Source organism: Geodermatophilus sp. DSM 45219 (genome assembly GCF_900104025.1).
Taxonomy (GTDB): domain Bacteria; phylum Actinomycetota; class Actinomycetes; order Mycobacteriales; family Geodermatophilaceae; genus Geodermatophilus.
Genome location: NZ_FNIQ01000008.1, coordinates 113,544 through 225,023 on the forward strand (window position 1 = coordinate 113,544; position 111,480 = coordinate 225,023).

General features: G+C 75.2%; 114 protein-coding genes and 1 pseudogene (1 of these 115 cut by a window edge). 87 read left to right on the plus strand and 28 right to left on the minus strand.

What is annotated here, in order from left to right; all coding sequences use genetic code 11:
• Together BLR12_RS21980 and BLR12_RS21985 are read left to right on the plus strand one after the other, a co-directional pair.
• On the plus strand, positions 1-732 hold the end of the coding sequence (locus BLR12_RS21980) for a sodium:solute symporter family protein (protein ID WP_091382494.1). It extends 933 nt beyond the left edge of the window; only the last 732 of its 1,665 coding nucleotides appear in the window; the start codon falls outside the window, past its left edge; its stop codon occupies positions 730-732.
• A 26-nt stretch (positions 733-758) separates the two neighbouring features.
• Positions 759-1,067: a hypothetical protein gene (locus BLR12_RS21985; protein ID WP_091382496.1), complete on the plus strand. Its 309-nt coding sequence runs from the start codon at positions 759-761 to the stop codon at positions 1,065-1,067.
• Between the two features lie 183 nt (positions 1,068-1,250).
• Here the strand turns inward: BLR12_RS21985 and BLR12_RS21990 are convergent, their stop codons facing one another.
• The gene (locus tag BLR12_RS21990; RefSeq protein ID WP_091382498.1) at positions 1,251-2,357 is read right to left on the minus strand and encodes a sulfite oxidase; all 1,107 of its coding nucleotides are present in this window, start codon (positions 2,355-2,357) and stop codon (positions 1,251-1,253) included.
• 154 nt (positions 2,358-2,511) lie between these two features.
• Positions 2,512-3,213 carry an IclR family transcriptional regulator gene (locus BLR12_RS21995; RefSeq protein WP_091382499.1) on the minus strand — a complete coding sequence of 234 codons (702 nt, stop codon included), beginning with the start codon at positions 3,211-3,213 and terminating at the stop codon, positions 2,512-2,514.
• Between the two features lie 85 nt (positions 3,214-3,298).
• On the opposite strand from BLR12_RS21995, the gene leuC reads away from it, so the two are divergent.
• The 7 genes from leuC (at position 3,299) to BLR12_RS22030 (ending at position 10,988) form a co-directional block, all read left to right on the plus strand.
• Positions 3,299-4,720 carry a 3-isopropylmalate dehydratase large subunit gene (gene leuC / locus BLR12_RS22000; protein ID WP_091382501.1) on the plus strand — a complete coding sequence of 474 codons (1,422 nt, stop codon included), beginning with the start codon at positions 3,299-3,301 and terminating at the stop codon, positions 4,718-4,720.
• A 17-nt stretch (positions 4,721-4,737) separates the two neighbouring features.
• Positions 4,738-5,343: a 3-isopropylmalate dehydratase small subunit gene (leuD, locus tag BLR12_RS22005; protein WP_091382503.1), complete on the plus strand. Its 606-nt coding sequence runs from the start codon at positions 4,738-4,740 to the stop codon at positions 5,341-5,343.
• A 163-nt stretch (positions 5,344-5,506) separates the two neighbouring features.
• A complete protein-coding gene (tcuA, locus tag BLR12_RS22010; protein ID WP_091382505.1) occupies positions 5,507-6,985 on the plus strand; it encodes an FAD-dependent tricarballylate dehydrogenase TcuA in 1,479 nt (492 codons plus the stop codon).
• Positions 6,982-7,653 (plus strand): GntR family transcriptional regulator, encoded by a 672-nt coding sequence (locus tag BLR12_RS22015; RefSeq protein ID WP_091382511.1) that lies wholly within the window; start codon positions 6,982-6,984, stop codon positions 7,651-7,653. Before tcuA ends, BLR12_RS22015 begins: the two co-directional genes overlap by 4 nt.
• Positions 7,654-7,849: 196 nt before the next feature.
• Entirely contained in the window at positions 7,850-8,869 is a 1,020-nt protein-coding gene (locus BLR12_RS22020) for a Bug family tripartite tricarboxylate transporter substrate binding protein (protein ID WP_091382512.1), read from the plus strand.
• Positions 8,866-9,474, plus strand: a complete 609-nt coding sequence (locus tag BLR12_RS22025) for a tripartite tricarboxylate transporter TctB family protein (RefSeq protein ID WP_091382513.1) — start codon at positions 8,866-8,868, stop codon at positions 9,472-9,474. Before BLR12_RS22020 ends, BLR12_RS22025 begins: the two co-directional genes overlap by 4 nt.
• Positions 9,474-10,988, plus strand: a complete 1,515-nt coding sequence (locus tag BLR12_RS22030; protein ID WP_091382514.1) for a tripartite tricarboxylate transporter permease — start codon at positions 9,474-9,476, stop codon at positions 10,986-10,988. The genes BLR12_RS22025 and BLR12_RS22030 overlap by 1 nt, the downstream gene beginning before the upstream one ends.
• Before the next feature lie 49 nt (positions 10,989-11,037).
• Here BLR12_RS22030 and BLR12_RS22035 read toward each other — a convergent pair whose 3' ends face one another.
• The 3 genes from BLR12_RS22035 to cofC are packed head-to-tail and all read right to left on the minus strand — an operon-like array spanning position 11,038 to position 14,710.
• Entirely contained in the window at positions 11,038-11,982 is a 945-nt protein-coding gene (locus BLR12_RS22035; RefSeq protein WP_091382516.1) for an NUDIX hydrolase, read from the minus strand.
• The gene (locus tag BLR12_RS22040; protein ID WP_091382518.1) at positions 11,972-14,032 is read right to left on the minus strand and encodes an RNA degradosome polyphosphate kinase; all 2,061 of its coding nucleotides are present in this window, start codon (positions 14,030-14,032) and stop codon (positions 11,972-11,974) included. The genes BLR12_RS22035 and BLR12_RS22040 overlap by 11 nt, the downstream gene beginning before the upstream one ends.
• A gap of 48 nt (positions 14,033-14,080) precedes the next feature.
• Positions 14,081-14,710: a 2-phospho-L-lactate guanylyltransferase gene (cofC, locus tag BLR12_RS22045; RefSeq protein WP_255363701.1), complete on the minus strand. Its 630-nt coding sequence runs from the start codon at positions 14,708-14,710 to the stop codon at positions 14,081-14,083.
• A 137-nt stretch (positions 14,711-14,847) separates the two neighbouring features.
• Here cofC and BLR12_RS22050 point away from each other — a divergent pair, with 137 nt between their 5' ends.
• The 3 genes from BLR12_RS22050 to BLR12_RS22060 are packed head-to-tail and all read left to right on the plus strand — an operon-like array spanning position 14,848 to position 17,794.
• Entirely contained in the window at positions 14,848-15,663 is an 816-nt protein-coding gene (locus tag BLR12_RS22050; RefSeq protein WP_091382521.1) for a lysophospholipid acyltransferase family protein, read from the plus strand.
• Positions 15,660-16,664, plus strand: a complete 1,005-nt coding sequence (locus BLR12_RS22055; protein ID WP_176832638.1) for an NAD(P)H-dependent glycerol-3-phosphate dehydrogenase — start codon at positions 15,660-15,662, stop codon at positions 16,662-16,664. The genes BLR12_RS22050 and BLR12_RS22055 overlap by 4 nt, the downstream gene beginning before the upstream one ends.
• Positions 16,661-17,794, plus strand: coding sequence for a cystathionine gamma-lyase (locus tag BLR12_RS22060; protein WP_091382522.1), 1,134 nt, complete (start codon positions 16,661-16,663; stop codon positions 17,792-17,794). The genes BLR12_RS22055 and BLR12_RS22060 overlap by 4 nt, the downstream gene beginning before the upstream one ends.
• Positions 17,795-17,801: 7 nt before the next feature.
• Here BLR12_RS22060 and BLR12_RS22065 read toward each other — a convergent pair whose 3' ends face one another.
• Entirely contained in the window at positions 17,802-18,542 is a 741-nt protein-coding gene (locus BLR12_RS22065; protein ID WP_091382524.1) for a CDP-alcohol phosphatidyltransferase family protein, read from the minus strand.
• Positions 18,543-18,632: 90 nt separating this feature from the next.
• Between BLR12_RS22065 and BLR12_RS22070 the strand changes: the two genes are divergently transcribed.
• Complete coding sequence (locus BLR12_RS22070; RefSeq protein ID WP_091382525.1) at positions 18,633-19,748, plus strand: D-alanine--D-alanine ligase family protein; 1,116 nt, start codon at positions 18,633-18,635, stop codon at positions 19,746-19,748.
• Complete coding sequence (locus BLR12_RS22075; protein WP_091382526.1) at positions 19,745-20,386, plus strand: hypothetical protein; 642 nt, start codon at positions 19,745-19,747, stop codon at positions 20,384-20,386. The genes BLR12_RS22070 and BLR12_RS22075 overlap by 4 nt, the downstream gene beginning before the upstream one ends.
• Before the next feature lie 121 nt (positions 20,387-20,507).
• Here BLR12_RS22075 and BLR12_RS22080 read toward each other — a convergent pair whose 3' ends face one another.
• Both BLR12_RS22080 and BLR12_RS22085 read right to left on the minus strand, forming a co-directional pair.
• Positions 20,508-21,032: a DUF3515 domain-containing protein gene (locus BLR12_RS22080; RefSeq protein WP_091382527.1), complete on the minus strand. Its 525-nt coding sequence runs from the start codon at positions 21,030-21,032 to the stop codon at positions 20,508-20,510.
• An 80-nt stretch (positions 21,033-21,112) separates the two neighbouring features.
• Positions 21,113-21,346 (minus strand): Lrp/AsnC ligand binding domain-containing protein, encoded by a 234-nt coding sequence (locus BLR12_RS22085; protein ID WP_091382528.1) that lies wholly within the window; start codon positions 21,344-21,346, stop codon positions 21,113-21,115.
• 92 nt (positions 21,347-21,438) lie between these two features.
• On the opposite strand from BLR12_RS22085, the gene BLR12_RS22090 reads away from it, so the two are divergent.
• The 3 genes from BLR12_RS22090 to BLR12_RS22100 are packed head-to-tail and all read left to right on the plus strand — an operon-like array spanning position 21,439 to position 23,583.
• Complete coding sequence (locus BLR12_RS22090; RefSeq protein WP_255363702.1) at positions 21,439-22,473, plus strand: thiamine-phosphate kinase; 1,035 nt, start codon at positions 21,439-21,441, stop codon at positions 22,471-22,473.
• The gene (locus BLR12_RS22095; RefSeq protein ID WP_091382530.1) at positions 22,457-22,960 is read left to right on the plus strand and encodes a GNAT family N-acetyltransferase; all 504 of its coding nucleotides are present in this window, start codon (positions 22,457-22,459) and stop codon (positions 22,958-22,960) included. Before BLR12_RS22090 ends, BLR12_RS22095 begins: the two co-directional genes overlap by 17 nt.
• Positions 22,957-23,583, plus strand: a complete 627-nt coding sequence (locus BLR12_RS22100) for a cytidylate kinase-like family protein (RefSeq protein WP_091382531.1) — start codon at positions 22,957-22,959, stop codon at positions 23,581-23,583. Before BLR12_RS22095 ends, BLR12_RS22100 begins: the two co-directional genes overlap by 4 nt.
• An 83-nt stretch (positions 23,584-23,666) precedes the next feature.
• Here BLR12_RS22100 and rpmB read toward each other — a convergent pair whose 3' ends face one another.
• Positions 23,667-23,858 (minus strand): 50S ribosomal protein L28, encoded by a 192-nt coding sequence (gene rpmB / locus BLR12_RS22105; protein WP_012950027.1) that lies wholly within the window; start codon positions 23,856-23,858, stop codon positions 23,667-23,669.
• A gap of 163 nt (positions 23,859-24,021) precedes the next feature.
• Here rpmB and BLR12_RS25600 point away from each other — a divergent pair, with 163 nt between their 5' ends.
• From BLR12_RS25600 to smc, 12 genes are all read left to right on the plus strand, one after another.
• Positions 24,022-25,650, plus strand: a complete 1,629-nt coding sequence (locus BLR12_RS25600) for a DAK2 domain-containing protein (RefSeq protein WP_091382533.1) — start codon at positions 24,022-24,024, stop codon at positions 25,648-25,650.
• Positions 25,651-25,661: 11 nt separating this feature from the next.
• On the plus strand, positions 25,662-27,833 hold the full coding sequence (recG, locus tag BLR12_RS22115) for an ATP-dependent DNA helicase RecG (RefSeq protein WP_176832639.1): 2,172 nt from the start codon (positions 25,662-25,664) through the stop codon (positions 27,831-27,833).
• Positions 27,830-28,384 carry a 16S rRNA (guanine(966)-N(2))-methyltransferase RsmD gene (gene rsmD, locus BLR12_RS22120; RefSeq protein ID WP_091382535.1) on the plus strand — a complete coding sequence of 185 codons (555 nt, stop codon included), beginning with the start codon at positions 27,830-27,832 and terminating at the stop codon, positions 28,382-28,384. Before recG ends, rsmD begins: the two co-directional genes overlap by 4 nt.
• Entirely contained in the window at positions 28,381-28,863 is a 483-nt protein-coding gene (coaD, locus tag BLR12_RS22125) for a pantetheine-phosphate adenylyltransferase (RefSeq protein ID WP_091382536.1), read from the plus strand. Before rsmD ends, coaD begins: the two co-directional genes overlap by 4 nt.
• Entirely contained in the window at positions 28,860-29,549 is a 690-nt protein-coding gene (locus tag BLR12_RS22130; protein ID WP_091382538.1) for a hypothetical protein, read from the plus strand. The genes coaD and BLR12_RS22130 overlap by 4 nt, the downstream gene beginning before the upstream one ends.
• 195 nt (positions 29,550-29,744) lie before the next feature.
• Complete coding sequence (locus BLR12_RS22135) at positions 29,745-30,392, plus strand: YceD family protein (protein ID WP_176832640.1); 648 nt, start codon at positions 29,745-29,747, stop codon at positions 30,390-30,392.
• A gap of 1 nt (position 30,393) precedes the next feature.
• On the plus strand, positions 30,394-30,573 hold the full coding sequence (gene rpmF, locus BLR12_RS22140; protein ID WP_091382539.1) for a 50S ribosomal protein L32: 180 nt from the start codon (positions 30,394-30,396) through the stop codon (positions 30,571-30,573).
• Positions 30,574-30,590: 17 nt separating this feature from the next.
• Positions 30,591-31,406 carry a ribonuclease III gene (gene rnc / locus BLR12_RS22145; RefSeq protein WP_091382540.1) on the plus strand — a complete coding sequence of 272 codons (816 nt, stop codon included), beginning with the start codon at positions 30,591-30,593 and terminating at the stop codon, positions 31,404-31,406.
• Positions 31,407-31,412: 6 nt separating this feature from the next.
• Complete coding sequence (mutM, locus tag BLR12_RS22150; RefSeq protein WP_091382541.1) at positions 31,413-32,315, plus strand: bifunctional DNA-formamidopyrimidine glycosylase/DNA-(apurinic or apyrimidinic site) lyase; 903 nt, start codon at positions 31,413-31,415, stop codon at positions 32,313-32,315.
• The gene (locus tag BLR12_RS22155) at positions 32,312-32,578 is read left to right on the plus strand and encodes an acylphosphatase (RefSeq protein ID WP_091382684.1); all 267 of its coding nucleotides are present in this window, start codon (positions 32,312-32,314) and stop codon (positions 32,576-32,578) included. The genes mutM and BLR12_RS22155 overlap by 4 nt, the downstream gene beginning before the upstream one ends.
• A 149-nt stretch (positions 32,579-32,727) precedes the next feature.
• Entirely contained in the window at positions 32,728-32,919 is a 192-nt protein-coding gene (locus BLR12_RS22160; protein WP_091382542.1) for a hypothetical protein, read from the plus strand.
• A 91-nt stretch (positions 32,920-33,010) separates the two neighbouring features.
• Positions 33,011-36,577, plus strand: a complete 3,567-nt coding sequence (gene smc / locus BLR12_RS22165) for a chromosome segregation protein SMC (protein ID WP_091382543.1) — start codon at positions 33,011-33,013, stop codon at positions 36,575-36,577.
• Between the two features lie 560 nt (positions 36,578-37,137).
• On the opposite strand, the gene BLR12_RS22170 is transcribed toward smc, so the two are convergent.
• Entirely contained in the window at positions 37,138-38,328 is a 1,191-nt protein-coding gene (locus tag BLR12_RS22170) for an FAD-dependent oxidoreductase (protein WP_091382545.1), read from the minus strand.
• Positions 38,329-38,387: 59 nt separating this feature from the next.
• Here BLR12_RS22170 and BLR12_RS22175 point away from each other — a divergent pair, with 59 nt between their 5' ends.
• The gene (locus BLR12_RS22175; RefSeq protein WP_091382547.1) at positions 38,388-39,044 is read left to right on the plus strand and encodes a TetR/AcrR family transcriptional regulator; all 657 of its coding nucleotides are present in this window, start codon (positions 38,388-38,390) and stop codon (positions 39,042-39,044) included.
• A 104-nt stretch (positions 39,045-39,148) separates the two neighbouring features.
• Here BLR12_RS22175 and BLR12_RS22180 read toward each other — a convergent pair whose 3' ends face one another.
• Entirely contained in the window at positions 39,149-39,313 is a 165-nt protein-coding gene (locus BLR12_RS22180; protein ID WP_255363703.1) for a hypothetical protein, read from the minus strand.
• Between the two features lie 290 nt (positions 39,314-39,603).
• Positions 39,604-40,092, minus strand: coding sequence for a GNAT family N-acetyltransferase (locus BLR12_RS22185; RefSeq protein ID WP_091382549.1), 489 nt, complete (start codon positions 40,090-40,092; stop codon positions 39,604-39,606).
• A gap of 119 nt (positions 40,093-40,211) precedes the next feature.
• Here BLR12_RS22185 and BLR12_RS22190 point away from each other — a divergent pair, with 119 nt between their 5' ends.
• On the plus strand, positions 40,212-40,466 hold the full coding sequence (locus BLR12_RS22190; protein ID WP_255363704.1) for a recombinase family protein: 255 nt from the start codon (positions 40,212-40,214) through the stop codon (positions 40,464-40,466).
• A 302-nt stretch (positions 40,467-40,768) separates the two neighbouring features.
• Here the strand turns inward: BLR12_RS22190 and BLR12_RS22195 are convergent, their stop codons facing one another.
• Together BLR12_RS22195 and BLR12_RS22200 are read right to left on the minus strand one after the other, a co-directional pair.
• A complete protein-coding gene (locus BLR12_RS22195; protein WP_091382551.1) occupies positions 40,769-41,584 on the minus strand; it encodes an endonuclease/exonuclease/phosphatase family protein in 816 nt (271 codons plus the stop codon).
• A 4-nt stretch (positions 41,585-41,588) separates the two neighbouring features.
• Positions 41,589-43,280, minus strand: coding sequence for an alkaline phosphatase D family protein (locus tag BLR12_RS22200; protein ID WP_091382553.1), 1,692 nt, complete (start codon positions 43,278-43,280; stop codon positions 41,589-41,591).
• A gap of 70 nt (positions 43,281-43,350) precedes the next feature.
• On the opposite strand from BLR12_RS22200, the gene ftsY reads away from it, so the two are divergent.
• Positions 43,351-44,577 (plus strand): signal recognition particle-docking protein FtsY, encoded by a 1,227-nt coding sequence (gene ftsY, locus BLR12_RS22205; protein WP_091382555.1) that lies wholly within the window; start codon positions 43,351-43,353, stop codon positions 44,575-44,577.
• Here ftsY and BLR12_RS22210 read toward each other — a convergent pair.
• The 5 genes from BLR12_RS22210 to BLR12_RS24750 all read right to left on the minus strand — a co-directional run bounded on the left by BLR12_RS22210 (position 44,574) and on the right by BLR12_RS24750 (position 48,298).
• The gene (locus tag BLR12_RS22210) at positions 44,574-45,647 is read right to left on the minus strand and encodes a threonine aldolase family protein (protein WP_091382557.1); all 1,074 of its coding nucleotides are present in this window, start codon (positions 45,645-45,647) and stop codon (positions 44,574-44,576) included. The two genes, ftsY and BLR12_RS22210, sit on opposite strands and share 4 nt — an antisense overlap.
• 24 nt (positions 45,648-45,671) lie before the next feature.
• Complete coding sequence (locus BLR12_RS22215; RefSeq protein ID WP_091382558.1) at positions 45,672-46,421, minus strand: energy-coupling factor ABC transporter ATP-binding protein; 750 nt, start codon at positions 46,419-46,421, stop codon at positions 45,672-45,674.
• Positions 46,418-47,200, minus strand: coding sequence for a cobalt ECF transporter T component CbiQ (gene cbiQ / locus BLR12_RS22220; protein WP_091382560.1), 783 nt, complete (start codon positions 47,198-47,200; stop codon positions 46,418-46,420). Before cbiQ ends, BLR12_RS22215 begins: the two co-directional genes overlap by 4 nt.
• A gap of 1 nt (position 47,201) precedes the next feature.
• Complete coding sequence (locus tag BLR12_RS24745) at positions 47,202-47,528, minus strand: PDGLE domain-containing protein (RefSeq protein ID WP_176832641.1); 327 nt, start codon at positions 47,526-47,528, stop codon at positions 47,202-47,204.
• Between the two features lie 68 nt (positions 47,529-47,596).
• Entirely contained in the window at positions 47,597-48,298 is a 702-nt protein-coding gene (locus tag BLR12_RS24750; RefSeq protein WP_176832642.1) for an energy-coupling factor ABC transporter permease, read from the minus strand.
• A 349-nt stretch (positions 48,299-48,647) separates the two neighbouring features.
• Here BLR12_RS24750 and BLR12_RS22230 point away from each other — a divergent pair, with 349 nt between their 5' ends.
• From BLR12_RS22230 to BLR12_RS22265, 8 genes are all read left to right on the plus strand, one after another.
• Positions 48,648-50,012 (plus strand): ammonium transporter, encoded by a 1,365-nt coding sequence (locus tag BLR12_RS22230; protein ID WP_091382562.1) that lies wholly within the window; start codon positions 48,648-48,650, stop codon positions 50,010-50,012.
• Positions 50,009-50,347 (plus strand): P-II family nitrogen regulator, encoded by a 339-nt coding sequence (locus tag BLR12_RS22235; protein WP_091382564.1) that lies wholly within the window; start codon positions 50,009-50,011, stop codon positions 50,345-50,347. The genes BLR12_RS22230 and BLR12_RS22235 overlap by 4 nt, the downstream gene beginning before the upstream one ends.
• A 148-nt stretch (positions 50,348-50,495) precedes the next feature.
• Positions 50,496-52,859, plus strand: coding sequence for a [protein-PII] uridylyltransferase (locus BLR12_RS22240; protein WP_091382566.1), 2,364 nt, complete (start codon positions 50,496-50,498; stop codon positions 52,857-52,859).
• A gap of 86 nt (positions 52,860-52,945) precedes the next feature.
• Positions 52,946-53,164 (plus strand): hypothetical protein, encoded by a 219-nt coding sequence (locus BLR12_RS22245; protein WP_091382568.1) that lies wholly within the window; start codon positions 52,946-52,948, stop codon positions 53,162-53,164.
• Positions 53,165-53,395: 231 nt separating this feature from the next.
• Entirely contained in the window at positions 53,396-54,988 is a 1,593-nt protein-coding gene (gene ffh, locus BLR12_RS22250) for a signal recognition particle protein (protein WP_091382570.1), read from the plus strand.
• A complete protein-coding gene (locus BLR12_RS22255; RefSeq protein ID WP_218120786.1) occupies positions 54,985-56,067 on the plus strand; it encodes an amidohydrolase family protein in 1,083 nt (360 codons plus the stop codon). The genes ffh and BLR12_RS22255 overlap by 4 nt, the downstream gene beginning before the upstream one ends.
• A gap of 88 nt (positions 56,068-56,155) precedes the next feature.
• Complete coding sequence (locus BLR12_RS22260) at positions 56,156-56,713, plus strand: hypothetical protein (protein ID WP_091382572.1); 558 nt, start codon at positions 56,156-56,158, stop codon at positions 56,711-56,713.
• Between the two features lie 144 nt (positions 56,714-56,857).
• The gene (locus tag BLR12_RS22265) at positions 56,858-58,627 is read left to right on the plus strand and encodes a proline--tRNA ligase (RefSeq protein WP_091382575.1); all 1,770 of its coding nucleotides are present in this window, start codon (positions 56,858-56,860) and stop codon (positions 58,625-58,627) included.
• On the opposite strand, the gene BLR12_RS22270 is transcribed toward BLR12_RS22265, so the two are convergent.
• A complete protein-coding gene (locus tag BLR12_RS22270) occupies positions 58,600-59,541 on the minus strand; it encodes an AraC-like ligand-binding domain-containing protein (protein ID WP_091382577.1) in 942 nt (313 codons plus the stop codon). The genes BLR12_RS22265 and BLR12_RS22270 overlap by 28 nt on opposite strands.
• Positions 59,542-59,738: 197 nt before the next feature.
• Here BLR12_RS22270 and BLR12_RS22275 point away from each other — a divergent pair, with 197 nt between their 5' ends.
• From BLR12_RS22275 to whiG, 16 genes are all read left to right on the plus strand, one after another.
• Positions 59,739-61,865 (plus strand): molybdopterin-containing oxidoreductase family protein, encoded by a 2,127-nt coding sequence (locus BLR12_RS22275; protein ID WP_091382688.1) that lies wholly within the window; start codon positions 59,739-59,741, stop codon positions 61,863-61,865.
• A gap of 341 nt (positions 61,866-62,206) precedes the next feature.
• Positions 62,207-62,647 carry a 30S ribosomal protein S16 gene (gene rpsP, locus BLR12_RS22280; protein ID WP_091382578.1) on the plus strand — a complete coding sequence of 147 codons (441 nt, stop codon included), beginning with the start codon at positions 62,207-62,209 and terminating at the stop codon, positions 62,645-62,647.
• A gap of 3 nt (positions 62,648-62,650) precedes the next feature.
• Complete coding sequence (locus tag BLR12_RS22285; protein WP_012949998.1) at positions 62,651-62,887, plus strand: RNA-binding protein; 237 nt, start codon at positions 62,651-62,653, stop codon at positions 62,885-62,887.
• A gap of 25 nt (positions 62,888-62,912) precedes the next feature.
• Positions 62,913-63,446, plus strand: a complete 534-nt coding sequence (rimM, locus tag BLR12_RS22290; RefSeq protein ID WP_091382580.1) for a ribosome maturation factor RimM — start codon at positions 62,913-62,915, stop codon at positions 63,444-63,446.
• Complete coding sequence (gene trmD / locus BLR12_RS22295) at positions 63,443-64,186, plus strand: tRNA (guanosine(37)-N1)-methyltransferase TrmD (RefSeq protein WP_091382582.1); 744 nt, start codon at positions 63,443-63,445, stop codon at positions 64,184-64,186. Before rimM ends, trmD begins: the two co-directional genes overlap by 4 nt.
• A 25-nt stretch (positions 64,187-64,211) precedes the next feature.
• Positions 64,212-64,694, plus strand: coding sequence for an NUDIX hydrolase (locus tag BLR12_RS22300; protein WP_255363705.1), 483 nt, complete (start codon positions 64,212-64,214; stop codon positions 64,692-64,694).
• A 147-nt stretch (positions 64,695-64,841) separates the two neighbouring features.
• The gene (gene rplS, locus BLR12_RS22305) at positions 64,842-65,198 is read left to right on the plus strand and encodes a 50S ribosomal protein L19 (protein ID WP_091382587.1); all 357 of its coding nucleotides are present in this window, start codon (positions 64,842-64,844) and stop codon (positions 65,196-65,198) included.
• A gap of 64 nt (positions 65,199-65,262) precedes the next feature.
• Complete coding sequence (gene lepB, locus BLR12_RS22310; protein WP_091382589.1) at positions 65,263-66,210, plus strand: signal peptidase I; 948 nt, start codon at positions 65,263-65,265, stop codon at positions 66,208-66,210.
• Positions 66,211-66,467: 257 nt separating this feature from the next.
• Complete coding sequence (locus tag BLR12_RS22315) at positions 66,468-67,175, plus strand: response regulator transcription factor (protein ID WP_091382591.1); 708 nt, start codon at positions 66,468-66,470, stop codon at positions 67,173-67,175.
• A gap of 238 nt (positions 67,176-67,413) precedes the next feature.
• Positions 67,414-68,190 (plus strand): ribonuclease HII, encoded by a 777-nt coding sequence (locus BLR12_RS22320; RefSeq protein ID WP_091382593.1) that lies wholly within the window; start codon positions 67,414-67,416, stop codon positions 68,188-68,190.
• Positions 68,187-68,507, plus strand: coding sequence for a DUF2469 domain-containing protein (locus BLR12_RS22325; protein WP_089304133.1), 321 nt, complete (start codon positions 68,187-68,189; stop codon positions 68,505-68,507). The genes BLR12_RS22320 and BLR12_RS22325 overlap by 4 nt, the downstream gene beginning before the upstream one ends.
• Positions 68,508-68,638: 131 nt before the next feature.
• Positions 68,639-68,998: a YraN family protein gene (locus BLR12_RS22330; RefSeq protein WP_091382595.1), complete on the plus strand. Its 360-nt coding sequence runs from the start codon at positions 68,639-68,641 to the stop codon at positions 68,996-68,998.
• Positions 68,995-70,515, plus strand: a complete 1,521-nt coding sequence (locus BLR12_RS22335; protein ID WP_091382597.1) for a YifB family Mg chelatase-like AAA ATPase — start codon at positions 68,995-68,997, stop codon at positions 70,513-70,515. Before BLR12_RS22330 ends, BLR12_RS22335 begins: the two co-directional genes overlap by 4 nt.
• On the plus strand, positions 70,512-71,780 hold the full coding sequence (gene dprA / locus BLR12_RS22340; RefSeq protein ID WP_091382599.1) for a DNA-processing protein DprA: 1,269 nt from the start codon (positions 70,512-70,514) through the stop codon (positions 71,778-71,780). The genes BLR12_RS22335 and dprA overlap by 4 nt, the downstream gene beginning before the upstream one ends.
• Before the next feature lie 83 nt (positions 71,781-71,863).
• Positions 71,864-72,799 carry a tyrosine recombinase XerC gene (locus BLR12_RS22345; protein WP_091382600.1) on the plus strand — a complete coding sequence of 312 codons (936 nt, stop codon included), beginning with the start codon at positions 71,864-71,866 and terminating at the stop codon, positions 72,797-72,799.
• Positions 72,800-72,915: 116 nt separating this feature from the next.
• On the plus strand, positions 72,916-73,716 hold the full coding sequence (whiG, locus tag BLR12_RS22350; RefSeq protein ID WP_143018835.1) for an RNA polymerase sigma factor WhiG: 801 nt from the start codon (positions 72,916-72,918) through the stop codon (positions 73,714-73,716).
• A 100-nt stretch (positions 73,717-73,816) separates the two neighbouring features.
• Here whiG and BLR12_RS22355 read toward each other — a convergent pair whose 3' ends face one another.
• A complete protein-coding gene (locus BLR12_RS22355; RefSeq protein WP_091382603.1) occupies positions 73,817-74,326 on the minus strand; it encodes a murein hydrolase activator EnvC family protein in 510 nt (169 codons plus the stop codon).
• Positions 74,327-74,630: 304 nt separating this feature from the next.
• Here BLR12_RS22355 and rpsB point away from each other — a divergent pair, with 304 nt between their 5' ends.
• The 5 genes from rpsB (at position 74,631) to BLR12_RS22380 (ending at position 79,161) form a co-directional block, all read left to right on the plus strand.
• Positions 74,631-75,575 carry a 30S ribosomal protein S2 gene (gene rpsB / locus BLR12_RS22360; RefSeq protein ID WP_091382606.1) on the plus strand — a complete coding sequence of 315 codons (945 nt, stop codon included), beginning with the start codon at positions 74,631-74,633 and terminating at the stop codon, positions 75,573-75,575.
• A 98-nt stretch (positions 75,576-75,673) separates the two neighbouring features.
• Complete coding sequence (tsf, locus tag BLR12_RS22365; protein ID WP_091382608.1) at positions 75,674-76,489, plus strand: translation elongation factor Ts; 816 nt, start codon at positions 75,674-75,676, stop codon at positions 76,487-76,489.
• 192 nt (positions 76,490-76,681) lie between these two features.
• A complete protein-coding gene (gene pyrH, locus BLR12_RS22370) occupies positions 76,682-77,437 on the plus strand; it encodes a UMP kinase (protein WP_304440651.1) in 756 nt (251 codons plus the stop codon).
• 70 nt (positions 77,438-77,507) lie between these two features.
• Complete coding sequence (gene frr, locus BLR12_RS22375) at positions 77,508-78,065, plus strand: ribosome recycling factor (protein WP_091382610.1); 558 nt, start codon at positions 77,508-77,510, stop codon at positions 78,063-78,065.
• Between the two features lie 19 nt (positions 78,066-78,084).
• Positions 78,085-79,161 carry a phosphatidate cytidylyltransferase gene (locus tag BLR12_RS22380; protein WP_091382612.1) on the plus strand — a complete coding sequence of 359 codons (1,077 nt, stop codon included), beginning with the start codon at positions 78,085-78,087 and terminating at the stop codon, positions 79,159-79,161.
• Between the two features lie 60 nt (positions 79,162-79,221).
• Here the strand turns inward: BLR12_RS22380 and BLR12_RS22385 are convergent, their stop codons facing one another.
• The 3 genes from BLR12_RS22385 to BLR12_RS22395 form a co-directional block, all read right to left on the minus strand.
• Positions 79,222-80,328 carry a DUF952 domain-containing protein gene (locus BLR12_RS22385; RefSeq protein WP_091382614.1) on the minus strand — a complete coding sequence of 369 codons (1,107 nt, stop codon included), beginning with the start codon at positions 80,326-80,328 and terminating at the stop codon, positions 79,222-79,224.
• A complete protein-coding gene (locus BLR12_RS22390) occupies positions 80,325-81,101 on the minus strand; it encodes a polyphosphate kinase 2 family protein (protein ID WP_091382616.1) in 777 nt (258 codons plus the stop codon). Before BLR12_RS22390 ends, BLR12_RS22385 begins: the two co-directional genes overlap by 4 nt.
• A gap of 93 nt (positions 81,102-81,194) precedes the next feature.
• Positions 81,195-81,872 (minus strand): TrmH family RNA methyltransferase, encoded by a 678-nt coding sequence (locus BLR12_RS22395; RefSeq protein WP_091382693.1) that lies wholly within the window; start codon positions 81,870-81,872, stop codon positions 81,195-81,197.
• Positions 81,873-81,905: 33 nt separating this feature from the next.
• On the opposite strand from BLR12_RS22395, the gene rlmN reads away from it, so the two are divergent.
• A complete protein-coding gene (gene rlmN / locus BLR12_RS22400) occupies positions 81,906-83,081 on the plus strand; it encodes a dual-specificity RNA methyltransferase RlmN (protein ID WP_091382618.1) in 1,176 nt (391 codons plus the stop codon).
• Positions 83,078-83,794 (plus strand): VIT1/CCC1 transporter family protein, encoded by a 717-nt coding sequence (locus tag BLR12_RS22405; protein ID WP_091382619.1) that lies wholly within the window; start codon positions 83,078-83,080, stop codon positions 83,792-83,794. Before rlmN ends, BLR12_RS22405 begins: the two co-directional genes overlap by 4 nt.
• A 43-nt stretch (positions 83,795-83,837) precedes the next feature.
• Here the strand turns inward: BLR12_RS22405 and BLR12_RS22410 are convergent, their stop codons facing one another.
• The gene (locus BLR12_RS22410; protein WP_091382621.1) at positions 83,838-84,158 is read right to left on the minus strand and encodes a DUF2631 domain-containing protein; all 321 of its coding nucleotides are present in this window, start codon (positions 84,156-84,158) and stop codon (positions 83,838-83,840) included.
• Between the two features lie 73 nt (positions 84,159-84,231).
• On the opposite strand from BLR12_RS22410, the gene dxr reads away from it, so the two are divergent.
• The 5 genes from dxr to BLR12_RS22435 all read left to right on the plus strand — a co-directional run bounded on the left by dxr (position 84,232) and on the right by BLR12_RS22435 (position 90,910).
• Positions 84,232-85,476: a 1-deoxy-D-xylulose-5-phosphate reductoisomerase gene (gene dxr, locus BLR12_RS22415; protein ID WP_255363707.1), complete on the plus strand. Its 1,245-nt coding sequence runs from the start codon at positions 84,232-84,234 to the stop codon at positions 85,474-85,476.
• Positions 85,457-86,851 carry a M50 family metallopeptidase gene (locus BLR12_RS22420; RefSeq protein WP_255363708.1) on the plus strand — a complete coding sequence of 465 codons (1,395 nt, stop codon included), beginning with the start codon at positions 85,457-85,459 and terminating at the stop codon, positions 86,849-86,851. Before dxr ends, BLR12_RS22420 begins: the two co-directional genes overlap by 20 nt.
• Before the next feature lie 89 nt (positions 86,852-86,940).
• Positions 86,941-88,092, plus strand: a complete 1,152-nt coding sequence (gene ispG / locus BLR12_RS22425; protein ID WP_369803488.1) for a flavodoxin-dependent (E)-4-hydroxy-3-methylbut-2-enyl-diphosphate synthase — start codon at positions 86,941-86,943, stop codon at positions 88,090-88,092.
• Positions 88,093-88,100: 8 nt separating this feature from the next.
• The gene (locus BLR12_RS22430; protein ID WP_091382627.1) at positions 88,101-88,952 is read left to right on the plus strand and encodes a GNAT family N-acetyltransferase; all 852 of its coding nucleotides are present in this window, start codon (positions 88,101-88,103) and stop codon (positions 88,950-88,952) included.
• A 50-nt stretch (positions 88,953-89,002) separates the two neighbouring features.
• Positions 89,003-90,910 (plus strand): penicillin-binding transpeptidase domain-containing protein, encoded by a 1,908-nt coding sequence (locus BLR12_RS22435; protein WP_255363709.1) that lies wholly within the window; start codon positions 89,003-89,005, stop codon positions 90,908-90,910.
• A gap of 91 nt (positions 90,911-91,001) precedes the next feature.
• Here the strand turns inward: BLR12_RS22435 and BLR12_RS22440 are convergent, their stop codons facing one another.
• Complete coding sequence (locus tag BLR12_RS22440; protein ID WP_091382629.1) at positions 91,002-91,463, minus strand: ferritin-like domain-containing protein; 462 nt, start codon at positions 91,461-91,463, stop codon at positions 91,002-91,004.
• A gap of 15 nt (positions 91,464-91,478) precedes the next feature.
• Positions 91,479-91,961 (minus strand): hypothetical protein, encoded by a 483-nt coding sequence (locus BLR12_RS22445; RefSeq protein WP_091382631.1) that lies wholly within the window; start codon positions 91,959-91,961, stop codon positions 91,479-91,481.
• Between the two features lie 218 nt (positions 91,962-92,179).
• On the opposite strand from BLR12_RS22445, the gene rimP reads away from it, so the two are divergent.
• From rimP to truB, 11 genes and pseudogenes are all read left to right on the plus strand, one after another.
• Positions 92,180-92,755, plus strand: a complete 576-nt coding sequence (gene rimP / locus BLR12_RS22450) for a ribosome maturation factor RimP (protein ID WP_091382633.1) — start codon at positions 92,180-92,182, stop codon at positions 92,753-92,755.
• Positions 92,752-93,897 carry a transcription termination factor NusA gene (gene nusA / locus BLR12_RS22455; protein WP_255363710.1) on the plus strand — a complete coding sequence of 382 codons (1,146 nt, stop codon included), beginning with the start codon at positions 92,752-92,754 and terminating at the stop codon, positions 93,895-93,897. The genes rimP and nusA overlap by 4 nt, the downstream gene beginning before the upstream one ends.
• 41 nt (positions 93,898-93,938) lie before the next feature.
• Complete coding sequence (locus BLR12_RS22460; RefSeq protein WP_218120791.1) at positions 93,939-94,325, plus strand: YlxR family protein; 387 nt, start codon at positions 93,939-93,941, stop codon at positions 94,323-94,325.
• A gap of 69 nt (positions 94,326-94,394) precedes the next feature.
• Positions 94,395-94,538 (plus strand): annotated as a pseudogene (locus BLR12_RS25415) (translation initiation factor IF-2 N-terminal domain-containing protein); the annotation flags it as partial.
• Between the two features lie 1,026 nt (positions 94,539-95,564).
• Positions 95,565-97,400: a translation initiation factor IF-2 gene (infB, locus tag BLR12_RS25420; RefSeq protein ID WP_255363713.1), complete on the plus strand. Its 1,836-nt coding sequence runs from the start codon at positions 95,565-95,567 to the stop codon at positions 97,398-97,400.
• A gap of 91 nt (positions 97,401-97,491) precedes the next feature.
• Positions 97,492-97,785: a DUF503 domain-containing protein gene (locus BLR12_RS22470; RefSeq protein ID WP_091382638.1), complete on the plus strand. Its 294-nt coding sequence runs from the start codon at positions 97,492-97,494 to the stop codon at positions 97,783-97,785.
• Positions 97,786-97,908: 123 nt separating this feature from the next.
• On the plus strand, positions 97,909-98,430 hold the full coding sequence (rbfA, locus tag BLR12_RS22475; protein ID WP_091382639.1) for a 30S ribosome-binding factor RbfA: 522 nt from the start codon (positions 97,909-97,911) through the stop codon (positions 98,428-98,430).
• On the plus strand, positions 98,427-98,669 hold the full coding sequence (locus tag BLR12_RS22480; RefSeq protein ID WP_091382641.1) for a hypothetical protein: 243 nt from the start codon (positions 98,427-98,429) through the stop codon (positions 98,667-98,669). Before rbfA ends, BLR12_RS22480 begins: the two co-directional genes overlap by 4 nt.
• Complete coding sequence (locus BLR12_RS22485; RefSeq protein WP_255363711.1) at positions 98,666-99,670, plus strand: DHH family phosphoesterase; 1,005 nt, start codon at positions 98,666-98,668, stop codon at positions 99,668-99,670. The genes BLR12_RS22480 and BLR12_RS22485 overlap by 4 nt, the downstream gene beginning before the upstream one ends.
• Positions 99,671-99,714: 44 nt before the next feature.
• Positions 99,715-100,998: an MATE family efflux transporter gene (locus BLR12_RS22490; RefSeq protein ID WP_091382644.1), complete on the plus strand. Its 1,284-nt coding sequence runs from the start codon at positions 99,715-99,717 to the stop codon at positions 100,996-100,998.
• Entirely contained in the window at positions 100,995-101,909 is a 915-nt protein-coding gene (gene truB, locus BLR12_RS22495) for a tRNA pseudouridine(55) synthase TruB (protein ID WP_091382646.1), read from the plus strand. Before BLR12_RS22490 ends, truB begins: the two co-directional genes overlap by 4 nt.
• Before the next feature lie 121 nt (positions 101,910-102,030).
• Here truB and BLR12_RS22500 read toward each other — a convergent pair whose 3' ends face one another.
• Positions 102,031-102,720, minus strand: coding sequence for an HAD family hydrolase (locus tag BLR12_RS22500; RefSeq protein ID WP_091382649.1), 690 nt, complete (start codon positions 102,718-102,720; stop codon positions 102,031-102,033).
• Positions 102,721-102,798: 78 nt separating this feature from the next.
• Between BLR12_RS22500 and BLR12_RS22505 the strand changes: the two genes are divergently transcribed.
• From BLR12_RS22505 to dapB, 8 genes are all read left to right on the plus strand, one after another.
• Positions 102,799-103,122 carry an antibiotic biosynthesis monooxygenase family protein gene (locus tag BLR12_RS22505; RefSeq protein WP_091382650.1) on the plus strand — a complete coding sequence of 108 codons (324 nt, stop codon included), beginning with the start codon at positions 102,799-102,801 and terminating at the stop codon, positions 103,120-103,122.
• 110 nt (positions 103,123-103,232) lie between these two features.
• Positions 103,233-104,372 (plus strand): branched-chain amino acid aminotransferase, encoded by a 1,140-nt coding sequence (locus BLR12_RS22510; protein WP_176832644.1) that lies wholly within the window; start codon positions 103,233-103,235, stop codon positions 104,370-104,372.
• A gap of 19 nt (positions 104,373-104,391) precedes the next feature.
• Positions 104,392-105,372, plus strand: a complete 981-nt coding sequence (locus BLR12_RS22515) for a bifunctional riboflavin kinase/FAD synthetase (protein ID WP_091382652.1) — start codon at positions 104,392-104,394, stop codon at positions 105,370-105,372.
• A gap of 273 nt (positions 105,373-105,645) precedes the next feature.
• The gene (rpsO, locus tag BLR12_RS22520; RefSeq protein WP_091382653.1) at positions 105,646-105,915 is read left to right on the plus strand and encodes a 30S ribosomal protein S15; all 270 of its coding nucleotides are present in this window, start codon (positions 105,646-105,648) and stop codon (positions 105,913-105,915) included.
• 236 nt (positions 105,916-106,151) lie between these two features.
• Positions 106,152-108,434 carry a polyribonucleotide nucleotidyltransferase gene (locus tag BLR12_RS22525; protein WP_091382655.1) on the plus strand — a complete coding sequence of 761 codons (2,283 nt, stop codon included), beginning with the start codon at positions 106,152-106,154 and terminating at the stop codon, positions 108,432-108,434.
• Between the two features lie 97 nt (positions 108,435-108,531).
• A complete protein-coding gene (locus BLR12_RS22530; protein WP_091382656.1) occupies positions 108,532-109,911 on the plus strand; it encodes a M16 family metallopeptidase in 1,380 nt (459 codons plus the stop codon).
• The gene (locus tag BLR12_RS22535; RefSeq protein WP_176832645.1) at positions 109,911-110,276 is read left to right on the plus strand and encodes a VanZ family protein; all 366 of its coding nucleotides are present in this window, start codon (positions 109,911-109,913) and stop codon (positions 110,274-110,276) included. Before BLR12_RS22530 ends, BLR12_RS22535 begins: the two co-directional genes overlap by 1 nt.
• A gap of 48 nt (positions 110,277-110,324) precedes the next feature.
• Positions 110,325-111,131, plus strand: coding sequence for a 4-hydroxy-tetrahydrodipicolinate reductase (gene dapB, locus BLR12_RS22540; RefSeq protein WP_218120787.1), 807 nt, complete (start codon positions 110,325-110,327; stop codon positions 111,129-111,131).
• Positions 111,132-111,480: the final 349 nt, after the last annotated feature.

Genomic DNA, 111,480 nt, shown 5'->3' on the forward strand with positions numbered 1-111,480 from the left:
GTCCGCGCCCTCAAGGAGGGGGCGGAGAGCCCGATCACGTACAACGAGGCGCTGCTCGTCCTCATGCGCGACGTGCTGCCCAACGGGCTGCTGGGCGTGGCGATCGCCGGCCTGCTCGCCTCGTTCATGGCCGGCATGGCGGCCAACATCTCCGCCTTCAACACCGTCTTCAGCTACGACCTGTGGCAGACCTACGTGAAGAAGGACCGGCCCGACGACTACTACCTGCGCATCGGGCGGCTGGCCACGGTCGGCGCCACCGTCGTCGCCATCGGGACGGCGTTCATCGCGGCCGGCTACAGCAACCTGATGACCTACCTGCAGACGTTGTTCGGCTTCTTCAACGCCCCGCTGTTCGCCACGTTCATCCTGGGCATGTTCTGGAAGCGGATGACGCCGACCGCGGGCTGGGCGGGCCTGGTCTCGGGCACCGCCGCGGCGCTGGTCGTGTTCGTCATGAACGAGACCGGCGTGATCACGCTGCCGGGCCAGGGTGCGGCGTTCGTCGCGGCCGGTGCGGCGTTCGTCGTCGACATCGTGGTCAGCGTCGTGGTCAGCAGGGTGACCGCGCCCAAGCCGGTCGCCGAGCTGGCGGGGCTGGTCTACTCCGAGACGCCGAGGGAGCAGCGCACCGACCCCGACGCCTCGACCCTGCCGTGGTACCAGTCGCCCACCAAGCTGGCCGGCATCGCGCTGGTCATGGTCATCGCGCTCAACGTGGCGTTCGCGTGACCGCCGGGTCCGGAGAGGAGAGCCCCATGGGCAGCAGCGGAGCACAGCCGGACGGCACCGACGGCGGGACGAGGCACGCGGCCGGCGCCTACGACGTCCGCAACGTGATAGCCGGCCTGATCGGCTTCTACGGGATCGTGCTGGTCGTCGTGGGCATCGTCGGCGACGGCGAGGCCGAGGCGGCCAAGACCGGTGGCCTGGCGGCCAACCTGTGGGCCGGCGTCGCGATGCTGGTCTTCGCCGCGGGGTTCGCGCTGTGGTCGCGGCTGCGGCCGGTGGTCGTCGACCCGGGCGCCGACGTCGCCGGTGACGAGGACCGGCCGCCGGCGCACTGAGGAAGGACCACCCTTCTCCCCGTGAAGGACCCCCTCGCCCCCCACCGCTCGCAAGCTCGCGGCGGGCCCCTGCAAGGGGGCTGTCAGGGCTCGGCGCGGTTCCCTGAAGGGTGGCCGTTCCAGTACGTCACCAGCTCGGCGCGGGCCCCTGCAGGGGGCCACCCAGGACCGGGCCGCGGCCGGTCACCCGAGGACGGTCACCGGCACCCGCTGCACCAGGTTGTTGGCCATGCCCTGCCGGTTCCAGACCGGCTCGGTGGGCTGGGCGCCCTCGGCGTCGCTCGCGCGGGCCAGCAGCTCGTGGCTGCCGGGCTCCGCCGTCCACGGGAACTGCCAGGCCCGCCAGGTGAACGGGTGCGCCGGGTCGGCAGGGGCGAGCTCGGCGGCCGACCAGGTGGCCCCGCCGTCGGTGCTGACCTCGACCCCGGTGACCGGCGCCCGGCCCGACCAGGCCCGGCCGGTGAGCGTCACGGGGCCCGGCTGCAGGAAGCGCTCCCGGGTCATGAAGTCGGGCCAGCCGGGCGGCGCGAGCAGCGCCCGCGGCGCGATCCGGGTGACCGGCTCACCCGGATCGCCCGCGTCGACCTTGAGGCGGTAGGCGGTCGCGTTCTGGAAGCCGTCGAAGGGCCGGTCGAGCACCTCGATGCCGGTCAGCCACTTGACGTGCGCCATCCCGTACCAGCCCGGCACCAGCAGGCGCAGCGGAGCGCCGTGCTGGGGTGGCAGCGGCATGCCGTTCATGCCCCAGACCAGCAGCACCTCGGGGCGCATCGCCTCGGCCAGCGGCAGGCCGCGCGCGTAGTCCTGCTCGACGCCGCGCTCCACGCCGTGGTCGGCCCCGGTGAACGCGACGTCGACCGCGCCGTCGGCGATCCCGGCCTCGGCCAGCAGCGGGGCCAGCGGGGTACCGGTCCACTCGGCGCTGCCGACGGCCTCGAGCAGCCAGGGCTGGCTGACCGGGCGCGGCTCGTAGCGGGCGCGGCCGTTGCCGGCGCACTCGAGCAGCACCCGCGAGGTGACGGCGGGGCGGGCCTGCAGGTCCGCCAGGGTCAGCCGCAGCGGCGTGGTGACCGCGCCGCCGAACTCCAGCGCCCAGGTCGCCGGGTCGACGGCGGGGATGTCGTAGTGGGTGAGCACGTAGTGCAGTCCCGGCGGGGTGACCTCGTAGCGCAGCGCCTCCAGCGGCATCCCGTGGTTGCGGGTGGCCAGGGCCAGCTCGTCGAGGCCGATGCCCTCGCCGGGCTCGGCGATGCGGGCGCGGCCGCGGTGCGTGGACTCGGTGGCGGTCATGCGCCCAGTCTCGGCCGTGCGACGGCGGAGGGGAACTGCCCGCCCGGTCAGGGGCGACGTCGGCGTCCGCCCCCGCGCCCGGTGGTCACCGGCGTCCGGCTGCCCGACCCGCCGACGGGCACGGCCACCCGCCGATGGTCACGGCGGTCCTCGCTCAGCGGGCGGCGCGGGAGATGGCGCCGGCGGCCTCGAGCACCGCGCCGACCACCTCGGGTGCGGGACGGCGGCCCAGCCGCTCCACCGGACCCGAGATGGAGACCGCGCCCAGCACCACGCCCATCGCGTCGCGGACCGGCGCCGACAGCGACGCCACCCCGGGCTCCCGCTCGGCGACGCTGTGCGCCCAGCCCCGCCGGCGGACGTCGAGCAGCGTGCGCGCGGTGAAGCTGGCGCTGGGCAGCAGCGGGGTGACCTCGTCGGCGGGCGCGAAGGCGAGCAGCGCGTGGGCCGCCGAGCCCGCGGTCATCGGCAGCCGCGCGCCGACCGGCACGGTGTCGCGCAGCCCGTGCGCCCGCTCGGCCGCGGCCACGCACACCCGGCTGGCGCCGTCCCGCACGTAGAACTGTGCGCTCTCCCCGCTGGCGTCGCGCAGCGCCACCAGGTGCCGGCCGGCCAGGTCGGCCAGGTCGGCGACCCCCCGGCCGAGCTCGGCCAGTGCCGGGCCGGGCGCCCAGGCGCCGGCCGGGGTGCGGCGGAGGAGCCGGTGCCCCTCGAGGGCCACGGCGAGCCGGTGGGCGGTCGCCCGGGGCAGCCCGGTGCGATCGACGAGCTCGGCGAGGGTCGCGGGCTCGGCGGCGACGGCGCGGAGGATGGACACCGCTTTGTCCAACACGGCGACCGGGTTAGGCTGTCCCACACAGCAATACTTGCATCCCACAGCGTGAGATGGCCAGCGTGGTCGTCCGCACCGGGTGCGAGCCCCGACCCCGGAGGGACCAGCCGTGCCGAAGACCCTGGCGGAGAAGGTCTACGACGCCCACGTCGTGCGCAGCGCCGCGGGCGAGCCGGACCTGCTCTACATCGACCTGCACCTCGTGCACGAGGTGACCAGCCCGCAGGCCTTCGACGGCCTGCGCGCGGCCGGGCGCACGGTGCGCCACCCCGAGCTCACCATGGCGACCGAGGACCACAACGTCCCGACGCTGGAGATCCTCAAGCCCATCGCCGACCCGGTCAGCCGCGCGCAGGTCGAGGCGCTGCGCCGGAACGCCGCCGAGTTCGGCATCCGGCTGGCCCCGATGGGCGACCGCGACCAGGGCATCGTGCACGTCATCGGTCCGCAGCTGGGGCTCACCCAGCCGGGCACGACGATCGTCTGCGGCGACAGCCACACCTCGACCCACGGCGCGTTCGGCGCGCTGGCCTTCGGCATCGGCACCAGCGAGGTCGAGCACGTGCTGGCCACCCAGACCCTGCCGCAGTACCGGCCCAGGCAGATGGCCGTGACGGTGGACGGCGAGCTGCCGGAGGGCGTGTCCTCGAAGGACGTCATCCTGGCCGTCATCGCCCAGATCGGCACCAACGGCGCCGCGGGCCACGTCATCGAGTACCGCGGCAGCGCCATCGAGGCGCTGTCGATGGAGGCCCGGATGACGATCTGCAACATGTCGATCGAGGCCGGCGCACGCGCCGGGCTGATCGCACCCGACGAGACCACCTTCGAGTTCCTCAAGGGCCGCCCGCACGCCCCGCAGGGCGCCGACTGGGACGCCGCCGTCGAGTACTGGCGCACGCTGCGCACCGACGAGGACGCGGTCTTCGACGCCGAGGTCGTGCTGGACGCCGCGTCGCTGACCCCGTTCGTCACCTGGGGCACCAACCCCGGCCAGGGCCTGCCGATCACGGGGTCGGTGCCCGACCCCGCCGCCATCGCCGACGAGGGCGAGCGCCGCGCCGTCGAGCAGGCGCTGGCCTACATGGGCCTGACCCCCGGCACGCCGCTGCGCGAGATCGAGGTCGACACCGTCTTCCTCGGCTCCTGCACCAACGGCCGCATCGAGGACCTGCGGGTCGCCGCCGAGCTGCTGCGCGGGCGGACGATCGACCCCCACACCCGGATGCTCGTCGTCCCCGGCTCGGTGGGCGTGAAGCAGCAGGCCGAGGCCGAGGGCCTGGACCGGGTGTTCGTCGAGGCCGGCGCGGAGTGGCGGGGTGCGGGGTGCTCGATGTGCCTGGGCATGAACCCCGACCAGCTCAAGCCGGGGGAGCGGTCGGCGTCGACCAGCAACCGCAACTTCCAGGGCCGGCAGGGCAAGGGCGGGCGCACCCACCTGGTCTCGCCGTCGGTCGCCGCAGCCACCGCACTCACCGGGCGGCTGACCGCCCCCGCCGACCTGGCGCCCGCCGAGCCGGCCGTCGTCTGAGACCGGAGCCCTTCGACATGGACGCCTTCACCACGCACACCGGCACCGCGGCCCCACTGCGCCGCAGCGCCGTCGACACCGACCAGATCATCCCGGCCGAGTACCTCAAGCGGATCACCCGCACCGGGTTCGAGGACGGCCTGTTCGTCGCCTGGCGCACCAACGAGCCGGACTTCGTGCTCAACCAGCCGCAGTACGCCGACGCGTCGATCCTCGTCGCCGGCCCCGACTTCGGCACCGGCTCCTCCCGCGAGCACGCCTGCTGGGCGCTGCTCGACGGCGGGTTCCGCGCGGTGATCAGCTCGCGGTTCGCCGACATCTTCAAGAACAACTCGACCAAGTCCGGCCTGCTGACCGTCGTCCTGCCGCAGGCCGAGGTGGAGGCGCTGTGGGCGGCGGTGGAGGCCGACCCCACCACGCCGGTGACCGTCGACCTGCAGGCGAAGCAGGTCACCTACGGCGGGCACGGCGTGCCGTTCCAGATCGACGACTACACCCGCTGGCGGCTGCTGGAGGGCCTGGACGACGTCGGTCTCACCGAGCGGCACCTGCCGGACATCGAGGCCTACGAGGCGCGCCGCCCGGCCTGGCTGCCGAAGTCGCTGCCGGCACTGCCGGCCTGAGCGGGGACCGCTGACGGGAGGGGCGGGGGCGCCACGGCGTCGCCGCCCCTCCTGCGTCGCCACGACGGACCGAGACCGTGGACACCGTGGATACGACTGTATACAGTCGTATCCGTCTAGGTGTCCGCAGACGGCGGACCGGCGGCGAGGAGATGAGGCGGCGATGGACGGTAGGACCGACGGGGTGGACGTCGTCGTGGTCGGCGGCGGGAACGCGGGCTTCTCCGCCGCCCTGGCCGCAGCCGACCGCGGGCGCCGGGTGGTGCTGCTGGAGAAGGGCGAGCGCGAGCAGGCGGGCGGGAACAGCTACTACACCGCCGGGGCCTTCCGGATCGCCCACGACGGCCTGGACAGCGTCGTGGACCTGCTGGACGACGACGAGCGGCTCGCCACCACCGACCTGCCGTCCTACCCGGCCGACGACTACCTCGCCGACATGGCGAAGGTGACGGAGGGCCGCAATGACCCGCAGCTGACCGCGGCCATCGTCGAGGACAGCCTGGACACCCTCCGCTGGCTGCACGGCCACGGCCTGCGCTTCCGCCTGATGTACGAGCGGCAGGCCTACCAGGACGACACCTCCGGGCGCTTCGTGTTCTGGGGCGGGCTGGCGGTCGGCAGCACCGGAGGCGGCAAGGGGCTCATCGCCCAGCACACCGCCGCGGCCGAGGCGGCCGGCGTCGAGGTGCGGTACGGCGTCCGTGCGCACGACCTGCTCGTCGAGGAGGGTCGCGTGCGGGGGGTCAGCTGGAGCGACGTGCAGGGGGTCCGCGGTGAGCTGCGGGCCGAGTCGGTCGTCCTCGCCGCCGGTGGCTTCGAGGCCGACGCCGCCATGCGCGCCGAGCACCTGGGGGAGGGGTGGGAGCGGGCCAAGGTGCGCGGCACCCCGCTGAACACCGGCGACATGCTCCGCGCGGCGCTGGCCGCCGGCGCCCAGCCCTACGGTGACTGGGGCTCCTGCCACAGCGTCGCCTGGGACTCCGGGTTCGCGGCCAACGAGAGCAACCGGGAGCTGACCAACCAGCTGACCCGTGGCGGCTACCCCCTGGGGATCGTGGTCAACACGCTCGGGCTGCGGTTCGTCGACGAGGGCGCGGACTACCGCAACTACACCTACGCCAAGTACGGGGCCGCGATCCTCCGCCAGCCCGGAGGCCAGGCGTTCCAGGTCTTCGACGCGGCGACCCGCCCGCGGCTGCGGACCGAGGAGTACGACATGCCCGGCGCCTCGGAGATCGTCGCGGACACCGTCGACGGCCTGGCCCGGGCCATGGGCGTCGACGTGGCCGGCTTCTGCCGGACGGTCGAGGAGTTCAACGCCTCGATCGACCGGTCGGTGCCGTTCGACCCCGCGGTCAAGGACGGCCGGGCGGCGCGCGTCGAGCCGCCGAAGAGCAACTGGGCGCTCCCGCTGGAGCAGCCGCCCTTCTCCGCCTTCCCGGTCACCTGCGGCATCACCTTCACCTTCGGCGGGCTCCGCGCGGACACCGGCAGCCGGGTCCTCGACCAGGCCGGCGACCCGATCCCCGGCCTGTTCGTGTGCGGCGAGATGCTGGGCGGGCTGTTCAGCGTCAACTACCCCGGCGGCACCGGCCTCACTTCGGGCGCGGTCTTCGGCAGGAGGGCAGGATCGCAGGCGTGACGACGCCACGGCCCGACGCTCGGTCCATCTACGAGGAGCTGCGGGCCGAGATCGGTCGGGGCACCCTGGCTGCCGGCAGCCCGCTGCGCGAGGTGGCGGTGGCCGAGCGCTTCGGCGTCTCCCGCACCCCGGTGCGGGAGGCGCTGCGCCGGCTGGAGCACGACCGGCTCGTCGTCCCGGGCGCCCGAGGGCTGCAGGTGCGGGCGGTCGACCCGCAGGAGGTCGTCCAGGTCTACGACGTGCGCATCCTGCTCGAGGCCGAGGCCGCCCGCGTGGCGGCGCGGGCACGCACCGAGACCGACCTGGTCCAGCTGGAGGGGCTGCTCGCGCGGGATCGTGCGCTGACCGACCCGCCGGACCAGCTCCGCGCCGAGACCAACGCCGAGTTCCACGAGGCGGTGTGGCAGGCGGCGCACAACCGCGTGCTGTCGGACCTGTTGCAGCGGCTGACCGTCCACCTGGTCCGCACGCCGCACTCGACCCTGTCTGCGCCCGGGCGCTGGGACGAGGCGCTCGCGGAGCACGAGGAGCTGCTCCGGGCCATCGCCGACGGCGACGGCGAGGCCGCCGCCCGCGCGGCGGCCGAGCACATGCGTCGGGCCCGGGAGATCCGGCTCAGCCTCCTGCGCTCCGCGGCCTCCGGGCGCACCGGGTCCCCGACCGGCTGAGGGACCCCGCAGGAGCCCGGCGCCCGGCACCTCGTCGACGTGCCGCGGCGGTCGCTGGAGCGGGTCGGTAACGACTTCGAGACGTCCTGGTCGGTGGCTTGACGAGACGCGCGCCACACGCCAAGGTGGTCGCGTATCCGACTGGATACAACGGGATGCAGTCCGGTCCCGCCTCGAAGACGAGCGGAGGTCCCCCATGGCACAGGTCGCACCCGGCACCGGTCGGAGCAGGCTCACGGTGGCGGCGCTGCTGGCCACCGGGCTGGCGGTGACGGGGTGCGCCCCGTCGCAGGACTCCGGCGGCACGGACGCGCAGGCGGCCGGCTGGCCCACCGGAGACGTCCGCATCATGGCGCCGGCCGACGCCGGCGGCGGCTGGGACCAGACCTCCCGCGCGCTGCAGGAGGTCATGTCCGGCCGGGTCGACGTCCCGGTCGAGGTCTACAACGTCGGCGGTGCCGGCGGCACGGTCGGCATCGCGCAGTTCGTCGGGAACGAGGGCGACCCGAACGAGCTCATGACCATGGGGTCGATCATGGTCGGGGCCATCGAGACCAACGCCTCGCCGGTCACGCTCGACCAGGTGACCCCGCTGGTCCGCCTGCTCGGCGAGTACGAGGTCATCGTCGCGCCGACGGCTTCCCCGTTCCAGACCATCGACGACATGGTCGCCGCCATGCAGGCCGACGTCGGGTCGGTCGCCATCGCCGGCGGCTCGGCCGGCGGCATCGAGCAGATCCTGGCCGGCCTGGTCGCCCAGGAGATCGGCGCGGACCCCGGCGCGGTCAACTACATCCCGCACAGCGGTGGCGGCGAGGCGCTGGCCACGATCCTGTCCGGCCGGGTGCAGGCCGGCATCTCGGGGATCAACGAGATCCGCGAGCAGATCGAGGCCGGCCAGGTGCGCGCGTTGGCGGTCTCCTCGCCCGAGCGGATCGAGGGCATCGACGCCCCGACGCTGACCGAGGCCGGGCTCGACATCGAGCTGGCCAACTGGCGCGGCATGGTCGCGCCCCCCGGCATCTCCGCCGAGGAGGAGCAGGCCATCGAGGACGCGCTGACCGACCTGGCGGAGAGCCCCGAGTGGCAGCAGGTCCTGGCCGACCGCGGCTGGGACGACCAGTTCCTCGCCGGTGAGGAGTTCGAGCAGTTCCTCGACGAGGAGCAGGAGCGCGTCCGCGGCGTCCTCGAGGACCTGGGCCTGGTCTCGTCGTGACCCCGCCGGTGGTCACGTCCGGCGTCCCGGCGGCGGGCCGCCGGGGACGCCGGCGGGTCGACCGGGCCTCGCTCGCACTGGCGGTCCTGCTGGTGGTGATGGGCGTGACCCTCGCCGTGGACGCCAGCTCCATCCAGGCGCCGCCCGGCAGCGACGGCATCGGGCCCTCGGCCTTCCCCTGGGCCATCGCGGTGGCGCTCCTGGTCCTGGGGTGCGTGCTGGGCGTGGTGGCCCTGCGAGGCCGCGAACCGCACCCGCACGACGCCGCCCTCGGCCCCCTGCACGCCGACGTGCCGCACGACGACGAGGCGGACCGGCCGGCGGTCGAGCCGGTGCCGGTCGGTGACACCGCGCGGCCGGCGCTGCGCGTCCGCCCGGTGCTGCGGGTGGCGGTGTTCGCCGCCGGGCTGCTCGCGCACGCGCTGCTCGTCGACACCGCGGGCTACGTGGTGGCCGCCCTGGTGCTGTTCGTCGCGGTCGCGCTCGCCTTCGGGGCGCCGCGCCCGGTCCGGGTGGTGATCGTCGGCCTGGTCCTGACGCTGGTCATCTTCTACTCGTTCACGCTGGGCCTCGGCCTGGCGCTGCCCAACTTCGGCGGCGGGTGATGGACGGGTTCGCCCAGCTGCTCGACGGCTTCGGGGCGGCGATCAGCCCGGAGAACCTGCTCTGGGCGCTGATCGGCGTCACGCTGGGCACCGCGGTCGGCGTGCTCCCCGGCATCGGCCCGGCGCTGACCGTCGCCCTGCTGCTGCCGCTCACCTTCCGGCTCGACGCCACCAGCTCGCTGATCATGTTCGCCGGCATCTACTACGGCGGGATGTACGGCGGCTCGACCACGTCGATCCTGCTCAACACACCGGGAGAGAGCGCCTCGATCATCTCCGCGCTCGAGGGCAACAAGATGGCCAGGGCGGGACGCGGTGCGGCCGCGCTCGCCACCGCGGCCATCGGCTCGTTCGTCGCGGGGACGATCGCGACGCTCGGGCTGACCTTCCTGGCCCCGGTCATGGTCGACGTGGCGCTGACCTTCGGTCCGCCCGAGTACTTCGCCCTGATGGTCGTGGCGTTCACGACGGTGGCCGCGCTGCTCGGGTCGTCGGTGCTGCGGGGCCTGATCGGGCTGGTCATCGGCATCACGATCGGGCTGGTCGGCATCGACGTGCAGTCCGGTCAGGCCCGGCTCACGCTGGGCGTGCCCCAGCTGCTCGACGGGATCGACGTCGTGATCGTGGTCGTCGGGCTCTTCGCGATCGGTGAGGCCATCACGGTCCTCGCCAGCGGCGAGCGGCGCAGCACGGTCACCCCGGCGCCGGGGTCGCGGTGGCTCTCCCGCGGCGACTTCCGCCGCAGCTGGAAGCCGTGGCTGCGCGGCACCGCGCTGGGCTTCCCGATCGGTGCCCTGCCCGCCGGCGGCGCGGAGATCCCGACGTTCTTGAGCTACAGCGCCGAGAAGCGGCTCACCAAGCACCCCGAGGAGTTCGGCCACGGGGCCATCGAGGGGGTCGCCGGGCCCGAGGCGGCGAACAACGCCGCCGCGGCCGGGGTCCTGGTACCGCTGCTGGCGCTGGGCCTGCCGACCTCGGCGACCGCCGCGGTCATCCTCGCCGGCTTCCAGAACTACGGCATCCAGCCGGGGCCGCTGCTGTTCAGCTCCAACAGCGCGCTGGTGTGGACGCTCATCGCGAGCCTCTACATCGGCAACGTGCTGCTGCTGGTGCTCAACCTGCCGCTGGTCGGGATCTGGGTGCGGTTGCTGCAGATCCCGCCGTACTACCTGTACGCCGGCATCGCGGTGTTCGCGACGTTGGGCACCTTCGCGATCGGCGGCAGCACCGTCGACCTGGTGGTGCTCTACGTCGTCGGAGCCCTGGGGTTCCTGCTGCGCGCAGCCGACGTGCCCGTCGCCCCGGCGGTGGTCGGGTTGATCCTCGGTCCGCTCGCCGAGGAGCAGCTGCGCCGGTCGCTGGCGATCTCGCAGGGGGACGTCGGGGTGCTCGTCTCCTCGCCGTTGTGCATCGCCCTGCTGCTGGTGGCCGCCGCGGCGGTCGTCCTGCCGCCGGTGGTGCGGCAGGTCCTGCGACGGCGGACGGCCTCGCAGCAGTTCGACCGGGTCGCCTAGGGCGCCGGTGCGCACGGGCGGGCCGATCCAGCCCCTGCGCACCGGTCGCTCAGCGGAGGCCGGTGAAGGCGGGGTCGTCCGTGTCGGGCCAGAAGTCGTGGTGGTAGTCGGCCGAGAGCGCGCCCGGACATCCGGCCAGCACCCACGTGCTGCCCTTGGCCGCCGGCGGGTGCAGCGCCCCGGCGACGCCCGCGAAGCGGACGCCGAGGGCCGCCAGCACCGAGGGGATGGCCCCGCCCTGGCTGCAGACGACCGCCACCCCGGGCCGCTCGCGCGGCGCCAGGAGCCGCTCGACGGCGGTGAGGGCCGCCTGCGGGTCGGCGGCGTACTCCTCCTCGCCGAGCTCGGGCAGCGGGCGGACGTGGAGTCCGGTCCGCTCGGCCAGCGGTGCCAGCGTCTCCCGGCAGCGGACCCGCTCGGCGGTCAGCAGCTCGACGGGGCAGAAGGACGGCAGCACCTCGGCCAGCCGGGCGGCCTGCCGGCGCCCCTTGCCGTCCAGCGGCCGCAGCTCATCGGGCCCGTCCCAGTCGGACTTGCTGCCCGCCTTGGCGTGCCGGACCAGCAGCAGGGTCGGCTCCCGGGGGACGTCGGTGCGCGCGAGGTCGGCCAGCACCGCGCGGTCGTGCGCGTGGCTGACCAGCCCGCAGGCCTCCTCGACCGGCAGCCAGCGCAGCTCGTCGACCTCGTCGTTGGGCTCGAAGTCCCCGCCGACCACGCGCATCAGCCAGTAGTCGACCCGCTTGGGGCCCTCGAGGACCTCGTACTCGGTGCGCACGCTGCGCCGGCCGACGACGACCTCCAGCCCGGTCTCCTCGGCCACCTCGCGCACCGCCGTCTGCAGCAGGTGCTCACCCGCGTCGGGCTTGCCCTTCGGCAGCGACCAGTCGTCGTAGCGCGGCCGGTGCACCAGCGCGGTCTCGATGCCGCCGCCGTCCGCCGGCCGCCACAGGGCGCCGCCGGCCGCGCGGACCAGGCGCTGCGGCTCAGCCGGCATGGTCGACCGCCGCCGCCATCAGCGCCGCCTGGTAGTCGTGCTCGCCGGTGCGGGTCCAGGCACCGTCCACGCCCAGCTCCCAGCAGCGCACGCCGTCGGCCATCGCCGCGTCGAAGATGTGCTGCAGCTGCCGCTGGGCGGTGTCGTCGCACACCCGCAGCAGCACCTCCACGCGCCGGTCGAGGTTGCGGTGCATGAGGTCGGCGCTGCCGATCCACCACTCGCCCTCGCCGCCGCCGGCGAACCACATCGCCCGCGAGTGCTCCAGGAAGCGGCCGACGATCGAGCGCACCCGCACGTTCTCCGACAGCCCGGGGACGCCGGGGCGCAGCGAGCAGATGCCGCGGATGAGCAGCTCCACCGGTACACCGGCCGCCGACGCCTCGTAGAGGGCGTCGATCATCTCCTCGTCGACCAGCGAGTTGACCTTGATGCGGATGCCGGCCGGCCGGCCGTCCCGCGCGTTGCGGGCCTCCCGCCGGATCTTCTCCACCAGCCCGGGCCGCACGCCGTGCGGCGCCACCATCAGCCGCCGGTAGGTCGTCTGCCGGGAGTAGCCGGTCAGGGTGTTGAACAGGTCGGTGAGGTCCGCGCCCACCCGCGGGTCGGCGGTGAGGATGCCGAGGTCCTCGTAGAGCCGGGCGGTCTTGGGGTTGTAGTTGCCCGTGCCGATGTGGCAGTACCGGCGGATCACCCCGCTCTCCCGGCGCACCACCAGCGCGGTCTTGCAGTGCGTCTTCAGCCCCACCAGCCCGTAGACGACGTGGCAGCCGGCCCGCTCCAGCGACCGGGCCCAGCTGATGTTGGCCTCCTCGTCGAAGCGTGCCTTGATCTCCACCAGGACGACGACCTGCTTGCCGGCCTGGGCGGCGTCGATGAGCGCGTTGACGATCGGCGAGTCACCCGAGGTGCGGTACAGGGTCTGCTTGATCGCCAGCACGTTCGGGTCGGCGGCGGCCTGCTCGATGAAGCGCTGCACGCTGGTCGCGAACGAGTGGTAGGGGTGGTGGACGAGCACGTCGCCCTCCCGCAGCGTCGCGAACACGCTCTTGGGCGTCTCGCCCTCCGACAGCCGCGGGTGGGTGGCCGGCACGAACGGCTCGTCCTTCAGCTCCGGTCGGTCCAGGCCGTAGAGCTCCCACAGCGATGCCAGGTCCAGCAGCCCGGGGACGTGGACCACGTCGGAGGCGTCGACCTCCAACTCGGAGATGAGCACCTGCAGCACGTCGGGGTCCATGGGCTCGGCGACCTCCAGCCGCACCGCCGGCCCGAAGCGGCGCCGGGCCAGCTCGCGCTCCAGCGCCTGCAGCAGGTCCTCGTCCCGGTCCTCCTCGACCTCCAGGTCGGCGTTGCGGGTGACCCGGAACAGGTGGTGGTCGATGACGTCCAGGCCCGGGAACAGCGCCGGCAGGTGCGCGGCGATGAGGTCCTCCAGCGGCAGGAACGTCGCATGCGAGTCGCCCGGTCCCACCTGGACGAAGCGCGGCACGTTGTTGGGCACCTTGAGCCGGGCGAAGCGCGGCGCGTCGGTGTCGGGGTCGCGCACCCGGACGGCGAGGTTCAGCGACAGCCCGCTGATGTAGGGGAACGGGTGCGCCGGGTCGACCGCGAGCGGGGTCAGCACCGGGAACACCTGGTCGCGGAAGTACTCCCGCAGCCGCGTGGTCTCGGCCTCGGCGAGCTCGTCCCAGTGCACGATCCGGATCCCGGCCTCCTCCAGGCCCGGGGTGATGTCCTTGGCGAAGACGTCGGCGTGCCGGTGCACCAGGTCGCGGGTGCGCTCGGTGACCCGGGCCAGCTGCTCGCGGATGGTCAGCCCGTCGGGGGAGCGCACCGTCAGGCCGGTGCTCTGCCGCCGCTTCAGGCCGGCGATGCGGACCATGTAGAACTCGTCGAGGTTGCCGGCGAAGATCGCCAGGAACTTCACCCGCTCCAGCAGCGGCGCGGACTCGTCCTCCGCCAGCTCGAGCACGCGGGAGTTGAAGTCCAGCCACGACAGCTCACGGTTGATGTACCGGTCGGCGTGGACACCGGATCGGGTCGGGGGCACGCGCTCATCGTGCCGCAGTCGGGTGTCCGGTGGGCGGCCGGCGGGAGGTCAGCCGGTGCTGCCGAGCAGCGCCGCGGTGTGCGGCCCGACGCCCAGCGCCAGGGCCTCGCGCAGGTCCGCCGGCGTGTCGACGTCGCGCGCCAGCCCGGGCCACCCGCCGGTCAGCGGCACCGCGCCCCCGGCCCGGTGGCGCCGCGCCGAACCGGCCCCGAAGGCGGGGGACAGGTCGGTGCCGGCGGCGGTCAGCAGCGTCGTCCCGCTGCCCTGCGCGTCGGCGACGAAGCAGCGCGGCGCGGTGCCCGCCGCGGCCAGTGCGGCGGCCAGCTCCCGCGGGCGCAGGGCCGGCAGGTCGGAGGACAGCGCGGCCACCGCCGTCCCCCCGGTGGCGCGGGCGCCGTGGGCCAGCGCCGCGTTGAGGCCGCGGTCGGGCTGGTCGGGCACCGTGGCCGCGCCTAGCCGGGTGACCTCCGCGGCCGCGTCGGGGTCGTCGGTGACGACGAGGACGCCGGCGACGGCGGGGCAGGCCAGCGCGGCGGCGACGGTGTCGGCCAGCAGGGCCAGCACCAGCCGGTCGTGCGCGGCCTGCGGCGGACCGGCCAGCCCCCCGGGCAGCGGCGTGAGCCGGGTCTTCGCCAGCGGCAGCCGCTTCGCCGGGACGACGACCGACCACGTGCGCACGGCGACAATGTGAGCACACCGGCGCGGGGACGCCGGGCCGCCGCACCCCCCCCCGGTGCGCCGGGCCGGACTCCGCAGGGCCGATCATGGGGGACGTCCCGGCCGACCCGGCACGGGCGCGCAGGAGGGAGGACGCGGTGACGCAGGACGGGTCCCCGGACGCCGGGGTGTCACGTCGCGGCGCCGCCGTGCCGTCCCGCTGGCGCACCCGCAGGCCGCTCCCGCCGGCGCTGCTGTTCTGCGTCCTGGTCATCCACCCGGTCACCGTGCTGCTGTTCCGGATGCGCTACCGGCACGCCGAGCGCTTTCCGCGCACCGGCCCGGTGCTCGTGGTGGCCAACCACGTGTCGGTGCTGGACCCGCTGGCCTGCGCGCGGCTGGTCTGGGACTGCGGCCGCGTGCCGCACTTCCTGGCCAAGGAGGCGGTCTTCCGCGGCTGGGCCGGGCGGATCCTGCGCGCCGCCGGGCAGATCCCGGTCGCCCGCGGCTCGGCCGACGCGCGCACCTCGCTGGCCGCCGCGGAGGCCGACCTGCGCGCGGGGAACATCGTCGTCATCTACCCCGAGGGGTCGGTGACCCGCGACCCCGACTGGTGGCCGATGGAGGCGCGCACCGGCGTGGCCCGGCTGGCGCTGGCCACCGACGCCGTCGTCCTGCCGGTCGCCCAGTGGGGCCCGCAGCGGGTGCACGACTACCACACCAAGCGGCTGCACCCGCGGCTGCGGGCACCGGCGGAGTACTCGGTGGGCGAGCCGCTGGACCTCGCCGGGCTGCGGGCGCAGGTCCGTGGGGGCCGGCCGCTGACCGGGGAGCTGCTGCGCGAGGTGACCGACCGCATGATGGCCTCCGTGCGCGACCAGCTGGCCGAGCTCCGCGGGGAGCCGGCACCCCTCACGACCACCCCGCACCCCCGGCGGGCGCTGCGCCGCGACCGGCCGGAAGGCGCCGCGTGAGCCCGGTGACGCGGGCCGCCGTCCTGGGCGCCGGCTCCTGGGGGACGACGTTCGCCAAGGTGCTGGCCGACGCCGGCTGCACGGTGCGGCTGCACGCCCGCCGTCCCGAGCTGGCGCACGCCATCGGCGAGACCCGGGAGAACGGCGACTACCTGCCCGGCATCCGGCTGCCCGACCGGCTCTCGGCCACCGCGGACCCCGCCGAGGCCCTCGACGGCGCCGCGATCGTGGTGCTCGCCGTCCCCTCGCAGTCGCTGCGGACCAACCTCACCGAGTGGGCGCCGCTGCTGCCGGACGACGCGGTCCTGCTGTCGCTGATGAAGGGCGTCGAGCTCGGCAGCACCAAGCGGATGAGCCAGGTCATCGGCGAGGTGACCGGTGCGGGCCCCGACCGGGTCGCGGCGCTGTCGGGCCCGAACCTGGCGCGCGAGATCGCCGAGGAGCAACCGGCCGCCACCGTGGTGGCCTGCGTCGACCACGACCGGGCCGCGCAGGTGCAGGCCGCCTGCCACACCCCCTACTTCCGCCCGTACACCAACACCGACCTGGTGGGCTGCGAGCTCGGCGGCGCGGTGAAGAACGTGATCGCGCTGGCCTGCGGCATCACCGGCGGGATGGGCTTCGGGGACAACACCCGGGCCTCGCTGATCACCCGCGGGCTGGCCGAGACCACCCGGCTGGGCGCGGCCCTGGGGGCCGAGCCGGCCACCTTCGCCGGGCTGGCCGGGCTGGGCGACCTGGTGGCCACCTGCAGCTCCCCGCTGTCGCGCAACCGCACCTTCGGTGAGCGGCTGGGGCGCGGCATGTCCGTCGAGGAGGTGCAGCGCACCACCCGGCAGGTGGCCGAGGGGGTGAAGAGCTGCCAGCCGGTGCTGGACCTGGCCCGGGCGCACGGGGTGGACATGCCGGTGACCGAGGCCGTCGTCAAGGTGTGCCACGAGGGGGTCCCGGTGCGCCAGATCGTGGAGGAGATCATGTCCAGGGAAGCGAAGCCGGAGTGAGCGACGCGACGTGGGGGGACGGCACCCGGTCGGTGCGCGCCGGTGAGGACGCGCCCGTGCCGGGCGCGCCGCTGCGGCCCTCGCCGGTGCTCGCCGCCCCCTTTCACCTGGGCGCCGCCCCGCCGGGTGCGGACGGCGCCGACACCTACGCCCGCACCGGGCAGCCGACGCTGCGGGTCTTCGAGGCCGCCGTCGGCGAGCTGGACGGCGGCCGGTCGCTGTCCTTCGCCACCGGCATGGCCGCGATCAGCGCCGCGGTGCTGGCCGTGGCCGGCGCCGGGGACCGCGTGGTGCTGCCCTCGGACGGCTACTTCACGACCCGGCTGCTGGCCCGCGACCAGCTCGAGCGGTTCGGGGTCACCGTCGAGTACGTGCCCACCACCGAGATCGGGGCGGTCGCGGCCCGCGGCGACCTCGACGGCGCCCGGTTCGTGATGCTGGAGACGCCGAGCAACCCGCTGCTGGACGTGTGCGACGTCGCCGCCGTCGCCCGCGCCACCCGCGCCACCGGAGCCGTGCTCGCGGTCGACAACACCACCGCGACGCCGCTGGGTCAGCGGCCGCTGGACCTCGGTGCCGACCTCACGGTCGGCAGCGACACCAAGGCGCTCACCGGGCACAGCGACCTGCTGCTCGGCCACGTCAGCACCCGCGACGACGAGCTGTACACCCGGCTCAAGGTCTTCCGCGACCACACCGGCGCCACCCCCGGCCCGTTCGAGGCGTGGCTGGGCCACCGGTCGATGAGCACGCTGGACCTGCGGCTGGCCCGCCAGGCGGCCACCGCCGCGGCGGTCGCGGACCTGCTCGCGGCGCACCCCGCGGTGACCGGCGTCCGCTGGCCCTGGCGGCCCGGCGACCCCTCGCACGAGCTCGCCACCCGGCAGATGCTGCGGCCCAACGGCGTGGTCTCCGCGGAGGTGGCCGACGAGGCGGCGGTCGGCCGGCTGCTGGGCGCCAGCCGGCTCTGGACGGCGGCCACCAGCTTCGGCGGGGTGCACAGCAGCGTCGACCGGCGCGCGCAGTGGGGTGGGGACGCCGTCCCGGCCGGGTTCGTGCGGCTGTCCTGCGGCATCGAGGACACCGCCGACCTGGTGGCCGACCTCACCGCTGCCCTCGACGCGGTCTGAGGTCTCCTCAGGCGGCGATCCGGCGCCGGCGGGCGGCGCGCGCGGTCAGCCACAGGCTGACCCCGACGTAGTAGGCGAGGTAGGCCAGCGACAGCGCCACGACGACCGCGGAGGGGTCGGGGACCTGCAGCAGCAGGACGGCGTAGAGGACCAGCCAGACCGCCGTCAGCAGCAGGCTCAGGCCGCGCAGGGCCGTCGTCCGCGACGGGTAGAGGTAGCGCACCGGCACGAACACCAGCACCGAGCAGACGACCAGCACGGTCGCGACGACGGCCGGGGCCAGGTCCAGGACGACGGCGTAGAAGGCCACCACGTTCCAGTAGCTGGGGAAGCCGAGGAAGGTGTGGTCGTCGGTCTTCGCGTCGACCCGGCAGAACTGGTAGCTGGAGGCCAGCAGCGGCAGCGCGGCCACCACCCAGCCCGCGGCGCCCTCGGGCAGCGACCCCGTCGTCCACAGCAGCACGACCGGGGCGAAGGCGTAGGTGAGGTAGTCGACGATGTCGTCGAGGCGGGCGCCGTCGAACCAGGGGATCGTCTCCTTGACCCGCAGCCGCCGGGCCAGCATCCCGTCGGTGCCGTCGACGACGAGGGCCACCAGGCCCAGCCACAGGGCCGCCACCGCGTCGCCGTCGAAGGCCGCGAGCACGATCAGCAGCCCGAGCACCGTGCCGCTGGCCGTGTAGAGGTGGACGGCGGCCCCGGCCAGGCGCAGTCCGCGCGTGGGGGTCGCGGTCCCGATCTCGCTCATCGGCGTCGAGGTTCCCACACCGGGGTCGCCTCGGCCCCGACCTGCCCGTCGTCCGGGCTCCGCGGGCGGCCTCCACTAGGGTCGGCCGCGATGAGCGGACAGGCGGGCAAGCTGCGGATCGCGGTCGTCTTCGGCGGCCGCAGCGCGGAACACTCCATCTCCTGCGTCTCCGCCGGGGCGGTCCTCGCGGCGCTGGACCCCGACCGGTACGACGTCGTCCCCGTGGGCATCACCCGCGAGGGCGCCTGGGTGCTGCCCGACCCGGGGCTGCGCCTGGCGATCGTCGACGGCGCCCTGCCCGAGGTCACCGGCGGGACGGCGGTGACGCTGGCCGGCGACCCGGCCGACCCCGGCCTGCTGCGGCTGGACGGCGCGGGCGGGCGGATCGGCGTCGACGTCGTCTTCCCGGTGCTGCACGGCGCGTACGGCGAGGACGGCACGATCCAGGGGCTGCTGGAGATGAGCGGCATCCCCTACGTGGGCTCGGGCGTGTTCGCCAGCGCGGCGTCGATGGACAAGGAGTTCACGAAGAAGCTGCTGGCCGCCGCCGGCCTGCCGCAGGGCGACCACGTGGTGCTCCGGGACCCGTCCGGTGCGCTGTCCGCCGACCCGGCGGTGCTCGACGCCGCGACCCGCGAGCGGCTGGGCCTGCCGGTGTTCGTCAAGCCCTCCCGGGCCGGCTCCAGCATCGGCATCACCAAGGTGACCGACTGGGCGCAGTTCCCCGAGGCCGTCGTGACCGCCGCCGCCGTCGACGCCAAGGTGCTCGTGGAGGCCGCCGTCCCCGGGCGGGAGATCGAGTGCGGCGTCCTGGCCGTCCCCGGCGGCGGGCCGCCCGAGGCGAGCCTGCCGGCCGAGATCCGGTTGCACGCGGGCACCGACTGGTACGACTTCGCCGCCAAGTACCTCGACGACGCCGCCGACTTCGACGTCCCGGCCGACCTGACCCCCGAGCAGACGCGGGCGGTGCAGGCGGCGGCCTGCCGGGCCTACCTGGCCATGGACTGCCGGGGGCTGGCGCGGGTCGACTTCTTCCTGGGCACCGGCCCTGGCGGCGCCGAGCGGCTGGTCGTGAACGAGGTCAACACCATGCCCGGCTTCACCCCGATCTCGATGTACCCGCGGATGTGGGCCGCGACCGGCGTGGACTTCGCCACGCTGGTCGACCGGCTGGTCGAGGTCGCGCTGGACGGCACGCGGGCGTGACCCCGCCGGCGGTCGTCCGGCTCGGCGGGCTGGTGCTGCTGGCCCTGCTGATGGGTTGCGCGACGCCGTCCGACGGCGCTGCGGACGCCGCCCCCGCCGCCGCGACGCCGGGCAGTCCCGGAGAGCTCGAGGACCTGCTGGTGCCCGCCGTGCCCTCGGGCCTGCCGCGGGTGCCCGACGACTCCCTCACGCCGCCGGCGGGGGAGAAGTCGCTCGCGGACGTCGCCGGCTACGCCGAGGACCCCGCCCGCGAGCGCGAGGTGCTCGACGACTACGGCTACCGGTTCGGCTGGGAGCGCTACTGGGGCTCCGGCTCGGGCCCGCTGACCACCGTCTTCGCCTCCCAGTTCCACACCGTCGGGGGCGCGGGCGAGTTCACCGCGGACCTGGCCGAGCACGACGCGGACGTGTACGGCGGCGTGCTGAGCCACGACCCGCCCGGCCTGCCGCCCGGCTGCCGGCTGCTGGTCCTCGCCGACGGCGCCCCGGAGGAGGGCGTGGCTGAACCGGCGGCGTTCGCGTGGTGCGCACACGGGGCGTTCAGCGTGGCGGTGACCGCCGTGGCCGGGTCGGCGGCGGCGGCCGAGGAGGAGGTCCGGGCCGTCGTGACCGCCCAGCTGGAGCGGCTGCCCGCCTGACGAGCGTCCCGGGCGGCCCCGTCCAGAGGCTCGCCGCAGGCCTCGTCCCGGGTCCCACCCCGGGCCCGCGAAGGGTGGGGAGGACGAGGTCCTCTCACGGTGAGGAGGACGGGGTCCTTCCTCAGCCGTCGGTGTCGATGGGCTGCAGCGGCAGGGTGTCGTTGATGACCGGCCCGAGCGCGGTGACCGGGGCGCTGTCGGTGTCGGCGGAGACGGTGACCTGCACGTAGACCGGCCGGTCGACCGCGGTCCACACGATGCGGTCGGGGTCGGCGGTGTCGACCAGCCAGTTCACGCCGCTGATCTGGATCAGCGGGGACGTCGGCTCCAGCGCGGCGGGCCGCTCGACGCCGCACCGCAGCACGACCGGCGGCTCTCCCCAGGCGTAGACGTAGGGGCTGTCGGAGTCGACCCGGCGGGACTGCTCGCCGGCCAGCTCCAGCGGCAGCTCGCCGAGGAGGTCCTCGCAGGGCGCCTCGGCCTCCGGGGGGATCGGCGGGGCCTCCACCGGCAGCGGCGGCAGGTCGGCCCGCTCCGGCACCGGGGTGTTCCCGACGTCGGCGACCGGCTCGGCGTCGTCCCCACCGAGGACGCGGGTCAGCACCAGCAGCACGACGACCAGCGGCAGGACGACCGCGGTGACCACGAGGGCCAGCCGCCGCAGCGGGTCCTCCGGCCGGGAGGGCGGCTGCTCCCCGGGAGCCGGGTCGTTCTCGGTCAGGGCGCTCAGATGTTGACGACGGGGCAGGTCAGCGTGCGCGTGATGCCGTCGACCGACTGCACCCGGGCCACGACCAGCCGGCCGAGCTCGTCGACGGTCTCGGCCTCGGCGCGCACGATCACGTCGTAGGGGCCGGTGACGTCCTCGGCCTTGGTGACACCCGAGATCTCGCTGATGGTCGTCGCCACCTGGGCGGCCTTGCCGACTTCGGTCTGGATCAAGATGTAGGCGTGGACCACGGGAGACCCTTCCTCGGGCAGCGCTGCAGGTGCGGCGTCCGCGGCGGTGGGCGGACAGTTGCGCAACCTACCCCAGCGACCTGGAGTGACCGGTGACTCGTCCCCGCCCGTTGGTCCCGCGCGACGACCCCGCCGACAGCGTGCGGGTCGTCGGCGAGTTCGGCGTCATCGCCCGCGTGCTGGCGCGCTCCGGCGCGGCCCGGGTGGCCGAGGTCGGGCCGGGGGACGACGCCGCCGTGCTGCGCGCGCCCGACGGCCGCGTGGTCGCCACCACCGACGTCCTCGTCGAGGGCCGGCACTTCCGGCGCGACTGGTCCTCGGCCGAGGACGTCGGGCACAAGGCGGCGGCGGCCAACCTCGCCGACGTCGCCGCGATGGGCGGGGTGACCACGGCGCTGCTGGTCGGGCTCGCCTGCCCGCCGGACACCCCCACGACGTGGCTGGAGGGCGTGGCCGCGGGCCTGGCCGCCGAGTGCGCGCCGCTGGGGGCCGCGGTGGTCGGCGGGGACACGGTGTCGTCGGCGCCGGACAGCGGCGCCGTCGTCCTGTCGGTGACGGCGCTGGGCGACCTCGGCGGGCGGGCCCCGGTGCTGCGTTCGGGTGCGCGGCCCGGCGACGTGCTGGCCCTGGCCGGCCGGCTGGGCTGGTCGGCGTGCGGCCTGGCGGTGCTGCGGCGCGGGTTCACCAGCCCGGCCGCGGCGGTGGCCGCGCACCGCCGCCCGGCGCCGCCGTACGCGGCCGGCCCCGCGGCGGCCGACGCGGGCGCGACGGCGATGTGCGACGTCAGCGACGGCCTGCTCGCCGACGCCGGCCACCTCGCCGAGGAGAGCGGCGTGCTGATCGACGTGGACCGCGCCGCGCTCGTGCGGGCGACCCTGGAGCTGCCCGGCCCCCTGCAGCAGGTGGCGGCCGCTCTCGGCGGTGACCCGATGGCCTGGGTGCTCACCGGCGGCGAGGACCACGCCCTGGTGGCCACCTTCCCGGCCGGCGCCGCGCTGCCGGAGGGCTGGACGCCGATCGGCGCGGTGCGCGACGGGGGTCCGGGCGTGCGGGTGGACGGCCAGCCGGCCGAGGCGGCTGCCGCCGCCGTCGGCGCGGAGGGGACCGGGCATGCGCACTTCCGCTGACGCGCGCCTGGCCGACGGGCGGGCCGTCGTGCTGCGCCCGGTGCCCTACGACGACCCGCTCGCCCGCGAGATGGTGGCCCGCGTGCAGCAGGAGTACGTGGTCCGCTACGGCGGGCCCGACGAGGCGGTGGTCGACCCGGCGGAGTTCGTGCCGCCGGTGGGGCTGTTCCTCGTCGCCGAGGTGGACGGCGTCCCCGCCGGGTGCGGCGCCTGGCGGGTGCACCGGCGTGGTGTCGCCGAGGTCAAGCGGGTGTACGTGGCGCCGGGGTACCGCCGGCAGGGGCTGGCGCAGCTGCTCATGGCCGCGCTCGAGCGGAGCGCCGCGGCCACCGGCCACCACTCGGTGGTGCTGAACTCCGGGTCCGAGCAGCCCGAGGCGCTGGCGCTCTACGCCGCGCTCGGCTACACACCGACAGCCGGCTACGGCGTGTACGCCGACGCACCCGGCGCGGTGTTCCTGGGCAGGCGGCTGGAGGAGGAGCGGTGAGCGGGGTCGTCACCATCTCGGCGTCCTACGGGGCCGGCGGCGCCGAGGTCGGCCCGGCCGTCGCCGCGCGCCTCGGGCTGGTCTTCCATGACCGCGCCATCCCCGCGCAGGTGGCCGGGCGGCTCGGCGTCCCGCTGGCGGAGGCAGAGGCGAACGACGAGAACGTCGCCCGGGGGCTGTGGCGCATCGTCGCCTCGCTCGGCACCATGCCCGACCCGATGGGCGGCGTCGTCCCGGTCACCGAGCAGCTCGACGAGCGGACCTTCCGCCAGCAGACCGAGCGGGTGGTGCGCGAGATCGCCGACGGGTCGGGCGGGGTGGTGCTGGGGCGGGCGGCCGCGGTGGTGCTCGGCGAGCGCCCCGACGCGCTGCACGTGCGGCTGGACGGTCCCGAGGAGCGGCGGCTGGACGCCGTGGTGGCGCGCACCGGGCGACCGCGGGCCGAGGTCAAGCGCGAGCTGCGGGCCAACGACGCGGCGCGCGAGGGCTACGTGCGGCGGAACTACCGGGTCGACCCCGCGGCGGCGCGCAGCTACCACCTGGTCGTCGACAGCACCGCGCTGCCGCTGCAGACGGTGGTCGACCTCGTGGTCGAGGCCGCCCGCGCCCGCGGTGTCGGCTGAGGTTCCGCCCGCTGAACCCGAGAGGCCCAGAACCGCGGGGGTTCTGGGCCTCTCGGGTTCAGCGACCGGTCGCTCGGCGACCGTCAGGCGCGGACGACCTTGCCCGCGCGGATGCACGAGGTGCAGGCGTTGATGCGACGACGGTTGCCCGGGGCGACGAGCGCCCGCACGGACTGGATGTTCGGGTTCCAACGGCGCGGCGTGCGGCGGTGCGAGTGCGACACCGACATACCGAAACCGGGCCCCTTGCCACAGACATCGCACACGGCAGCCACGGTGGATCACTCCCAGAGATTCGTTCACGGACGGCGGCACGCCGACGCGCCCGCACTGAAGACCGTCCAGCAGTCTAACCGTTCTCCGCAGCGGGCGTCGCGGAGGTCGCCCGACGCCGGTCGCGCGCCCGGCACCGTCGGTCCTCCTGGGTACCCTCCGGCCGTGCTGCGGGCGCTCGACGACGCCGCGGTCGGCCAGTGGTGCCGGGCCGCGGTCGCCGCCCTGTCCGCGGCCCGGGGCCGCCTGGACGACCTCAACGTCTTCCCCGTGCCCGACGGCGACACCGGCACCAACCTGCTGGCCACCGTCGAGGCCGCCCGGGCCGCCCTGGACGAGGCCGGGCCGGACCGCACCGAGCCCGCCTGGGCGCTGCTGGCCCGCGGCGCGGTGCTGGGCGCCCGCGGGAACTCCGGCACCATCCTCGCCCAGCTGTGGCGCGAGCTGGCCGACCAGCTGGCCGCGCAGCCCGCGGCCGACGGGCCGACGCTGGCCGCCGCGCTGCAGAAGGCCGCCGAGGCCGCCTACGGCGCGGTGGCCGACCCGGAGGAGGGGACCTTCCTCACCGTGGCCCGGGCCGGTGGCGAGGCGGCCGTCGCCGCGGTCGCCGGTGGCTCCACCGGCCTGGACGCGGTCGTGCGGGCCGCCGCCGACGGCGCCCGCGCGGCCCTAGAAGCCACGCCGGGACAGCTGGCCGCGCTGCGCGACGCCGGGGTGGTCGACGCCGGGGGAGCGGGGCTGTGCCTGGTCCTCGACGCGCTGGTGACGACGGTGACCGGTGTCGAGCCGGACCGCCCGCCGCTGGTCCGCCGGCAGGAGCGGGGGGTGCACGCCGGCCACTCCCACGGGCACGACCGCGGGAACCTGCCCCACCAGCCGCCCGCGGGCCCGGGCAGCGAGGTGCAGTACCTGCTCGCGGACAGCGACGAGGTGGCCGTGGCGCGGCTGCAGGACCGGCTGGCGGCGCTCGGCGACAGCCTGGTGGTGGTCGGCGTCGACACCCCCGCCGGGCGCGAGTGGAACGTGCACGTGCACGTCGGCGACGTCGGTGCCGCGATCGAGGCCGGCATCGAGGCGGGCCGCCCGTACCGCATCTCGGTCTCCCCGCTGGCCCCGGTTCCCCCGCCGGCGCCGGTGCCGGACACGCGGGCGGTCGTCGCCATCGTCCCCGACGGCGGGCTGGCCGGGCTGTTCGGCGGCGAGGGCGCCACCGTCGTCCCCCGCGGCCCGGCCGGGGTGGCCGAGGACGACGTGCTCGCCGCGGTGCTGGGGTCGGGCGCGGCGGGCGTCGTCGTCCTGCCCAACGACGCCGGCCTCACCGCGGTGGCCTCCCGGGCCGCCGAGCGGGCCCGCGAGGAGGGCCGCGACGTGGCCGTGGTGCCCACCCGCTCACCGGTGCAGGGCCTCGCCGCGCTGGCCGTCGCCGACCCCTCCCGCCGCTTCGGTGACGACGTCATCACCATGGCCGAGGCGGCGGCGGCGACCCGCTCGGCGGAGCTCACCGTCGCCGGGCACGAGGCGCTGACCAGCGCGGGCCGCTGCGCGCCCGGGGACGTGCTGGCCTCGGCCGAGGGCGACGTCGTCCTCATCGGCGAGGCGGCGGCCGCGGTCGCCTGCGAGCTGCTCGACCGCATGCTGTCCGCCGGTGGCGAGCTGGTCACCCTCGTCGTCGGCCCGGATGCCGCCCTGGCCGCCGCCGTCTGCCGGCACCTGGCCGGCGCCCACCCGACGGTCGAGGTGACCCGCTACGACGGGGCGCCGGAGGGGGTCCTGCTGCAGGTGGGGGTGGAGTAGTGGCCGTCGGGATGACGACCCGGCTGGACCGGGTGCTCGGTGCGAAGACGGCGAAGGCGATGGCCGAGTCGCTCGAGCTGTACACGGTCCGCGACCTGCTGCGGCACTACCCGCGCCGCTACGCCAAGCGCGGCGAGATGACCCGCCTCGACGACCTCCAGGTCGGCGACCGGGTCACCGTGCTCGCGCAGGTGCGCACGGTGGTCACCCGCAAGATGCGCAACCGCCCGGGCACCCTCACCGAGGTCACCGTGGGCGACGGCGCCGGCTCCATGCAGCTGGTCTTCTTCAACCGCCGGCACGCCCACCTGCGCGAGGGCGCCTGGGGGTTGTTCGCCGGCACGGTCGGCGAGTACCGCAGGAGCAAGCAGTTCGCCCACCCCGACTTCCACCTCATCACCGGGGACGACGACACCGACTGGGCCCGCGCGCTGATCCCGATCTACCCGGCCAGCAAGGACGTCTCCAGCTGGGTCATCCAGCGGTCGATCCGGCTGCTGCTCGACGCCTCCGGCGGGTTCGGCTTCGTCGAGGACCCGCTGCCCGGGGAGCTGCGCACCCGGCACGGGCTGCCGAGCCTGCCCGCGGCGCTGCTGGACGTCCACCGGCCGACCGCGGAGGACGACGTCGAGCGGGGCGAGCACCGGCTCAAGTGGGACGAGGCGCTCACCCTCCAGCTGACCCTCGCCGCCCGCCGCCGCGCCGCCGCGCTGGAGCCCGGCGTCGCCCGGCCGCGACGGGCGGGCGGGCTGCTGGACGCCGTCGACGCCGCGCTGCCGTTCGCGCTCACCGAGGGCCAGCGCGAGGTGGGGGAGGAGCTGGCCGCCGAGCTCTCCCGCGAGCAGCCGATGCACCGGCTGCTGCAGGGCGAGGTCGGCGCCGGCAAGACCGTCGTCGCGCTGCGTGCCATGGCCCAGGTCGTCGACGCCGGCGGGCAGGCCGCCCTGCTCGCACCCACCGAGGTGCTCGCCGCCCAGCACGCGCGCAGCATCGGCGCGATGCTCGGCCCGCTGGGTCGCGCCGGCGAGCTGGACGGCGACCCGGCCGGCACGCGGGTCGTGCTGCTCACCGGCTCGCAGAAGGCCGCTGCCCGCCGGGCCGGGCGGGCTGCGGTGGCCGACGGCAGCGCCGGCATCGTCGTCGGCACCCACGCCCTGCTGCAGGAGGGCGTGGACTTCGCCGACCTCGGGCTGGTCGTCGTCGACGAGCAGCACCGCTTCGGCGTCGAGCAGCGGGACGCCCTGCGGGCCAAGGGCAACCGGCCGCCGCACGTGCTGGTGATGACCGCGACGCCCATCCCGCGGACCGTGGCGATGACCGTCTACGGCGACCTGGAGACCTCCACGCTGCGCCAGCTGCCCGGCGGGCGCGGCGGCGTCGCCAGCTCGGTCGTGCCGGTCCGCGACAAGCCGGCCTGGCTCGACCGCGCCTGGGAGCGGCTGCGCGAGGAGGTCGCCGCGGGCCGGCAGGCCTACGTCGTGTGCCCGCGCATCGGGGAGGACGCCGGCAGCGAGGAGGAGCCCGACGACGCCGACGGCGCCCCCGCGGCGGATGCGGCCTCCGACCGGCGTCCGCCGCTGGCCGTCCTCGACGTCGCCGAGGAGCTGCGCGCCGGCCCGCTGGCCGGGCTGCGGCTGGAGGTGCTGCACGGCCGGATGACACCGGAGGACAAGGAGGCGCGGATGCGGGCCTTCGCGGCGGGGGACGTCGACGTCCTGGTCGCCACCACCGTCGTCGAGGTCGGCGTCGACGTGCCCAACGCCACGGTGATGGTCGTCATGGACGCCGACCGGTTCGGCGTCAGCCAGCTGCACCAGCTGCGCGGCCGGGTGGCCCGGGGGAAGCACCAGGGCCTGTGCCTGCTGGTGAGCGAGGCGTCGGCGTCCTCGGCCACCGGGCAGCGGCTGGCCGCGGTGGCCGGTACCTCCGACGGCTTCGCGCTGGCCCGGCTGGACCTGGAGACCCGCCGGGAGGGCGACGTGCTCGGCGCCGCGCAGTCGGGTCGCCGCTCGGGCATCCGGCTGCTGTCGCTGCTGGAGGACGAGCAGCTCATCGCCGAGGCACGCACCGAGGCCACCGCGCTGCTGGCCACCGACCGCGGCCTGGCCGACTTCCCGGGTCTGGCGATGGAGGTGGCGGCGCTGGCCACTGACGAGCGCGCCGAGTACCTGGAGAAGGCGTGACGCGACTCATCTCGGGCGTCGCCGGCGGGCGGCGGCTGAGGGTGCCCCCGTCGGGGGTGCGGCCCACCGGTGACCGCGCCCGGGAGGGGCTGTTCAACAGCCTCGGCACGCTGCTCGACCTCGGGGGCGCGACCGTCCTGGACCTCTACGCCGGCTCCGGCGCCCTGGGCCTGGAGGCGCTCAGCCGCGGTGCGGCCGAGGTGGTGTTCGTCGAGAACGGCCCGCGCGTGCTGCCGGTGCTGCGGGACAACCTCGCGGCGGTGGGCCTGCCCGGCGGGCGGGTGCTGTCCGGCTCGGTGCCCACCGTCGTCGCCGGTCCGCCGCCGGCCCGCTTCGACCTGGTGCTCGCCGACCCGCCCTACGCCACGCCGCTGCCCGAGGTCCTCGGCGTGCTCGAGGCGCTGGTCGTGGGGGACTGGCTGGCCCGGGAGGCCGTCGTCGTGGTCGAGCGGTCCAGTCGCGAGGCGCCGTTCGCGTGGCCGACACCCCTGCACGGACTGCGCGAGCGCCGCTACGGCGAGGCCGTGCTCCGGTACGGTCGCTGTCCGTGAGGCGAGCGGTCTGTCCCGGGTCGTTCGACCCCGTGACGAATGGTCACGTCGACGTCATCACCCGCGCAGCGGCCCTCTACGACGAACTGGTCGTCGCCGTGCTGGTCAACCCCGGCAAGGCCGGCCTGTTCAGCGTCGAGGAGCGGATGGCGCTGCTGCGCGAGGCGGTCGCCGACGTGCCGAACGTGACCGTCGACAGCTTCCAGGGCCTGCTCGTCGACTACTGCCGCGCCAACGACGTCCCGGTGATCGTCAAGGGGCTGCGCGCGGTCAGCGACTTCGAGTACGAGCTGCAGATGGCGCAGATGAACCGCGAGCTGGCCGGGGTGGAGACGCTCTTCGTGCCCACCGCCCCGCAGGTCGGCCACCTGTCCTCCAGCCTGGTCAAGCAGATCGCCACCTTCGGCGGGGACGTCTCGGGGCTCGTCCCGAAGGCCGTGCACGAGCGGCTCACCGCACACCGGGAGGCCGGCGCATGACGGAGGTGGTCTACCGGCTGTACGAGACCGTCGACGAGCTGAGCAGCGTGATCGAGAACGCCCGCAGCGTGCCGATGTCCGGCGGCTCGTGCATGGTCTCGCGCGACATCCTGCTCGACCTGCTCGACGACCTCCGGGAGAACCTCCCCGCCGAGGTGCACAAGGCCGGCGCGATCGTCGAGCAGCGCACCGAGATCCTCCAGCAGGCGCAGGCCGAGGCCGAGCTGCTGACCGGCCGCACCCGCAGCGAGAGCGAGCAGGTCGTCGTCGCCGCCCGGCGCCAGCGCGAGGAGATCCTCGGCACCGCCCGCCGCCAGCGCGACGACCTGGTGGCCCGCGCCCAGGCCGAGGCCGAGGACGTCCTGGCCCGCGCCGAGGAGGAGGCCGAGCAGCTCCTGGAGGAGGCCCGCCGGCACCACGAGGCGCTCCTCGTCGAGGCCCAGGCCCAGGCCGCCGAGGTCCTGGCGGCCGCGCAGGCCGAGCACGAGCGGCTGGTCAGCGAGGCCGAGGTCTACCGGGGTGCGGTCGACCGCGCCGACGAGCTGGGAGCGCAGACCGCGACCGACGTCGCCCGGATGCGCGCCGAGGTCGACGAGTACGTCGACAGCCGGCTGGCCGACTTCGGCGGCACGCTGGAGCGGATGCTGCGCTCGGTGGAGAAGGCGCGCTCCAGCCTCCGGGAGTAGAAGGACCCCACGTCCCCCCATCCCTCGCAGGCTCGGGACGGGGCCCTGACGCGGGGCCGTTCCAGGCCGTCACCAGGGTCCGGCTCCGGCCCGGGAGGGGCCCGCCGGGCATCGGGTAGGCTGGCTACCTGGTCCGACCGCCGGAGGTCCCGCACCCCGGCCGGCCACCTCCCGATGCCTACTGCGAGTACCGACATGCCTGCCGCACCGCTGCCCCGCCCAGGCGCCGCGTCCCCGGACGCCCGGCGTCCCGCCGCCAACCCCTGGTCCGTGGACCTGCGCGAGCTGGGCCGTCGGGCCGGCTCGATGCACGAGCTGGAGCGCACGCTCCCGGCACCCGGGGACTGGCGCGTCGAGCTGATCGGCGTCCCCGAGGGCGCCGAGGTCTCCCTCCGGCTGCGGCTGGAGTCGGTGATGGAGGGCGTGCTGGTCACCGGCGAGGTCGACGTCCCCGTCGCCGGCTCCTGCGCCCGCTGCCTGGAGCCGATCGAGGACACCCTGGAGCTCGACGTCCAGGAGCTGTTCGCCTACGAGGGCAGCACCACCCAGGCCACCAGCGAGGAGGACGAGGTCCGCCGCGTCGAGGGCGAGCACATCGACCTCGAGCCGATGGTCCGCGACCTCGTCGTCCTGAGCCTGCCGCTGGCGCCGACCTGCACCGAGGACTGCGCCGGGCTGTGCGTGGACTGCGGGCAGCGGCTCGACGACCTGCCCGCCGACCACACGCACGAGCAGCTCGACCCGCGCTGGGCCGGGTTGGCGGGGCGCTTCGGTGCCTCGCAAGCCGACCGTTCCGCCGCCGCCCCGGGCACCCCCGGTGCGGACAACCCAGAGGAGAACTGACGTGGCCGTCCCGAAGCGGAAGATGTCCCGCTCCAACACCCGTGCCCGGCGTTCGCAGTGGAAGGCCTCCGCGCCCACGCTGTCGCCGTGCCCGAACCGGGCCTGCGGCCAGCTCAAGCCGCCGCACCAGGCCTGCCCGAACTGCGGCCAGCACGCGGGCCGTCAGGTCCTCTCGGTCTGACCCCGCGAGGACCAGCCGTGGGGACGACGGCCGCCGGCACCCAGCCCGCCCCGGGCGGGGCCGCTCACCGTTCCCCGGCCGGTGCGGCGCACGCCGAGCGCTCGGCCGCCTGGCTCCTCGACGCCCTCGGCGTCGAGCTGCCCGGCGGCCTGCTGGCGTTGGCGCTGACGCACCGTTCCTACGCCTACGAGCACGGCGGGCTGCCCACCAACGAGCGCCTGGAGTTCCTCGGGGACTCCGTGCTCGGCCTGGTCGTCACCGACGAGCTCTACCGGCGCCACCCCGACCTCCCCGAGGGTCGGCTCGCCAAGCTCCGTGCCTCGGTGGTCAACATGACCTCGCTGGCCGGCGTGGCCCGCCGGCTCGGGGACGGCGGACTGGGTCCGCACCTGCTGCTGGGCCGCGGCGAGGAGACCACCGGCGGGCGGGAGAAGGACTCGATCCTGGCCGACGCCGTGGAGGCCCTCATCGGCGCCGTGCACGTCGGCCTCGGTCTGGACACCGCCTCCGGCATCGTGCACCAGCTGTTCGACCCGCTGCTGACCGAGGCCGCGCAGCGCGGCGCCGCCCTGGACTGGAAGACCAGCCTGCAGGAGCTCGGCGCCCAGCTGGGGCTGGGTGCCCCCACCTACGTGGTCGAGGACACCGGCCCGGACCACGCCAAGACCTTCACCGCCGCGGTCGTCCTCTCCGGGACCGCGTACGGCCACGGCGCCGGACGCACCAAGAAGGCCGCCGAGCAGGAGGCCGCCGAGACCGCCTGGCGGGCGCTGTCCGACGGCGCACCGGCCGCCGGCCCGGGCGCGGTCGCCGTCGAGTCCGGCGCGAGCTGAGCCGGCGTGCCCGAGCTGCCCGAGGTCGAGGTGGTCCGGCGCGGACTGGAGCGCTGGGTCGCCGGCCGCGCCGTCGCCACCGTCGAGGTGCACCACCCGCGCGCGGTCCGCCGCCACCTGGAGGGCACCGACCACTTCGTCGCCGCGCTGACCGGCCGCACGCTGACCGCCGCCCACCGCCGCGGCAAGTACCTGTGGCTGCCGCTGGCCGAGCCGGACGGCACGCCCGCGGGACAGGCCCTCGTGGGGCACCTCGGCATGAGTGGCCAGCTGCTGGTCGAGAAGCCGGCCAAGCCCGACGAGACGCACCTGCGCGCCCGGGTGACCTTCACCGACGGCGGCCGGGAGCTGCGCTTCGTCGACCAGCGCACGTTCGGCGGGCTGGCGGTCGAAGAGGCCGACGGGGACGACATCCCCCCGCGACTGGCGCACATCGCGATCGACCCGCTCGACGGGTCCTTCGACGCCGACGCGTTCAGCGCCGCGCTGCGGCGCCGGCGCACCGAGGTCAAGCGCGCCCTGCTGGACCAGACGCTGATCGGCGGGGTGGGCAACATCTACGCCGACGAGTCCCTGTGGCGGGCCCGGCTGCACGGCACCCGCCCGACCGACCGGCTCACCCGTGCGCAGGTGGCCGACCTGCTGGAGGGGGTGCGCGACGTGCTCACCGAGAGCCTGGAGCAGGGCGGGACGTCCTTCGACTCCCTCTACGTCGACGTCAACGGGCGGAGCGGGTACTTCTCCCGGCACCTGGCCGTCTACGGCCAGGTCGACCGGCCCTGCCCGCGCTGCGGGACGCCGATCGTGCGCGAGTCGTTCATGAACCGCTCCAGCTACAGCTGCCCGCGGTGCCAGCCGTCCCCGCGGACCCGGCGGACGTCGGCCGAGCCCCGGGCGCGGCGGTCGTGAGACGCGTCGTCGCACTCGTCTCGGGCGACGTGCAGGGCGTCGGCTACCGCTGGTTCGTGCGCGGGCGGGCCGACGCCGCGGGCCTCGCCGGATCGGCGACGAACCTGCCCGACGGGCGGGTCGAGGTCGTCCTCGAGGGCCGGGACGCCGACGTGGCCGCCGTCCTGGCCGATCTCGACGGCCCGCGCGCGCCGGGCGCGGTGACCGCCGTCGACGTCCGTGACGAGCCGATCCGGGGGAGCACGGGCTTCACGACGGCGTGACGAACGCGACACCCACCCGACACGTCGGGGTTGGAGTGTGCCCGTTGACCTGCGTCTCCGGGCCTGTCACCCTGGGAACACACGGACCGCGCCGACCGTCGTACGGGGCGCAGGTCATCCCTCCACGCAGTCGAAAGGCCGTTTTCGCCATGGCCAAGGCCCTGTTCGGTCACGTCGTCGCCCCCGCGGAGCTCCGAGTAGCCGAGGAGAACGCCGTCCTGCGGGCCCGGGTGCGTCGTCTGGAGCAGGAACTGGAGGAGCTGCGCGCTCAGCGTGACGCGGCCATCGCCCACGAGCTGCTGAGCCTGGCCGGCGACAACGCCGAGCCCGCCCTCGCCTGAAAGAGGACCCCGTCCCCCTCACCGCTCGCGAGCTCGCAGCGAGCCTCTGGACGGGGCCGGAGTCGCGCACCCCGGCTGAGTTCCTGACCCTGTGCATCTGTCGAGCCTGACGCTCAGGGGCTTCAAGTCCTTCGCGTCCGCGACGACCCTGCGCCTCGAGCCGGGGATCACCGCCGTCGTCGGGCCCAACGGCTCCGGGAAGTCCAACGTCGTCGACGCCATCGCCTGGGTCCTGGGCGAGCAGGGCGCGAAGAGCCTGCGCGGCGGCAAGATGGAGGACGTCATCTTCGCCGGCACCGCCGGCCGCCCGGCGCTCGGCCGGGCCGAGGTGACCCTCACCATCGACAACGCCGACGGCGCCCTCCCGATCGACTACACCGAGGTCTCGATCACCCGGCGCATGTACCGCTCCGGCGAGAGCGAGTACGAGATCAACGGCGACAAGGTCCGGCTGCTCGACGTCCAGGAGCTGCTCAGCGACTCCGGCATCGGCCGCGAGATGCACGTCATCGTCGGCCAGGGCCAGCTCGACGCCGTCCTCTCCGGGCGCCCCGAGGACCGCCGTGCCTTCATCGAGGAGGCCGCCGGCGTCCTCAAGCACCGCAAGCGCAAGGAGAAGGCGCTCCGCAAGCTCGACGCGATGCAGGCCAACCTCGATCGGCTCGCCGACCTCACCGCCGAGCTGCGCCGCCAGCTCAAGCCGCTGGGCCGGCAGGCCGAGGTGGCCCGCCGCGCGGCCGGGGTGCAGGCCGACCTCCGCGACGCCCGGCTCCGGCTGCTCGCCGACGACCTCGTGCGGCTGCGCGACGCGCTGGACGCCGACGTCGCCGACGAGGCCGCCGCCCGCGCGCGACGGGCCGTCGTCGAGGCCGAGCTGGCCGGCACGTCGGCGCGCGAGTCCGCGCTGGAGGCCGACCTGGCGGCGAACGCCCCGCTGCTGGCCGCCGCCCAGGACGCCTGGTACCGGCTGTCCGCCCTCACCGAGCGGTTCCGCGGCACCGCCCAGCTGGCCGCCGAGCGGCACCGGCACCTCTCCGCCGCCGCGCCCGCGGCCGCCGCCGGCCGCGACCCCGACCAGCTCGAGGCCGAGGCCGAGCGGGTGGCGACCACCGAGGCCGAGCTCGCCGCGGGGCTGGAGGCCGAGCGCGGCCGGCTGGCGACCGCGGTCGCCGCCCGCACCGGACTGGAGGCCGCCCTCGCCGACGCCGAGCGCGCCTGGGTCGCCGCGGCCCGCGCGCTGGCCGACCGCCGGGAGGGCCTGGCCCGGCTCTCCGGCCAGGTCGCCGCGGCCCGCTCGCGCGTCGCGGCGGGGGAGTCGGAGATCGAGCGCCTCGCCCTGGCTGCCGGTGAGGCCGCCGACCGTGCCGAGACCGCCGCGGAGCGGCTGGCCGAGCGCCGCGGCGCGGTGGCCGAGCAGGAGGACGGCGACGTCGCGCTGGTGAACGCGCACGCCGACGCCGTGGCCGCGCACACCGAGGCGGCGAGTGCGGTCACCGAGCTGGCCGCCGCCGAGCGGGCCGCCGAGCGGGACCGCGCCTCCTGGCAGGCCCGCCGTGACACCCTCGCCCAGGGCCTCGCGCCAGCCGACGGTGCCGCCGCCGTGCTCGCCGCCGGCCTGCCCGGCGTGCTCGGCCCGGTGACCGGGTCGGTCACCGTCGCGCCCGGCGCGGAGGTCGCCGTGGCCGCCGCACTGGCCGGGATGGCCGACGCGCTCGTCGTCGACTCCGTCGCCGGTGCCGCCGCCGCGCTCGCCCACCTCAAGGACGTCGACGGCGGCCGCGCCGGGCTGCTGGTCACCGGCGGGCTGCCCCCGCTGCCGCGCGACGGCTGGCCCCGGCTGCCCGAGGGGGTGCGCTGGGCCCGCGACCTGGTCGAGGCGCCGTCGGAGCTGCGTCCTGCCCTCGACCGGGCCCTGGACCGGGTCGCCGTCGTCCCCGGCCTGGACGCCGCGGTCACCCTGGTCGGCACCCACCCCCGGGTGCGGGCGGTGACCGCCGACGGCGACCTGGTCGGGTCGGACTGGGCGGCCGGCGGGCAGGCCAACGCCCCGTCGGGGCTGGAGGTCCGCGCGCGGGTGGACGACGCCGAGCGGGAGCTCACCGCCGCGGCCGCCCGCGCCGCCGAGCTGGCCGACCGGCTGGCCGCGGCGCGGGAGACCGCCCGCGACCGCTCCGCCGACGTCGACCAGGCCCTCGCCGCGCGCCAGGCGGCCGACCGCACCCGCTCCGCGGTCGCCGCCCAGCTGGCCGAGCTCGGGGCGGCGGCCCGGTCGGCCACCGCCGAGGCCGAGCGCTCCGCCGCCGCCCGGGTGCGCGCCGAGCAGGCGCTGGAGCAGGCGCAGACCGCGCTCGCCGGCCTGGAGCAGCGGCTCGCCGAGGCCGAGTCCGCGCCGGTCGCCGACGAGCCCGACCCCGCGGAGCGCGACCGGCTGCGGCGGGAGACCGCCGCCGCACGGCAGGCCGAGACCGAGGCCCGGCTGGCGGTCCGCACCGCCGAGGAGCGCGCCAGGGCGCTGTCCGGGCGGGCGGAGTCGCTGCGCCGGCAGGCCCGCCAGGAGCGCGCCGCCCGTGAGCGCGCCGCCGCGGCCCGGGTGGCCCGCGAGCGCGGTGCGCGGGTCGCCTCGCGGGTGCGGTCCGGCGCGGAGGCGGCGCTGACCGCGCTGGCGTCGTCCCTGGACCGGGCCGCCGCCGAGCGCGACCAGCTCGCCCGCGCGCGCACCGCCCGCGAGGCCGAGCTGCTGGAGGTGCGCGCCGCCGTCCGGGTGGCGACCGCGGAGCTGGAGCGGCTGACCGACGAGGTGCACCGAGACGAGGTGGCCCGCGCCGAGCAGCGGTACCGCATCGAGGCCCTGGAGGGCCGGGCCGCCGAGGAGTACGGCGTCGACCTGCCCACCCTGATCGCCGAGTACGGCCCGGCCGCGGCGGTGCCGCCCACCCCGGCACAGGTCGCCGCCGCTCAGGACGCGGGGGAGCCCGAGCCGGACCCGGTGCCCTACGACCGCGCGGCGCAGGAGCGGCGGGCGGCGAAGGCCGAGCGCGACCTCGCGACGCTGGGCAAGGTCAACCCGCTGGCGCTGGAGGAGTTCGCGGCGCTGGAGGAGCGGCACTCCTTCCTGGCCACCCAGCTCGAGGACCTCAGGGCCACCCGCCGCGACCTGCTGACCGTCGTCCGCGAGGTCGACGGGCGGATCCACGACGTCTTCGCCTCGGCCTTCGCCGACGTGCAGCGGGAGTTCGAGCAGGTGTTCGCCGTCCTGTTCCCCGGCGGGCAGGGCCGGCTGCACCTCACCGACCCCGAGGACATGCTCACCACCGGCGTCGAGGTCGAGGCCCGCCCGCCGGGGAAGAAGGTCAAGCGGCTGTCGCTCCTGTCGGGCGGGGAGCGCTCGCTGACCGCGGTCGCGATGCTGGTGGCGATCTTCCGGGCGCGACCGTCGCCGTTCTACGTGCTCGACGAGGTCGAGGCCGCCCTGGACGACGTCAACCTCGGCCGGCTGCTGACCCTCGTGGAGCAGCTCCGGTCGACCTCGCAGCTGATCGTCATCACCCACCAGAAGCGGACGATGGAGATCGCCGACGCGCTCTACGGCGTGAGCATGCGCGGCGACGGCATCACCGGCGTGATCAGCCAGCGCCTGCGCGAGGCCGAGCCCGCCTGACGCCGATGCGGCTCGGTCCGATCGCCGAGACGCCTCCCGGCGTGCAGGACGTCGCAGGGGACGGCGACGACCCCCGTGGCATGGGACGCCCGTCTGACGTCCGGACGTGGGACGGTGACCGGCTGCGGCCCCGCGTACCACGGTGATCACGTCAGGCGCAGAGGCGGCCCCATGACCATGCGGGGAGACCATGTGCGCAGCGAGGGCGCTGAGCGGCCGTTCCGCGTAGAGGCCCCGTGCGGGCACCGGGCGGGTCGTGCGGGACAACCCGGACGCGGGCGCACGCCCGGCCCGCGCCATTGCCGTATGGCGTTCGTCCGACGGGACGCCAGTCGCTGCCTCCGTTCGCACCTCGGCCTCGGCGACGCACGCGTAGACGAGGCCGTGGGTGACGAGGCCACGCCGGAGTGGTGGTGGATGTCAGCGTTGCCGGCGCTGAGCAAGGCGACGCCGAGGCCGCCGTTGGCGACCGCCTCGACGGTCTCCTCGCCGGTGGTGACGGTGCTGCCGATCCGCGGCGGCCGGGCCGCCGCGGGAGTTGCGGGCGAGGCAGACGTCCCTCAGCGGGTTGGCGTTCTCAGGACCGGTGATGCGGGCTCGGGTGGGGTCCAGCCCATGGCGGCACGGGACCCGCGCGTGATGGCGCTGGCCGGTGTCAGGCGCATGACGTCGTTCCGCAGGGTCTGGCGCCAGCCGTCGCCGAGGTGGGCTCCGAAGCGGCCCGACGCGACCGAGGCCCGGGCCAGGGCGCGGCATCGGGGCCTGCGGGCGGCGTCGAAACCGTCCAGGGCGGGGGCCAGCCGCCCGCCTGTTGCGACGGGGGCGCCGACGAGGAGGCCCACGCAGAGGCCGTCCTCGAGCGCTGTCGCGGCTCCCTGTCCCATCGTCGGGAGGGTGCCGTGGGCGGCGTCGCCGACCATGACGACCCGTCCGGTCGTGTAGCGCGGCAGCCCGCCGGGGAGATGGTGCACGTCGTGCCGCAGGACCGCCTCGGGCGGCGTCGCGGCCAGCACCTCCTGCACCGGGCTCGCCCAGCCCGCGAACCGCTCCCTGGCCGCACCGAGTTCGTCGGCGATCACCGTGCGCTCGGGCATGGCGACGTACCCGTACCAGTACGTCTCGTCACCGGCGACGCGCACGGTGCCGAACTCCGCGTGCGGGCCCCAGTACTGCTGCAGCGTCGTGTACCCGTCGGCCCCGGGCGCGATGCCGCGCCAGCTCGAGTACCCGCTGTAGACCGGGCGGCTCGCCGGGAACAGCACCGCGCGCACGGCACTGCGCATGCCGTCGGCGCCGACGACGACGTCCGCTCCCCGTCCCTCGACAACGGCGGGTGCCCCCTCCGGCTCGCCCGGATCCACGGTGGTCACGGGGGTGCCGGTGACGATCCCGACGCCGCAGGCCAGGGCCCGTTCGCGCAGCGCGGCGTGCAGACGGCGGCGGTGCACTCCGATGAGTCCCACCGACCGGCGCATGACGGGGGTGTCCGGGAGGGCGAGGACCGGTCGGCCCTCCAGGTCACAGATGCCGCCCGCCCGGGTCGGGTGACCGAGCGCGGCGACGTCGTCGTCCCCGAAGCCGAGCCCGCGGAACGCGGCCACGGCGTTGGGGGTCATGGCGAGGCCTGCCCCGACCTCACCGAGCTCCGGTGACCGCTCCAGCACCGTGACCTGCCACCCGGTCCGTGCAAGCGAGATGGCCGAGGCCAGGCCGGCGATACCGGCCCCGACGACCAAGGCAGCGTGTCCCATGTGCCCTCTTCGATACCGGTACGTCCGTTGTGGTACGGAGCTTGCCAGACTGGGCGGTCATGCCACGGAGGAACCCGGCCCGCCGCGCCGCGCTCGCCGACGCGGCCATCCGCCTGCTGCCCGCCGAGGGCATCCACGGCCTGACCCACCGCGCGGTCGAGGGTGTGGCCGGTCTGCCGACGGGAACAGCGGCGAACTACTTCCGCAGCCGGGAGGAGCTGCTGGTCGCTGCGGCCGAACGGGCGGTGTCCCTGCACCTGGAGGACATGGAGCGGATCGACCGTGCGGTGGACGTCAGCTCGTCGCCCAGCCCCCTGGCCGAACTCATCGCCGTCTCGCTCCAGGACGCCGTCACCGCGTCACGCGAGCGCTACCTCGCGATCTTCGAGCTCCGGCTCGAGGCCCGGCGACGTCCCGCGCTCGCCGCTGCGCTCGCACGCCTGGGCGCGGTGGCGAGCGCGATCACTGCTGACGAGCACCGCACGCTCGGGCTGAGCGTCTCACCCGAGGCGATCCCCACCCTCGTGACGCTCTACGGGGGAGTGCTGTTCACGCTCGTCACGGGACCTGGCGGCGTCGAGCGCGACGTCATCCGCCGGCTCGCCCACGCCATCGTCCACGGCGCCGTCGACGCAACGCTCGTGGACCGTGAACCCTCCGGCCTCGAACAGCGCAGCTCCGACCTGACCGACCACTCCCGCACCTCGACCACGTAGGCCCGGGCCCCCGCCCTCCGCCCACGACCGAGCCGGTGGCCGCTCCCCTGCGGGACGGACTGCACCGGCTCGCCGACTGTGCACGGTGACCGGTAGGGGTTGGCCTACCGGGCACCGACCGAGCTCCGGCGTGCGAGCCAGAGGGAGAGGACCAGTGCAGTGACCCGCACGAGGAACAGCGGATCCCACAGGTAGGCGTGTCCCCTCATGGCCTCGAGGTCGTAGCCGCCGTCAGGACGGATCAGCCCGGCGAGCACCGCGGCACTCACGGCCGTGTTGACGCTGCCGTAGGCGACCAGCAGCAGTCCGCCGGCCCAGCCGGCAGCGCGCCAGAAGCGGCAGCCACTGCCCGCCGAGCGCCCAGTACAGGCTGGCCGCGGCGTGCAGCATCCTGGCGACGCCGGCTACCCACACCAGGAGTCGGGCGGGTCGAAGCCCTCCTCGCGGTGTCACCGTGCGCAGGCTGACCGGAGCGCCTCATCCGAGATGACCATCCCCTGGCGACCGTCGAGTCGATCACCCGTGCGCAGAGCCACGACGGTCGGGTCCACCACGTTGGTCACTCTGCCCGGATCAGGACACTCGAGGTGCAGGCATCGGTCCGGAACTCCCTGAAGCCGAGCTTGGCGCACAGCGGGAGTGGGACGGAGGCGAGGTCGTTCGGGTCCAGCACCGGCACACGTCCGCGCGTCTCGACGTACTCCACCGATTCCCTCAGCAGGTACCGGGCGACGCCGTAGTCGTGCCTGGACGGTTTCACGAACAGTCGTCCGATCACCAGCAGGTCGTCGGCCTCCCGGCGGATCTGTGCGACGACGTCGAGGACCCAGCGGGCGTCGGGCGGCCGGTAGATCTGGACGTGGCCGACCACGTTCCGGGTCGGGGCAACGCTCACCGGTGCCTGATCGAACACCCACGAGCGCTCGGCGTCGACCTCCTGCAGCCAGTCCCGCGGCTGCCGTCCCGCGAGGACGCCGGCATGGTCGTCCAGCTCGCCGAGGACGTCGCACAGGCGGTCGAGGTCCTCGTTCCTGCGCTCACGGATCATCGTGGCCCGAGGCTAGCGGTCGCGTCACAGCCGGGTAGCGGCTGCGGCCGTCGCCGGGTGACCCGGCGCACCGGAGCGCCGGCTTCGGCCTGCCTGTGGAGGTGCGCCATGACGGCGCTGTGATCGGCTACGCCCGGGTGTCCACCGACGCCCAGGACCTCACCGCCCAACGCGAGAGGCTGGTCGCCCTCGGCGTCGACCTCTCACGCATCTACGTCGACCACGGGCTGACCGGCACCAACCGCGAGCGCCCGGGCTGCGTGAGGCGCTGGCTGCCTGCCGAGGGGGCGACACCCTGGTGGTCACCGAGCCGACCGGCTGGCCCGCTCGCTGCCGGCGCCCGCGCCATCCCTGAAGAGCTCACCCGCCGCTAGGTCCGCCTCAGCCCGGGCGGGTCGGTGTTCACGGCGAGCGCGCTGCCGCCCGGCAGGAGCTGGAGGAGATGTGGGCACGAGTTCCTCCAGGAGGCGCGAGCCACGTCTGGCGCGCTGGGCGACGACGCTCACGGTCAGCTGGTCAGAGGTGCCATGGACGAGGTGGGTCGAGCACTGGCCGAGGGCTCGACCGAGCCGCTGCCACACCACTGAGCAGGAACCCGACCTGCTGCGTGCCGTCAGCGACGCCGTCGAACTCGTGCCCCTGCGATGGGGCTGCCGTGGCGGCCCTCGCCGGGAGGTCACACGCCCGACTGCACCTGCAGGTCCACGACCAGCGGCAGGTGGTCCGAGGCGCCGGCACCGTCCAGCACGTGCGCGCGGGCCACGCCGACGCCGGGGGAGACCCACACCTGGTCGATCCGCCGGTGCGGACGGCGGGCGGGGTGGGTCTCGCCGTGCCGGGCGTGCCAGAACCGCCAGCCGGCCCGGTCCTCGCGGTCGGGGGCCAGCTCCCAGGCGTCGGTGAAGCGCCCGGCCAGCGCGGCCAGCTCCGGGGCGCCGGGATCGGCGTTGAAGTCACCCACCAGGACGCCGGTCTGCATCGGCTCGGTGTGCAGCGCGGCGATCGCCGCGATCTGCTCGGCACGCTCCTCGGGGGAGCGGGTGGACAGGTGGGTGGTCGTCACCCACAGCGCGGCGCCGTCCAGCTCGACCATGGTGCGCAGTGCGCTGCGCGGCTCGCCGCCACCGGGCAGCGGGTGGACGTCGCTGATCAGGATCGGCAGCCGGGACAGCAGCGCGTTGCCGTACTGACGGCGCAGCCCTTCCTCCCGGCGCGGCTCGTCGATCGCCGGACCCCACGCCAGCTGCATGTCCAGGGCCCGCGACAGCAGCAGGGCCTGGTCGACGTCCTCGCTGCGGCCGCCGTAGTGCCGGTCGACCTCCTGCAGGCAGATGACGTCGGCGTCGGCCGCGGCGAGCAGCGTGGCCAGCCGCGGCAGGTCGTGCCGCCCGTCGTCCCCCACGCCGTGGTGGGTGTTGAAGGTGACCAGCCGGACCGGCACCGGCGGCTGGTCGGGGCCGGGAGCGGGCCTCGTGCCCAGGGCGTCCGTCACCCCGTCAGCCTGTCACCTCCGCCGTGGCCGCCGCCGACAGCGGCAGGTCGGCGACCAGCCGGAGCCGGTCCCGGCCCTCCTCCCGGTCGGTGACGAAGAGCCGGAAGGAGGCATCCCGGTCGTGCAGCACCAGCTCGCCGAGCTGGTTGCCGAAGTACGGCCCGGCCCGCTTGGCCCAGTCGACCTCCGAGGGGCGGACCCGGGCGAGCCGGGACACCCCCGCGGTCAGCCGGCGCGCCCACCGGCTCCAGCCGATCCGGAACCCCACCTTGATGGGGTGCGGCGCCTGGTTGTGCAGCGGCGACACCGTCAGCTGGTGCACGCGGCCCACCAGGCCGTCGGGGTGCACGAGCTCGGCCGCGTAGGCGTGGTGGACGTCGCCGGAGAGCACCAGCGCGGTCGCCGGCGCCCGGCCGTGCTCGCCACGGGCCACCGCCAGCAGGGCCCGCCCCAGCCGCTCGAAGGAGTCGCCGAACGCGGCCCAGTGCTCGAGGTCGGCGGCCTGCCGCAGCTGCTCGGAGACCCAGCCGAGCGGCCTGCCGTGGTGCCGCCGGTTGAGCGTGGCGTTCCACCGCTCGATCTCGTGGACGGCGTGCGGCAGCAGCCACGGCAGCGAGGTGCCCAGCACCAGGTGCTCGACGCCCTCGTCGACGGCCCGGCGCATCGCCGCCTCCACCCAGGCGAACTCGTCCTCGTCGAGCATCGAGCGCGTCGACTCCTCCAGGACGCGGCCGGCGCGGCTGTCGACCACGACCAGCCGGGCCTCGCCCCAGTGCCGGACGTAGCTCCAGCGGACCGAGCGCGGGTCCCGGTCGGCTGCCTCGGCCATCGCCTGCAGCACCGGCTCGGCGTCGTCGGGGTGATCGCGGACCGCCGCCCAGGTGCGGTCCTCGGCCAGCTCCTGCGGGCTGAGGTTGCCCAGGTGCTGGTAGACCCAGTAGCTGACCAGGCCGCCGCAGATCCGCCGGGTCCACCAGTCCGCGCCGGTCACCGTGCGCCGCCACGCGGCGGAGGTGTTCCAGTCGTCGATCATCTCGTGGTCGTCGAAGATCATCGACGACGGCACGGTCGACAGCAGCCAGCGCACCTGCGGGTCGCTCCAGGACTCCGCGTAGAGCCGGGTGTACTCCTCGAAGTCGTCGACCTGGGCGTCGTCCGGCGCCGGCTGCTGCCGGCGCAGGGACAGCCACCGGCGGGTCTCCGGGGTCAGCTCGTCGGCGTAGATCTGGTCGCCGAGCAGCACGAGCGCGTCGGGCCACTCGCTCTCGGGCTGCTCGAGGAGGCGTGCGGCGTAGGTGTCCAGCGCGTCGGGCGGGATGCCCTCGGACGCGTCCACGGTCGACGGCGTGGCGTACCGGCAGGAGCCGAACGCGATGGTGAACGGGCCCGGCCGGCCCGGCGTGCGGATGCGGCTGGCTGGGAACGGCGACCCGGGGTCCGGCCAGACGCGCCGGCCCTCGCCGCCGTCCGTGGACAGGTGCACCTCGTAGGGCGTGACGCTGCCCGGCTCCAGCCCCTCGACCAGGACGAGTGCGTAGCAGTGGCCGCTCACGGTGAAGGTGCGGGCCCGGCGGCCGAGCACCTCGACCTCGCACGGCCGGTCGGTCTCCACCCAGACGGTGGCCGACACCGGGTCGACGTGCCGCAGCAGCGGGCCGAGCAGGAGGACCGGTTCGCTCCGGCCGGGCAGCGGCATGCGCTCCAGCCTGGCCCACGGGCGCGGGTTCCGCACGGACCCCGGCTGCGGGGCTGGGAGACTGAGGGCCATGGAGTTCGTGCTGATCGCCATCGCGATCCTGCTCGTCGGGCTGGTCCTGGGGGTCAGCCTGCTCGTCGGTCGCGGCCGGCGGACCACCCGCCTGGACGACGACGCCACCGCCGGCACCACGCTGACCCGGCCGCGCCCGCCCAGCCCGACGACGGAGGCGCCGCCCCGCCCGTCGGGGTCGACGGCCAGCGGCCTGGGGACGACGGCCGAGCCGGACGCCGTCTCGCCCGAGGCGCCGCCGGACGTCGTCCTGCCGCCGGCCGAGCCCGAGCCGGAGCTGGTCTTCGAGACCCCGCCGCCGTCGGCCGGCCGGATGACCCGGCTGCGGTCGCGGCTGGCCCGCTCGCAGTCCAACCTCGGCCGCGGGCTGCTCACCGTGCTCGCCCGCGAGCGGCTGACCGAGGACGACTGGGAGGAGGTCGAGGAGACCCTGCTGGCCGCCGACGTCGGCGTCGCGGCCACCCAGCAGATCGTCGACCGGCTGCGCACCCAGTCGATGGTGCTGGCCACCGCGTCGGGCCCGGAGCTGCGGCAGCTGCTGGTGCGAGAGCTGACGACCGTCCTCGGTCCCGACCTCGACCGCAGACTCGGTGTCGACCGGCACGACGGCCTGCCGGGGATCGTCCTGGTGGTCGGCGTCAACGGCGCGGGCAAGACGACGACCGTCGGGAAGATCGCCCGCGTGCTCGTCGGTGACGGCAAGAGCGTCGTCCTGGGTGCCGCCGACACCTTCCGCGCCGCCGCCGCCGACCAGCTGGAGACGTGGGGGGAGCGGGTGGGCGTGCTCACCGTCCGCGGCCGGGAGGGGGCCGACCCGGCGTCGGTCGGGTTCGAGGCCGCACGCACCGGCGTCGAGGGCGAGGTGGACACCGTCGTCGTCGACACCGCCGGCCGGCTGCACACCAAGGGTGGCCTGATGGACGAGCTCGGCAAGATCAAGCGGGTCGTGGAGAAGGTGGCGCCGGTGACCGAGGTGCTGCTGGTCCTCGACGCCACGACCGGTCAGAACGGCGTCGTCCAGGCGCGGGTGTTCACCGAGGCGGTGACCGTGACCGGCGTCGTCCTCACCAAGCTCGACGGCACCGCCAAGGGCGGCATCGTCGTCTCCGTGCAGCGCGAGCTCGGCATCCCGGTGAAGCTCGTCGGGCTGGGCGAGGGCGCCGACGACCTGGCGCCCTTCGAGCCGGAGGCGTTCGCCGAGGCGCTCGTCGGCGGGGCCGACTAGGGCGCACCGCCCCAACCGCCCAGGGCCGCCACGGCGCTGCGCACCTCGTCGTCGGCGAGCGCCATCGTCGCGTCGCCCATCGACACCTCCAGCCGCACCGCGCCCGGGTCCCCGGTCGGTGCGGGCAGCCCGGTCCAGACGCCCTGCTCGGCGGCGAGAGCGCGGGCGGCCGTGGCTGCCGCGTCCGGGGTGGTGCGCAGCAGCAGGTGCAGCATCGGCGTCTGCGGCGGGTCGGGGACGACGGTGACGCCCGGCAGGTCCCGCACCGCGTCGGCGACCTCGCGGGCGCGCTGCAGGTAGGACGGCATGAGGGGCAGCCGGCGGCGCAGGCAGGTCAGGGCGGACGCCGCCCCCGGCCACATCCCGAACATCGTGCCGCCCATCCGGCGTCGCCACTCGCGCACCTCGGCCACGACGTCGGCCGGCCCGGCCAGGCAGCACCCGGCCAGCGCGCCCAGGCCCTTGTAGAAGCTCACGTACACGGTGTCGAACAGGGCGGCGATCTCGGCGGGGGAGCAGTCGTACCCGGCCGAGGCCTCCCACAGGCGGGCGCCGTCGAGGTGGGCGGCCGCGCCCCGCTCCCGGGTCCAGCGGACCTGCTGCACCACGTCGTCCCACGGGGGCAGCCGCCCGCCGAGGTCGCGCTGCGGCAGCTCGACCAGCAGCGCGGCCGGGCGCTCGGCGACCCCGTCGAGGTCGGCGCGAAGCAGCAGCCGGTGGCGGTCGCCGACGGGGCGGCCGACCAGGCCGTGCAGCCGCTCGGGCGCCTGCTCCTCGTGCCGGGCCAGGTGGGACTCGGGGTGGTACAGCACGGTGCGCCGTCCGCGCCGGTCGGCGTGCACCCGCAGCACCGCCTGCTGGGCCATCACGCCGCTGGGCAGGTACACCGCCGCCGGCAGGCCGAGCAGCCCGGCGACCTCGGCCTCCAGGTCGGCGACGACGCCGCCCTCGCCGTAGCGGTCCAGCGCCGTGTCCGCCGGAACGGTGGCCAGCAGGTCCGCCGCCCGCTCCCCGTGGCCGCTCAGGGACCGGTCGCAGGAGGCCCGCAGGGCGATGAGGTCGTCGTCCACCGGGTCAGTCTGGTCGCGCGCGGGTCAGGGCACGGTGCGCGGGTCGAACCCGTACGGCAGCTCCAGCCGGTGGCGGGCGAGCAGGACGGGATCGGCGAGCAGCTCGCGGGTCGGGCCGTCGGCCACCACGACCCCGCCGTCGAGCACCACCGAGCGCGGGCACAGCTGCAGGGCGTAGGGCAGGTCGTGGGTGACCATCAGCACCGTCACCGGCAGCGACTCCAGGACCTCGGCCAGCTCCCGCCGTCCCGCGGGGTCGAGGTTGGACGACGGCTCGTCGAGCACCAGGATCTCGGGGTGCATCGACAGCACCGTGGCGACGGCGACCCGCCGCCGCTGCCCGAAGGACAGGTGGTGCGGCGGCCGGTCGGCGGCCCCGCCCATGCCGACCTGGGCCAGTGCCGCGGCCACCCGCGCCCGCACCTCGGGCTCGGGCAGGCCGAGGTTGCGCGGGCCGAAGGCGACGTCCTCGCCGACGGTGGGCATGAACAGCTGGTCGTCGGGGTCCTGGAAGACGATGCCGACCCGCCGCCGGACCTCCTGCAGGTTCCGCTGGTCCACCGGCAGCCCGGCGACGGCCACGCTGCCGCGCCCGCCGCGCAGGATGCCGTTGAGGTGCAGCACCAGCGTGGTCTTGCCGGCGCCGTTGGGGCCCAGCAGCGCCACCCGCTCGCCGCGCTCCACTCGCAGGTCGACGCCGAACAGCGCCTGGTGCCCGTCGGGGTAGGCGAACGCGAGGTCCTCGACGAGGAGGGACGGAGCGGGAGCGGTCACCCGAGCAGCAGACCGGACGCCAGGACGGCGGCCGCACCCAGCGGCAGGGTCAGCGCGGTGAGCCAGTCCTGGGCGGGGACCGCCGTCGCCGGGCCGCCCGGCATCCGTCCGGTGTAGCCGCGCGACAGCATCGCCAGGTGCACCCGCTCGCCGCGCTCGTAGGAGCGGACGAACAGCGAGCCCGCGGCCGGTCCCAGCACCTTGAGCGCGCCGAGGTGGCGGCCCTGGAACCCGCGGGACTCCCGGGCCACCCGCATCCGGCCCAGCTCGCCGCCCACGACGTCGGCGTACCGGACCATGAACATCAGGATCTGCACCAGCAGCGAGGGCAGCCGCAGCCGCTCCAGCCCCTGCACCAGCGCCCGGGGCTCGGTGGTCGCGGCGAGCACGACGGCGGCCAGCACCGACAGCGTCGCCTTGGCCAGCAGCCCACCGGCCGCGACCAGCCCGCTCTCCGACACCGCGATGCCGGCGACCTCGACCCGGGGCCCCTGCGCCACGAACGGCAGCAGCAGCGCGAAGAGCACGAACGGGACCTCGATGGCCAGCCCACGGGCCAGCCGGGCCGGCCCGACCCCCGCGGCCGCGGCGGCGAGCAGCACCAGCGCCAGGTACCCGCCGTAGGCCGCCCACGACCAGGCGGCGTCCACGGGGGTGGCCACCACGACCAGCGCGAAGCCCAGGACGGCGACCAGCTTGAGGTGCGGGGCCAGCCGGTGCACCGGGCTGGACGCGGCGAGGTAGGCAGCGCCGAGGACGCCGCCGTGGACCGCCGTCACCTCAGTCCGCCGCGCTCGCGCTGTCCCGGCCGCGGCGGCGCAGCAGCAGCGCCAGCCCGCCGGCGACCAGCAGGGTCACCAGCACCCCGACGACCCCGGCGAGCCCGCCGGAGAGCCGCTCGGAGCCGACGCCGGCCACGCCGTAGTCGGCCAGCGGGGAGGTCGTGGCCGCGCTGTCCTCCGCGGTGTCGAGGAAGCCGGCCTGCTCGGCGGCCCACTCCAGCCCGTCGGGGGAGCCGCTGGCGTACCAGCTGACCACCCCGGCCACCAGGAGGGCGACGGCCAGGCCGGCCACCCAGAGGGCGCGCTCCCGCCTCACGGTTCCCACGGGTTCGCTCACGCTGGCCGCTCCGCTCCTCGCTCGTTCCTCGCTGCGATGCTCACGCCCGGCTCCGCTCACCGGGCACCCGCCGGCACCGAGGCGGGCCGCTCGGCCAGCAGGGTGGCCCGGCGCAGCGCGCGGGCGCCGTGCACCAGGTCGGGGCGGACCGCGAGGACGGCGCCGACGACCGCGACGGTGATGGCGGCCTCGCCGAGCCCGATGAGCACGTGCACGCCGCCCATGGCGGCGGCCACCGTGCCCACGGCGACGTCGGCGACCCCGCCGACCGCGAACAGGCCCACGAAAGCCAGCGCCGCGACGGGCACCGAGAGGAAGGCGCCCGTGCCGGCCGCGGTGAGCACCCCCGTGCGGGTCTTCGGCAGCACGGCGGCGAGCAGCCGGAACACCGCCCAGCCCACCGCCACGGCGACCAGTCCGAGCAGGGTCACGTTGGTGCCCAGGGCCGTCAGCCCGCCGTCGGCGAACAGCAGCGCCTGCACCACCAGGACGACGGTCATGCAGAGGACCGCCGTCCAGGGGCCGACCAGGACGGCGGCGAGCACCCCGCCCATCAGGTGGCCGCTGGTCCCGGCACCGACCGGGAAGTTGACCATCTGCACCGCGAAGACGAAGGCGGCCGTGAGGCCCGCCAGGGGAGCGGCCCGCTCGTCCAGCTCGCGCCGGGCACCGCGCAGGGCGAGGGCGACGCCACCGGCGGCCACGGCCGCGGTCGCGGCCGACGTCGGCGCGTCGAGGAACCCGTCGGGAACGTGCACGCTGCCTCCTCGCAGGAGAGCTGCCCTGCCCGTGCGGCGGGCGACTGCCGGCGACCTTATTGCAGCCCGGTCGCAGTTGCACTTCCCTTGCAACAAGGCGCAACGGGCACCCGGCCCCCGGTCGCGCAACACGACCGGAACGCAGGGGCCGGACACGCGGCGCGGAGTTCACCGCCCGGAAACAGCGGCGTGCCGGTCGCCGAAACGTGCCGACGGCACGGTGGACGCCACGTCGCCCCTCCACGGAGGACGGGCGCCGGTCAGCCCCCCGGTCCGGGCGCCTCCGCGCCCGACCCCGCTCCGTGGCCCGCGCCCGCCGCCGGCCACACCGATCCGTCAGGAGGTTGCCGTGGACACCGGCGACACCGCGTGGGTCCTCGCCAGCGCCGCCCTGGTGCTGTTCATGACCCCCGGACTGGCGCTCTTCTACGGCGGCATGGTCCGCGCGAAGAGCGTGCTCAACATGATGATGATGAGCTTCGGCGCGCTGGCCCTGATCAGCGTGCTGTGGGTGCTCTACGGCTACTCGATGGCCTTCGGGGACGACGTCGGCGGGGGCCTGCTCGGCGACCCGTTCGAGTTCTTCGGCCTGTCCTCGCTGCTGGGCACCAGCGGCCTGGACGGCGGCTTCCAGCCCGAGAGCCTGGTCTTCACGGTGCCCTCGATGGCCTTCGTCGCCTTCCAGGCGATGTTCGCCATCCTCACCGTCGCGCTGATCTCCGGCGCCATCGCCGACCGGGCCCGCTTCGGTCCGTGGATGGTCTTCGCCGGGGTCTGGGCGACGCTGGTGTACTTCCCGGTCGCCCACTGGGTCTTCGCCTTCGACGGCGCGGAGTCCGAGACCGGCGGCTGGATCGCCAACGACCTGCTGGCCATCGACTTCGCCGGCGGCACCGCGGTGCACGTCAACGCCGGTGCGGCGGGCCTGGCGCTGGCCCTGGTGCTGGGCAAGCGGCGCGGCTTCGGCCGGGACCCGATGCGCCCGCACAACCTGCCGCTGGTGATGATCGGCGCCGGCATCCTGTGGTTCGGCTGGTTCGGCTTCAACGCCGGCTCGGCGCTGGCCGCCAACGGCCAGGCCGCCGAGGTCTTCGTGACCACGCTGGTCGCCACCGGTGCCGCGACCCTCGGCTGGCTGCTCATCGAGAAGCTGCGCGACGGCCACGCCACCTCGCTGGGCGCGGCCTCCGGCGTCGTCGCCGGCCTGGTCGCCATCACCCCCGCCTGTTCCTCGGTGACCCCGCTCGGCGCGATCGCCATCGGCTTCGTCGCCGGCATCGTCTGCGCCCTCGCCGTCGGCCTGAAGTACCGGCTGGGCTACGACGACTCGCTCGACGTCGTCGGCGTCCACCTCGCCGGCGGGATCTGGGGCACCCTGGCCGTGGGCCTGTTCGCCTCGGCGTCCACCACGGCCGGCGTCGACGGCCTCTTCTACGGCGGCGGGGTCGACCAGCTGTGGCGGCAGGCGCTGGGCGCCGGCGTCGTGCTGGTCTACTCGTTCGTGCTCACCCTGGTCATCGGCCTCGCCATCGCCAAGACCATGCGCTTCCGGGTGGCCGAGCAGGACGAGGTCACCGGCATCGACTCCGTCGTGCACGCTGAGACCGGCTACGACCTCGACTCCCTCGGCGGCGGGCGCAGCGCCACCCCGGGTGGTCAGGCGCACGCCGAGGCTCGGGGTATGACCGTTCCGACCGAGAGGAGCCGGGCGTGAAGCTCGTCACCGCCATCGTCAAGCCGTTCAAGCTCGACGACGTCAAGAACGCCCTCGAGCTGATCGGCATCGCCGGGCTCACCGTCAGCGAGGTCCAGGGCTTCGGCCGCCAGCGGGGCCACACCGAGGTCTACCGCGGTGCGGAGTACCAGGTGGACTTCGTGCCGAAGGTCCGCATCGAGGTCGTCGTCGACGAGATCGAGGCCGCCCGCGTCGTCGACGCGATCGTCGAGGCCGCCTCCACCGGCCAGATCGGCGACGGGAAGGTCTGGGTCACGACGATCGACGAGATCGTGCGGGTCCGCACCGGCGAACGCGGCGCCGACGCCCTGTAGTCGAAGGACCCCCTCGCCCCCACCCCTCGCACGCTCGGGGCGGGACCCTGCACGGGGGCCACGACAGCGGTCGGCCGGGGTGGGAGGAGCACCTGCCACCCCGGCCGGCGTCGTCCCAGGAGCAGGTGCCGACCACCGAGGGGGAGACGTGCTGGACACCGGGTCGCTGCCCGCACTGCCGCGGGCCGAGCGCGAGAAGGTGCTCGACACCTGGCTCGCCGGCCTGCTGGACGAGGCGGTCGCGGGCACGCCGCCACCCCGGCCGCGCCGCGGCGGGCCGCCACCGCGCACCGGCACCGACGGCGTCGCGCTCGTGGCCGTCGGCAGCCTCGGCCGCCGGGAGCCCCCGCCGCACGGGGACCTGGACCTCGTCCTGGTCCACGAGGGGCGCCCGGAGATCGCCGCCCTCGCCGACGCGGTCTGGTACCCGATCTGGGACGCCGGCCTGCGGCTGGACCACTCGGTGCGCACCCTGGCCGAGGCGGTGGGCGTCGCCTCCACCGACGTCAAGGCCGGGCTCGGGCTGCTCGACGTCCGGTTCGTCGCCGGGGACGCCGGCCTGGCGGCCGCCCTGCGCACGGCCACCCTCGGCAGCTGGCGGCAGTCGGCGTCCCGGCTGCTGCCCCAGCTGCGCGACCTCCGCCGCGGTCGCGCCCGGCAGGTTGGCGAGCTGGCCTTCCTCCTCGAACCCGACCTCAAGGAGGCCTACGGCGGCCTGCGGGAGGGGCAGGTGCTGCGCGCGGTCGCCGCGGCCCAGCTGGCCGACGAGCCCACCGCGGAGGCCGAGGAGGCCTACGCCTTCCTGCTCGACGTCCGCGACGAGCTGCGCCGGCGGTCGGGCCGGCCGACCGACGTGCTGGTGCGGCAGGAGCAACGGCCGGTCGCCGTCGCGCTCGGCCTGCCCGACGAGGACGCGCTGCTGCGCGAGGTGAGCCTGGCCGGGCGCCGGCTCGCCTTCGTCGCCGACGAGACCTGGCGGCGGGTGGAGGCCGCGCTGGTCCGCCGTCCCCGCGGCCGGTACCGCCGGGTGCGCCGGGAGCCGCTGGCCGAGGGTGTGGTGCGCCAGGGCGACGAGGTCGTGCTCGCCCGCGACGCGCGGCCCGCCGCCGACCCCGGACTGGTGCTGCGCGGTGCGGCCGCCGCCGCGCGTGCGGACCTGCTGCTGTCGCCGTACACGCTCAAGGTGCTCGCCGTGCACTCCCCGCCGGTGCCCGAGCCCTGGCCGGCGGAGGTGCGCTGGTCGTTCCTGCGGCTGCTGGCCAGCGGCCGGTCCGCGGTCCCGGTGCTCGAGCAGCTGGACCAGGAGGGGCTGCTGTCCCGGCTGCTGCCCGAGTGGGACCGGGTCCGCTCGCTGCCGCAGCGCCACCCGTGGCACCGCTTCACCGTCGACCGGCACCTGGTGGAGGCCGCCGCGGCCGCCGCCGAGCTGACCCGGGACGTCGACCGGCCCGACCTGCTGCTGGTCGGCGCGCTGCTGCACGACATCGGCAAGGGGTGGCCCGGCGACCACAGCGAGGTGGGCGAGCCGATCGCGGCCCAGGTCGCCACGCGGATGGGCTTCTCCGGGGCCGACGTCGCCACCCTCGCCGCGATGGTGCGCCACCACCTGCTGCTGCCCGACACCGCCACCCGTCGCGACATCGACGACCCGGCGACCGTCGACAGGGTGGCGGCGACCCTCGGGGACGACCCGGCGCTGCTGCACCTGCTGCACGCCCTCGCACAGGCCGACGGCGCCGCGACCAGCTCCTCGGCGTGGTCGCCGTGGAAGGCCCACCTGGTCGCCGCGCTGGTCGCCCGCGTGCAGGCCCGGCTCGGGGGCGCGCCGGTCCCGGAGCCCGAGCCGGTGCTGCACCCGGGGGAGCCGCAGGTGAGCACCGACGCGTCGGCGGCCATCTCCGTCGGCGTGGAGGACGTCGCCGACGGCCAGCAGGTGACGATCGTCGCCCCCGACCGGCACGGCCTGTTCAGCCAGCTCGCCGGGGTGCTGGCGCTCAACCAGCTCGACGTGCGGGCCGCGAAGGTCAACGTGGTCGGGGACCGGGCCACCGCCGTCTTCGCCGTCCGGCCGCGGTTCGGGCGGGCGCCGGTGGCCACGATCCTGGCCGACGCCGTGCGGGCGGCGCTGGAGGGCACGCTGCCGCTGGCCGACCGGCTGCGGCAGCGGGAGGCCGACTACCGGCAGGACGCCGCCCGCGCCACGCCGCCGCGGGTCTCCTGGCACAACGGCGAGGTCACCGGCGACGCGACCGGCATCGTCGAGGTCCGCGCGGGGGACCGGGCCGGGCTGCTCTACCGGCTCACCGCGGCGCTGGTCACCGAGGGCCTCGACGTCACCTCGGCGCGGATCGAGACCCTCGGAGCCGACGCGGCCGACCACTTCTACGTGGCCAACCCCTCGGGGGAGCCGATCGGCGCCGAGCAGCGGTCCCGGGTCGAGGCCGCGCTGGCCGCCGCCGTCCGCGGGGCGGTGCCCGACCCGGTGGCCGGCCGGGGGGACACGCCGGGCTGAGGTCCGCGGTCCTGTCGTACCCCCGTGCCACCGTCGGAGACGAGCGGGACGGAACGGTCCCCGACGACCGCAGGGAGGCACCGCGCATGACCGGCCAGTCCTTGGACGTCGCCGCAGCCGACGGCAGGGTGTGGGCCTGCCCGTCCTGCGACGGCGAGCGCGAGTTCGTCCAGCCGCCGTGCATCGACGGCCACACCGACGACGGCGGCGAGTGCCCCGAGTGGGCCTGCGCCGACTGCGGGACGGCGGTGTCCACGGCCGCCCCGCTGGCCGCCGCGGCGCTGCCTGTCCGCCACGCCGCCTGAAGAAGGACCACCGTTCCCCCCACGCCTCGCAGGCTCGGCGCGGGCCCCTGGACGGTGGCCGTTCCAGCACGTCACCGGGGGCCGGCCGGCCGATCCCACCGGCGCGGGCCCCGCGCTCGTTAGGCTGGACCGGAGGTGGCGCGACGGCCCCGGGGCTCCCCGGACGCCGGAGGCCGAGCAGCCGGTCGAGCGACCGGCCGGCCGCGCCCACGAGCTCTGCGAGGACGTGCTGTGTTCGAGACCCTCTCCGACCGTCTGGACAAGGTCTTCAGCGGCCTGCGCGGCAAGGGCCGGCTCACCGAGGCCGACATCGACGCGACCGCGCGCGAGATCCGCATCGCCCTGCTCGAGGCCGACGTCGCCCTGCCGGTGGTGCGGACGTTCATCAACGCGGTCAAGGAGCGGGCGCGCGGCGCCGAGGTCTCCCAGGCGCTGAACCCCGCGCAGCAGGTCATCAAGATCGTCAACGAGGAGCTCGTCGACATCCTCGGCGGCGAGACCCGGCGGCTGCGCTTCGCCAAGCAGTCGCCCACGGTGATCATGCTGGCCGGTCTGCAGGGTGCCGGTAAGACCACCCTGGCCGGCAAGCTCGGCCGCTGGCTGAAGTCGCAGGGGCACACGCCGCTGCTGGTGGCCGCCGACCTGCAGCGGCCCAACGCGGTCAACCAGCTCTCCATCGTCGCCGGCCAGGCCGGGGTCGACGTCTACGCGCCCGAGCCGGGCAACGGGGTGGGCGACCCGATCCGCGTCGCCGCCGACTCGATCGAGCACGCCCGGCGCACGATGCACGACGTCGTCGTCGTCGACACCGCCGGCCGGCTGGGCATCGACGCCGAGCTGATGGCGCAGGCGGCCGGCATCCGGGACGTCGTCCGGCCCGACGAGACCCTGTTCGTCGTCGACGCGATGATCGGTCAGGACGCCGTCACCACCGCCGAGGCGTTCCGCGACGGCGTGGGGTTCACCGGCGTCGTCCTCACCAAGCTCGACGGCGACGCCCGCGGTGGTGCCGCGCTCTCGGTCCGCCACGTGACCGGCCAGCCGATCATGTTCGCCTCCACCGGCGAGAAGCTCACCGACTTCGACGTCTTCCACCCCGAGCGGATGGCCTCGCGCATCCTCGGCATGGGCGACGTGCTCACCCTCATCGAGCAGGCCGAGCAGGCCTTCGACGCCGACCAGGCCGAGAAGATGGCCGGCAAGCTGGTCAGCCGCGAGGGCTTCACCCTCGAGGACTTCCTCGAGCAGATGATGGCCATCCGCAAGATGGGGCCGATCGCCAACCTGCTCGGCATGCTGCCCGGCGCCGGGCAGATGAAGGAGCAGCTCAAGCAGGTCGACGACCGCGACCTGGACCGCACCGCGGCGATCATCCGCTCGATGACCCCCGAGGAGCGGGTCAACTCCAAGATCATCAACGCGTCGCGGCGGGTACGCATCGCCAACGGCTCGGGCGTGACCGTCACCGAGGTCAACGCGCTGCTGGAGCGCTTCGCGCAGGCCCAGAAGATGATGGGCCAGATGGCCGGCAGCATGGGGCTGCCCGGCATGGGCCCGATGTCGAAGAAGGCCCGCGGGCGGCAGATGCAGGCCCAGTCGAAGAAGGGCAAGAAGGGCAAGGGCGGCGGCAAGGGCCGCGGCGGCCCCGCCCGCCGGCCCGCGGGTGCGCCGGCGCTGCCCCCGGGTGCCGGCAACCCCTTCGGCGGCGGGTTCCCGGGCGGCGGGATGCCGGGCGGGATGCCCGGTCTGCCGCCGGGCCAGGGCCTGCCCGACCTCACCAAGCTGAACTTCAACCAGCCCGGGGACGAGCGGCCCGGCCGGTGAGCGCGCCGGCGCTGCACCTGGCCGGCGTGGTGCTCCCCGCCGGCGAGCACCGTGACCTGTGGGTCCGCGACGGGCGGATCACGTTCGAGCCGGTCCCGGGTGCCGAGACGGTGAGCCGAGACGGCTGGCTGGTGCCCGGCCTGGTCGACGCGCACTGCCACGTGGGCATCGGCCGCGGCGGAGGGCTCGTCGAGGACCTCACCGAGCTGCGCGGGCAGGCCCTCACCGAGCGGGACGCCGGTGTGCTGGCGCTGCGCGACTGCGGGTCCCCGGTCGACACCCGCGTCCTGAACGACGAGCCGGACCTGCCGCGGATCATCCGCGCCGGACGGCACATCGCCCGCACCCGCCGCTACATCCCCGGCCTGGCGGTCGAGATCGAGCCCGGCGCCCTGGTCGAGCAGGTGCGGGCGCAGGCCCGCCGCGGCGACGGCTGGGTGAAGCTGGTGGGGGACTGGATCGACCGGGGCGTCGGCGACCTGGCGCCGGAGTGGCCGGCCGACGTCCTCACCGCCGCGATCGCCGCGGCGCACGAGGAGGGCGCCCGGGTCACCGCGCACACCTTCGGCACCGACGCCCTGCCCGACCTGATCGGCGCGGGCATCGACTGCATCGAGCACGGCACCGGGCTCACCGAGGAGCTCGTCGGCCAGATGGCCGCCCGCGGCACCGCCGTCGTCCCGACGCTGGTCAACGTGGAGAACTTCCCCGGCTTCGCGGCGGCGGGGGAGCAGAAGTTCCCCACGTACGCGAGCACGATGCGGCGGCTGCACGCCTCCTCCGGCGCCGTCGTGCGGGCCGCGTACGAGGCGGGGGTGCCGGTCTTCGCCGGCACCGACGCCGGCGGCGGCATCGACCACGGCCGGATCGCCGACGAGGTGCGGGCGCTGCACATGGCCGGCCTGCCCGCCGAGGCGGCGGTGGCGGCGGCCTCGTGGTCGGCCCGCTCCTGGCTCGGGCTGCCCTGCATCGAGGAGGGCGCCCCGGCCGACCTGGTGGTCTACGACGGCGACCCGCGCGCCGACCTCGACACCCTGGCCCGCCCGCGACGCGTCGTGCTGCGCGGTCGGGTCGTCTAGTCCCCCCAGGTCAGGGGGATGATCATCTCGGCGATCCTCGTCAGTCTCATCGCGTGGCCTCGACCTGCGCGATGAGGACGTCTGCGGCGTGAAGCGAGCTGCTGCGTTCGGCGCTCTGTGGACCGCCTCGGCCGCCGCGGCCGTCGGCCTCGGGTTCCTCGCCGTGTCCCTCGTCGACGCGGACGCCTCGCCGGTCGCGCAACCCGCGGCCACCGGGTCGGTGACCGCGGCTCCTTCCGCGTCCTCGCCGTCCGGCTCGGGCTCCCACGACGTGGCGGCGCCCACGCCGACGTCCCCGCCCTCGGTCACGGTCTCCACCTCGGCCTCCGGTGAGTACGCCACCGTGGGCGGCACGGTCTTCGCCTCCTGCGACGGCGGGCTCCTCCAGGTGGGGACCGCCCCCGCGGCCGGCTGGTGGGTCGACGACCAGGACCAGCACGGTGAGGTCGAGTTCGCGAGCCCCACGCGCGAGGTGGAGGTGCACGTCGCCTGCGGCGACGGCGTCCCGGCCTTCCGCGACGAGGGCGTACGGGCCGGCGGGGACGAGCCGGAGGCCGCCGGCTCGTCGTCCTCCCCGGCGTCGCCGTCCCCGGGGGCCGACGACTCCGCCGGCCGGGTCGGCGAGGACTCCGGCTCCGACGACTGACCCGCGCCCCACAGGCCCACTGCCGGGCTCGGTGACCCCCCGCACCGAGCCCGGCAGTGCTCTGTCCTCCGTCGCCCTCCGGGCCCGCCGACGGCACGGCAAACCCAGCGGCGACCCGGCGGGGCCGCCTGGGAGACTCGTCGCGTGTTGTTGCGGATGTCCACCCTCTTCCTGCGCACCCTGCGCGACGACCCGGCCGACGCCGAGGTCCCCAGCCACCGCCTGCTCGTGCGGGCCGGCTACATCCGGCGGGCCGCGCCGGGTGGCTTCACCTGGCTGCCGCTGGGCTACCGCGTCTTCCGCAACGTCGAGCGGGTGGTCCGCGAGGAGATGGACCGGATGGGCGCCCAGGAAGTGCACTTCCCGGCGCTGCTGCCGCGCGAGCCCTACGAGGCCACCAACCGCTGGACCGAGTACGGCCCCAACCTCTTCCGGTTGCAGGACCGCCGCGGCGCGGACTACCTGCTCGGCCCCACCCACGAGGAGATGTTCACGCTCCTGGTGAAGGACCTGTACTCGTCGTACAAGGACCTGCCGCTGTCGCTGTACCAGATCCAGACCAAGTACCGGGACGAGGCGAGGCCGCGGGCCGGGCTGTTCCGCGGCCGCGAGTTCACGATGAAGGACAGCTACTCCTTCGACGTCGACGACGCCGGGCTCGACAAGAGCTACGCCGCCCACCGGGACGCCTACATCCGCGTCTTCGACCGGCTCGGCCTGGACTACGTCATCGTCTCGGCGATGTCGGGGGCCATGGGCGGGTCCAGGAGCGAGGAGTTCCTGCACCCCACCCCGATCGGCGAGGACACCTTCGTGCGCTCGGCCGGTGGCTACGCGGCCAACGTCGAGGCGGTGACCACCGTCGTCCCCGACGAGGTACCGCTCGAGGGCCTGCCGGCCGCCCACGTCGAGGACACCCCCGACACCCCGACCATCGAGACGCTCGTCGCGGTCGCGCAGCAGCTGTTCCCCGACGCCGGCCACACCGCGGCGGACACGCTGAAGAACGTCGTCGTCACGCTGGTGCACCCCGACGGCACCCGCGAGCCACTGGTCGTCGGCATCCCCGGCGACCGGGAGGTCGACACCAAGCGGCTCGAGGCGCAGCTCGCGCCCGCCGAGGTCGAGCCGTTCGCCGACTTCGAGGGCCACCCGGAGCTGGTCAAGGGCTACATCGGGCCGCAGGTCCTGGGGACCGACAGCGCGTCCGGCATCCGCTTCCTCGTCGACCCCCGCGTGGTGACCGGCACCCGTTGGATCACCGGGGCCAACGAGCCGGGGAAGCACGTGTTCGACCTGGTCGCCGGCCGCGACTTCACCTGGGACGGCGTCATCGAGGCCGCCGAGGTGCTCGCCGGTGACCCCGCCCCCGACGGGTCCGGCCCGCTGGAGCTGGCCCGCGGCGTGGAGCTGGGCCACATCTTCCAGCTGGGCCGGAAGTACGCCGCCGCCCTGGGTCTCGAGGTGCTCGACGAGAACGGCAGGCTGGTGACCGTCACCATGGGCTCGTACGGCATCGGCGTCTCCCGGGCCGTGGCGGCGATCGCCGAGTCGACCCACGACGAGCTCGGCCTGGTGTGGCCGCGGGAGGTCGCGCCCGCCGACGTGCACCTCGTCGCCACCGGCAAGGACGCCGCGGTCTTCGAGGCCGCCGAGTCGCTGGCGCAGGAGCTGGTCGCCGCCGGGCTCACCGTGCTCTACGACGACCGGCCCAAGGTCTCGCCCGGCGTGAAGTTCAAGGACGCGGAGCTGCTGGGGATGCCGACGATCGTGACCGTGGGCCGCGGGCTGGCCGGCGGCGTCCTGGAGCTGCGCGACCGGGCGACCGGGGAGCGCGAGGAGGTGCCGGTCGGTGAGGCGGCCGCGCGCGTGCTGGCCGCCGTCCGTCAGCCTCCGGCGGCCAGCGCCCGGTAGCGGGACGGCGTCATGCCGTAGGCCGCGCGGAAGGCGCGGCCGAACACCGACGGGTCGGTGAAGCCGCAGCGGTGCGCGACGGCGGCGAGCGGCAGCTCGCGCGCACCGCCGCGGGCCAGCTCCGCGTGGGCCCGTTCCAGCCGCCGGCGCACCACGTAGCGCGCCACCGTCTCCTCTTCCCCCGCGAACAGGCGGTGCAGCTGGCGCACCGAGATGAAGTGGGCCGCCGCGATCGCGCGGGGGTCCAGGTCCGGGTCGGCCAGGTGCTCCTCCACGTGCGTCCGGACGGCGGCGAGCAGCGCCCGGTCGGTCCGCGTCGCCCGCGACAGCGGTCCGGGGACGGCGCCGGCCGCCGTGGTGACCAGCTCGAGCAGCTCGCCGGCCAGCCGGTCGCCCGGGTCGGGGCCGACGACGTCGGCGCTGCCGACCAGGTCGCGCATCATCCGGCCGAGGACCCCCGTCAACCCGGAGGAACCGTCCATCCGCCGTGCGCTGAGCCCGTCGCCGGGGCCGACGGCGCCGGGCCGGCACCAGGTGAGCACCAGGAGTGACCAGGCTGGCGAGCCGCCGGTCCGCAGCTCCCAGGAGAAGGGCCGGTCGGTCTCGTAGACGGTGTAGTCGCCCGGTTCCAGCAGGCACTCGCGGCCGTCCTGCCGCACCCGTGCGGTGCCCTGCTCGAGGAGCCCGACCTGCACGTAGTGCCGGTGGTCGGACCGGGCGAGGCCCGGCGTGCGCACGGCCTGCTGGTCGAGCGACCGCACCCGCGACAGCTGCAGGGACCCCACGGTGCGGCTGCGGACCTCACCGGGCAGCGGGCCGTCGGAGCCGGGACGGACGTCGAGGTCGACGAAGTGCTCGCCGAGCAGCGCCCGCCAGGACCGGACGCCCTCGGCGCGGGCGGTCGATGTCGGCATGGGGCCTCGCTGACGGTCGGCCGCGCGTCCTGCGCGGCGCTTCCCCGGAACCTGCGGACGACGGGCCGAGGGTGCCACGCGGTCCGGGCCTGCGGAAGTGCGCCGACCCGGGCGCCGGCGGTCGAGGACCTGGCACGCAGCGTCGAGTCCCTCCGCGTGCGGCACGCCACGATCGCGGCGCCGTGGAGGAGGCGACCATGTCGGTGACCGACCTGCCCATGCCGGGGACGACGACGGTGCACGGGGCCTGCCCGCTGGACTGCCCGGACACCTGCGCGCTCGAGGTGACCGTCGAGGACGGCCGGGCCGTCCGGGTCCGCGGCGACCGCTCGCACCCGTACACCCGTGGCGGGCTCTGCGTGAAGATGAACGACTACGAGCGCACCGTGTACAGCCCCGACCGGGTGCTGTACCCGCTGCGGCGGACCGGGCCCAAGGGCAGCGGCCGGTTCGAGCGGATCTCGTGGGACGACGCGCTGGACGAGATCGCCGCGCGGTTCACCGAGATCGCCGAGACCTCCGGGCCCGAGGCGATCATGCCGGTCAGCTACCTGGGCACCCAGGGGATCCTCAACGGCCTCAACGTCGGTGACCCCTTCTTCAACCGGCTGGGCGCCACCATCAGCGAGCGCACCTACTGCGACTCGGGCTCGTGCACGGCCTACGCGATGACGGTGGGGGCGACCGCCGGCGTCGACCCGGAGTCCTTCGTGCACGCGCGCTACATCGTCATCTGGGCCAACAACATGCTCAGCACCAACCTGCACCTGTGGCCGTTCGTCGCCGAGGCGCAGCGGCGCGGGGCCAAGGTCGTCGTCATCGACCCCGTCCGCCACCGGACGGCGCAGCACGCCGACTGGTACATCCCCATCCGGCCCGGCACCGACGGCGCGCTGGCGCTGGCGATGATGCACGTGATCATCGGCGAGGGGCTGACCGACCAGGACTACGTCGCGCGGTACACGGTCGGCTTCGAGGAGCTGGCCGAGCGCGTGCGGGACTACACCCCCGAGTGGGCGAGCGGGGAGACCGGCATCCCCGCCGAGGACATCCGGACGCTGGCCCGCGAGTACGCCGCGGCCGAGCCCTCGGTCATCCGGATCGGGGTCGCGATCGAGCGGCACGCCGGCGGCGGGCAGACCGTGCGGGCGATCTCCTGCCTGCCGGCGCTCACCGGGGCGTGGCGCAGGCCCGGCGGCGGGCTCCTGCAGCTGCCGCTGTGGGCCTTCCCGGTCAACTGGCCGGCGTTCCTCGGTGCCGAGTTCATCCGCCCGGGCACCCGCGTGGTCAACCAGTGGCTGCTCGGTCGCGCGCTGACCGGCGAGCTGCAGCTGGACCCGCCGATCCGGGCGTTGACGGTCTACAACAGCAACCCGCTGGTGGTCTGCCCCGAGCAGGACCGCATGGTCGCCGGGCTCTCCCGCGAGGACCTGTTCACCGTGGTCAGCGAGCACTTCCTCACCGACACGGCCGACTACGCCGACATCGTGCTGCCGGCGACGACGCAGCTCGAGCAGCGGGACCTGATGTTCTCGTGGGGCCACCTCTACGTGACCATGAACGAGCCGGCGGTGGCGCCGCTGGGGGAGGCGGTGTCCAACACCGAGCTGTTCCGCCGGCTGGCCGCGCGGATGGGCTTCACCGAGCCCGTCTTCACCCGTACCGACGAGCAGATGGTCGCCGAGGCGTTCGACTGGTCCTCGCCCGTCCTCGACGGCATCACGCCGGAGACGCTGGCGCGGGACAGCTGGGCGCGGCTGCGGCTGCCCGAGCCCGACGCGTACGCCCCGCACGCCGAGGGCGGCTTCCCGACGCCGTCCGGCAAGGTGGAGTTCGTCTCCTCGGCCGCCGCGGGCGGCAACTTCGTCCTGCCGTTGTTCCGTCAGGGCTCCAACGAGCACCAGCCCGGCGAACCGGTGGACCCGCTGCCGCACTACGTGCCGCCGCGCGAGCGTCCGGACGGTCGGTACCCGCTGACGCTGCTGTCGCCCAAGTCGCACGCCTACCTCAACTCCAGTTTCGCCGACCGGCCCGGTCAGCAGCGGGTCCAGGGGGCCGCGGCCCTGCACATGCACCCCGAGGACGCCACGGCGCGGGGGCTGGCCGACGGTGCGGAGGTCCGCGTGGTCAACGACCGCGGCCGCTTCACGGCGCGGCTGCACGTCACGGCGGACGTCGCACCCGGCGTGGTGGTCTCGCCGATGGGCGCCTGGCGCAAGCACTCCGGCGGAGCGACGGTGAACGCGCTGAGCCCCTCGGTCTTCGCCGACCTGGGCCGGGCACCGACCTTCTCGGACAACCTCGTGGAGGTGGAGCCGGCCTGAGGGAGGACCGCGCTCCTCCCCGCGCCGCGCCAGCAGCCGGTCGCGCCCCCGCCAGGGGCCCGGCGCGGGCTGGGCGGGGGACGGGAGGACCGCCTCCCCCCGGCCCTCGCAGGCACGGGTGGAGGACCCCGTCCTCCTCACCCCTCGCAGGCCCGGGGTGGGCCTCGGGACGGGGCCGAGGGGCCGTGGTCCGCCATCTGGCACAATGGTCGGTCGAACACGGCGGTGGGCGGCCCTCTCACCGTTGCCGGCCGTGTCCAGCCGCACCGCCCCCGTCGTACCCCCACGCGTCGCCCCGGGCGGGCACACACGACCTGCGTTCGAGGAGAACACCACACACCGTGGCCACCAAGATCAAGCTCATGCGCCTGGGCAAGATGCGCGCGCCGTACTACCGCATCGTCGTCGCCGACTCCCGCACCAAGCGCGAGGGCCGCTCGATCGAGACGATCGGCAAGTACCACCCGAAGGAGGACCCCTCCTTCATCGAGGTCGACTCCGAGCGGGCGCAGTACTGGCTGGGTGTCGGCGCGCAGCCGACCGAGGCCGTCGCCGCCATCTTCCGCGTCACCGGTGACTGGCAGAAGTTCAAGGGCGAGGCCGCGCCGCCGCCCATGAAGGTCGCCGCCCCGAAGCCGGACAAGAAGGCCCTCTACGAGGAGGCCGTCCGCAACGCGGGCGAGGAGCCGGCCGCCGGCGCCACCACCCCGAAGAAGAAGGCCGCTCCCAAGGCCGACGACGCGGTGGCGACCGACGCCCCCGCCGAGACGCCCGCCGAGTAAGACGTGCTGGAAGAGGCGCTCGAGCACCTGGTCAAGGGCATCGTCGACCACCCCGAGGACGTCACGGTCGACCTGCTCAGCAACCGCCGTGGCAAGACCCTCGAGGTCCGGGTGCACCCCGACGACCTCGGCAAGGTCATCGGCCGCGGCGGCCGCACCGCCAAGGCGCTGCGCACCGTGATGACCGGTGTCGGCGGCCGTGGCCTGCGGGTCGACGTCGTCGACACCGACGGGCGCTGAGCGCCTCTCCCTGAGCACCACCCTGGTGAGCACCCAGCCAGACGACCCCACCGACACCGTGGTGGTCGGCCGCATCGGTCGGCCCCACGGTGTCCGTGGTGAGGTCACCGTCGAGGTCCGCACCGACGACCCCGACCTCCGCTTCGCCCCCGGCGCGGTCCTGCGCACCGAGCCCGCCGACCGCGGGCCGCTCACCGTCGCCGGCCGCCGCTGGCACCGCGAGGTCCTCCTGCTGGCCGTCGACGGCGTCGACAGCCGCGAGGCGGCCGAGGAGCTGCGCAACACCGAGCTGCACGTGCCGCTCGCCGACCTGCCCGCGCTGGAGGACCCGGACGTCTACTACGACCACCAGCTGGTGGGCCTGACCGCCCGGCTGCCCGACGGCACCGAGCTCGGCACCGTGGGCGCCGTCCGCCACGAGGGCGCCGACCTGCTCGTCGTCCGCCGGGTCGAGGGCGGGGAGCTGCTGGTGCCGTTCGTCACGGCCATCGTGCCGACCGTCGACGTCCCCGGCGGCGTCGTGGTGGTCGACCCGCCCGAGGGGCTGCTCGACCTGTGAGCGGGCCGTTCCGCATCGACGTCGTCACGATCTTCCCCGAGTACCTCGCCCCGCTGCGCCAGTCGCTGCTGGGCAGGGCCGCCGAGCGCGGCCTGGTGGGCGTGGGCGTCCACGACCTGCGGCAGTGGACCGACGACCTGCACCGCACCGTCGACGACGCCCCCTACGGCGGCGGCCCCGGCATGGTGATGAAGCCCGAGCCGTGGGCCCGCGCGATCGAGGCGGTCCGCCCGCCGGGCACCCGCCTGATCGTGCCGACCCCGGCCGGCCGGCTCTTCACCCAGGCGACGGCTGCCGAGTGGGCGGCCGAGCCCGGCCTGGTCTTCGCCTGCGGGCGCTACGAGGGCATCGACCAGCGGGTCGCCGACTGGGCCGCGGACGCCGGGCCGGTCTCCGAGGTGTCGATCGGCGACTACGTGCTGGCCGGCGGGGAGTCCGCGGTGCTGGTGATGGTCGAGGCGGTGACCCGCCTGCTGCCCGGCGTCGTCGGCAACCGCGAGTCGGTCGAGTACGACTCGCACGCCGACGGCCTGCTCGAGGGGCCCTCCTACACGCGGCCGGCGTCCTGGCGCGGTCACGACGTCCCCCCGGTGCTGCTGTCGGGTGACCACGCCGCGATCGCCCGGTGGCGGCGCGCGGAGTCGCTGCGCCGCACGGCGGCCCGGCGTCCGGACCTGCTGGCCGCCCTGCCCGACGCGGCGCTGTCCGACGCCGACCGCGCCGTCCTCGACGGGAACTGACGCCGGGGTGGCCGGACGACCGTTGGTGCGACCCACCGCCCGCGTGGTGGTGCTCGACCCATCCGGGCGGGTGCTGCTGCTCGGTGCCCGCCTCACCGACCCCGCCGTCCCGCCCGGCGACGTGCTGTTCTGGTACACCCCCGGCGGCGGCGTGGAACCGGGGGAGGGCGTGCGCGAGGCCGCGACCCGCGAGCTGGCCGAGGAGATCGGCCTGGTCGTCGACCCCGGCGAGCTGGAGGGCCCGGTGTGGTTCCGGCGGCACGTCGGCCCCTTCGCCGGCGTGCAGATCGACTCGCGGGAGACCTTCTTCGTGCTCCGCGACGTCGTGCACGAGGTCGACGCGAGCGGGCGCACGGAGCTGGAGGTGCTGGGCGCCGAGCCGCACCGCTGGTGGAGTGCCGCGGAGGTGGCCGCCGCCGGCGCGACCTTCGCGCCCCGCGAGCTCGCCGACCTGCTGCCCGAGCTGTCCGCCGGCCCGTGGACAGGGCCGCCGCGCTTCGTCGGCTGAAGGTGTGGCACAGTAGAGAGCTGCTGCGGACGCATCACTGCGTCGAGGCCGAGCTCCTCCCAGGAGTGCAGCTCCCCGGAACGGACAGCCCGGGGGCGCCTGCTGTCCGCACCGCAACGACACGACCGCTAGGACAGGACTGCCGCGATGAACACCCTGGACGTACTCGACGCCGAGCAGCTGCGCGACGACATCCCCGCGTTCCGCCCGGGTGACACCGTCAAGGTGCACGTGCGCGTCATCGAGGGCAACCGCTCCCGGATCCAGGTCTTCCAGGGCGTCGTCATCCGTCGCCAGGGCGGCGGTGTCCGCGAGACCTTCACCGTCCGCAAGGTCAGCTTCGGCGTCGGTGTCGAGCGCACCTTCCCGGTGCACACCCCGGTCGTGGAGAAGATCGAGGTGCTGACCCGCGGCGACGTCCGTCGCGCCAAGCTGTACTACCTCCGCGAGCTGCGCGGCAAGGCCGCCAAGATCAAGGAGAAGCGCGAGACCGTCGCGCGCTGACACGACGCCGGCCGGCGTTCCGGCCTGACCGCGGCGGGTCCCCCACGGCCGTACGCTGGCTCCGATGAGCAGCGACCGGCCCAGGGGGCCCGCCGACGTCGTCCCGGAGGGTGAGGACCCCGGGGTGACCGGGTCCACCGCCGACACCGGCCCCATCCGCCCGGCCCAGGGCCGCCGCGCCCGCCGGCGCGAGCAGGAGGCGGCGAAGAAGGGCTCCCTGCTGCGCGAGCTCCCGGTGCTCCTGCTCGTCGCCTTCGTGCTCGCCCTGCTGGTGAAGACCTTCCTCGTGCAGGCGTTCTTCATCCCGTCGGGCTCGATGGAGCAGACCCTGCACGGCTGTCCCGGCTGCACCGGCGACCGCGTGCTGGTCAACAAGGTGCCCTACTGGTTCGGCGAGCCCGAGCCGGGCGACATCGTCGTCTTCGAGGGCCCGGAGAGCTGGTCGCCCGAGGTGCAGATCGACGAGCCCGGCAACGCCGTCTCCAGCGCCCTGCTGTGGCTTGGCCGCGCCATCGGGGTGGCCCCGCCGAGCGAGGACGACTTCGTCAAGCGGGTCATCGCCACCGGCGGTCAGACGGTGCAGTGCTGCGACGCCGAGGGCCGGGTCACCGTGGACGGCGAACCGCTCGAGGAGCCCTACGTCTTCGAGGACACCCCGCTGGAGAGCCGGGCGTTCAGCGCCGTGACCGTCCCCGAGGGCCGGCTGTGGGTCATGGGCGACCACCGGTCGGCCTCGGCGGACTCGCGGCAGCACGTCGGGGACGAGTTCTCGGGAACGGTCGCGGTGGACGACGTCATCGGCAAGGCCGCGCTGATCGTCTGGCCGCTGGACCGGTTCGGCACCCTCGGGTCTCCGGACATCCAGGGCACCGAGGCAGCCGGTGCCCCCGACCGCCCGCTGCCGGTCTCCGGTCCCGCCGCGATCGCGGCCCCGTACGCGCTCGGGTTCGTGGGCGCGGTGCCGCTGACCCTCTGGCGGCGCCGGCGGCGGTCCCGGTCCCGCGCCGGCTGAGCGACTCCGCCACCGAACCTCGACCCGCACCCCGGACCCCCCGGTGTGCGGGTCGAGTCGTCTCCGGGGGAATGGCGTCGCCATGTCGACACGAATGCCGCCAGTCACCATTCGCGCGTTACCCCTGGGATCCGGTAATCGATCGACCGGTGGGCAAGAATTGTTTCGAGAAATGTTGGAAAAGCGTTCAAGCAGCCGTCTCACCCGTCCGATGGAGATCGTGAGAAGTTCCCCGAACGTGTGAAACGGAGAAAGTCGTGACCGCACCCCTGGCGAGCGCCGCCCGTGGCGTCACCCGCGTGCTCATCCTCGCCGACGCGCCCGTCCTGCGGCGTGGGCTGGTGAGCATGGTCAACGAGACCGCCGGCATGCAGTCGGTCGGCACTCCGGGCGAGCTGCGCCGCGCCCTCACGCTCGTCGAGACCGCCCGCCCCGACGCGGTGGTCGTGGAACTGGGCCAGGGCCGCGCCGCGACCCTCAACGCCTGCCGCGACCTGCGCCGCCGGTACCCCCGGGTCACCATCGTGGCCCTGGGCACCTCCGAGGACCCGGCCGTGGTCAACGAGGCGCTGGCTGCCGGTGTCCGGGGCTACCTCATGATCAACACCTCGCCGACCCTCCTCGGCTGGGCGATCCTGGCCGCCCGCGCCGGCCGCACCGTCGTGGACCCGCAGATCCGCCGGGTCGAGCCGTCGGCCGTGCCCGCCGCGAAGCCGTTCGCCCCCGAGGTGCCGCTGACCCGCCGCGAGTCCGACGTCCTCGACGAGCTCCTCCAGGGCCAGTCGAACCGGCAGATCGGGCGCAACCTGTTCATCAGCGAGGACACCGTGAAGTCCCACGTCAAGGCCATCCTGCGCAAGCTGGGTGCCCGCGACCGGGCGCACGCGGTCTCGCTGGTCCTGTCCTCGCGCACGCCGGCCTGCACCTGCGGCGCCCACGCCGCCCTGGCGCCCGCCGAGGCCTGAGGAAGGACCCCGTCCTCCTCGCCGTTCGCAGGCTCACGGCGAACCCCTGGACGGGGCCGCCCTCCCTCCCACGCCTCGCAGGCCCAGAGGTGGGGCCTGGAGGGCGGCCGTCCGGCCGCTCCGACGGCCGGGCGCCCGCAGGGCCGGCCCCCTCTGACCCCGGGGGCCGGCCCTGCGGCGTTCCCGGGGTCCGGCGGCTGCGGAGAGCGTCCCTCGGGCGTCGTACTGTCGGACCGCGATGGCTCTCCGTACCACCCCCGCTCCTCCCGGGCCGCCGAGCCGCCTCCGCCCCGGGACGCCCGCCGACGACCGCACCGACGCCCTGTGGGACATGGAACGCACGCTGCGCCGCCGCGGGTTCGGCGCGGTCGCCGGCGCCGACGAGGCCGGCCGCGGTGCCTGCGCCGGTCCGCTCGTCGCCGCTGCCTGCGTGCTCCCGCCCGGCCGCCGGGGTCGGGTCCCCGGTCTGGCCGACTCCAAGCTGCTCACCGCGGCCACCCGCGACCGGGTCTACGAGGAGGTCGTCGACCGGGCGCTGGCGTGGTCGGTGGTCGTCCTGCCGGTCGCCGACCTCGACGCGCGCGGCATGCACGTCACCAACATCGAGGCGTTGCGCCGCGCCGTGTGGGCCCTCGACCCCGGCGCGGACTACGTGCTCACCGACGGCTTCCCGGTCCCGGGGCTGGCCCGGCCCACCCTCGCGGTGTGGAAGGGCGACCGGGTGGCGGCGTGCGTGGCGGCGGCCTCGGTGCTGGCCAAGGTCACGCGGGACCGGATCATGCTGGACCTGCACGAGCGCTGGCCGGAGTACGACTTCGCGGTCCACAAGGGCTACACCACGGCCGCGCACGACGCCGCCCTGCAGCGGTACGGGCCCTGCCCGGAGCACCGGATGCGCTTCGTCAACGTGGCCCGCGCCCGCGACGCGCGCGCCGCGCGGGGAGTCCACCTCACCGGCTCCGGGGCCATGGTCGATGATGGGTCCATGCGCCCTGTGTCCGGAGAGCCGCGATGAGCACCGAGGACCTGGAGAAGTACGAGACCGAGATGGAGCTGCAGCTCTATCGCGAGTACCGGGACATCGTCCGGCAGTTCACCTACGTGGTGGAGACCGAGCGGCGCTTCTACCTCGCCAACTCCGTGGACCTGCAGGTCCGTGAGGCGGCCGGCGAGGTGTACTTCGAGCTCAAGCTCTCCGACGCCTGGGTCTGGGACATGTACCGGCCGGCCCGGTTCGTGCGCAACGTGCGCGTGCTGACGTTCAAGGACGTCAACGTCGAGGAGCTGGACAAGCCCGACCTCGAGCTGCCCGACGGTCCCCGGCTGACCTGATCCGCGCGTCACGGGCCTGAGGCTGGCCCGACCCGGCGACGTCCCGGGCGCCGGCGTCCACAGGGCCCGGCGCCGTCCACAGATCGTCCGCGAGGCCGTCCCGGTACGTACCGGCCGGTGATGGTCGGCCGGTGCGAACGACATCGGACCTCGGCGCCCACGGTGAGCGCATCGCCGCCGCCTACCTGACCGACAACGGGCTGCGCGTGCTCGACCGGAACTGGCGCTGCCGCGACGGCGAGCTGGACATCGTGGCCCGCGACGGCGACGCGCTGGTCTTCTGCGAGGTCAAGACCCGGCGTGCGGTCGGGTTCGGCCACCCCGTCGAGGCGGTCGGGTACGTCAAGCAACGGCGGCTGCGGACCCTGGCGCAGCGCTGGCTCGCCGCCCACGACGAGCACGCCCGCGAGCTGCGCTTCGACGTCGTCGGCGTGCTGGTGCGCGGCGAGGGCCCCGCGCTGGTCACCCACCTGCGGGCGGCGTTCTCGTGACGCTGGCGCGGACCTGGTCGGTCGGCCTGGCCGGGGTGCACGGGGCGATGGTCGACGTCGAGGTGGACCTGTCCGCCGGGGTGCCCGGTGTGGTGCTCGTCGGGCTGCCCGACGCCGTCGTCCGCCAGTCGGTCGACCGCGTGCGGGCAGCCGTGGTCAACGCCGGTGGGAGGTGGCCGCTGCGGCGGATCACCATCGGGCTGTCCCCGGCGTCGATGCCCAAGCAGGGGAGCGGCTTCGACCTGGCCCTGGCCGCCGCGGTGCTCGCGGCCGACGGCGCGGTCCCCGCCGACGCGGTGGCCGGGCTGGTCTTCCTCGGGGAGCTGGGGCTCGACGGGACGGTGCGCGCCGTCCGCGGCGTGCTGCCCGCCGTGCTCGCCGCCGCCCGGGCCGGTCACCGCACCGTCGTGGTGCCGGCGGGCAACGCCGGGGAGGCGGCCCTGGTCGAGGACGTCGAGGTGCTGGCCGCCGGCAGGCTCGCAGAGGTCGTCGCCCATCTGGAGGGGCGCACGCCGCTGCCGCGGCACACCCGGTCGGCCCTGCCGCCGGCGCCGCCCGGAGCCGACCTGGGCGACGTCGTCGGCCAGCCCATCGGCCGCCGTGCGGTCGAGGTCGCCGCCGCCGGCGGGCACCACCTGTTCCTCACCGGTCCGCCGGGTGCGGGCAAGACGATGCTGGCCGAGCGCCTGCCGGGCCTGCTGCCCGCGCTGGACGAGCAGGCCGCCCTCGAGGTCACCGCCATCCACTCGGTCGCGGGCACGTTGCCGCCGGACTCCCCGCTGGTCACCCGCCCGACGTTCGAGTCCCCGCACCACTCGGCGACGATGGCCGCCCTGGTCGGGGGTGGCTCGGGGCTGATCCGCCCCGGCGCACTGTGCCGCGCCCACCGCGGGGTGCTGTTCCTCGACGAGGCGCCGGAGTTCCCCCGCGCGGTGCTCGACACGCTGCGGCAGCCGCTCGAGCGCGGGTCGGTGACGATCTCGCGCGCCAGTGGCGCGGCCACCTTCCCGTGCCGCGCACAGCTGGTCCTCGCGGCCAACCCCTGCCCGTGCGCCAGCGCCGCGGGGGACGCCGCCTGCACCTGCAGCCCGCTGGAGCGCCGGCGCTACCGGTCCCGGCTGTCCGGCCCGCTGCTCGACCGGATCGACCTGCGCGTCGACCTGCCGGCGGTCACGCGCGCCGCGTGGTTGGAGGCCGGGACGACACCGGAGGCCAGCGCGGTGGTCGCCTCCCGGGTCGCGCAGGCCCGCGCGGCGGCGGCGGCCCGGCTGGCCGGGACGGGCCTGGACGTCAACAGCCAGGTGCCCGGCCGGTTGCTGCGGGAGCGGTGGTCGCCACCGCGGTCGGCCCTGCGGCTGGTCGAGCGGGCGCTGGAGCGCGGTGCGCTGTCGGTGCGCGGCTACGACCGCGTGCTGCGGGTGGCCTGGACGCTCGCCGACCTGGCCGGCCGGGCCGTCCCCGGTCCCGACGACGTCGCCGAGGCACTCGGCCTGCGGCTGCAGCGGGCCGCGGCATGAGCGCGCTCCCGAGCCTCGACGAGGACATGGAGCAGGGCCTGGTCGAGGCGGGCGCGCACGACGGTCAGGCCACGCCGGCGGTGCGCCGGGCCCGGGCGTGGCTGAGCCGGGCGGCCGAACCCGGCAGCGTCGCCTTCTGGCGCTTCGTGGCCGACACCGGACCCGTGGAGGCGGTGCGCCGGCTGCGGTCGGGGCGCGCGTCGGACGCCGTCCGGGCTCTCGCCGGTGTCCGCGCGGAGCAGGACGCCTCGCTGGAGGACCTGCTGCGGGCCGAGCGCTGCGGCGCGCGCCTGCTGGTGCCCGAGGACGACGAGTGGCCGGCTTCCCTGCTGCACTGCCTCACCGTCGCGACGAGCGAGGAGCCCGACGACCCGCGGCACCAGTCGAAGCGGGCGATCGCACCGGTGCCACCGCTCGGGCTGTGGGTCCGCGGCCCGGCCCGGCTCGACGAGGTGGCCGACCGGTCGGTGGCCGTCGTGGGTGCCCGGGCCTCGACCGCGTACGGGGAGCACGTCGCCGCCGAGCTCGGCCACCAGCTGGGGGAGCGGGGCTGGACGGTCGTGTCCGGCGGGGCCTTCGGCATCGACGCGGCCGCGCACCGCGGTGCGCTGGCCGCGGACGCCCCGACGGTCGCGGTGCTGGCCTGCGGCGTCGACCGGGTCTACCCGGCCGCGCACGGTGCGCTGTTCCACCGCATCGCCGAGGCAGGGCTGCTGGTCAGCGAGTGGCCGCCCGGAGCCGCGCCGCTCAAGCACCGCTTCCTCGTGCGGAACCGGATCATCGCCGCGCTCACCCGCGGCACGGTGGTCGTCGAGGCGGCGGCCCGCTCCGGTGCCCAGGCCACCGCGCGGCGGGCGCAGAAGCTGGGCCGGCAGGTGATGGTCGTCCCCGGGCCGGTCACCTCGGCGATGTCGGTGGGCTGCCACGAGCTGCTGCGCGACGCCGAGCTGGGGGTGGTGCTGGTCGCCGACGCCACGCACGTGGTGGAGGCGGTGGGCAGGCTGGGGGAGGACCTCGCCGACCCTCCGGAGCGTCCCACCATCCCGCGCGACGGGCTCTCCGACGTCGCGGTCCGGGTGCTCGACGCCTGCCCGGTCCGCACCGGCGTCAGCCCCGAGCGGCTGGCCCGGGTGGCCGGCTGCCACGTCCTCGACGTGCTGCGGGTGCTGCCGGTGCTCGAGCTCGCCGACCTGGTCGAGCGGACCGAGGCGGGGTGGCGGCTGGCCCCACCGCCGGAGCCGGCCACCGCGACGGGGCGGGGGTGACGGCAGGGGAGGGAACGGCGTGAGGGGACGCCGGGTCGGCGCTTCGGCTTGACCCGCGGGGGGCGGCGTCCGACCGTTTCCGGGTGACCCCCCGCACCGCCGACGCGCGCGCCGCGCTGCCGCCGGTGCTGGCGGAGGCGCTGACCGGCTACGAGGAGCACCTGCGCACCCAGCGCGACCTGTCCGCGCACACGCTGCGCGCCTACGTCGGCGACGCGGTCTGGCTGCTCGACCACCTGGCCCGGCGCGGCGGGACACGGGTGGACGAGCTGGACCTGGCGACGCTGCGCAGCTGGCTGGCCCAGGGCCGCACCCGGGGCGCGGGCCGGGCGACCACGGCCCGCCGTGCGGCCGCCGCCCGCTCGTTCACGGGCTGGCTGCGCCGGGCCGGGCTGACCCCGGAGGACGTCGGCCTGCGGCTGGTCAGCCCCAAGGCGCAGCGGACGCTCCCGGACGTGCTCGCACCCGACCAGGCGCGGACCGTCGTGGAGTCCGCGGCCGGCGCCGAGGAGCCGGTCGGCCTGCGCGACGCCGTGGTGCTCGAGCTGCTCTACGCCAGCGGCGTCCGGGTCAGCGAGCTCGTGGGGCTCGACGTGGACGACGTCGACCGCGGCCGCCGCCTGCTGCGCGTGCTCGGCAAGGGGCGCAAGGAGCGCAGCGTGCCCTACGGCGCCCCGGCCGAGCGGGCGCTCGACGCCTGGCTGACCCGCGGCCGGCCGGCGCTGGCCACCGACCGCTCCGGCCCCGCGCTGCTGCTCGGTCTGCGCGGCGGCCGCCTGGACGCCCGCGAGGTCCGCCGCACCGTCCACGCGGCCGTGGCCGCCGCACCCGGCGCTCCGGACATCGGTCCGCACGGCCTGCGGCACTCCGCGGCCACGCACGTGCTGGAGGGCGGCGCGGACCTGCGCTCGGTGCAGGAGCTGCTGGGGCACGCCAGCCTCGCCACCACCCAGATCTACACGCACGTCACCGTCGAGCGGCTCCGTGCCGTCCACGCGCAAGCGCACCCGCGCGCCTGAGAGGACCGCCGCCCGTGGATGAGACAGTTGGCCTGCGCGCCACCGGATCGCGCACCACCACCGTGCCCACCCCGAGGACACCCGCCAGGGGCCTCCGACAGTCGGGAGCGCAGACCGTGACCGAGGCCGCCATCCACCGGCTCGACGAGACCCCGGACGACGCCGACGCCGCGCTGTCCGAGCTGTGGGCCGCGTACGTCGCCGACCGGGCGCCCGAGCTGCGCGACCGGCTGATCCTGCACTACGCGCCGCTGGTCAAGTTCGTCGCCGGTCGCGTCGGCAGCGGCCTGCCCGCGCACGTCGAGCAGGCCGACCTGGTCTCCTACGGCACCTTCGGCCTCATCGACGCCATCACCCGCTACCAGCCCTCGCGCGAGGTCAAGTTCGAGAGCTACGCGATGGCCCGCATCCGCGGCGCGATCATCGACGAGCTGCGCAGCACCGACTGGATCCCGCGGTCGGTCCGGATGAAGGCCCGCCAGTTCGAGCGCACGGTCGCCACCCTCGAGAGCCGGCTGCAGCGCAGCCCCACCGAGGAGGAGGTGGCCGCCGAGATGGACATGGACGTCGAGGACGTCCGCAAGTTCCTCGGCCAGCTCTCCCTGGTCAACGTCGTCGCCCTCGACGAGCTGCTCTCCGACGATGAGGGCGGCGCCCCCCGCCTGGTCGACACGCTGCAGGACACCAGCGCGCTGGACCCGCAGGCGATGGCCGAGCACGGCGAGGCCCGACAGTTGCTGGCCCGCGCGGTGGAGCAGCTGCCCGAGCGGGAGAAGGTCGTGGTCAGCCTCTACTACTTCGAGGGCCTGACCCTGGCCGACATCGGCCGCGTCCTCGGGGTCACCGAGAGCCGGATCTGCCAGCTGCACACCAAGGCCGTGCTGCACCTGCGGACCAAGCTCGCCGACATCGCGTGACGACAGCTCTGGGAGCACCGCAGCGAGGAACGAGCGAGGCACGGACCGGAGCGCGGAGTCGGGCCCGGGCCATCGCCTGAGCCGGCGCCTCGTCCAGGCGTCAGTACATCGGCAGCAGCCGGACCGCGGGCGGCTCGAGCAGGGACAACGGGTCCACGTAGTCCTCGCCGCGGCGCAGCCCCCAGTGCAGGCAGGCCTCCACCGGGCACCCCGCGTGGCCGGCGGCCAGCGTCCCGAGCACGGTGCCGCGGGCCACCGGCTGCCCCGCACCGACCACGGCGTCGACCGGCTCGTACGTCGTCCGCAGGCCCCCGGCGTGGTCGACGCTGACGACCGGCCGCCCGGCGACCATCCCGGCGAAGACCACGACGCCGTCCCCGGCGGCCAGCACCGCCGAGCCGGGTGCACCGGCGAGGTCGACGCCGCGGTGCCCGGCGCCGTACCGGTCCGGCGGCGGGTCGAAGGGGCGGGTCACGCCGCCGTCCACCGGCCTGGCCCACAGGGCGGCCGGGACGTCGGCCTCCGGAGCCGGTGCGGCCACGGCCGGTCCGGCCGAGGGCAGCAGCGCAGCCGCCACCAGGAGCAGGGGAGCGAGGAGCCGTCGGCGCACCGGGCGAGCGTGCGGTCACGGGGCGGGCTGTGGGGTGCCGCACGGCCGTCTGTGGACGGTCCGGCCACTGGGGAGGGCGCCCTGCAGCGGGGCGTATGCTGACCGGTGCGACCCGTCTGTGGCGGGTCGACTTCGCGTGTCCTCTCGCCCGCTGGCAGCAGCGGGACGGTCGCCACCCCGGTCCCTCCGGTCCTCCGCGGGGTCGTGGCGGCCCGGACGCCAGGGCGAGCACCAGCCGGTGCCCGCGACAACCGAGGAGCGGGCGGCCCTGCGGCCGCGCGCGCAGAACAGGGAGGCTGCGGCCATGGCAGTCGTCAGCATGAAGCAGCTGCTCGACAGCGGCGTCCACTTCGGGCACCAGACCCGTCGCTGGAACCCGAAGATGAAGCGGTTCATCTTCACCGAGCGCAACGGCATCTACATCATCGACCTGCAGCAGACGCTCGGGTACATCGACAACGCCTACGAGTTCGTCAAGCAGACGGTCGCGCACGGCGGTTCGATCCTGTTCGTCGGCACCAAGCGCCAGGCGCAGGAGGTCATCGCCGAGCAGGCGCAGCGGGTCGGCATGCCCTACGTCAACCAGCGCTGGCTGGGTGGCATGCTCACCAACTTCCAGACCGTGCACAAGAGGCTCCAGCGGCTCAAGGAGCTCGAGGACATGGAGCAGACCGGCGTGCTGGTCAGCCTGTCCAAGAAGGAGCAGCTCGGCCTGACCCGCGAGAAGGCCAAGCTGGAGCGCAGCCTCGGCGGCATCCGCGACATGCAGAAGGTGCCCAGCGCCGTCTGGATCGTGGACACCAAGAAGGAGCACATCGCCGTCGGCGAGGCCCGCAAGCTGAACATCCCCGTCGTCGCGATCCTCGACACCAACTGCGACCCCGACGAGGTCGACTACAAGATCCCGGGCAACGACGACGCCATCCGCAGCGCCGCCCTGCTGACCCGCGTGATCGCCGACGCCGTGGCCGAGGGCCTCATGGCCCGCTCGGCCGCGCAGGCCAACGCCGGCCGTGAGGACGGCGCCCAGCCCGCGATCGGCGGCGACGAGCCGCTGGCCGACTGGGAGCGCGAGCTGCTCACCGGTCAGCAGGACGCCCCTGCCGCGGACGCCGGCGCCGAGGCCACCCCGCTGCCGGAGACCCCCGCGGAGCCCGCGGCCGTCACCGCGACCGAGGTCGCCCCGGTGGAGGGCGTCCCCGCCACCGGCGACACGACCACCGGCACCCAGGGCGCCCAGAACGGCTGAGCAAGGACCCCCTCGCCCCCCGCCGCTCGCACGCTCGCGGCGGGGGGTGAGGGGGCCTTCCAGGCCCACCCACGCACAAAGACTCCTGAGGAAGAGGCATGGCTGACTTCACCGCGGCCGACGTCAAGCGTCTCCGCGACGCCACCGGCGCCGGCATGATGGACTGCAAGAAGGCGCTCACCGAGGCCGACGGCGACTACGACAAGGCCGTCGAGCTGCTCCGCGTCAAGGGCGCCAAGGACGTCGGCAAGCGCCTGGAGCGCTCGACGACGAACGGCGTCGTCGTGAGCAAGGGCGGCGCGCTGCTCGAGCTCGACTGCGAGACCGACTTCGTCGCCAAGAACGCCGACTTCGTGAAGCTGGCCGAGCGCCTGCTGGACGTCGTGCTGGCGCAGCAGCCGGCCGACGTCGACGCCCTGCTGGCCACCGACGTCGACGGCCAGACCGTCGCGGCGCTGGTCGAGGGCGAGTCGGCCCGCATCGGCGAGAAGCTGGTGCTCAGCCGGTTCGCCGTGTTCGACGGCCAGACCGCCACCTACCTGCACAAGCGGGCCACCGACCTGCCCCCGGCGATCGGTGTCGCGGTGCAGTACAGCGGCGGCAGCGAGGAGGCGGCGCGCAGCCTGGCGATGCACATCGCCGCGGCGCGTCCCCGCTACCTCACCCGCGACGAGGTCCCGGCCGAGGCGGTCGAGACCGAGCGCCGCGTGGCCGAGCAGACCGCCAAGGAGGAGGGCAAGCCCGAGCAGGCGATCAGCAAGATCGTCGAGGGCCGGGTCAACGCCTACTACAAGGACTTCGTCCTCCTCGAGCAGCCGTCGATCACCGAGCCCAAGCGCACGGTGAAGCAGATCGTCGACGAGGCCGGCCTGACCGTGGAGCGGTTCGCCCGCTTCGAGGTCGGCCAGGCCTGACGGTCCGACCGAGCACGACCGGTAGACGCCCACCGGCCCCGTCCCACCAGGGACGGGGCCGGTGGCGCGTCCGGCCACCGACGCGGGACGGCCCCTGCCCGCGAGCTGCCGCACGTCCCGTGCGGCAGGATCAGGGGGACGACGACGAGCGAGGGATGACCGTTGACCGACACCGCCGCCCCTGAGGACACCGTGCCCCTGTCGGCACCCACCGCGTTCGAGCCCGCCGACGGCGCGGGCTACAAGCGGGTGCTGCTCAAGCTCTCCGGGGAGGCGTTCGGCGGCGGCAACGTGGGCGTGGACTCCGACATCGTCGAGGGGGTCGCCGCGCAGCTCGCCGAGGTCGTGCACGGCGGCACGCAGGTCGCCGTGGTGGTCGGCGGCGGCAACTTCTTCCGCGGCGCCGAGCTCTCCCAGGCCGGCATGGACCGCCGGCACGCCGACTACATGGGCATGCTCGGCACGGTGATGAACTGCCTGGCGCTCCAGGCGTTCTGCGAGCAGGTGGGCCTGGAGACGCGGGTGCAGACCGCGATCACCATGGGTCAGGTCGCCGAGCCCTACATCCCGCGCAAGGCCGTGCGGCACCTGGAGAAGGGCCGGCTGGTCATCTTCGGCGCGGGCGCCGGCATGCCCTACTTCTCCACCGACACGGTGGCCGCCCAGCGCGCGCTGGAGATCGGCTGCCAGGTGCTGCTCATGGCCAAGAACGGGGTGGACGGCGTCTACGACGACGACCCCCGGACCAACCCCGCGGCCGTGATGTACGAGGACCTCGACTACGGCACCGTGCTGGCCAAGCAGCTGAAGGTCGCCGACGCGACGGCCATCAGCCTGTGCATGGACAACAGCATGCCGATCGTGGTCTTCAACCTGCTGCGCTACGGCAACATCGCCCGCGCCGTGGCAGGTGAGAGGATCGGGACGCTGATCAGCGACCCGGCCTGAGCGCCGCCGTCGTCAGCCCGCACACCCGCACCCGCGGCGGAGCGCTCCGCCGCACCAGGAGGAGAGACCCGTGATCGACGACACCCTGCTCGACGCCGAGGAGCGGATGGACAAGGCCCTGTCGGTCGCGCGGGAGGACCTCGGCTCGGTGCGCACGGGGCGCGCCGCCCCGTCGATGTTCAACAAGGTCCTGGTCGACTACTACGGCGCCCCGACGCCGGTGCCGCAGATGTCCTCGATCACCGTGCCCGAGGCCCGCATGGCGGTCATCAAGCCCTACGACACCTCCCAGCTGTCGGCCATCGAGAAGGCCATCCGCGACAGCGACCTCGGCGTGAACCCGACCAACGACGGCCAGATCATCCGCGTGGTCTTCCCGCAGCTGACCGAGGAGCGGCGCCGCGACCTGGTCAAGCAGGCCCGCGCCAAGGGCGAGGACGCCAAGGTCGCCATCCGCAACATCCGCCGCCGCTCGAAGGAGGAGCTGGACCGCATCGCCAAGGACGGCGAGGCCGGCGAGGACGAGGTGCGCCGCGCGGAGAAGGAGCTCGACGACCTCACCGCCAAGCACACGCACGGCATCGACGAGGCGGTCAAGAACAAGGAGAACGAGCTGCTCGAGGTCTGAGCCCACCGGTCCGCCCGCCATGACCACCGACCCCGAGACCGGGCCGATCCCCATCGGGGGACGGCGCCCGGCACCGCCGCCGCCCTTCCCGCCGCGGCCGGTGACCGAGCTGCGGACCGCGCCGCTGCCGGTCCAGGAGCCGGGGACCGCCGAGCTGCCCGGGCCGCCCCCCGCGCGCGGAGCGGCGGAGGGTGGTGCACCGGCCCCGACCGTGGAGGCCGAGGTCCCCACCTCGACCACGGAGTCCGTCGGCCCCGACCTCGTCCACCCGGAGCCGGCGAGGAAGGCCGGCCGGGCCGGGCGCGACATGGTGGCCGCGGTGGCCGTGGGCGTCGGCCTGGCCGCCGCCATCCTGGTCTCGCTGCTGGTCTACCGGCCGTCGTTCCTGCTCGTGCTCGGGATCGCCATCCTGACCGGGGTCGTCGAGCTCACCCGGGCCCTGCAGTCCGGGGGTGTGCGCGCCCCGCTGGTGCCGGTGCTCGCCGGGGCCGTGGCGATGATCGCCCTGGCCTGGACCCGTGGCCCCTCCGGGCTGGTCGTGGCGTTCCTGCTCACCGTCCTCGCCGTCCTGCTGTGGCGGCTGGGCGACGGTCCCGACGGCTACCTGCGCGACGCCTCGGCCGGCGTCCTGGTCGCCCTCTACGTGCCGCTGCTGGCCGGGTTCTGCGTCCTGCTGCTCGTGCCCGACGACGGCGCGGCCCGGGTGCTCGTCTTCATCGCGACCGTGGTCGGCAACGACGTCGGTGGCTTCGCCGCGGGCGTGCTGTTCGGGAAGCACCCGATGGCCCCCTCGGTGAGCCCGAAGAAGTCCTGGGAGGGGATGGCCGGGTCGGTCCTCGCCTGCGTGCTGGTCGCCACCCCGATCGTCACCCTGGCCCTCGGCGGGCCCTGGTGGGGCGGGGTGCTGTTCGGCGTCGCCCTCGCCGTCAGCGCCACGGCCGGTGACCTCGGCGAGTCGCTGATCAAGCGCGACCTCGGCATCAAGGACATGGGGCAGCTGCTGCCCGGCCACGGCGGGATCATGGACCGGCTGGACTCGCTGCTGCCCTCGGCCGCGGTGGCCTACCTGCTGCTCTCGGTCGTCGCACCCGCCTGAAGAAGGACCCCGTCCTCCCCACCCCTCGCAGGCTCGAGGCGGGCCCCTGGACGAGGCCACCTAACGGCGGGGTGCCGAGACCTCCCACGTGGACCCCACCGGGACGAAGCCGCGCCGGGCGTACCAGTGCCGCGGCCAGTCCGCGGCGTCGGCCTCCAGCACCACGAGGTCGCAGCCGGCGTCGGCGGCCCGGTCGAGTGCCGCGGCCAGCACGGCGTCCCCGTGGCCGCGTCCCCGCGCCGCCGGGTCGGTGTTCAGCGACTCGAACGCGGCGGTCGCGCCGTCCACCCGCAGCTGACCGGCCGAGACGACCCGGCCTCCCTCGCGGACGGCGAGGTCGGTCACCGCGACCACCCGGTCGTTGCGGTGCTCGCGGCCCACCAGCTGGGCGACCACCTCGTCCAGGGCGCCCTCGGACGGCGGCAGGTCGCGCCGCCACGAGCGCTCCCAGAGGTCGTGCACCTCCCGCTGGTCGACCACCTCGGCGCGGCGCGCGGGCGGCGCCGGGGGCGTCCCCGGGCGGGCCATCACCAGCAGCTCGTCGACCTGCCAGCCGCGGCCGGACAGCTCCGCGGCCACGTCGGCCGCACCGGGCCGGGCCAGGGTCGCCGCGCGGTGCGGCCAGCCCGCGTCGGCGGCGACCTCGGCGGCCGAGGTCGCCACGGTCCCGGCGTCCACCGGGCCGGTGAGCACCAGCCGGTTGTCGTCGCGCGAGCAGGGGAACGCCGGGTCCAGCACGGCGACGCCGCCCGGGACGTCGCGGACCTCGGCCGCCCGCCGGGTGCGCACCGACAGCGTCAGCGCGAGGGCGCGGCCGAGCGCGTCGTCCGGCCGGGGGAGGACCGGCTCGGTGGGCGGCCGGTACGGGACGACGGCGACGACGGCGCTGGTCGGCAGCGGGCCGTGCAGGTGCGGGAAGCGCATCCCGGGCGGGTCCCCGGGCAGGCCGGCTTCCCAGCGCACCGGGTCGGCCAGCCGGGCGGGGTCGACGACGAGCAGCACCAGGTCCCGCCGCCCCGGGAACAGCCGGGCGGCCGGGAGGTGCACCTGCTCGGGCGTGGACAGGTGCACGAAGCCCTGCGCGGCCAGGGACGGCGGGCGCAGCGCCCCGGCGTCGAGCGCCGTCCGCCAGGCAGCGGGCTCGACGAGGTGGAGCAGCACGCTCATGCGGCGGCCCCGGGCAGCGGGGCGTCGGGGTCCACGCCGCGGGCCCGCAGCGCGGACTCGACCGCCTCGCACACGGTGCGGACCACGGCCACCCGCGCCCACCGCTTGTCGTCGGCGGCCACGACGTGCCACGGGCCGGCGGGGATGTCGGTGCGCTCCAGCATCTCCTCGACGGCGGCCTCGTAGGCACCGCGCTTCTCCCGGTTGCGCCAGTCCTCGTCGGTGAGCTTCCACGCGCGGTACGGGTCGTCGCGGCGGGACTCGAAGCGGCGCAGCTGCTCCCCCGGGGAGACGTGCATCCAGAACTTGACCAGCACCGTGCCCTCGGCGGCCAGCGTGGTCTCCAGGTCGACGATCTCGCCGTAGGCCCGCCGCCACTGCTCCTCGGTGGCGAAGCCCTCCACCCGCTCGACCAGCACCCGGCCGTACCAGGTGCGGTCGAGCACGGCCATGCCGCCCCAGCCGGGCAGCACCGGCCAGAACCGCCACAGGAAGTGGTGCCGCTTCTCGTCGAAGGTGGGGGCGGCGAACTGGGCCACCCGCACGTGCCGCGGGTCCAGCTGCTCGACCAGCCGCTTGATCGCCCCACCCTTGCCCGAGGCGTCCCAGCCCTCGAACAGCACGCACAGCGGCGGGCCCAGCTCACCGGCGCCGATCTGGCCGCCGAGCAGCAGCCGCAGGTGCACCAGGCGCTCCTGGGCCTGCGCCAGCTGCTGCTTGGCCTCCTTCTTCGACAGCCGCACGGACAGGTCGACCTCGGCGAGACGGCTCATGCCGGGAGCTTGGCCGAGGCCCTCGTGACTGTCACCCGGAAGTGCGGCCCGGTGCGGGGGCCGGAGGCCTCCCGCCGGGACGTGGGCAGCGGCTCAACCCGAGTCGGGGACGGCTCCTGGCCGCGGTGCCGCCCGGTGGGGCGGCGAGGCATGGAGCCGGATCCAGGTGTGCATCGCGATGCCCGCGGCCACGCCCGCGTTGATCGAGCGGGTGGAGCCGAACTGGGCGATCGACAGGACGCCGTCCGCCGCGTCGCGGGCCTCGTCGGACAGCCCGCTGCCCTCCTGGCCGAACAGCAGCACGCAGGCGCGGGGGAGCGGCTCGGTCTCCAGCGGGCGGGCGCCGGGCAGGTTGTCGACGGCGAGCAGCGGGAGCCCCGCCTCCCGCGCCCAGGCGACCAGCGAGCCGACGTCGGGGTGGTGGCGGACGTGCTGGTAGCGGTCGGTGACCATGGCGCCGCGCCGGTTCCAGCGGCGCCGTCCGACGATGTGCACCTCGGCGGCGAGGAAGGCGTTGGCGGTGCGCACGACCGTGCCGATGTTGAGGTCGTGCCGCCAGTTCTCGATGGCCACGTGGAACGGGTGCCGGCGGGGATCGAGGTCGGCGACGATCGCCTCGACGGTCCAGTAGCGGTACCGGTCGACGACGTTGCGCCGGTCGCCGGCGGCCAGCAGCTCGGGGTCGTAGCGGGGGTCCTCGGGCCACGGCCCCTGCCACGGGCCGACCCCGACGGTGTCGAGCCGGGTGAGTTCGGTCTCCGCCTCCGTCACCCGGCGCACGCTAGTGGGACCATCGAGGGCGCCATGACTGCCCTCCCCCTGGTCTTCGACGCCCCCCGCCGGGGCAAGCCGCCGCGCCACCTGGCCGACCTCACCCGCGAGGAGGCCCGTGCCGCGGTCGCCGAGCTCGGCCAGCCGGCGTTCCGCGCCGACCAGCTCGCGCGGCACTTCTACCGGGGTGTCACCGACCCGGCGCACATGACCGACCTGCCCGCCGCCGTCCGCGAGGAGATCACCGGCGCACTGCTGCCGGACCTGCTGACGCCGGTGCGCACGCTCAGCGCCGACGGCGGGCGCACCCGCAAGACGCTGTGGCGGCTGCACGACGGCGCGCTGGTCGAGAGCGTGCTCATGCGCTACCCCGACCGGGCCACCGTCTGCATCTCGAGCCAGGCCGGCTGCGGCATGGCCTGCCCCTTCTGCGCCACCGGCCAGAACGGGCTGACCCGCAACCTCTCGGCCGCGGAGATCATCGGCCAGGCCGTGGCGGCCGCGGCGGCGATGGCGAACGGCGAGGTCACCGGCGGGCCGGGCCGGCTGTCCAACGTCGTCTTCATGGGCATGGGCGAGCCGCTGGCAAACTACGCCCGGGTCCGCAAGACCCTCGACGCGCTGGTGACGCCGGCGCCGCACGGCCTCGGGCTGTCCCAGCGGTCGGTGACCGTCTCCACCGTGGGCGTCGTCCCGGCCATCCGGCGGCTCACCGAGGAGGGGCTGCACGTCACCCTCGCGGTCAGCCTGCACGCGCCGGACGACGAGCTGCGCGACACCCTCGTGCCGATCAACACCCGCTGGAAGGTCGACGAGGTGGTGGCCGCGGCCGACGCCTACGCCGAGCGCACCGGCCGCCGGTACTCCGTGGAGTACGCGCTGATCCGCGAGGTCAACGACCAGCCCGAGCGCGCCGACCTGCTCGGCCGGCTGCTCGCCGGCCGGCGGGCGCACGTCAACCTCATCCCGCTCAACCCGACGCCGGGCAGCGAGTGGGACGCCAGCCCGCTGCCGGCGCAGCGCGAGTTCGTCGCCCGGCTGCGGGCGCACGGCGTGCCGACGACGGTCCGCGACACCCGCGGGCAGGACATCGACGGCGCCTGCGGGCAGCTGGCCGCGGCCGACCGGGTCGACGGCGTCCCCAGCGTCGCGGTCCCCGCGCCGTCCCTGGAGCCGCCGGTGGAGATGGGCGCCGAGGCGGACCAGTGAGCTCGGAGGCCCCGGCTGCCGAGGCGCACGAGCACACCCACGCCGACGTCTCCGGCGGGTGGCTGCGGGCCGCCGTCTTCGGTGCCATGGACGGGCTGGTCACCAACACCGCGCTGGTCGCCGGGCTCGGCGGTGGCGGTGCGTCGTCCCGCACGGTCGTGCTCTCCGGCGTGGCCAGCCTGGTGGCCGGCGCCATCTCCATGGCGCTGGGCGAGTACACGTCGGTGCGCACGCAGAACGAGCAGCTCGACCTCGAGGTGGAGAAGGAGCGCCGCGAGCTCGAGCGCAACCCGCGCGGCGAGCTCGCCGAGCTGGTGCAGCTGCTGCGCTCGCGCGGTGTGGACGCCGACCTCGCCGAGCGGGTCGCCGTCCAGCTGCACCGCGACCCCGACACCGCGCTGCGGCTGCACGTCGTCGCCGAGCTCGGGCTCAACCCCGCCGACAAGCCGTCACCCCGGACGGCGGCGGTCTCCTCGTTCCTCACCTTCGCCACCGGTGCGGTGGTCCCGTTGCTGCCCTACCTGCTCGGCTTCTCCGTGCTCGCCGCCGCCCTCGTCTGCGGCGCCGTGGGCCTGGCCGCGGCCGGTGCCGTGTCGTCGCGCTTCACCCCGCGGCCCTGGTGGTACGCGGCCGGACGCCAGCTGCTGTTCGGCGCGGTCGCGGCCGGCATCACCTACGCGGTCGGGCTGGCGATCGGCGTCAGCGTCTCCTGAGCGAGGACGCCGTCCTCGACGGGGCCGCGGGGGAGAGGGGTCCTCACCGGGCGCGCCAGGCGTTCCGGCGGCGTCGCCAGTCGAGCACCATGATCAGGATCATCACGGCGGCGATGCCGAGGACCCAGAGGTCCTCGATGCGGCCCTCGTGGTTGCCGATGAGGTAGGCGAGCATGAACAGGATCGCGACGACCGCGCCGACGCGGCCCCACCGGCCGGTCTCGCCGTGCCAGCCCCACTCCTCGGGCCGCTCGTGCTGCACGGGGTGCGAGTCGGCGCGGACCACGCCCTCCTCGCGTCCGGGCTGGTTCACCCGCGTGGACGCGGGGTCGTGGAGGCTCGCGCGGTGGGTCTGCTCGCTCACGCCCTCATCCTGCCAGCCCCCGATCGGCGGCACCCGGCGAGGGCGGGACGGCGCGTCGGGAGAGGATGCTGCGGTGAGCGGACAGGCGCGTGGGCACCGCAGGGAGCGAACGGGGGGTGCGGTGGACGGCGCGCGCGAGGTGACGGTGCTGGGCTCCACCGGGTCGATCGGCCGTCAGGCGATCGCGGTGGCCCAGCAGAACCCCGACCGGCTGCGGATCACCGGCCTGGCCGCCGGGGGCGGGGACGTCGCCCGGCTGGCCGAGCAGGCGCTGTCCCTCGGCGTCCGCACCGTCGCGGTGGCGAGGGCGACCGCCGCGCAGGACCTGCAGCTGGCGTTCTACGCCGCGGCGTCCCAGCGCGGCTGGTCGAGGGGTGGGTACGCGCTGCCGGAGATCCTCGCCGGCCCGCGGGCGGCCGAGGAGCTGGCGGCCCGCCCGGCCGACGTCGTCCTCAACGGCATCACCGGCTCGATCGGGCTGGGCCCCACGCTGGCCGCGCTGCGGGCCGGCCGCACCGTCGCGCTGGCGAACAAGGAGTCGCTGGTGGCCGGCGGGGACCTGGTCACCGCCGCGGCGGCGCCGGGCCAGCTGGTGCCGGTGGACTCCGAGCACTCCGCACTGGCCCAGTGCCTGCGCGGCGGGCACATGCGCGAGGTGGCCCGGCTGGTGCTCACCGCCAGCGGCGGGCCGTTCCGCGGCCGCAGCGCCGCCGAGCTGGCCGACGTCACCGTCGAGCAGGCGCTGGCCCACCCGACGTGGGCGATGGGCCCGGTCGTGACGATCAACTCCGCGACCCTGGTCAACAAGGGCCTGGAGCTCATCGAGGCGCACCTGCTGTTCGGCGTCCCGTTCACCGACATCGACGTCGTCGTCCACCCGCAGTCGATCGTGCACTCGATGGTGACCTTCGCCGACGGTGCGACCATCGCCCAGGCCAGCCCCCCGGACATGCGGCTGCCGATCGCGCTGGCCCTGGCCTGGCCCGACCGGCTGCCGCACGTCCAGCCGGCCCTGGACTGGTCGACGGCGAGCACCTGGGAGTTCGCCCCGCTGGACCACGAGGCGTTCCCGGCCGTGCGGCTGGCCCGGTCCGCCGGCGAGGCGGGGGGCGTCGCGCCGGCTGTTTACAACGCCGCCAACGAGGAGGCGGTCGCGGCCTTCCTGGCGGGTCGGCTGCCGTTCCGGGGCATCGTCGACCTCGTCGCGCGTACCCTCGACGACGCGCCGGACCTCGGCGCCCCCACCTGCGTCGAGGACGTCCTGGCGGCGGAGGGGTGGGCCCGGCAGCACGCCGGACGTGTCATCGCCGGAGGCTGAGCTGAGCGGGTTGCTGCTGACCGTCCTCGGGATCGTCGCCTTCGCGGCCGGCCTGCTGATCTCCATCGCCTTCCACGAGTACGGCCACTTCTTCTGGGCCCGGAAGTTCGGCATGCGGGTGCCGCAGTTCATGGTCGGCTTCGGCCCGACGGTCTTCTCCCGCACCCGCGGGGAGACCGAGTACGGCGTCAAGGCCGTCCCGCTCGGCGGCTACATCCGCATCATCGGGATGATCCCGCCGGCCGAGGAGAACGAGAGCAAGCGCGCCACCCGCATGCGCTCGTTCATCGCCGAGGTGCGCGGCGCGGCGCTCGACGACGTCCGCCCCGGTGACGAGGGCCGGGTGTTCTGGGCCAAGCCGTGGTGGCAGCGGGTCATCGTCATGTTCGCCGGGCCGTTCCACAACCTGGTCCTGGCCCTCCTGCTGTTCACCGTGCTGCTGACCGTCGTCGGCACAAGCGTGCTGTCCACGACGGTGCGCGCCGTCCCCGAGTGCGTGCTCCCCGCCGGCGCCGTCACCGCGCTGCAGGACGACGCCTGCTCGGTGCCGCTCACGCCCGAGGGGCAGACCTGCGAGGCGGGGACGGCGGGCTGCGCGCTGCCGCAGCAGAGCCCCGCCGCGGCCGCCGGGCTGCGCCCCGGCGACACGATCCTCGCCATCGGCGGTCAGCCGCTGGAGCCGACCGCGTACGACAGCTGGACGACGGTGCAGGAGGCGATCCGCACCAGCCCCGGGCAGCCGCTGGACCTCACCGTCGAGCGGGACGGCGAGCGGCGGCAGCTGACCGTGACGCCGATCCCCAACACCGTCTACGCCGACCCCACCGACCCCACCGAGGGGACGACGACCGCCGGCTACCTCGGGATCTCGCCGTCCGGCGCGCTGGCCCGGCAGGACCTCGCTGACGTGCCCGCCTACTTCGGCACCATCGTGGTCAACGCCGTCGAGCGGCTGGCGGAGATCCCCGAGCGCATCCCGCAGCTGTTCCGCGCGGCGTTCCTGGGGGAGGAGCGCGACCCCAACGGCCCGATCGGCGTCGTCGGCGTCAGCCGCATCTCCGGCGAGGTCTTCGCCATCGAGGACTTCACGACCACGCAGAAGGTCAGCTTCTTCCTGCAGCTGCTGGCCAGCGTCAACCTGGTGCTGTTCCTGTTCAACCTGCTGCCGATCTACCCGCTCGACGGCGGGCACGTGGCCGGCGCGCTCTACGAGAAGGCCCGCTCGGTCCTCGCCCGGCTGCGCGGCCGGCCCGACCCCGGCCCCTTCGACATCGCCCGGCTGATGCCGGTGGCCTACGCCGTCGCCGGGTTGTTCGTGCTGCTGTCCGGGCTGCTGCTGATCGCCGACGTCGTCAACCCGATCACCCTGCAGTAGCCCCGGACGGGGGTCACACCCCGCGCCACCGGCACCGACCTGCGCAGCGGGCGATACTGGGATACATGGCAGTCCCCGTCGGTCTCGGCATGCCCGCTGCGCCCCCGCCCGTCCTCGCCCCCCGGCGCAAGACGCGGCAGCTCGACGTCGGCGGTGTGGGGGTCGGCAGCGACCACCCGGTCAGCGTCCAGTCGATGACGACGACCAAGACCGCCGACATCAACGCGACGCTGCAGCAGATCGCGGAGCTGACCGCGTCCGGCTGCCAGATCGTGCGGGTCGCCGTCCCCGACACCGACGACGCCGAGGCGCTGCCGATCATCGCGAGGAAGTCGCAGATCCCGGTCATCGCCGACATCCACTTCCAGCCGCGGTACGTCTTCGCCGCGATCGACGCCGGCTGTGCCGCCGTCCGGGTGAACCCCGGCAACATCAAGAAGTTCGACGACAAGGTCGGCGAGATCGCCAAGGCGGCCAAGGACGCCGGCATCCCCATCCGGATCGGCGTCAACGCCGGGTCGCTGGACAAGCGGCTGCTGGCCAAGTACGGCAAGGCCACCCCCGAGGCGCTGGTCGAGTCCGCGCTGTGGGAGTGCTCGCTGTTCGAGGAGCACGACTTCCGCGACATCAAGATCTCGGTCAAGCACAACGACCCGGTGGTCATGGTGCGCGCCTACGAGCTGCTCGCCGCGCAGTGCGACTACCCGCTGCACCTGGGCGTCACCGAGGCCGGCCCGGCGTTCCAGGGCACGATCAAGTCCGCGGTCGCCTTCGGCGCGCTGCTCTCCCAGGGCATCGGCGACACGATCCGCGTCTCGCTGTCCGCCCCGCCGGCCGAGGAGGTCAAGGTCGGCAACCAGATCCTCGAGTCGCTGAACCTGCGCCAGCGCGGGCTGGAGATCGTCAGCTGCCCCTCGTGCGGTCGCGCCCAGGTCGACGTCTACACGCTGGCCGACGAGGTGACCGCCGGCCTGGAGGGCATGGAGGTCCCGCTCCGGGTGGCCGTCATGGGCTGCGTCGTGAACGGCCCCGGTGAGGCCCGAGAGGCCGACCTCGGCGTGGCCTCGGGCAACGGCAAGGGGCAGATCTTCGTGAAGGGCGAGGTCGTCAAGACCGTGCCCGAGTCGCAGATCGTCGAGACCCTCATCGAGGAGGCGATGCGCCTCGCTGCGGAGATGCCGGCCGGCGAGCACACCGACGGCGGCGTCGCTTCCGGCCCGCCCGTCGTCACCGTCGGCTGACCGGTCCGGTGCTGCGCACGCCGACCGCGCGGGTCCTGGACGAGACCGACGAGCCCGCCGTCCGGGCCCTGCTCGCCAGTGACCCGGTGGCCGCGTGCGTCGTCGCGGGGCGGGTGGAGGCCGCCGGCACCGCCGCGGCGGCCCTCGGCGCGCCGCTGTGGGGGCTGGGCAGCGGCGGCTCGCTCGACGCGGTCTGCCTGGCCGGCGCCAACCTCATCCCGTTCGCCCTGCCCGGGGCCGAGCGGGCCGCGGCGTCGGCCTTCGCCGACCGGGCGCTGCGCGCAGGCCGGCGCTGCTCGACGATCGTCGGCCCGGCCGCGGCGGTCGACCCGCTGTGGGAGCTCCTGGTGCCCGCCTGGGGTCCGGCCCGCGACCACCGGCCCCGCCAGCCGCTGCTGGCCATCGAGGGCCCGCCGGCGGTCGCCCCCGAGCCCCGGGTCCGCCCGGTGCGCCCCGCCGAGGTCGACCTGCTGATGCCGGCCGCGGTGGCGATGTTCACCGAGGAGGTCGGGGTCAGCCCCCTGCGGGTGGACGGCGGCGCGGGCTACCGCGCCCGGGTGGCCGACCTGGTCCGCGCCGGGCAGTCGCTGGCCTGGTTCGAGGGCGGCGAGGTGCTCTTCAAGGCCGAGATCGGCGCGGTGTCGCGCAGCGTCTGCCAGGTGCAGGGCGTGTGGGTGGCCCCGGCCCACCGCGGCCGCGGCATCGGCACGGCAGGCATGGCGGCCGTGGTCGAGTACGCCCGCACCGCGATCGCGCCGGTGGTCAGCCTGTACGTCAACGACTTCAACGGCCCGGCCCGCGCCGCCTACGCCCGGGTCGGGTTCTCCGAGGTCGGGCTGTTCGCCAGCGTCCTCTTCTGAGGGCTCTCGCGGGGGATGACGGGGATCGACGTCCTCGTCTGGTAGCACTGGTGCCCGTGCGCACACGCCGGGGGACGGTCCTCTCATCCACGCTCGCGCTGCTCGCCGTGCCGGTGCTGGCCGCCTGCTCGGGCAACGCGGAGGACGACGTCCGGTCCGCGGCCGAGGCCTTCCTGACCGACTGGGCGGCCGGCGACACCGCGGCCGCCGCCGGCGCCACCACCGACCCCGACGCGGCGACCGCGCTGCTGGAGCAGGCCGCGACCGACCTGCCCGAGGCCACGCTGACCCCCGAGGTCGGCGAGGTCGCCGTCGAGGACGGCACCGCCACCGTCGACTGGACCGCCACCTGGGACCTCGCCGCCGCGCCCGACTGGAGCTACCCGGCCACGCTGCGGTTGCAGGAGGCCGAGGAGGGCTGGGACGTCGTCGCAGATCCCGCCCTCGTCCACCCGGAGCTGGCCGAGGGGCAGCGGCTGCTGCTGGAGCGGTCGCTGCCCGAGCGGGCGGCGGTCACCGACGCCACCGGCCAGCCGCTGTTCGCCCCCACCGAGGTCGTCAACGTCGGCGTCGACCCCGGTCAGGTGACCGACCTGCCCGCGCTGGCCGCGGCGCTGGCCGAGGCCACCGGGGTCCCGGCCGAGGACGTCGTCGCCGACGTCCAGGCCGCGCCGGCCGGCCAGTTCGTCCCGGTCATCACGCTGCGCCGTCCCGACTTCGAGGCGATCCGCGCCCAGGTCTTCAACCTGCCCGGCGCGGTGTTCCCCACCGACACCCGGCTGCTGGCGCCCAGCCCCCGCTTCGCCTCGGCCCTGCTCGGCCGGGTCGGCCCGGCGACGGCCGAGGTGCTCGAGGAGACCGCCGAGGACGGCGCCCCGGTGTACGCGGCCGGTGACCAGCTGGGCCTGTCCGGCCTGCAGCGCGCCTTCCAGGAGCGGCTCACCGGCACCCCAGGGTTCACGGTGGGCGTGGTCAGCACCGACGCCGCCACCGGCGACGCCGGCCGGCAGGTCGACGCGGTGGAGCCGGTGCCCGGCCGGCCGGTGCAGACGCCGCTGGTGCGCGCGGTGCAGACCGCCGCCGACGCCGCGGTGGCCACCCAGCAGCTGCCCACCCACCTGGTCGCCGTCCGGCCGGGCACGGGCGAGATCGTCGCGGTGTCCTCGAACGAGGCCGCCGCCGCGGGCAACGCGTTCACCGGGCAGTACCCGCCCGGCTCGAGCTTCAAGACGGTCACCGCCACCGCCCTGCTCGGCACCGGCGCGCTCACCCCGCAGACCCCGGTGGCCTGCCCCGGCACCGTCGTCGTCGACGGCCGCGAGTTCGAGAACGCCGACCAGTTCGACCTGGGCACCGTGCCGTTCACCGAGGCCTTCGCCCGGTCCTGCAACACCACCTTCATGGAGCAGGGCCTGCAGCTGCCCGACGACGCGCTGGCCACCGCCGCGGCCGCCTACGGCGTGGGCACCGACTGGCAGCTGCCGGTCGACGTCTTCAGCGGCGAGGTGCCGGCCGACAGCACCGGGACGACGAAGGCGGCCAACGCGATCGGCCAGGGCCAGGTGCTCATGAGCCCCGTCCAGCTGGCGCTCGTGGCCGCCGGCATCGCGAGCGGCACCCCGGCGGTGCCGGTCGAGGTCGTCGGCGCCGAGCCGGCCGGGACGGTGCCCGCGGGACCGGACCCGGCGGTGCTCGAGGCGCTGCGGCCCATGATGCGGGAGGTCGTGCTCTCCGGGACGGCGAACGCGCTGGCCGACCGCGGCGAGGTGTCCGGCAAGACCGGCACCGCCGAGTTCGGCCCCAACACCCCGCCCGACGCCCACGGCTGGTTCATGGGCTACCAGCTCGGCGGGCCGCAGGGCGACCTCGCGTTCGCCGTCCTGGTGGAGACCGGGCAGTCCAGCAGCGTGGCCGTGGACGTGACCGACGCCTTCCTCGGCGGCCTGCCGCCGGCCTAGCGGCCGCGCTCCAGAACCGTGCTGGGCGTGGCACCGGCTGGCGGAGTCTCCTCCGGCGCGGACGGGCCCACCCGGGACCGACGTCCCCCGCTCAGGCCTGCGGCAGCCCGGGGAACGCGCTGGTGACCGGGATCGCACCCGCGGCGGCGCGCCACCCGACGGCCCGCACCTCGGCCGCGCCGAGCTCGGTGACCGCGAGCTCGCGGGCCGCGGTGCCGGCTGCCTGGTCGAGCAGCCGCACCCAGGCCGCGGACACCCCCTCCTCGAGGACGACCGCCAGCGCCGCGGCGTCCACCGCTGACAGGACGGGGAAGGGCAGCGCGTAGCCGGCCTCGCGGGGCACCGGGTCGGCGCCGCGCGTCTCCAGCAGGGCCACCAGCCGGTCGCGGACGTCCCGGTGGGCCACCTCCGCGGCCACGGCCGGCTCGCGGGCCTCCGGTGGCAGCGCCGCGCCGACCGTGCCGTACCCCCACACCGCGACGTGCTCGGCGGACAGCACATCGCGCATCGCCGCGGTCTCGGCGACCTCGCCGGGAGCGCCGTCCTCAGCCACGTCCGCACCCCTCCCTCACGCCAGTGCCGCCTCGTGCCCGCGCAGCCCCGCCGCGACCGACCCGAGCAGCGCCGCCCGCCCACCGGTCGAGGCGGTGCAGGCGCGGGCGTGGGCGGCGGCCGCGGTGGACAGCTGCCCGCGCAGCCAGGCGCGCACGTCCCCGGTCGGGACCGCCGGCGCCGTCGAGCCCGACGCCGCGGCGGAGGAGGCGGCGGACGGCGCCGCGGCCCGCAGCCGGTCGAGCTGCTCGGCGGCCTGCGCGCTGAGGTCGCTCAGCGTCAGGGCCGGGTCGGCCGTCGTCGCCGCGGCGTAGGCGGCGACCACCGACTCCTGGACGGCGACCTGCTCGGCGAGCCGGTCGGTCTCCTCGGTGCTGACCGCGGGGGCGTCCGGGGCGTCCCCGGTGCAGCCGGCGGTGAGCAGCGCGAGCCCGGCCGAGGCCGCCAGCAGAGCACGTCGGGAGAAGGCCGCCGGGGCGGGTGGGGGCGTGGAGCGCATCGCCGCCATCCTCTCAGCCCGGTGCGTGCCGGGCCGGGAGCACACGGCGGGCGGGTCCCTGCCCGGCGCCCGGTCTCGGACCGGCGGTGGGGGCGGTAACCTGACCCTCTGCCCGGTACCGGGCCGACGGCGTGTCCGCCGTCCCCGCGTGGGCCGCGACACCGGTCGCAGGACCACCGTGCGCGTGCCGCCGACCGAGCCAGGAGAGGGAGGGAGCCGTGTCCGCCGCCCCCCGCACCGACCCCGTCGCGACCCGGTTGGCCGGGCTGGTCGCACCGGTCGTCGAGTCCGCCGGGTACGACCTGGAGGAGCTCGTCGTGACCCCGGCGGGCCGGCGCAGCATCGTGCGCGTGGTCGTCGACCGGGACGCCGGGGTGACCCTCGACGACGTCGCGGAGGTCAGCCGTGCCGTGTCCGCGGCCCTCGACCAGAGCGACGGCGAGTTCGGCAGCGCCCCCTACGTGCTGGAGGTCACCAGCCCCGGGGTCGACCGGCCGCTCACCGAGCCCCGGCACTGGCGGCGCAACACCGGGCGGCTGGTCGCCGTCGGCGTCGGCCCCGCGGGCGCGGCCGAGCAGGTGACCGCCCGGGTGCTGGAGGTCGACGGCGACGGGGTGACCCTCGCGGTGGAGGCCAAGGGCAAGCCCGGCGCGAAGAAGCGCCCGCCCACCCACCGGCAGGTGCCGTGGCCGGAGCTGGGCGCCGGCCGGGTGCAGGTCGAGTTCGGCCGCTCCGAGCCGGGCGAGCCACGGGATCCCGCGGACGACGACGATGACGACGGAGGAGGACAGTGAACATCGACGTGACCGCCCTCAAGGCGGTCGAGCGGGAGAAGGGCATCCCGGCCGACACGGTCATCGAGGCCATCGAGACCGCGCTGGTGACCGCCTACCGGCACGCCGACGGCGCCAGCAAGCACGTGCGCGTGCACGTGGACCGCAAGAGCGGCGAGGTCGCCGTCCTCGCCCAGGAGCTGGGGGACGACGGCGAGGTCGTCCGCGAGTGGGACGACACCCCCTCCGACTTCGGCCGGATCGCGGCGAGCACCGCCAAGCAGGTCATCGTCCAGCGGCTGCGCGACGCCGAGCACGAGCAGACCTTCGGCGAGTACGCGGGCAAGGAGGGCGACATCGTCAGCGGCATCGTGCAGGCCGACCAGCGACGCAACGCCAGCGGCACGGTCCTCGTCGACATCGGCAAGGTGGAGGCCGTGCTGCCCGCCGCCGAGCAGGTGCCGGGGGAGTCCTACCCGCACGGCAGCCGGCTGAAGGCCTACGTGGTGTCGGTCGCCCGCACCTTCCGTGGCCCGCAGGTCACCGTCTCGCGCACCCACCCGAACCTGGTCCGCAAGCTGTTCGCCCTCGAGGTCCCCGAGATCGCCGACGGCAGCGTGGAGATCGTCGCGGTCGCGCGCGAGGCCGGGCACCGCTCCAAGATCGCCGTCCGCACCGCGGTGCCCGGGCTCAACGCCAAGGGCGCCTGCATCGGCCCGATGGGCCAGCGCGTGCGCAACGTCATGAGCGAGCTGCACGGCGAGAAGATCGACATCGTCGACTGGTCCGACGACCCGGCGACGTTCGTGGCCTCGGCGCTGAGCCCGGCGCGGGTGAACAGCGCGCAGCTGGTCGACCGGCAGGCCAAGGCCGTGCGGGTGGTCGTGCCGGACTTCCAGCTGTCCCTCGCGATCGGCAAGGAGGGGCAGAACGCCCGCCTGGCGGCCCGCCTCACCGGCTGCCGCATCGACATCCGCAGCGACGCCCGGCCCGACGACGCCACCCCCTCGCCAGGGGTGGGGCGTGCGCCGCTGCGGTCGGGCGTGCAGGCGGTCCGGGCCGGTGGTCCCGGCGGCCGTCCGGGCGGTCCGGGGGCCGGCGGGCGACCCGGCCGGGTACCCGGTGGCCGGAGCCCGGAACACCCGGGGCCCTCAGCGCGCTAGAGTTCAGGGTGGCCGAAACGTCGATCCCGGTGCGCACCTGCGTGGGCTGCCGGGAACGCGCTCCGGTCACCGACCTGCTGCGCGTCGTCGCGCGGGACGGGGCACTGGTCCCCGATCCGCGACGGAGGCTCCCCGGCCGGGGTGCCTCCCTGCACCCCACGCCGGAGTGCCTGCGCACAGCGGAGCGACGCCGGGCCTTCGCCCGGGCACTGCGTCTCCCCGGAGGCGGAGGCGCCCCGGTGGAGGTCGGTCCGCTCCGGGACCACGTCCTCGGCGCGCCGCCCGCGGCGCCCGGAGGGAGCGGCGCCCGGGCGGGCGAGCACCCACGAACGACAACCGCACCAGCACAGACGGACCCGCACCCGGTGGGTCCGCACGTCGAGAGCAGGACGTCGTCGGATGAGCAAGCCGTGAAGTCCCCACGATGACAAGCCAGACCATGCAGGACTGACGACGAGGTCGAGCGGGCGAGCCGCCGGCCTCACAAGAGGAGACCCGTGCCAGGCAAAGCCCGCGTACACGAACTCGCCAAGGAGTTCGGTGTCGACAGCAAGACCGTGCTCGCCAAGCTCAAGGAGCAGGGCGAGTTCGTGAAGTCCGCTTCCTCGACCGTCGAGGCCCCGGTGGCCCGGCGGCTCCGGGAGGCTCTGGGTGCCGCCAACGGCGGTGGCTCCGCGCCGGCCCGGGCGGCTCGCCCCAGCGCGCCCGCCGCCCCGGCCCCGGCCCCGGCGGCTCCCGCTGCCCCGGCCGCACAGGCCCCCGCCGCTCCCGCGCCGCAGGCGCCGGACACGCGCGGTCCCGGCGGCCCGACCCCCGGTCCGCGTCCGGCGGTCGCGCGTCCAGGTGCTCCGCTGCCCGGCCCGCGCCCGACGGCCCCGGCTCCGCAGGCCCCGGCGCCCCAGGCTCCGGCCGCCCAGCCCCCGGCTGCGCCGGCTCCGCAGGCCCCCGCGGCCAGCGCGCCGACCCAGCAGCCGCCGGCTGCGCCCAGTGGCCCGCGTCCCGGTGGTCCGGCCCGCCCCGGCTCGGCCGGTGGCTCGACCCCGGGTCCGCGTCCCGCGGCTCCCGGCGCCGGTCCGCGACCGGGTCCCCGCCCGGCCCCGCGTCCGGGCAACAACCCCTTCAGCAGCGCTCCGCGTCCGGCTCCGGCCGGTGGCGCGCCGCGCCCGGGCCCCGCTGCCGGCCCGCGTCCCGGCCCGGCCGGTCCCGGCGGTCCCCGTCCGGGTCCTGGTGCCGGTGGCCCGCGTCCGGCGGCCGGTCCCGGCGGTCCCCGTCCGGGTCCCGGTGCCGGTGGCCCGCGTCCGGCGGCCGGTCCCGGCGGCCCGCGACCGAACCCGGGCATGATGCCGCAGCGGCCCTCGCCCGGCATGATGCCGCCGCGTCCGGCCGGCCGTCCCGGGGGTGGCCCCGGCGGTGCCGGTGGCCGTGGCCGTCCGGGTGGTCCCGGCGGTGGCGGCGGTGGCGGTGGCTTCCGTCCCGGCGGCGGCGGTGGCCCCGGTGGCGGTGGCGGTGGCGCTCCCGCCGGTGGTGGCTTCCGTGGCGGCGGTGGCCGTGGCCGTGGCCGCGGTGGCTCCGGTGCGGGCACCGCGGGTGCCTTCGGTCGTCCCGGCGGGCGTGGCCCGGTCCGCGGGCGCAAGAGCAAGAAGCAGCGGCGCCAGGAGTTCGACTCGATGGCGGCGCCCAGCATGGGCGGCGTCAGCCTGCCGCGGGGCAACGGGCAGACCGTCCGGCTGCCGCGCGGTGCGTCGCTGACGGACCTCGCCGAGAAGATCGGCGCCCAGCCGGCCGCGCTGGTCACCGCCCTGTTCCACCTGGGCGAGATGGTCACCGCGACGCAGTCGGTCAACGACGAGACGCTGCAGCTGCTCGGTGCCGAGATCGACTGGGACATCCAGGTCGTCAGCCCCGAGGACGAGGACCGCGAGCTCCTCGAGACCTTCGATCTCACCTTCGGTGACGAGGAGGGTGACGAGGAGGACTGGTCGTCCCGTCCGCCGGTGGTGACCGTCATGGGTCACGTCGACCACGGGAAGACGAAGCTGCTGGACGCGCTGCGGCACACGAACGTCGTGTCGCGCGAAGCCGGCGGCATCACCCAGCACATCGGCGCCTACCAGATCGTCACCGAGCTGGAGCACAACGAGCGTCCGGTCACCTTCATCGACACCCCGGGTCACGAGTCGTTCACCGCGATGCGTGCCCGTGGCGCGAAGGTCACCGACATCGTCGTGCTGGTCGTGGCGGCCGACGACGGCGTCATGCCCCAGACGGTCGAGGCGCTCAACCACGCCCAGGCCGCCGAGGTGCCGATCGTGGTCGCGGTCAACAAGATCGACAAGGAGGGTGCCAACCCCGCCAAGATCCGTCAGCAGCTCACCGAGTACGGGCTGGTGGCCGAGGAGTACGGCGGCGACACGATGTTCGTCGACGTCTCCGCGACCACGCGCCAGGGGCTCGACGAGCTGCTGACCGCGATCCTGCTGACCGCCGACGCCTCGCTGGACCTGCGCGCGAACACCGAGCAGGACCCGCAGGGTGTCGTCATCGAGGGCAAGCTGGACAAGGGCCGGGGCCCCGTCGCCACGGTGCTCGTCCAGCGCGGCACGCTGCGCCAGGGCGACTCGATCGTGGCCGGCGACGCCTACGGCCGCGTCCGGTCGCTGCTCGACGAGCACGGCAACAAGCTCAAGGAAGCCCTGCCGTCGCGGCCGGTCCAGGTCGTCGGCCTGACCTCCGTCCCGCGTGCCGGCGACACCTTCCTGGTCGTCGAGGAGGACCGGGTGGCACGGCAGATCGCCGACCGCCGCCAGGCCCGCATCCGCAACGCGCAGAACGCCTCCATGCGCAAGCGGATCAGCCTCGAGGACCTCGACGCCGCGCTCAAGGAGAACCGCCAGCTCAACCTGATCATCAAGGGCGACAACTCGGGCACCGTCGAGGCGCTCGAAGAGGCGCTGATGAAGATCGAGGTGAGCGACGACATCTCGCTGCGGGTCATCCACCGCGGCGTCGGTGGCATCACCAAGAGCGACATCGACCTGGCGCTGGCCGACGACGTCATCGTCCTGGGCTTCAACGTCCGGGCCGAGGGTCAGGCCACGGAGCTGGCCAACCGCGAGGGGGTGGACGTCCGGTACTACACGGTCATCTACCAGGCCATCGACGAGATCGAGGCCGCTCTCAAGGGCATGCTCAAGCCCGAGTACGAAGAGGTCCAGCTCGGCACGGCGGAGGTCCGTGAGGTCTTCCGGGTGCCGAAGATCGGGAACGTCGCCGGTTCGCTGGTCCGCAGCGGGACGATCGTCCGGAACTCGAAGGCACGCCTTCTCCGCGACGGTGCCGTGGTCGCCGACAACCTGACGGTGGAGTCCCTCCGCCGGTTCAAGGACGACGCGACCGAGGTCCGCGAGGGCTACGAGTGCGGTATCGGTCTGGGGTCGTTCAACGACATCAAGATCGACGACGTGATCCAGACCTTCGAGATGCGCGAGATCCCGCGCGCGTAACGGAGCGCAACGGACGTCGCCCGGCAGCACGGCAGCGGGCCCCTCCCGGGGCCCGCTGCGAGCCTGCGAGCAGCGAGGAGAAGGGGTCCTTCTGTTCACCGGCACGCTCACCGCCGACCTGCTGCTGGGCGACGTCCGCTCACTCAAGGGCAAGCGCGCCGTGGTCCGGCCGATCGTGGCCGAGCTGCGGCGCCGCTTCGCGGTGGCCGCCGCCGAGGTCGGCGACCAGGACCTGCACCGCCGCGTGCAGGTCGGGGTGGCCACGGTGGCCGGGGACGCCGCTCAGGTGGCCGACGTCCTCGACGCCTGCGAGCGGTTGCTGGCCGAGCGCCCCGAGGTGACGCTGCTCTCGACCCACCGGCAGCTCTTCAGCGACACCGACTGAGGACCCCGTCGCCCCCACCGTCCGTAGAAGGACCCCGTCCTCCCCACCCCTCGCAGGCTCGGGGCGGGACCCGGGACGGGGCCGCCGACCGGCGTCCTCGACGCCCTGATCAGGAGGTCTGCGATGGCCGACCCGGCCCGCGCCCGCAAGCTCGCGGTGCGCATCCGCCAAATCGTCTCCGCCGCGATCGAGATGCAGGTCAAGGACCCGCGCCTGGGCATGGTGACCGTCACCGACGCCCGGGTGACCAGCGACCTCCGCGAGGCGACGGTCTTCTACACCGTCTACGGCGACCCCACCCAGGTCGAGGACTCCGCCAGGGCGCTGGCCTCGGCCACCGGCGTGCTGCGCTCCACCGTGGGCAGGCAGACCGGCATCAAGTTCGTGCCCACCCTGACCTTCGTCGCCGACCACGTGCCCGACACCGCCCGCGAGCTCGACGAGGCGCTCGAGCGGGTCCGGCACGCCGACGCCGAGCTCGCCCGCATCCGCGCGGGCGCGCAGTACGCCGGCGACGCCGACCCCTACCGTCGTCCCGCCGAGGACGACGACGAGGCGGACGATGCCCTCGGGAGCGACCCGGTGGGCGCCGGGACTGCCGATGACGGTGTCGACGTGCCCACCCAGAGCAGGAGCGTCTCATGAGCGAGAACGACCCGGACCCGAACCTGCCGGACGAGGGGCAGGGCCGCTCCGAGCTCGGTGGCCGGCCCGAGCCGGACACCGGCGACCCCACCCAGGGCGGCAAGCGCGGCCAGATCGGCGACGCCCCGAGCATCGCCTCGGACGAGCCCGACGACGGTCAGGGCTACCCGGTCGGCGGCGGGCTGGTGACCGAGGAGCAGAACGCGCCGCCGGTCGCCGACCCCGGCCCGGACTCGTGACGCTGTCCCCGCCACGGGGAGCCCAGCTGACCGACCGCGCGGCCGCGGTCCTGGCCGAGGCGGCAGCGGCGCGCTCCACCGTCGTCCTGTCCGGGCACGTGCAGCCCGACGCCGACGCGCTCGGCAGCGTGCTCGCCCTCGGCGAGGGGCTGCGCCGCCGCGGCGCCCGGGTGCTGACCACCTTCCCCGGCCCGTTCACCCTGCCCGCGTCGCTGGCCTGGTTGCCCGGGGCCGAGGGCCTGGTGCCGTCGGCGGCGGTGCCCGCCTCGCCCGACGTGTTCGTCAGCCTCGACGCCGCCTCACCGGGGCGGCTGGGCGAGCTGGCCGCGCTGCTGGACGGCGCGGCCACCTCCGTGGTCGTCGACCACCACGCCAGCAACCCCGGCTTCGGTCGCGTCCGCGTCGTCGACCCGGCCGCGCCGGCCACCGTCGTCCTGGTCGCCGACCTGCTGGACGGGCTCGGCGTCACCCTCGACGCGCGGCTGGCCACCTGCCTCTACGCCGGGCTGGCCGCCGACACCGGGTCCTTCCGGTTCGGCAACACCCGTCCCGACACCCACGACCTGGCCGGCCGGCTGCTGGCCACCGGCATCGACCACGCCGCGATCAGCCAGCGGCTGTTCGACACCGCGCCGTTCGGCTGGCTCGGCCTGCTGTCGGTCGTCGCCGGCCGCGCCGTGCTCGAGGCCGAGGTCGGCGCCGGCCTGGTGTGGACCTGGTCGAGCACCGCCGAGGCCGCCGAGCACGGGCTGCCCGGTGAGCAACTGGAGGCGCTGGTCGACGTCGTCCGGTCCACGCAGGAGGCGGACGTCGCCTGCGTGCTCAAGGGCCAGGACGACGGCTCCTGGGCGGTCTCGCTGCGCTCGCGCGGTGCCACCGACGTGTCGCGGGTCGCCATGGCCCTCGGGGGCGGCGGTCACCGCGCCGCGGCCGGGTTCACCTGGGCCGGGGACCGCGAGAGCACGATCCGGGCGATCCGGGCCCAGCTCCGCGGGGGATGACCGGATCGACGCCTGCTGCCGCGCGGGGAGGTCGAGCGCCCGGCGTGCTCGCCCTCGCGGCGCCCGCGCTGGTCGTGCTGGCCGCGGAGCCGCTGTACCTGCTGGTGGACACCGCGGTCGTCGGGAACCTGGGCACCGTCGCGCTGGGCGGCCTGGCCGTCGGCGGCGGCCTGCTGGCGTGGGCCGCGGCGCTGCTGAACTTCCTCGCCTACGGCACCACCGCGCGCTCGGCCCGCCGCGCCGGCGCCGGTGACCGGGCAGGCGCGGTCGACGAGGGCGTGCAGGCCACCTGGCTGGCCGGCGCGCTCGGCCTGCTCGTGCTGGCGCTGTTCCAGCTGCTGGCCGGCCCGCTGACCCGGCTCCTGGCCGGGGACGACGGCCCGGTCGCCGCGGCGGGGGAGGAGTGGCTGCGCGTGGCCTCCCTCGGGGCGCCGCTGCTGCTGGTCTCCCTGGCCGGCAACGGCTGGCTGCGCGGGGTGCAGGAGCTGCGCCGCCCGGTGCGCTACGTGCTCGCCGGTAGCCTGCTGAGCCTGGTGCTGTGCCCGCTGCTGGTGCACCCGGCCGGCCTCGGCCTCGTCGGGTCCGCCGTGGCCAACGTCGCCGGGCAGGCGCTCACCGCCGCGCTGTTCGTGCGGGCGCTGCTGCGCGAGGGCGTCCCCTGGCGGCCGCGCCCGGCCGCGCTGCGGTCCCAGCTGGTCATCGGCCGTGACCTGCTGCTGCGCGCCGCCGTGCTCCAGGTGTCCTTCCTCGTGGCGACCGGGGTGGTGGCCCGTGCGGGCACCGCCGCGCTGGGCGCGCACCAGATCGCGATCCAGTTCTTCTTCTTCCTCGCCCTGGTGCTCGACGCCTACGCCATCGCGGCGCAGACGCTCGTCGGCCAGGCCCTCGGCGCCGGCCGGCCCGACGCGGCCCGCGACACCGCCCGCCGGGTCACCTTCTGGGGCCTGGGCACCGGCGTGGTCGTGGCCGCCGCCCTGCTGGCGCTGCGCCCGGTCGTGCTGCCGCTGTTCACCGACGACCCCACGGTGCTGTCGCAGGCCGCCGTCGCCTGGTGGTTCCTCGCCGCGATGCAGCCGCTGGCCGGGGTGGTCTTCGCCCTCGACGGCGTGCTGATGGGCGCCGGGGACGTCGGGTACCTGCGCACGGTGACCATCGGCGCGGCGCTGGCCGGTTTCCTCCCGCTGTCGCTGCTCGCCGTCCCGCTGGGCTGGGGGCTGGCCGGCGTGTGGACCGGCCTGACCCTGTTCATCGCCCTGCGGCTGGTCGCCGTCGTGGTCCGGGTGGCGGGGGACCGCTGGCTGACCGCGCCTGAGACGGTGACGACGTGAGCAGACGCGCGGACGCCGACGTCCCCCCGGGCCTCCTGCTGGTCGACAAACCCGGCGGCATGACCTCCCACGACGTCGTCGCCCGGGCCCGGCGGGTGCTCTCGGTGCGCCGGGTCGGCCACGCCGGCACCCTCGACCCGATGGCCACCGGCCTGCTGGTGCTCGGCGTCGGGACGGCGACCCGGCTGCTGGGCCACGTCGGCGGGCACGACAAGACCTACGAGGCGACCGTCCGGCTCGGCCGGACGACCGTCACCGACGACCGCGAGGGCGAGGTCCTCACCAGCACCCCGGCCGGGCACCTGGACGACGCCGCCGTCGCCGCGGCCCTAGCCGCGCAGACCGGGCCGCTGCTGCAGGTGCCCTCCTCGGTCAGCGCGGTGAAGGTCGCCGGACGGCGGTCCTACGACCGGGTGCGCGCCGGTGAGGAGGTCGTGCTCGAGCCGCGGGCCGTCACCGTCCACCGGCTCGACGTGCACCGCGTCACCCGGCCCACCCCGGACCTGGTGGACGTCGACGTGACCGTCACCTGCACCGCCGGCACCTACGTCCGGGCGATCGCCCGCGACGCCGGCGCCGCGCTGGGGGTGGGCGGGCACCTCACCGCACTGCGCCGCACCGCCTCCGGTCCCTTCGCCGTCACCGACGCCGCGCCGGTGGAGGACGCCGGGCAGGCGCTGGCAGCCGGCGGGGGAGCGGGGGTCCTCGGTCTCACCGACGCCGCCCGCGCCGTCTTCCCGGTGCGCACGCTGACCGAGGAGGAGGCCCGCGCCCTCCGCTACGGGCAGCGCATCCCCGCGACCGGCGCACCGGGCCTGCACGCCGCCGTCGACGCCGCCGACCGGCTGGTCGCCCTGGTCGAGGACGCCGGCGCCACCGCCCGCGTCACCGTGGGGTTCCCGCCCGGCTAGCAAGAGGTCCCTGGCCCGCTTGCAGGGTCCCCGGCCCCGTCCCGGGTCCCGGCCCGAGCTGGCGAGGGCTGGGGAGGACGGGGTCCTTCTCCGAGCGGTGGGGGGGCACGGGGGTCCTTCGTCAGCCCCGGGCGACCTTCCCGACGAGTGAGTCCTCGAGGTGGCCCAGCAGGTCGGCGGGGTCGTCGTAGACCTCGTCGGCACCGGCTTCCACCAGCTCGGCCCTGGAGATGCCGCCGCAGGTGAGCGCGATGCAGGGCAGACCGGCGTCCCGCGCCGCCCGCACGTCCCAGATGGTGTCGCCGACGGCGACCGTGCGCTGCGGGTCCAGGCCGTGGTCGGCGACGGCGGTCTGCAGCAGGTCCGGCGCCGGCTTGGCCGATGCCACGTCGGCCGAGGTCGTAGCCCCGTCGACGACGTCCTCCCCGCCGATCGCCGGCGTCATCCACTCCAGGTCCGACTGCTGGCCGCTGGTCGCCAGCACCACCGCGAGGCCCCTGTCCCGGCACGCGGCCAGCAGGTCGTCCACCCCGGGGAAGGCGACGACCAGCTCGCGCAGCGGCTCGTAGCGCCGTTCCTTGGCCTCCACCACCTCGTCGACGTCGTCCGCGTCGTCCCCCAGCAGGTGGGCGACCAGCTCGGCGCTGGCGATCCCGATCGCCCGGTGGCAGTCGGCCATCGAGACCTCGTCGTGCCCGGTGTCGCGGAACGCCTGCCACCACGCGAGGACCTGCAGGTAGTTGGTGTCCAGCAGCGTGCCGTCGACGTCGAGGAGGACGCCGGGCCGCGGCGTGGGGGTAGCAGCGGTCATCGCGACATCCTGACCCGGCGCCCGCGGGTCCGCAGGATCACGGGATTGACCGGCGGGCGCGCCGGGAAGGGGGCAGCCATGAGCGTCGTCAAGATCAACGCGATCACCGTGCCGAAGGACAAGCAGCAGCGCTTCGAGGAGCGGTTCAAGGGGCGCGGCGGTGCGGTGGAGAAGTCCGCGGGCTTCGAGTGGTTCGAGCTGCTGCGCCCGCTGGAGGGCACCGACCAGTACCTGGTCTACACCCGCTGGGAGAGCGAGGAGGCCTACCGGGCGTGGGAGTCCGGCCAGGACTTCGCCCGGGCCCACGAGGGCGGCGGCTCGGACCTCGCACCCGCGGCGAGCGACTCCTCCCACCTGTGGTCCTACGAGGTCGTCGAGAGCGCGGCCCCCGACCGGCCGTGACCACCCGCAGCGGTCGCCGCCGGACCTGGTCGTGGCGGAGCTAGGGTGAGTGGGCGGTCCGGCAGCTGCCGGACCGCCCCTCGGATCCGCGCACGCCGCAGGTGGGAGCCATGACCGACACGCTCGCCGACAGCCGTACCACTTCCCGGGTGTTCACCGAGGGTGTGCCGGTGGTCGTGGAGGACGTGCGGCGCCGTCCCGCCGCGGAGCGCCAGGGGCTGCTGGCCGACCCGGGCTTCGGCCGGTACTTCACCGACTCGATGTTCGTCGCGCGCTACCGCGCCGGCGAGGGCTGGTACGACGCCCGGCTGACGCAGTACGCGCCGCTGCAGCTCGACCCGGCCACCGCCGCCCTGCACTACGCGCAGTCGATCTTCGAGGGGCTCAAGGCCTACGCCCAGCCCGACGGCAGCGTGGCCACCTTCCGCCCCGAGGCCAACGCCGCCCGGTTCGTCCGCAGCGCCGAGCGGCTGGCCATGCCGCCCGTGCCGGAGGAGGCCTTCCTCGCCGCCGTCGACGCGCTGGTCGACACCGACCGCGACTGGGTGCCCACGGGTCCCGACCAGACCCTCTACCTGCGCCCGTACCAGCTGGCGACCGAGCCGTTCCTCGGCGTCCGCCCGGCCCACGAGTACCTGTTCCTGGTCATCGCCAGCCCGGCCGGCGCGTACTTCCCGCGCGGGGTGCACCCGGTGTCGGTGTACGTCTCCGAGGACTACGTGCGGGCCGCACCCGGCGGCACCGGCGACGTCAAGTGCGCCGGCAACTACGCCGCCAGCCTGCGGCCCCAGCAGCAGGCCAGCGCGCTCGGCTGCGACCAGGTGGTGTACCTCGACGCGGTGGAGAAGAGGTACATCGAGGAGCTGGGCGGGATGAACCTGTTCTTCGTCCTCGGCTCCGGGGACGACGCCGAGCTGGTCACCCCCGAGCTCTCCGGCACCCTGCTGCCCGGCATCACCCGTGACTCGCTCATCACCGTCGCCCGGGAGCGCGGCCACCGGGTCACCGAGCGGAAGGTGAGCCTGGAGGAGTGGCGGTCCGGTGTCGCCGACGGCACGGTCACCGAGTCCTTCGCCTGCGGCACCGCGGCGGTCATCACCCCGGTCGGCGAGGTCAAGGCACGCACCGGCGACTTCACCGTCGGCGACGGCGGCCCGGGCCCGATCACGATGGCGCTGCGCGAGCACCTCCTCGGCGTCCAGCACGGCCGGGTGCCCGACACCCACGGCTGGCTGCACCGGGTCGCCTGAGCGCCCGGACGACGTCGACGTGCGCCGGTGGCGGGGGCTGGAGGCGACCCCGGGGGACCTGGGCCGCACGGTGGTCACCGTCGGCATGTACGACGGCGTCCACCGGGGACACCAGCAGCTGATCGGCACGGCCGTCGCCCGTGCCCGCGCGCTCGGCCGGCCGTGCCTGCTGCTCACCTTCGACCCGCACCCCTCCGAGGTCGTGCGCCCGGGCTCGCACCCGGCGATCCTCACCTCGCTGGACCGCAAGGCGGAACTGGTCGCCGGGCTGGGCGTGGACGAGATGTGCGTGCTGCCGTTCACGCCGGAGTTCATGCGGCTGTCGCCGGAGACGTTCACCCACACCGTGCTGGTCCAGCACCTGCACGCCGCCTCGGTCGTCGTGGGGGAGAACTTCACCTACGGCCACCGGGCGGCGGGGACGGTGACGACGCTGGCCCAGGAGGGACGCCGGTTCGGCTTCACCGTGGAGCCGGTGCCGCTGGCGGGGGACTCCTCGGCCGACGGCGAGATCACCATCTCCTCGACGTACGTCCGGGCCTGCGTCGCGGCCGGTGACATGGTGTCGGCCGCGCGGGCACTGGGCCGGCCGCACCGCATCGAGGGCGTCGTCGTCCGTGGCGACCGGCGCGGCCGCGAGCTCGGCTACCCGACGGCGAACGTGGAGTCCCCGCCGTTCACCGCGATCCCGGCCGACGGCGTCTACGCCGGTGGGCTGGTCATCCTCGACCCGCGCACCGGCCGCAGCGTGAGCACCTCGCCGGCCGCGATCTCGGTCGGCACCAACCCCACCTTCCAGGGCAGCCGGCGCACGGTGGAGGCCCACCTGCTCGACTTCGACGGCGACCTCTACGGCGAGCACGTCGGGGTGGAGTTCGTGCAGCGGCTGCGCCCGATGACCGCCTTCTCCGGCATCGAGGAGCTCGTCGCCCAGATGGACCGCGACGTCGCCCGGACCCGGGAGATCACGGGAGCACGGCCGCCGTCCTCGTCGTCCTGACCCGAGGAGCGGAGGCGGAAACGGCGACGGCCACGCAGTACCCCGGCCACGGCACCGGGCTGGGGTCGTGACGAGCGGGGGGCCGGAGGCTCCCCCCGAGGAGCGTCGGAAGCGGCTCGACGCCGGTCAGGGATGGCACCTGGCCGCGGCGTCGGCCGGAGGCCGACAGTGTCACTGGTAGCCTGAAGGACGGTCGGTCGTCCCGACCTGTGTGCAGCCTGCCCCCGTGACACAGACCGGGGGCCACACGTGACCTGCCCCCGGAGGCGATCCATGGCGCTCGACAGCGCGACGAAGCAGCAGATCATGACCGATTACGCGACGGTCGAGAGGGACACCGGCTCGCCCGAGGTGCAGGTCGCGATGCTGACCCGCCGGATCAGCGACCTGACCGAGCACCTCAAGCAGCACAAGCACGACCACCACAGCCGGCGGGGCCTGCTCCTGCTGGTCGGTCGCCGTCGCCGGCTGCTGAACTACCTGGCCAAGACCGACATCAACCGGTACCGGTCGCTGATCGAGCGGCTCGGCCTGCGCCGGTGAACCAGAGGGGACCGTCCCGCCGGGACGGTCCCCTCTCTCGTGCGGCACCCGCCGCACGGGACCAGGGCCCCGCGCCGGACCCCCGTCGCTGGTCGGTCCTCGGTGGTGGTCCCCGGGCACGCCCCTCCTCGGGAGGGGGTCCCCGTGGGCTTCGATCGAAGACCGGTCACCCGGGCGCTGTCAGGCGCGAGGCCACGAAGAGGACGTCGCCGCATGCGACGTAGGAAGAGGACACCGTGTCCGCACCCACCACCCAGAACACCACCGCCGCCGCGGAGTTCGACCCCGAGGACGGGGTCACCACCGCCACCGCGGTCATCGACAACGGCAGCTTCGGCAGCCGCACCGTCACCTTCGAGACCGGCCGGCTGGCCAAGCAGGCCGCCGGCTCCGTCGTCGTCACCATGGGCGACACCATGCTGCTCTCGGCCACCACGGCCGGCCGCCAGCCCAAGGAGCACTTCGACTTCTTCCCGCTGACGGTCGACGTCGAGGAGCGCATGTACGCCGCCGGGCGCATCCCCGGCTCGTTCTTCCGCCGCGAGGGCCGCCCGTCGGAGGACGCGATCCTCACCTGTCGCCTGATCGACCGCCCGCTGCGCCCCACCTTCGCCAAGGGGCTGCGCAACGAGGTCCAGGTCGTCATCACCGTCCTGTCGCTGGACCCCGACCACGTCTACGACGTGCTGGCCATCAACGGCGCCTCGGCGTCGACCCAGCTGTCCGGCCTGCCGTTCTCCGGCCCGGTCGGCGGCACCCGGGTCGCGCTGGTGAACGGCCAGTGGGTGGGCTTCCCGACCCACGCCGAGCTCGAGGACGCCGTCTTCGACATGGTCGTGGCCGGCCGGGTGCTCCCGGACGGCGACGTCGCGATCATGATGGTCGAGGCCGAGGCCACCGAGAAGACGATCGAGCTGGTCGCCGGCGGCGCCACCGCGCCGACCGAGGAGGTCGTCGCCCAGGGCCTCGAGGCCGCGAAGCCGTTCATCAAGGCGCTGTGCGACGCGCAGAGCGCGATGGCCGAGAAGGCCGCCAAGCCGGTCGCGGACTTCCCGCGCTTCCTCGACTACCAGGACGACGTCTACGCCGCGGTCGACGCCCAGGCCGCCGGCCGGCTCGCCGAGGTGCAGGCCATCGCCGGCAAGCAGGAGCGGGAGACCGCCACCGACGAGCTCAAGGACGAGGTCAAGGCCGCGCTCGCCGCCCAGTTCGAGGGCCGCGAGAAGGAGGTCTCGGCCGCCTTCCGCGCCGTCACCAAGAAGGTGGTCCGGCAGCGCATCCTGCGCGACAAGGTCCGCATCGACGGCCGTGGGCTGACCGACATCCGGCCGCTGTCGGCCGAGGTCGAGGTCATCCCGCGGGTGCACGGCTCGGCGCTGTTCGAGCGCGGCGAGACCCAGATCCTGGGCGTCACCACGCTGAACATGCTCCGCATGGAGCAGCAGCTGGACACGCTGTCGCCGGTCAACCGCAAGCGCTACATGCACAACTACAACTTCCCGCCCTACTCGACCGGTGAGACCGGCCGCGTGGGCTCGCCCAAGCGCCGCGAGATCGGCCACGGTGCGCTCGCCGAGCGGGCGCTGGTCCCGGTGCTGCCCGACCGCGAGGAGTTCCCCTACGCGATCCGGCAGGTCTCCGAGGCGCTGGGCTCCAACGGCTCGACGTCCATGGGGTCGGTCTGCGCGTCGACCCTGGCGCTGCTCAACGCCGGCGTGCCGCTGAAGGCGCCGGTCGCCGGCATCGCCATGGGCCTGGTGTCCGACGAGGTCGACGGCAAGACCGAGTACGTCGCGCTGACCGACATCCTCGGTGCCGAGGACGCCTTCGGTGACATGGACTTCAAGGTCGCCGGCACCAAGGACTTCGTCACGGCCCTCCAGCTGGACACGAAGCTCGACGGGATCCCCTCCGACGTGCTGGCCCAGGCGCTGACCCAGGCCCGCGCGGCCCGGCTGCACATCCTCGATGTCATGGGCGAGGCCATCGACGCCCCCGACGAGATGAGCCCCTACGCGCCGCGGGTCACCACGGTGCGCATCCCGGTCGACAAGATCGGCGCGGTCATCGGCCCCAAGGGCCAGATGATCAACGCGATCCAGGACGAGACCGGCGCGGACATCACCATCGAGGACGACGGCACGATCTACGTCGGCGCGTCCGACGGCCCCTCGGCCCAGGCCGCGGTGGACCGGATCAACGCCATCGCCAACCCGCAGATGCCGAAGGTCGGCGAGCGCTTCCTCGGCACGGTCGTCAAGACCACGCCGTTCGGTGCCTTCGTCTCCCTGCTCCCGGGCAAGGACGGCCTGGTGCACATCAGCAAGCTGGGCGCCGGCAAGCGGATCGGCAAGGTCGAGGACGTGGTCAACGTCGGCGACAAGCTGCAGGTCGAGATCACCGACATCGACGCCCGCGGCAAGATCAGCCTCGTGCCCGTCGCGGCCGAGGGGGACGGCGCGCCTGAGGCCGCTCCCGCCGAGGACGCCGCGGCCGCACCCGCGCCCGCGGAGGCATGACCGAGCTCGCGAGGTCATGCGGAGGCAGAGCACCACTGGTCACGTGTCCGACGAGCTGGGGGCACCTCCCGCTTGCGGGGGACAGCGAGGAGGACACGTGACCACGAACCGGACGCAGGCTCTGACCGGGGCCGGGACGGGCGCCACCGCGCCCGTCCCGGCCCCGGCCGGTGTGGGGGAGACCGTCGTCCTGGACGTCGACGAGGTCGGCGGCCGGGTCGAGCGCACCGAGCTGCCCGGTGGCCTGCGGGTGCTGACCGAGACGATGCCCGGGGTGCTGTCGGCGACGGTCGGGATCTGGGTCGGCGTCGGCTCGCGCGACGAGACCGACGCCGTCGCCGGCTCCTCCCACTTCCTGGAGCACCTGCTGTTCAAGGGCACCGGCAGTCGCAGCGCGCTGGAGATCGCGACGGCGATGGACGCCGTCGGCGGTGAGATGAACGCCTTCACCGCCAAGGAGCACACCTGCTACTACGCGAACGTGCTCGCCAGCGACCTGCCGCTGGCGGTCACCCTGCTCGGTGACCTGGTCACCGACGCGCTCAACACGGCCCCGGACCTGGAGAGCGAGCGGACGGTGGTGCTCGAGGAGATCGCCATGCGCGACGACGAGCCCTCCGACCTGGTCCACGACCTGTTCGCGGAGACGCTCTTCGGGGGCACGGCGCTCGGCCGGTCGGTGCTGGGCACCGTCGAGTCCATCGAGGGCCTGACCCGGGAGGACGTCGACGGCTGGTACCGCCGGCGCTACACCCCGCCCTCGGTCGTGGTCACCGCCGCCGGCCGGGTGCAGCACCAGCAGGTGCTGGACCTGGTCACCGCCGCCTTCGGCGCCCGGCTGTCCGGGTCGGCGCGCCCTGCGCCGCTGCGGCGGGGCGAGGAGGGCGGGGCGACCACCCCGGCCCGCCCGACCGGCCTGGTCCGGCGGCGGACCGAGCAGACCCACCTGCTGCTCGGCTCGGTCGGCCTGGGCCGGCTCGACGAGCGGCGGTACGCGGCGGCGGTCATGGAGACCGCCGTGGGCGGGGGGATGAGCTCGCGGCTGTTCCAGGAGATCCGGGAGAAGCGCGGGCTGGTCTACAGCGTCGGGTCCGCGCTCACGCACTACGCCGGCACCGGGTCGTTCTCCGTCTACGCGGGGTGCTCGCCCAAGCGGGTGCCCGAGGTGCTGCGGCTGGTCCGGGAGGAACTCGCCCGCGTCGCGGCGGACGGGCTCACCGCCGAGGAGGTCGCCCGAGGGCGCGGCCAGCTCCGGGGCGGTCTGGTCCTGGGTCTCGAGGACACCGGCTCCCGGATGAGCCGGCTGGGCAAGAGCGAGCTGTCCTACGGCGAGTACCTGCCGGTGCGCGAGGTGCTCGACCGGCTCGACGCGGTCCAGGAGGAGCAGGTCCGCGCGGTCGCGGCCGAGCTGCTCACCCGCGACACCTGCCTGGCCGTGGTCGGTCCCTACCGCGAGTCGGAGCTCGACCGCCTCTGATGCGCCCGCACCCTGCTCTGGCCGTCCACGGCGCGCTGTCGCGCGGCGCCTTCGCCGTGGCCGTGCTGGTGTCGCTGGCGGTGCTGTTCGCCCCCGCGGACGACGTCCCGGCGTCGCCGCCGGGGGTGGACAAGGTGGTGCACCTGCTGCTGTTCGCCGCCCTGGCGGTGACCGGACGGTGGGCCGGGGCCCGGGCCGGGGCGCTCGGCGTCCTGCTGGTGGTCTACGCCGCGGTGAGCGAGGTCGTGCAGGGGTTCTCGGCGCTCGAGCGCTCCGCGTCGGTGGCCGACTGGGTGGCGGACACCGTCGGCGTCCTCGCGGGCCTGGCCGCCTGGGCCTGGGCCGCGGGACGCAGCCGACCGTGACGGGCGGGCTGCCTTGCGTCGTGCGCCGGCGGCGGGAAGCCTGACCCGGTGACCACGAGCACCTCCGCCTCCGACCAGCACGGATCCACCTCCTCCGCGGGAGAGGGCCACCTCGTCCCCGTCGGCGTGCTGGGTGCCCGCGGGCGCATGGGCACCGAGGTGGTCAAGGCGGTGAACGCCGCCGAGGACCTCGAGCTCGTCGCGATGGTCGACTCGGGGGACTGGCTGTTCGACGTCGCGAACGCCGGCGCGCAGGTGGTCGTCGACTTCACCCGGCCGGACGTCGTCATGGACAACATCCGCTTCTGCATCGACAACAACATCCACTGCGTGGTCGGCACCACCGGCTTCGACGAGGACAGGCTCGCCACCGTCGCCGAGTGGCTCGAGCCCAAGCCGGACGTCGGGGTCGTCATCGCGCCCAACTTCGGCATCGGCGCCGTGCTGCTGATGAGGTTCGCCCAGGAGGCGGCGCGCTTCTTCCCGTCCACGGAGATCGTCGAGCTGCACCACCCGAACAAGGTGGACGCGCCATCGGGTACCGCCGCGCGGACCGCCCGGCTGGTCGCCGCCGCCCGGCGTGTGGCGGGGCTCCCTGCCCAGCCGGACGCCACCGTCGACTCGCTGCCCGGCGCACGCGGTGCCGACGTCGAGGGTGTACCGGTGCACGCCGTCCGGCTCACCGGGCTCGTCGCGCACCAGGAGGTGCTCATGGGTGCGCCCGGGGAGACCCTGACGCTCCGGCACGACTCCTACGACCGGGCGTCGTTCATGCCGGGTGTCCTGCTCGCCGTCCGGGAGATCGGCCGGCGCCCGGGTCTGACGGTGGGGATCGAGAGCTTCCTGGGGCTCTGAGGTCGGGCGCCGGCGTTGTGACGGGGACCGCCCTCCACCGACTTGCGCACGGACCCCGGACGTCGTGTATGGTTCTCTTCGCGCCGGACGGGCCCGGGAGGGCCGCGGAGAGCACCCCCCGGGTGCAGGACTCCGGACACGGCGTACAGCTGGACAAGCCGCCAGAGACGAGGCCCGTGAGGGTTTGGTAGCTGCGCGTCCGCTCCTTGAGAACTCAACAGCGTGCCGAAAGTCAGTGCCAAGTAACAACCCCTTTTTTGTGGGTTTCTTTGGGTTGATTGATCGAGAGCGTCCAGTTCTCGGTTCTCGGCCTGGTTCAAGCATCTACGGAGAGTTTGATCCTGGCTCA

What these genes read in the sequence shown, in the direction of transcription:
- BLR12_RS22245 (WP_091382568.1), top strand. Translation starts at nt 52,946, where the DNA reads ATGACCGGCCAGTCCTTGGACGTCGCCGCAGCCGACGGCAGGGTGTGG.
- BLR12_RS22445 (WP_091382631.1), bottom strand. Translation starts at nt 91,961, where the DNA reads ATGCGCTCCACGCCCCCACCCGCCCCGGCGGCCTTCTCCCGACGTGCT.
- rlmN (WP_091382618.1), top strand. Translation starts at nt 81,906, where the DNA reads ATGACTGCCCTCCCCCTGGTCTTCGACGCCCCCCGCCGGGGCAAGCCG.
- BLR12_RS22325 (WP_089304133.1), top strand. Translation starts at nt 68,187, where the DNA reads ATGAGCACCGAGGACCTGGAGAAGTACGAGACCGAGATGGAGCTGCAG.
- BLR12_RS22505 (WP_091382650.1), top strand. Translation starts at nt 102,799, where the DNA reads ATGAGCGTCGTCAAGATCAACGCGATCACCGTGCCGAAGGACAAGCAG.
- tsf (WP_091382608.1), top strand. Translation starts at nt 75,674, where the DNA reads ATGGCTGACTTCACCGCGGCCGACGTCAAGCGTCTCCGCGACGCCACC.
- dprA (WP_091382599.1), top strand. Translation starts at nt 70,512, where the DNA reads ATGAGCGCGCTCCCGAGCCTCGACGAGGACATGGAGCAGGGCCTGGTC.
- BLR12_RS22535 (WP_176832645.1), top strand. Translation starts at nt 109,911, where the DNA reads ATGCGCCCGCACCCTGCTCTGGCCGTCCACGGCGCGCTGTCGCGCGGC.
- rpsB (WP_091382606.1), top strand. Translation starts at nt 74,631, where the DNA reads ATGGCAGTCGTCAGCATGAAGCAGCTGCTCGACAGCGGCGTCCACTTC.
- BLR12_RS21985 (WP_091382496.1), top strand. Translation starts at nt 759, where the DNA reads ATGGGCAGCAGCGGAGCACAGCCGGACGGCACCGACGGCGGGACGAGG.
- rbfA (WP_091382639.1), top strand. Translation starts at nt 97,909, where the DNA reads ATGGCCGACCCGGCCCGCGCCCGCAAGCTCGCGGTGCGCATCCGCCAA.
- leuD (WP_091382503.1), top strand. Translation starts at nt 4,738, where the DNA reads ATGGACGCCTTCACCACGCACACCGGCACCGCGGCCCCACTGCGCCGC.
- infB (WP_255363713.1), top strand. Translation starts at nt 95,565, where the DNA reads ATGGCGGCGCCCAGCATGGGCGGCGTCAGCCTGCCGCGGGGCAACGGG.
- BLR12_RS22390 (WP_091382616.1), bottom strand. Translation starts at nt 81,101, where the DNA reads ATGAGCCGTCTCGCCGAGGTCGACCTGTCCGTGCGGCTGTCGAAGAAG.
- BLR12_RS22275 (WP_091382688.1), top strand. Translation starts at nt 59,739, where the DNA reads ATGTCGGTGACCGACCTGCCCATGCCGGGGACGACGACGGTGCACGGG.
- tcuA (WP_091382505.1), top strand. Translation starts at nt 5,507, where the DNA reads ATGGACGGTAGGACCGACGGGGTGGACGTCGTCGTGGTCGGCGGCGGG.
- BLR12_RS22380 (WP_091382612.1), top strand. Translation starts at nt 78,085, where the DNA reads ATGACCACCGACCCCGAGACCGGGCCGATCCCCATCGGGGGACGGCGC.
- BLR12_RS21990 (WP_091382498.1), bottom strand. Translation starts at nt 2,357, where the DNA reads ATGACCGCCACCGAGTCCACGCACCGCGGCCGCGCCCGCATCGCCGAG.
- BLR12_RS22070 (WP_091382525.1), top strand. Translation starts at nt 18,633, where the DNA reads ATGAGCGGACAGGCGGGCAAGCTGCGGATCGCGGTCGTCTTCGGCGGC.
- BLR12_RS22185 (WP_091382549.1), bottom strand. Translation starts at nt 40,092, where the DNA reads ATGATCCGTGAGCGCAGGAACGAGGACCTCGACCGCCTGTGCGACGTC.
- BLR12_RS22065 (WP_091382524.1), bottom strand. Translation starts at nt 18,542, where the DNA reads ATGAGCGAGATCGGGACCGCGACCCCCACGCGCGGACTGCGCCTGGCC.
- ftsY (WP_091382555.1), top strand. Translation starts at nt 43,351, where the DNA reads ATGGAGTTCGTGCTGATCGCCATCGCGATCCTGCTCGTCGGGCTGGTC.
- BLR12_RS22320 (WP_091382593.1), top strand. Translation starts at nt 67,414, where the DNA reads ATGGCTCTCCGTACCACCCCCGCTCCTCCCGGGCCGCCGAGCCGCCTC.
- ispG (WP_369803488.1), top strand. Translation starts at nt 86,941, where the DNA reads ATGCCCGCTGCGCCCCCGCCCGTCCTCGCCCCCCGGCGCAAGACGCGG.
- BLR12_RS22385 (WP_091382614.1), bottom strand. Translation starts at nt 80,328, where the DNA reads ATGAGCGTGCTGCTCCACCTCGTCGAGCCCGCTGCCTGGCGGACGGCG.
- BLR12_RS22200 (WP_091382553.1), bottom strand. Translation starts at nt 43,280, where the DNA reads ATGCCGCTGCCCGGCCGGAGCGAACCGGTCCTCCTGCTCGGCCCGCTG.
- BLR12_RS22500 (WP_091382649.1), bottom strand. Translation starts at nt 102,720, where the DNA reads ATGACCGCTGCTACCCCCACGCCGCGGCCCGGCGTCCTCCTCGACGTC.
- BLR12_RS22480 (WP_091382641.1), top strand. Translation starts at nt 98,427, where the DNA reads ATGAGCGAGAACGACCCGGACCCGAACCTGCCGGACGAGGGGCAGGGC.
- BLR12_RS22030 (WP_091382514.1), top strand. Translation starts at nt 9,474, where the DNA reads ATGGACGGGTTCGCCCAGCTGCTCGACGGCTTCGGGGCGGCGATCAGC.
- BLR12_RS22160 (WP_091382542.1), top strand. Translation starts at nt 32,728, where the DNA reads ATGGCCAAGGCCCTGTTCGGTCACGTCGTCGCCCCCGCGGAGCTCCGA.
- BLR12_RS22170 (WP_091382545.1), bottom strand. Translation starts at nt 38,328, where the DNA reads ATGGGACACGCTGCCTTGGTCGTCGGGGCCGGTATCGCCGGCCTGGCC.
- BLR12_RS22135 (WP_176832640.1), top strand. Translation starts at nt 29,745, where the DNA reads ATGCCTGCCGCACCGCTGCCCCGCCCAGGCGCCGCGTCCCCGGACGCC.
- recG (WP_176832639.1), top strand. Translation starts at nt 25,662, where the DNA reads ATGACGACCCGGCTGGACCGGGTGCTCGGTGCGAAGACGGCGAAGGCG.
- BLR12_RS22175 (WP_091382547.1), top strand. Translation starts at nt 38,388, where the DNA reads ATGCCACGGAGGAACCCGGCCCGCCGCGCCGCGCTCGCCGACGCGGCC.
- rplS (WP_091382587.1), top strand. Translation starts at nt 64,842, where the DNA reads ATGAACACCCTGGACGTACTCGACGCCGAGCAGCTGCGCGACGACATC.
- BLR12_RS22095 (WP_091382530.1), top strand. Translation starts at nt 22,457, where the DNA reads ATGCGCACTTCCGCTGACGCGCGCCTGGCCGACGGGCGGGCCGTCGTG.
- lepB (WP_091382589.1), top strand. Translation starts at nt 65,263, where the DNA reads ATGAGCAGCGACCGGCCCAGGGGGCCCGCCGACGTCGTCCCGGAGGGT.
- BLR12_RS22130 (WP_091382538.1), top strand. Translation starts at nt 28,860, where the DNA reads ATGACGGAGGTGGTCTACCGGCTGTACGAGACCGTCGACGAGCTGAGC.
- BLR12_RS22020 (WP_091382512.1), top strand. Translation starts at nt 7,850, where the DNA reads ATGGCACAGGTCGCACCCGGCACCGGTCGGAGCAGGCTCACGGTGGCG.
- BLR12_RS22035 (WP_091382516.1), bottom strand. Translation starts at nt 11,982, where the DNA reads ATGCCGGCTGAGCCGCAGCGCCTGGTCCGCGCGGCCGGCGGCGCCCTG.
- BLR12_RS22510 (WP_176832644.1), top strand. Translation starts at nt 103,233, where the DNA reads ATGACCGACACGCTCGCCGACAGCCGTACCACTTCCCGGGTGTTCACC.
- rpsO (WP_091382653.1), top strand. Translation starts at nt 105,646, where the DNA reads ATGGCGCTCGACAGCGCGACGAAGCAGCAGATCATGACCGATTACGCG.
- BLR12_RS22270 (WP_091382577.1), bottom strand. Translation starts at nt 59,541, where the DNA reads ATGCCGACATCGACCGCCCGCGCCGAGGGCGTCCGGTCCTGGCGGGCG.